Here is a 115,343-nt window from a genome sequence, read left to right on the forward strand (position 1 = left end):
TTTATTAGAGTGTCGACAAACTAAATTCGTAACAAAAGGTTATCATATGTCGGCATTTGATTTTAGTTTTCTATGTTCAAATGTATTTCTGAATCCTTGAAATAAAGGGGTTTGAAAATCTAAAAAGAATTGTGCTTATAGCCGCCTAATTTAAAAATAATAGACAAAGTAGAAAAAATCGACTTTGTCTACAGTCTGAAGCAATAATATTATTGCTAAGTGAGAAGTTTTAAGGATGTAAAAATTAATTGAGCTAAAAGCAGATAAACTAGAAACGAAAGATGCTTGTTGAGCTTCAGTGTATATTCTGACTATGAAAGTAACATAAATATGCCATGGAATAAACTAAATTTACCAAAAGAGTATATTCCATTAGATGATTTTGAGACAGAAGGAGAGTTTTTATTATATAAACTGGAGATGTTCTTGAACTCGAATTAGGTGAAAAATGGGTGAATTTTTTAGAAGGTAAACTAAGATACATCGGAAAGACTTCAATGTATTTTTAGAATGGTATTTCAAAATAGAGTAAAAGAGATGTTGGGAGATTAATCAGATACAACTTAATTGTCTTTTAGTTGTTAATTATAGTAACTTTACATCACTTAGGTCAAGATTTGAGGGGAGCATTTGTAGAGGCAAGTACTCGATATCATGGAGTAGGAAAATATGGGCAGGATATATTGCATAGCCAATTTGGAAGAAACAAGCCACACCTATTTATCCAATAAATAGACCTCAATTTAATGTTGATACTAGAGATATTTTAAAACACGATGTAAAAAATAGAATTTTGGAGGTAAATAAGATATGAAAGATATGAATGAATTACGAAATAAATATAAAGCTTTATATGATATTGATGGAGTTTCTAAAGAGGATTTAGATAAAATTGAAAATGAACTTCAAATAAAGCTACCTAGTGATTTCCGTGAAATATCTGGCTTTTACAGTGGAGGTATTGTTGGTGGGATAGATATCCATTCTTTTCTATTTTCTGAGCCAACTAATTTTATAAGCGAAACTATAAGAATCCGAGAAGCAGTTGGTTTGCCGAACAGATTTATTGTAATTGCTGAAGAAGCTGAAAGTATTATTGTTATGGATACTGAAAAAAAAACCATCAATTATGTGGCTTGATTCTGTAGAAGTAACTAAATTAGAAATGCAGGATTTTATTTCTAAACCAGATGTATGGGAGGACTTTTTGACTTTTTAATTACTTACTAGATGAGGAAGAGGAAGAACGGAAATATTAAAAAGTTAATAAATAAGAGTAATATTAAATTAAGAAAAAGTACTATTACTGATTTAAACGAGACATATGTAAAGTAAATGTATTAGATTTTACTTTACATATGTTTTTGTATTATTTGAAAACTTATATCTGGCTTTTTGGTAAAATAACAAAAAATACTTGTAACATACAAAAAGTAAAAAACAATTTTTTTATAATTGTATTAATAAAGGATAAGCCAACTCATTTTGTATGGATGGCAATACGATTCTACATGAGTATTCCACGCAGAATGTTGCAGATACTTTAGACAATCTAAATTCTTCACAAACCGATACTGCTATAGCAGATAATCTAGTTACATGGGTATTCAATGATAGCTTCGTCCCTTCTGCAAAGATTACGAGTGAAGGTCATTACAGTATTTTTACTGATTTCTCGGAACGCCTGTTGAAGCCTATGATGAAAAAGGGGATAGGGTTTGGTATGCTCAGCTTGATATTTATGGACGAGTGAAAGAGTTTACTGGTGAGAAAGACTTCATTCCATTCCGTTATCAAGGGCAGTATGAAGATGTGGAATAGGATTGTATTATAACCGATTCCGATACTATGACCCAGAGCAAGGGAATTATACTCAAATTGACCCGATTGGACTTGCGGGTGGAAATCCTACTTTGTATGGTTATGTCGGGAACCCAAATAATTCATTCGATATATTTGGTCTAGCCCCTAAATCTCCAATGCTTCCAGGTGTAGATTTATCAGAATTGAACTTAATTATGTATAAACCAACAAAAGTAACACCAATAAATGGATCGTATTATCAAGGTATAGAACGTGCTTGGGAATTAGAAAAAGAATTGGTTGAAAAAAACAGGGAGTGGATCTCATCCTTGGGATGAAGCTGAAATAGAAGAACTAAAAAGCCGTGAAAAGTGAGTGGTTATACAGGACATCATATTACTAATCATAAGAACGGGGCTTTAGGGAATGCTTGGAAGGGAGATCCAAGAAATATTAGATTTTTACCTAATGCTAAACATGTGGAGGATATAATGAACATTTATATGGTGAGAGAGGTCATAGAGGAAGTTATACTAATGCAACTACTGGTAGACTAATTGATCGCCAAGCAATGATAGATAGATATAACAGTGAAAGGAGCTGTAAAAAACGATGAAGTATCTAGCTCGTTCAATTTCTAAGCAAGAAAATGCCAATAAGATAAAATGTTTAGGAACATCTACAGAAAACTAAACGGGAGTTAGGAAAAATTTTCAAACTCCCAATTTTAAGCCAAGCACTTTTGAAATGGTACAGTGATTTACCAAAATCTAAAGATATAATGTTTTATTGGACTAACGATTTCTATATATTTGGTATAGAAAATCTAACAGTTGCGTTAGAAGGTTACAGGTTTATTAGAGATGATAAAGGTTGGATAGATATTTCAAAGACAATGAAATGGCGTGAAAATTGGATTATTATTTCCAGTTGGAGTGGAAATCCAGTGATTGCCGATATAAGTAAAGTAGAAACTCCAATTTATTACGATTATGTTGGAGAAGATTTTTCCCCAAAACTACTAGTGGATTCACTAGAAAAATTTGACTATTTTCTATCTGTTTGGCTTGATAAACACGATAATAAATACTATAAAAGAGGTGAATATCAATCTGATTTTTATGATTTAATGGAGAAAGAGTGGAAAGTTAAGTTAAGTGAGGAGGAAATTAGGGTTATATGCGAATTTCTTCCTATTGAAAAATCAAAAGATAATTTTGCTCCAATTGAGCAACGGATATAGAAAAAGCAAAAAAAAAATTTGTGTATATGGATAATCCAGGTGAAAATAAATCAAAAGTGATACTAGCATTAAAAAAAGAAACAGGACTATCACTTGATGAGATACGAAACGGTTTAAATAATAATGGATTTCTAATAGCTGCGGGATATGGAGAAAATTTAGTTTTAGCTGAGTACTTTATTTCTTTAGGTGCAAAAGTAAGGATTGAGCAGAAATAAATCAATATAGTGTATTCATTAGAAACTAAAATATAGAGGAATTTAATTTATAAAAAAGAGGCTTATAAAGCCCGAAATAGATAGGTCGAAAAATTCAGGAAAATTCCAGGCTAATCATAATCGTTTTTTTTGTTTTAAAGTAGTATTTACCTTTTTACCTAAAACATGAAAATTGTAAACAGTTATCTGAAGTTGAATGGGAAGAAATATGTTTATTATGACTTTAATATTGAAGTTTGGACTATTGAAAATATTGGTTGCGTTTAATGAATTAGAAGGTTAATAATCTAGGGAAGACGGAAGGTATAAGTTAATATAGACGGGTATAACTGTATATAGGGGTAAAGTTGTAATTTTAAATATAATAAGAGAAATACTTAGTATCAATTAGAATCCATATTATGATATTGGCAATATTCATAGTTAGATAAAAATAGTAAAAATATAAAAAAGAAGGCGCTTAAGCCTTCTTTTTTCATACCATCGCGTAATCGAACAATTTTCATTCGGTTGCATTTAAGAAATGTTTGGGAAAACAGTCTGTTAATAGAGACTGAGAAATGAACATGCAATCTTCAAGCTTGAGCGAGATTCATCTTGTTCTGAATTTATTCCATTTAGATATCAAGGGCAGTATGAAGATGTAGAAATTGGATTGTATTATAACCGATTCCGATACTACGACTCAGATGTGGGGATGTATACTCAGCCAGACCCAATTGGGCTTGCAGGGAATAAACCAAACGCTGTATGGGTATGTAGAGATCCGCTTATGGGATTGATCCATTTGGGTTGATAAATTAGAAAAAATTAGTTGACCGCAACTCGACCGACCAAAGGGTACTAAAACAAACATATGATGTATATCAAAGGGATGATATCGACTGGGAAAAGTAAGAACACTTGGTAGTGCAAAGGGGAAAGGAATGACAAATAGAGAATGCGGCGAATAAATATGGATTAGCCTCAACTTGCTGAAGGTAGCTTTGTAACTTTACATCACTTAGGTCAAGATTCGAGGGGAGCATTAGTAGCGGCAAGTACTCGATATCATGGAGTAGGAAAATATGGGCAGGATATATGCATAGCCAATTTGGAAGAAACAAGCCACATCCTATTTATCCAATAAATAGACCTCAATTTAATGTTGATACTAGAGAATATTTTAAAACACGATGTAAAAAATAGAATTTTGGAGGTAAATAAAATATGAAAGATATGAATGAATTACGAAATAAATATCAAGCTTTATATGATATTGATGGAGTTTCTAAAGAGGATTTAGATAAAATTGAAAATGAACTTCAAATAAAGCTACCTAGTGATTTCCGTGAAATATCCGGCTTTTACAGTGGAGGTATTGTTGGTGGGATAGATATCCATTCTTTTCTATTTTCTGAGCCAACTAATTTATAAGCGAAACTATAAGAATCCGAGAAGCAGTTGGTTTGCCGATCAGATTTATTGTAATTGCTGAAGAAGCTGAAAGTATTATTGTTATGGATACTGAGAAAAAACCATCAATTATGTGGCTTGATTCTGTAGAAGTAACTAAATTAGAAATGCAGGATTTTATTTCTAAACCAGATGTATGGGAGTACTTTTCTGACTTTTTTAATTACTTACTAGATGAGGAAGAGGAAGAACGGAAATATTAAAAAGTTTAATAAATAAGAGTAATATTAAATTAAGAAAAAGTACTATTACTGATTTAAAAAATTTTGAGACATATGTAAAGTAAATGTATAAGATTTTACTTTACATATGTTTTTGTATTATTTGAAAACTTATTTCTGGCTTTTTGGTAAAATAACAAAAAAATACTTGTAACATACAAAAAGTAAAAAACAATTTTTTTATAATTGTATTAATAAAGGATAAGGCAACTCATTTTGTATGGATGGCAATACGATTCTACATGAGTATTCCACGTAGAATGCTGCAGATACTTTAGAAAATCTGAATTCTTCACAAACTGATACCGTTATAGCAGATAATCTAGTTACATGGGTGTTCAATGATAGCTTCGTCCCTTCTGCAAAGATTACGAGTGAAGGTCATTACAGTATTTTAGTGATTATCTTGGAACGCCTGTTGAAGCCTATGATGAAAAAGGGAATAGGGTTTGGTATGCTCAGCTTGATATTTATGGACGAGTGAAAGAGTTTACTGGTGAGAAAGACTTTATTCCATTTAGATATCAAGGTCAGTATGATGATGTAGAAATTGGATTGTATTATAACCGATTCCGATACTATGACCCAGAGCAAGGGAATTATACTCAAATTGACCCGATTGGACTTGCGGGTGGGAATCCTACTCTTTATGGTTATGTGAATAATACAAATTTCAAAATAGACCCGTTTGGTCTAGATGAACTATATGCATTAATTGCAAAGCAGGATGGTTGGTACGATGTAATGGAATGGGGTAAGAAAAATCCGGTTGGTCAAATGTTTTTAAAGGAAGGAGAACTTTGGAAGATCGGAACTTCAAAAAATGCTTCATCAAGATATACCCAAAAATATCTTAATAGTAAGGGTGTTGAGATGAAAGTTCTGCATTCAAACGTATCAAATGGAACTGTAAAATATCATGAAAATATGAAAATCAGGGGTTATGAACAATGGAAAGGATTTTTACCTCCGGGTAATAAGTGTAGACACTAAATAAGTTATAGAAGGAGTGTGTTGTATGAATTTTTCAATAGTTTCAGATACTGCAGGTGCGAGAGTTGGTGAATTAGCTAGTGAATTAAGAAATGCATTGGAGTCTAATATAAATTCAAAGTATAAGGATGTCGATGTTTCGATTGGAATAGCCTTTAGATGCTTACCTGAATCATATGGAAGAAAGTCATTTATTAGATATACTAAAAAAGATAAATATCTTACAATCGATATTGCAGTTAAGGTAGAAGAATATGAAAAAATGTATAAAGTAGAGCAAAGGTATTATTTGGGGAATCTATTTTTAGAGTTTCTAAACACTGCGTTAGAAAAACATAACTTTGAAGGGCTTGAAAAAGAGATGTTCATAAGTGACATTAAAATGTGGGCAAGAGAGATTCCATTGAAAATGGATAATGGTTCAACAAAATTGTGTAATTGGTTTAATGAAGAGATTGATTGGTCAGTAGACCTTGATAAATAAAGATATTTTAGCTTAACATTATGGCAAGAACCTAAATAGAATTTTATTTGACCGAATAAAGAAATTAAAAACATATGTAAAGAAGACGTTGTAGTCTTCCTTTATATATGTTTTTTTTGTGTATTTATTTTACTATCTTTCATTTTTATTTTGTAAAAAATGTTGGTTTTTAAGTGTGAAAATTCAATAAGACTATACTTTTGTTAAAACCATCAAAGCCTGGGAGACATTTTCCTATAAAAAAACAGCGCATTAATGAAATCTAAAAACGAGCATGTAACCGTCAAACTAGAACGAGACCTGTCCGGCCAAGTCATCAAGGAGTGGCAAAATGACCAGTGGATTGCCAGTAGCTATGACGAGTTAGGCAATCGCTCCCAAATAACAAGCAGCCTCGGTGCCAAAATCGATGTCATGCGTAATGAGCTGGGCAATATCTTACAAATGACTGCCTCTCGATCCGAGCAAGGCCAGTGGACAGCCTCGATGCAATACAATGAACTCGGGCAAGAGATTGAGCGAATCCTGCCAGGGGATGTCATCAGTAAATGGCAATATGATATCACAGGTAGACCAACACACCATCGCGTAAGTAGTCAAAGCCGAAATACGCGAAGACGCGTGTATAATTGGGATGTGAATCACCAATTACGCAGCATGGTCAATGAGCTAACCGGTGTAAAAGTAACGTATGGATACGACGAATTCAGTAACCTCGTCTGGGCCAATCAAGATAGTAAATTTGATTTCTTATACCGTAGCGTTGATGATGTCGGCAATCTATATGAAGCAAAAGACAAATCAGATCGCGTTTACGGCCCTGGTAGTAGATTACTTGAAACGAAAGATGCCAAATTCTCTTATGATGAAGAAGGAAACCTCATAGAGAAAGTCGAAAAGAATGGAGATACGTGGAAGTACGAGTATTATGGCAATGGCATGATGTCGAAGGTCATTAAGCCAGATAATACGGAAGTTACTTTCAAGTATGATTCATTAGGTAGGCGAATAGAGAAAATTTCTGAGATTGATCCGATTGGACTTGCGGGTGGGAATCCTACATTATACGGTTATGTTAGTGATCTAAATGCAATGATAGATCCCTTTGGATTAATAGTAAGGCAACCAATCATTTTTCTTTCTACTGGTGGAGGAGTAATACATCCTAAAACTATAAGTCCAAATAATCCACATGGTATATTTACTATAGATGCAACTGGATCATATTTTGATGATAGAGCCGCACTTGCAAAAGAAGCTGGAATTAATGATCCAGGCAAAAATTATCGATCTCATCATATAGATTATGATCCTAAGACGAATACAATGAGAATGCAATTTGTACACGAAGAATACCATAAATACCCACATGTAGGCGGGGCTGATGACTTTAAAAAGGATACAGGTTTTAAATATGGTTCGCCAGAAGCGGTTGCGGAAGCAACTAAAAGAAGAAATAAATTAAAAGGAGGGTGTGTAACCTAAATGAACAACAATTTTAAAAGTAATTCTAATGAATTTTTTAATAATGATATTTTATTTGAGAATTCTTGGAAGAGTATATCGCTTTCCCAAATAAATGAAATTGTACCTGATGAGTTTCCAGGTAAAAAAGATTTTATAAAGTTTTACCTTACTACTAATGGTGGTGTGTTTTCTAAAGGGGCATATATTTATCCTGATAATTTTTATGAAGCTTCAAATAAGGATTATTATTCTATAGAAATTGGTAGTTTTTTTCATATTCCCTTAATCGAAGATGAGGAAGATTCTGATTATACAACATCTATTGAAAGAGCAAAAGATAGAAGGATAGATTATTCTGAGGAATTTGAAGACTTTGTTCTATTTCATATTCCTTTTGCTGATAATCATGCAGATAATGATTTTTGGATTGATATTCAAACAGGAGAAATTAAATACATGGATTATGAAGTAAGTTACGACCCTGAGAATGCTATTATTGTTGCACCTTCATTTCTTGATTTTTGCAAGCATATTCAGGCAAAACTTAAGTAAGATAATATAGTTTTCAGAAACATGTGTAAGAGGAAATAAGACTACGAGGGCATCTAGAGCGTTACATGATTATCTGGATTTTTAGGTTGTACAAACGATATTGTTGTTGTAAGGATGATGTACAATTTATCCTAATGTTTTGTTTCTTAAAGATTTCAAGATTCTTTCTGAAGTTGTGAGCTTTACTACAATTGAACTAGTAGTAAATATTTATGATGAATATTTCCAAACATAGGTAAGAAGACGCTATTAGCACTTCTTTACCTATGTTTTTGTGTATTAGAGAAGAATTAATGTGTCGTGTTTTTAGTGTTTAATCTATCTTTGGACGTTCAAAGTTATTAAAATTTTCATAACGGAACTTCTCCTTAGTGGATTGTTTGCTATTTACCTCGAATATATATAAATGTTACAAATGTTTTAACATCAATTAATTTTATGGTTTAGATATGCAAGAATCTCTTACAATGCTGCGAGGTGAAAACATCAGATTTAATTTAGAAAAAATAGAAGATGAAACTATTTTTAGAGATATTAGAATTAACAATTTTTATTTCTGTACACAAAATTTTAAAGTTTTTATTGAAAAAAACGGCATTAATGGATTGCGTTTTATGAAAGTAGGGAAAGGACATAGAATGTTAGATGAATAGCATATGTTAAAATTTTCCTTATAAAGGATTTTATGCAAAGTGAAGAATAAACCAGGTAAGTAAAAATACTGCTACATCAGCGTTTATGTTGCCTGTATAAAAAGGTGTATAAAAAATGTTCATAATAAAACCACGAAACATTGATGTAACAACATTCGTGGCTTTTCGGTGTATTTCCAAACTTACATTTGGGAACGAATGTATATGTTATAAATCCTTGTTGCACTAAAGCACCCTTCCAGCACTTTATTGGGAATATGAGTACTAATATTCCGTAATTCGCCAACCTGTTTCCTCATCCCAAATGGCATCCGTATCATCTAGATGCACATGCCAATCACCATTAGAAATACTTCTTCTAATATCTGTTAAACAGGTCAACCAATAAAACAGTACATGCAATGTATCTTCAAAATTATCTGAAAGTGGTAGCTTTGTTGAACCTGCAAAGATCACTGTTGGTTCATCCTGATCATAGTCATAAACGCAAAATGTTTCTCCAATATCCTTTCTTTCAAAACCTGCATTGTATTCATCAATGATAGCCGTTATCTGTTGCTCCTCACTATTGGTAAGGTTATGGTTTCTCATACAAGTGTAATAAACAGAAACTCCCATGCTACATTACTCCTTTATTAGTTTTAAACCTGCGCCGTAAAATGCACCCAAAGCGTGGAAAGCTTTCCTCGTAGAGGACTTGGGAACGTTATTTTGTCTAATTGGTAAAAGAATAACTAATATAGGAGAAATAATATACATTATATCCCCTATTACTGCTAAAAAAATCCAATTAATTTAGCGTATCAAACCTTCCCAAAGCGCAGTTGGGTCACAATTCTTTCCTTCACGTTGTAAATCCACACAAATCTGACGGGACTCCAACAAAACAAGCTAATCCTGTTTCATGGCCAAACGATCATATATCAATCATTTAGTATTTTTGTTGTCACTTTGCTCGAATTGTAAAGAAAAAAGATACAAATAAAGTACAGAAGGATAAAAAGGTACCTTAATTAGAATATCAATTTCTTGAATTGAAAGCTATCGAACGAAGGGACTTAAAGTAAAACAAGGAAAAGTTTACTTAAAAAATACAAATTATACAAGATTTATTGATATAACCATCTCGAATTAGGCAGTAATGAGAGGACAAGAATTTTAAAGGAAAGAGCATAAGGGAAATCTGCTATCGCCCCAAGTGATATTTAGATTTCCCTTATGCTCTTTCTAACATTTTTTGGGGATTTCCAGAAGTATTTTTAATTAAGGATCACCCGTAAATTTTTTTACGTGTTTGATTTTACAAGTCTTTTTCTGTTTCAAAGGGATAATAATTGAACCTTTAAAAAACACTAATGCTTCCAATTCTAAACGGAAGGCATTAGTGTTTTGTTTATTATTTACTCTTTAAAATATTAATCTCTTTCTTTAAATCTTCTAGTGTCTTGCCTGCTATAAAATCAGTTATTTGCCCATTAACTTCATTTGAAATAGAGAGAGTTGTTGTATCACTTATATTTATATCATCTGTAAAATCGTCTGGATTATAATCGATTAGATTACTATTTAATGTAGCAGCTTTATTAACTGTATTGGTATCAATACTAATTAAATAAGGTTCAATTGCTCTTAAGTAGATATTATTGTTGGTATCAAAACTTTTCTTTAAGAATACAATGTATTTTTTACCGTATTCTGGTTATATGAATGAAGGATCCTTATTTTCTAATTTATGAATGGTCACTTCTGACGGTTCCTTTATTAAAATACCTTCTGGAGAAATGATTTCATCACCAGATGTTTCTTCATAGTCAATTATTTCTGATTATCTATGATTAACTCTTATTTCTTTAGTTTGCAAATCTCCTGCTAATACTTCATCAACTGTAAAGTTATATAATTTTCCTTCGATATAATGATCCATAGCTTCTTTGTATAGATCAGATAATTGGTGTCTATATAAAAGAGGTGGGTAAATTGAAAATAAAAAAATTATTCTATGGTTTGATCGCATTAGCTTTATTCATGATTATGGGATGTAATATTCAAGGGGGAACTACAACAGTATCAATTGACAGTATAGATGCCGAAGAAGTTTTAACATTAGCTTCTGATGCTGATTTTTTTCAGTATGATGGAGTTATCTACAAAGCTAATATTGATTGGGTTGAAGAATTGTCTTTAACAAAAGATGTTCAAATCGGTGAAATAAAAACAAAAAATGATGCTAATACAGATTTTAGAGATGAGATGTCGAATAAACTTCCTGTTGGTACAAAGATTTTTTCCACCAAAGAACGAGGAGATATTTTAATTGTTGAATCTGAAAGAGAAATCAAAAAATATCTTGCAATTGTTGAAGGGTAAACAAAATTCCTTGTTCAACAAACGTGGTGCTTTAATTGAATAGATGAATGATGTATCCATCTCATACGAGGTGGTCTTTTTTATTTATACAGTGCCAAAACTTAACAGTATTGTCTTGTTAGGTATGCAAAGAAAGATGCTGAGGTTTTCATATTAGGTGAAATACCTAGAAATGCTATACTATTCATAAAAAGGGAAAGTGTATTTAAATTATGAAAATTGATTATGGAAGTGGAATTAACATAATAATAAATTCTTTAACAAAACTACTACAATAAGCAATTCAACAGTGAAAAGGAACAGAATTGAAGACGCCGTTCAAGAAATTGCTCAATTGGCTAATGAATTGTTTGATTGTTAAAAATATGCGAATTAAAGAGTTTTTAGCCATTTTATATTGATGGAAAAAATGTAGTTGGATATTCCGAAATGGAGGTAAGCAGTGGTAGAGAGTCACGCAAGGACTAATAATAGTCTATTATACTATAAATGTGATAATATTGAATTTTTAAAAGGTTATGGTCAATTATATACAGAATTTGATTATGGCGTTGCAACTAGGCAGATCAATATAATAAAAAACGATATGTACTGTTCTTCATCATTGCACGATTGGAACGAAGATATTGGATTTTTATTGTATGACGGACATATCGATAGTTTAGATGTAAGCGATAGTGTACCTATTACAAGATTAGATTTTGAGAACAAATGGCAGGAGGGAATTGTAGCTAACAAATCTCCAATAAACTACTTAAAGGGCGATGCATCTCTTCCTTTAGAAGAACATACACTCATTATTCATGTAGTCAATATTTTAGGAAAATGGGGAAAAGGCTTTGTTTTATCTTTATCAAAGCAATTCCCTATTGCTAAAAATGATTATGTAAAATGGTCGAAGGATAAAGAAACTTTTGGGTTAGGAGAGGTTCAGTTTGTATGTGTAGACCAGCAGAAAGCTACTTTTGTTGCCAATATGCTTGCACAGCATGGTGTGAGGAAAAATGATAAAGATCGTACAACCTATATTGATTATGATGTGCTTCGTTTATGTTTAAGAAAAGTTGCGAGGTTTGCCTTAAAAAATAGATTATCGATACAGATGCCTAAAATTGGTTCAGGTTTAGCTGGAGGAGATTGGAGAGAGATCGAAAAAATAATAAATGAGGAATTGATTTATTATAAAATTAAATGTACTGTTTTTGAATTGTGATAAATTAAATTAAAGTTAGGGGTGGCATCTATGGTAGATACAAAATTGAGGGAGCGGGTGTTTGACACTTTATACGGTGGGATTATCGGTGATCTAATGGGCGTACCTGTTGAGTTTAAACAAAGAGGGACTTTCCATGTGCAAGATGTGATGGGGTACGGTACTTACAATCAGCCACCTGGTACTTGGTCTGATGATACTTCTTTAACACTCTGCCTGGTCGAGAACATTATTGAAAATGGGAATACCAAAACATTAATGAATAAATTTGTACAATACATGGAGCAGGGCTATCTCACACCATTTGGCGAAATGTTTGATATTGGAATTACTACAGCTGAAGCCGTTTCGAACTATAAAAAAGGTGTTCCGCCAGCAAAATGTGGTAAAACGGGCGAGTTTGATAATGGCAATGGTACGTTAATGAGAATTGCTCCTTTAGTATTCGTGGTAATGCATGAGTTAGATTTATTAAAAGAAAAGAATTAGTTCATCAGTATACAGAGATTACTCATGGTCATCCGCGTTCCATAGTAGGGTCCATCATTTACATTGAACTATTATTAAGCTTATACCGAAATAATTCACTAGAAGTGGCCTTAAAAGAGGTCTTTGAACTACTCCAAAATAATTTACAAAATGAAATGAAAGCAGAGTTAAATGCTTATGCAAGGATTTTTCATGAAAACTTTTTAAATACGCCTGAAGACGAGATTCAATCGAGTGGCTATATTGTTCATTCGTTAGAAGCGGCTATTGGTGTGTAGGTAATTCTACAACATTTAAAGAAGCGATTCTGACGGCAGTTAATTTAGGAGAAGATACGGACACCGTTGCAGCAATTACAGGATCGATCGCGGGAATGTATAACAGTTGGACAATATTCCAGAAGAATGGTTAGGTAAAATTGTCAGTAACAAAAGGTTGATGCCTTAATCCTGGCGTTCTATAAATTTTGTGCAGCGCAGACGTAAAAAAGTTTATTGGAAAGGACGGTGACGACATGTTACCTATACATAATAGCTATACAGCAAATCCACCAGCAACAGATCACCAAATTGTACACATATAACATAGGCTGAATTGCCAACTTCCGAGTGCGTATACTCTGTATTAAGGAAAGTAACGGTTTATCGTTAATGAACGGCGTAATCATTTATGGTACAGAGGAAGTGATAGAAAGAAACCAGACTTGGGAAGTGGAGGAATATGCAAAGGCTATATTGCAATTGGTGATGATAGTGGAGGAATGGTCTTTTTAATGGACATAAGGCAGAGGATTATCGTGTTTTAGCAGTAGATAGTGGTGATATGAACCCAGAGCATGCAACATGATTACTTGTGATTTCTACAAGTGGCTACAAGAAGGGTGTCAGTATTAGCAAAAGAGAAAAATGAAAAAGCTTTCCTACTAGAAGGAAGGAGCTTTTTCATATTGTTTTCTATGTCTACTTTTGGTGAAAAAAATTGAAAATAAAGCAAAATATACGTAATCTATTATTTTTTGAATTTTTTAGAAAATTATGTTGAATTATTAGAGAGAGGTAGTATAATGAAAATACAGTTACATAAATGGTTAATAATTCCTTATTAAGAGGAATTATTGGCAAAAAATAGTGACTATAAATTAAAAAAATGAAGAAATGAGGCGATTTTAATGATTAACATGATTCAATATTTAGAGCAAAACCCGACGTTGGTGACATTGTTAAAAGAAAAAAAAGCTTCTCTCATTGGAGTAACAGAACTTGAACAAAAAGCAATATTAGATTCTTTTGAAGAAAAGTTAGGTCCTGAGTGGGGACTGTGGAACTAAAATTAAAAATAAAAGAAAAATGGTTTTTGAGTGCTATAAGTATCTATTTAATGTTGGGTGTTTATTTATTATTTATTACTTATAGCACTTCATTTTTAGGTATAAAAATAAAAAAAGAGAATGAACAATGGCTTGTAACGGATTTTTATTATAAAGACTGGGCAGCAGAACGACAAATAACTCCTGGAGATAATGTAGTAAAAATCGATGGAAATAAAATAAACGACATTCCATTATAAAAAGTGAATATATTATCAGGGAAGCAAAGAGTTTAACCATAAGGCAACCTAATGGGAATTTGGTTCACATCCAAATAAAACCATTAGCTATTCCTGAGTATTTTTATTTTGTATTTATAGTACCAACGTGTTACTTTTTCTTAACTTTAATGATTTCATTGTATTTATATTTTAAACAAAGAAATACGCCATTATTGGATTTATTGATATTGTTTATATTAACTGTATCATTAGCATATGTAAGCTTAGGTGCCTCTGGTATCTTAAATAATTTTGGAATTATGTTAATCGCGGTAGTATGCTACTCTGCCTAGTTCTTTTATTACATTTTTTAAAAGAGTATTTTAGCTTTCTAAATATAAAATGGCCGTTGTTAAAAAATATTAAGGTATTATATATACTTCCTCTAACTGTAGTAATTCTAAGTATCTTCGGTATAGTCTTTGACGACTCATTCTCTAGTTTCAAGTATTATTTTGGGCATATTTTTCTTATTACTAGTAGCCATTCTTAGCATTATGATTATTAGTTATATTATATATAGAGTGCCAAAACTTAAAATACTTATTAGTAGTATTATTATTCCATTTATACCTTTCTTATTTCTATATGCGTTACCTGAGACTTTTTTTCATAGGCAAATTCTTTCGGCAGATATAAGTTCCATATTTCTTTTACTAATTCCATTCAGCTTCATTTTCACACAACTCACTGAACGTATTTTTGATATGGAGTATTTCATTTCTCGATTGCGTTATTATTTAATTTCTCATTTGGCTTTACGATATGGCTGTTAATCGGTTTATATTTATTTGCAGATTTATCAGTTTCGCGCATGACAGAGATTTTCTTTTTTGCCTTTCTATCGTTAATGGCGTTGTTCTACATTAAAGAGCGGATTGATTATCGTAAGCGGAAAATTTTATTTTCTACAAAAGGCGACTACATCCACCGCTTGTATACGACCGTTGAGAGTATTGGTAGAGTGGTGAAGATTGAGGACTTATTGGAGAAATTTGTACAAGAGGTTGTGGTTCAGCTTGAAATGGAAAGTGTGTATGTGCTCACATATGATTTTCAAACACATCAAGTTACCTTAACAAATAAATCAAAAGAATACACGCAGCATCAAATAGATGAGGTACTAGTCGAACGATTAGGCTTGGGAGATATAAAGAAGACAGATCATTTCTATATCGCCTTTATTCATCAGGATGTGAACTATAAACGAATCCTTGTTGTGGATCATAATAAAACGATTTATCTCAAGGACGAGGAACTGCTATGGCTAGAATTATTGCTGCTCTATTTAAATAATTTTATTGAAAACACAAAAATGGTTGAGGAGCTTTTAAATCAGTTAAAGCATATGAAAGAAGCTGATAATCGACAGCTACCATGGCTCAATAAATTACTCTGGCTAAGGTTCGAGGAAGAAAAATATCAGTTAGCACAGGAACTTCATGATACGATTTTACAAGAACAACTGCACATTGCAAGGGAAATGGATGTCCTCATGCATACAAAAGAAAAAGAGGAGATCCCATCTAAACTTATAAAGCTTCATGAACATATGATTATCTCTCTGAATGATTTGAGGGGCTACTGCGAAAACTTAAAGCCACCTCTATTAGATACATTGGGCTTAAATGCAGCCCTTGAAAAATTAATACAGAAAATTCATAAACGGGCTAATTTTGTTTTGATATACGATTGACCGCCTCTATTTAGAGGATGAGCGTTTAAATTTAATGATTTATCGACTGTTTCAAGAATTATTAAACAATGCGTTAAAACATTCCTATGCTAATACAGTTGAAATACATTTACTGGGCACCGAAGAGGGATTCCAAATTTTGTATAGCGATGATGGTGTTGGTTGTAATATAGATGATATTCTACTTGCCGATTCTATGGGCATACAAGGCATGCAGGAGCGCGTTCAAGCTTTTAATGGAAATTCGCATTAGATAGCAAAGTAGGAGAAGGGATGACGATTCGTATCCAAGTAAGTGAAACCCACATACGAATCCCTATACCTATAAGACCCTGACCCGACCAACTTATATGATACGAGGATAACCAGATGAAGCGTAAGCATAAGTGCATATATTTTTTAACACCTTTTAATCTCTTCGTAGAGGCTACGAATGTGGGTTAGAAGGCTTTTGTTTGAAAAGTATTTATTTATAATCAAAAATGATAAAATGTTATCAAAAAATATTATTTGGTAAATAGTAAATCAGGAAAAAATACACTTTTTAGAGTATTTACCTAATATTCAAGGAAATTATGGCCATATGACCGATATAATTCAGGAGAAGGATTGAGGAGGTCAATAGATTTGAATAAAAAATTATTTTTAACAGCAGCAGCTATTCCTGTTGCACTTATCGTTCCCACTGTAGCAGGTGCGGCCGAAACAGTTTCAGTCACTGGAGAAAATATTGTCAATGCAACATTAAAGTAGAAAATTACCAAATGATACAATCGTCAATGCCTATCAATGGTATTATCTAGAAGAAATTACTGGTGAAGAGGGTTCAACAAATAAGCCCATCTCTGGAGCAACATCTATTTCCTTAAAAGTGCCCGTTGAAGCAGCTGGAAAAAGCATTTTTGTGGAAGCAACTACGACAGACGGTAAAAAATTTAAAAGTGCACCGCGCACTATTCAGCCATTAGAGCTCGATATCACCATTCCAACGTTAGAAGGTCAATCCGCTGGTTTTGTAGCACCTGGAGAAACAGTGAAAGTGGCTGGTATTACTGTAACTGATAAGAATGGTGCAAAATTGCAAAGTGATCAAATTACATATAGTTATCAATGGTTTTATAAATTAGGCGATAACTCCTTTACTATCATAGAGGGAGCTGCAGGTAGTACATATACGATTCCGAAGGATGCCATTGAAAAGGATATTAAAAATATTGCTGTCACTGTCAAAGCAAAAGTGGGTCTTTCTTTTGCGGAATCTAAACTATCTGATACCATCACAGTCTCTAAACAACCCACTGATACTTTAACGAAAGAGATTAAAGCTTTATTGGTCAATGATAATAAATACAATGTATCAAGCTTAGCAGAATTTAGTGCTAAAGTTGCGGAACTAGAAAAAAACTATCAATCCTTATCAGCGGCAGCTAAAGGTAATGTGTCTAATTATGATGTCTTAAAGCGAGCACTTGCTGATGTTGAATTAATAACTAAGTTAAATGAAAAATGGAGCAAAATAGAGACTAGTAATGAAAAAGAAATAAAGGAACTAGAAGAGGCTTATAATAAGCTAGATCTGTTACAGCGTAGCTTAGATGTAGATGAGACCCTATATACGAGCATTAAAAAACTATTAAACGAGCCAAATGATCTTGAAGAGATAAAAGAGGTCAGAAAACTCAATCAAGCTATTATTAATTTATTATCTTATGAGAATTCACTTGTGAAATATGTAGCTTCGGATGTTGATTCCTTACAAGCGAGCGTGAAGACAATCGAAGCGGATATTGAGAAATTATCACAAAGCTACCGAGCCGCTGTTCAAAACCAAGCAATTTTGTCTGAGGCTAAATCGGATATTAAAAAGGTCGAGCAATTCATTAAATCATTTGATAAATTAGCTACAAATAGTACGCCTAATAAACAAGTGACGACTGCTAAATCAATCCGTACAGCCTATGAAAAATTAACGTATAAACAATTAAAATTAGTGCCAGATGTGTATGTGCAGCGTTTGACTACAGCAGAACGTGCAGAAGAAAGCCAAATTATAAATTTAAATAATGTTATAGATAGCTATATTAGCGATGATGTTTATCCGTTCAATCCGTCTGCTGGTTCATGGCAAAGTCATGTCAATAATGTTAATCAAATGATCAAGGAATATAAGAGCTTAACAAAGCCTCCGCAGCACAAATTAATGGCTACGATAGTCTTGTTACCTTACAGAAAGATTTAAAAGCAGCTGAAAAAGTAATTAAAGATATGGATGCCTATCAAAAATTATCTGCAACAACTGGTGTAACGGAAAGTAAACTTAATTCAAGCTATACAAGTACTTTAAAAGCTTATAATAATCTTACAAATTTACAGCAATCACTTGTATATAATGCTGAAGAATTTTACTAAACACGCCAAAGATTTCAGTTGATGGCAATGGTAAAGTGCCTACTGATAAAGCAGCAGCAGAGGCGTTAAAGGCGGATATAGCCAAATTTGCGGATGTTACGAAATATTCATTCAATCAATTAGAAACCGCTGTTAATACAGCTTCTGAATCCTATAAAAAATTGTCTTCAGCTGCAAGAAAATACGTGACAAATTATTATTTATTAACAGCAGCAAATAAGGATATTACAGGAGTAAAATCATTCTATAAAAAAATACAGACTGCTAGAGAAGAAACAGATGCTGCTAAAAAGGCTAAAAAAATTGAAACAGTGCAAAAAGCTTATGCGAAATTACCTGCGAATCAGCAGCATTTAGCAAAAGAACAATATGAAGCTTTATTAAAAAATCAAAATATAGATGAAAATGCATCGAAAATTACACAGCTAAATAATGATATTGCCACAATTGTTTCCAATAATCTCTATGTCGTAACGATTGAACGTATTAAAAATCTTTCTACACAATATAGTAGCCTTAGTTCAAGTGAGAAAAAACTGATTACGAACTATGATATTTTAAAAACTGCGCTTGCAGACGTGAAAAAAGTGGAAAGCTTTATGAAGACCTATGAGAAATCCTTTGCTTCAAATCCAAGCACTGTGATCAAGGCATATGAAAAGCTTACATCTAAACAAGTGAGCCTGATTGATGCAGGAACTAGACAATTGATCATTGATAAGCAAAAAGGACAACAGCAAACGAATGAAAATGCATTGTCATTAATTGAATCCATCAATTCACTTCTTGTAAAAGGTGAATATATCAATGGTTTACAGGAGAAAGTAAGTGAAATCCGTAAAGCCTATGATGCTCTGAGTGATGCTGATAAGAAGGTTGTTAAAAATTATTCGAAGCTCACACAAGCAGAGGCTGACTTGAAGAAGGTTGAAGAGGTGCATGCTATATACGAACCAGCAGGGAGCAGTAATGATGCTGCACGTAAAGCATGGCAAACAGCCTATGGAAAGCTCTCTAAAAGATTAGAGTTACTCTATACAAACATGTATCCAACCGAGCAATAATTGTTACTTCCAGATGGCCTCGAACAGTTTTCGAGGCTTTTCTTTATACATAAGATTTGTCTAGTAATTTGATTGTCCGCTATACTATGTACAACAAAGGAAGAAATTTTTTACATAAAGATTGTAGTTTCACAAAGAAGGTAGGAACAAAAGATGTATAAAATAGGTGTTGTTGGTCCCATTCAATCCGTTGAAAGAATTATTGCCTTAGCACGAGAAATCGAACAGGATATGGAATTTATTCCGTATATATATGAAATAGCGACGGAAACAAAGCATCTTGTGGAGACACATAATCAGGCTGTCGATTTCTGGTTGTTTTCTGGTTACATCCCTTATAAGCTTGCCAGTCAAACGAATGTATCCAAAGATAAATTGACCCATATTATTTTTTCCGAAGCGGCTATTTATCGGGGTTTTTTAGAGCAATCCTATCAGCAAAAAAAGTTTATAGAAAATGTTAGTATCGATATTATTCCTTCGCCTTCTCAAATGGCTTCAGAAAGTCTTGCAGAGATTCAGCATAATGTCCATCATATGTATTTAAAGGAATTTGATGTCGCTATTGATCCACAAGAGCTATTTGATTTCCACTATAGTCTTTGGCAGGCGGGCAAAATTGATTTTGCGATTACTTGTTATCCCTCTGTTGATGAAGAGCTGAAGAAGCGAGGAGTTCCATCATATTGGGTTTCCCCGACAAAAACAGAAATTTATCATACAGTTCAGCTTTTTACAGAGAAGATCAAAACGTCCTACTATAAAGAGACACAAATTGGTGCAGTCATGCTTGAAATTAAGGACTTTGATTCATTAAAAGAGCGCATGAAGCAAGGCTATCGTATTCAATATTTAGAATTGCGTACGAAGGAAAATCTACTACAGCTCTGTGAACAGATTGATGGCTCTCTTATTGAAGAGGGGAATGGTAAATATACGATCTTTAGTACAAGAGGTGCGATTGAAGGGCAAATACGATTTTTACAGGAAAAAATGTATCAGTTGTCGATTGAAATGGAGACGAAGGTGACAGCAGGCATTGGCTTTGCTCAAACAGTGTTCAATGCTGAGTTACATGCTCACCGAGGACTAAGACAGACGAAGGAAAACGAGGCTATTGACATCGTGATGATACAGGATGATGGCACCATTATTGAATCGGTAGGGAATGTAGAAGAGCTATCCTATTCCTACCGAGCAGAAGACCCTTATATTTTAGAAAAACTAAAAAAAGGGAATATTAGTATTAAAACCTATATGAAAATCCATGCACTTGTACAAAAAATGCATTGGAAGCATTTTACGACAAAGGATTTAGCGACACAACTGCAAATGAGCGAGAGAAATGCCCAACGAATCGTAGCAGATTTATGTAATGTAGATTTAGCGAGAATTTGTGGGGAAGAATTGCAGCATACTCGAGGCAGACCTATTAAAATGTATCAACTTGTCTAAAAACAAAAATGTCCCATACCAATCAATGGTGTGGGACATTTTTTTATGCTTTTTGAAGCCTTAAATACTGATAAATTAATGAATTTAGCGGTTATTTAGGTAAATAATATGGATTTACGAAGACGATTATCTATTAAAAATTTTCAAAAAAATATTGTCTTTTTATTGAACTTTGATTATTATACGAATATATAACGAAAATGTCGGTATATAAAAGGGGATTTACGGACAAGGGGGCAAGCATATTCAAGAATAGTCGTGGCAATAAAGAGAGGATTTCTATATATGGGAGGGATATGAATGACAACAAATGAAATAACGAAGAAATCTAGAAATGTCATCCTTGCACTTTTATTTTTAGGCTGGTCTTTAGGGAATTTAGATCGCTATATTATGAACTATGCAGTAGTTTCGATTACAGGGGATTTGCACCTGGATGCATCTTCAACGGGTATTATTTTAAGCGCTTTCTTTTTAGGCTATGCCATTATGCAAATACCGGGTGGCTGGCTTGCCGATAAGTTTGGCGCAAAACGAGTTTTATTGATGGCTGTTATCACGTGGTCTATTTTTACTGGCCTAACAGCTATTGCTTGGTCTTTAACAGCGATGATTGTGATTCGTTTTTTATTTGGCATTGGTGAGGGTGGTTTTCAGCCATCAAGCTCTAAAATTATTGCTACGATTTTCCCAAAAGAGGAAAGAGGTAGAGCGATGTCCATCATGCTTACTTCTGGAGGCATTGTTTCACTCATCGTCCCTTTGCTAGCTGCTTATTTATTAGGAACGATTGGCTGGCGCATGATGTTTATCATCATTGGGGCAATTGGGGCAATAATTGCCTTTTTATATTGGAAATACATTCAACTCCCGCAAGATAAGGCAGCTACTGCTGGAACAGAAAATACTACGAGCAAAGTGAATTTTAAAGAGTTATTGAAAACACCCCTAATGTGGAATTTAATCATTGCTTATTTTTGTATTTATGCAGTGAACTGGGGATTAGTTTCTTGGATTCCAACATATCTTCAAAAAAATCGAGGCTTGGATTTAATGTCCATTGGTTGGGCGCAAACAATTCCTGCCATTACAACGATAATTGGTGTATATGGTAGTGGCTATATCATTGATAAGCTACCAAAAGGTATGGAGAAAGTGTTAGGCTCCATCTCCTGCGCAGTCATTGGTCTTTTATTGTATTTAATGTTTACTGCCAAAACAGTGACGTTATTTATTGGTTACCAAACAGTCGTTTCGATATTTATTGCGTTTGTCATTACATTACTACCTGTTATTGTACTCAAGAAATTACCTTCTTCTATTACAGGTTCTGCAATGGGAATTGCCAATACAGGGGGACAATTAGCAGGGTTTGTTACACCGATGGCAATTGGATTTATGGTGGATGCCTTTAATGGCTCCTTTGATGCAGCCTTTTGGATGTTAATTGGCTTTGCGCTTATCTGTATTGTGTCGCTTGTCACACTAAACGACCAAAAAGGAACATTGTTAAAAGCATAATGAAATTGGAGGGACAAATATGAGTTATCATGAGAAAATTTCAATGTTAATTGAAGCAAAACAGCAAGCTACAGTAGCATTAAGCGATGCGATTTGGGCTGTACCCGAGCTTCATTTTCAAGAAAAGAAATCGATGGAATATATGAAACAGGCACTAGAAAAAGAGGGTTTTCAAACACAAGTCGGTGTTGCGGGTCTTGACACAGCGCTTGTTGGAACTTATGGTTCTGGCAAGCCTGTAATTGCCTTTTTAGGTGAATATGATGCGCTTCCAGGCTTGAGTCAAAAAGGTGGGGCGACACAACATGAGCCTCTTGTGGATGGTGGAAGCGGACATGGCTGTGGTCATAACTTATTAGGTACTGGCGCATTCGCAGCTGCTGTTGCTGTAAAGGATTATTTAGAGCAAAATCATCAGTCAGCAACAATCCGTTTTTACGGTTGCCCTGCAGAGGAGAATGGATCTGGTAAAGCTTATATGGCAAAGGCTGGCTTTTTTGATGATGTTGATATAGCGATCTCTTGGCATCCAGGTACGTTTTCGACTGTGATGACGTGTAGTTCTCTAGCAAACTATGCCGCAACGTTTAAGTTTACGGGCAAAAGTGCTCATGCCGCAGCTGCACCACATCTTGGACGAAGTGCTTTAGATGCTGTTGAGCTTATGAATGTTGGGGTAAACTACTTACGAGAACACATCATTCCAGAAGCGCGTGTGCATTATGCCATTACTAATTCTGGCGGAACCTCGCCAAATGTAGTTCAACCATATGCAGAGGTAACGTATCTAGTTAGGGCACCTAAAAAGCAGCAAGTACAGGAAATTTATCAACGCGTTGAGAACATTGCAAAGGGTGCCACAATGATGACAGGGACGTCAGTGGACATTGAGTTTGAAGGTGCTGCTTCGAATCTTATAACAAATAAAACACTTTATGATGTGATGTATCAACAAATACTTGAAATTGGTATGCCAGACTATACAATAGAGGATGAACAGTATGCGCAGGCTATTTTCAATACGTTTACACCAGAAGTACAAGCAGCTTCATTAGTAGGCTTGCGTAAAGAAGATGCCAAGCTATTACAAGGAAAAGTGATTGCTGATCATGTTCCAGGCATGCTACCTGAATTTATTATGGGTGGCTCTACAGATGTTGGAGATGTTAGCTGGAACGTACCAACCGTACAGTGTACAACTGTATGCATGGCATTAGGGACACCATTACATACATGGCAGGTAGTGTCTCAGGGAGTGACCCCAATAGCGCATAAAGGAATGCTACAGGCTGCTAAAATTATGGCTTGTACAGCCTTAGCGTTGCTGGATAATCCTCTATACATTGAAAAAGCGAAAAAGGAATGGCAAGAACGTCTAGATGGTGAAACATATCAATCTTTAATTCCGGAGGGAACACAGCCACCTAAGCGCTAACAGGATAGAGTCTTCATAGGAGAACTATGAAGGCTCTGTTTTTGCCTCATTTTGAAAGGAGAACGCGACATGTCAACACAACCCAATCATCAGCATCATCTTCTAGCACAGTGGGTATCACAGTATCGTGCAGCTACTAAAGAAGGGCAATGTGCTAATTATATCCCTGCTTTAGCCAAAAAAGATCCTAATCAATTAGCTGTGGCGATTGTTGGGACTGAAGGCCACGAAATCAAAGCGGGAGATACCGAAGAACTATTTACCCTGCAAAGCGTTTCCAAGGTTATTACCTTTATTTTAGCCTGTATGGATCGAGGCTTACCCTATGTTTTAGAAAGAGTAGATGTTGAACCAACAGGAGATACCTTTAACTCAATTATTCGCTTAGAAAGTCATCAGCCAGGTAAACCCTTTAACCCGATGATTAATGCTGGGGCTATTACGGTATCCTCCATGTTGGCTGGTCATTCTCCACAAGAGAAGGTCACAAAGATTCTACAATTTTTAGAACAAATCATAGGCAAGCAATTGAGTATCAATGAAGAAGTATTCCAGTCAGAGTGGCAAACGGCTAATCGAAATCGAGCATTGGCCTATTACTTAATGGATTCAGGGTTTTTAGATTGTCCAGTAGAGGCGGCACTTGAGGTTTATTTGAAGCAATGTGCAATTGAAGTCAATGTATCAGATTTAGCCATGATTGGCCTAGTTATTGCGAATGATGGCTATCACCCACTGTTAAAGAAACAGCTATTCCCAAAACAAGTGGCAAAATTAGCGAAGGCTTTGATGGTAACGTGTGGTATGTACAATGCCTCAGGGAAGTTTGCGGCATTTATTGGTCTCCCTGCCAAAAGTGGTGTATCAGGTGCGATTCTTGCGGCTGTTCCAGGACATGCAGGCCTACACTCGCCGTTTCCTACTGGCTGTGGTATCGGAATTTACGGCCCAGCGATTGATCCAATAGGAAACAGTGTGGCAGGTGTACAGTTGCTGAAACAGCTAGCAACAGAATGGGATATGACTATTTTTTAATAAGTGGAAGATGATTTCAGCGCTTAGTCTGAAGTCATCTTTTTTTCATTTTATAAATAATAAATAAAACGATAAACCAAATGGGTGTTAACAGCAGTGCTGTACGCGTAGCCTCAGAAATAAACATCACTATTAATAAAAAGGCGAAAAACGCAAGCACAACGTAGTTGATAAAAGGTGTCAATGGTGCTTTGAAGATTGAAGCTTCATGTAAAGCGCGTTTTTTTCGTTTGTAGATAATGTGCGAAATGATGATAATGCTCCACACCCATATAAAACAAATTGCACTAATCGTCGTCACAACACTAAAGGCGTTCTCTGGCATCAACTTACTTAACAGAGCACCAGCTGATACAACAATAGTAGAAATAACGAGTGCATTACTTGGTACACTATTTTTGTTGAGTTTGGCGAATGCTGGAGATGCCTGTTTATTGTTACCAAGATTATAGAGCATCCGACTTGTGGAGAATAACCCACTGTTACCTGCTGAAGCCGCTGAAGTAAGCACAACAAAATTTATAATACCAGCAGCAATCGGTATACCTGCTAATGTAAACACTTGGACAAAGGGGCTGCTTGTAGCAGACATCTCATACCATGGGTTAATACATAAAATGACAAATAATGCCCCTACATAGAAAAGTAAAATGCGAAATGGAATTTTATTAATGGCAGAAGGAATATTTTTTGAGGATCTGCTGTTTCAGCTGCTGAAACCCCCACTAATTCCACACCAACAAATGCAAAGACAACCATTTGGAAGGCCATTAAAAAGCCGTATATACCATTTGGGAACATGCCTCCATGTGCCCATAGATTTTCAACTGATACTGCTCCTGAGCTAGTTTGGAAGCCAGTTACTAGCATAATAAGACCAATAATAATAAGTGCTACAATTGTAATAACTTTAATAATAGCGAACCAAAATTCTAGCTCACCAAAAAGCTTAACAGTTAATAGATTTAGTAGTAATAACAATACAAGGCAACCAATGGCTGGCACCCATTGTGGGATATCAAACCAATATTGTGTATAAACCCCCACCGCAATAATGTCTGCCATCGCCGTCATAATCCAACAGAACCAGTATGTCCAACCTGTGATATAACCTGCCCAAGGCCCTATGTATTCGGATGCAAAATCCGTAAATGAAGTGTAGCCTGCATTGGATAGTAACAATTCACCTAAGGCACGCATCACAAAAAATAGCGCTGTCCCTACAATTAAGTAGGCTAGGATGATCGAAGGCCCTGCTAAGGCAATAGCTTTTCCAGAGCCTAAAAATAAACCAGTCCCAATTGTTCCACCAATGGCAATAAGCTGTACATGGCGATTTTTTAAATCTCGTTTTAATTGTTGCTGTTCCACGTTAATCCCCCTCAAAGATGCATAAAAAACTATGACTGGAAAAATAAAAAGAGACTAGTTGTGACACTAGTCTCGGAAAAACGTCAGAATAACAAATACCATTTATTCGCAGATGTCTACATGAAATAGTGTAGCATCGCTTATAAAAGCTGTATTACTCCTCTGTCCTTTTGCCTGAGATAGTGAACCCTTCGGCGACGCAATGTGCGCTCTCTCCAGAATTGCTCCTGCTATAGTTTGATCCATAGCATTCATAGCTTATTAACTTGATAATCAATTATTATTGTAAGATATTATACATCCTAACAGTGCTTCTAAAATTATTCAACAATAAATTTTAACTATTTTCAGAAAAATAGAAGAATAGGGTTCGTAACTGGCATATCTCTAACGAAAAATAGTATTTTTGGTCATACAAAGTGTTTCGTGAAGGAGTTTTTAAATATGAGGTGGTTTATTGGAAGATTGCTCAACGTAGCTTTCGAAGTGCTCAAACATAAGTGAAAACCGCTCCAAAAAGACATCAAAGCGCTCATTTTTATGAGGATCCGACTCAAGTAGCGAACTCGTTCAAAGTAGATTTTGTATCAAATAAGGGGACTATAATGCGTTTTGTTGCTTTACTTTTTTATTTTAATGACATGAAGCTCGTACAGCATCATTTGAAATAGATATAATATAGTAGAAACTCTGAATTTTTTAAAAAAGAAGCCGTCTCATAGTACTTTGAGACGGCTTTTTTTGATCAGAGCATTAATATTTTTTTGCTTTTATTTTACCTGTCCAAGTTTTGAAACCACCTTGAAGTTGGTAAATTTGGTTGTACCCACGTTTTTTAAGAAATAGTGCAGCACGTGAGCTACGGCCTGTATTTTGACAGTATAGATATACTGGTAAATCTGGGCGGATTTCTTTATAACGTTGACGTAGTGTTGTCGAAGGCACATTTCGTGCACCAAGAATGTGACCAGCATCAAATTCTTTTTGCTCACGAACATCGATCAGCTGGGCTTTACGATAGCCTTCTATGAATTGCTCTTGTGTTAGGTTGGTTACGGCTTTTTTGAGTCGTAGTGCATTAATTCCGATATATGCAATTGTGACTACTAAAACGACACCGATTGTGATAAGTATGTCCAAGATTTTCTTACCCCTTTCTATCTTCTCTATTATTATAAAAGATGCGCTAGCGATAGTCCAATGAGTTTGATAAAATTAACTAGGTTGTAGCGAATTCGCTTTTTTCGTTACACAAGCAATCGTTCGCAATTTGAACTGTAGTATAATATTCGTTAAAGTTGACCCACAGGTGGGGCCTGATGGATCATTTTATATTTGTAGGAGATGAGCATATGACAACTTGGTATTTTTTAAATTCAGGGAAATGTAGTCCTTCTTTTAATATGGCACTAGATGAAGCCTTACTTGATTGGCATAGTGAGGGGTTAATTCCACCAGTAATTCGTTTCTACGAGTGGGAGCCTGCGACATTATCCATTGGTTATTTTCAACAAGCTAAGAGAGATATTAATTTAGATGCTGTGCGTGAACAAGGCTTAGGTTTTGTACGTCGACCAACTGGTGGACGAGCTGTCCTACATGAACATGAGCTAACTTATAGTGTCATTGTGACGGAAAGCTATCCGAATATGCCAGAATCTGTGACAGAGGCATATCGTGTGTTAAGTGAGGGAATTTTGCAAGGTTTCCATAACCTAGGTATGGATGCCTATTTTAGTGTACCTGATACAGAGGAGAAAAGAGCGGACCTGAAGAGTCCAAAAAGTGCTGTTTGCTTTGATGCACCAAGTTGGTATGAACTTGTCGTAGAAGGGAAAAAAATAGCTGGAAGTGCTCAAACACGTCAAAAGGGTGTCATTTTACAGCATGGTGCCATTTTATTAGATTTGGATCAAGAGAAATTATTATCCGTATTTAATTTCTCCAGTGAAGAAGCGAAGAATCGTATGCGTAGAAAGCTACCAGAAAAGGCTGTTGCCATCAACAGTCTTGTAAAAGAGCCAGTGACAGTTGAACAATGTGTGACAGCTTTTAGAGATGGCTTTGCAAAATCGTTGCAAATTGAATTAAAACCATTTACACTTTCTGAGGAGCAATTAGAATATGTCCAAGCTTTAGAAGAAAAAAAATATGCTTCAGATGAGTGGAACTTTAAAAAGTAAAAAATGGTATGAAAAAAATATTTTTTAACGTTCAATCCTAGTCATAACAAGTAGTTCTGAATCTATTAAAAAAAGCAAGAGTTGAATTAAAAAACTATATATAGTATCTTTTTTAAAGACATATACACAATATGTAGTGTTTAACGACACAAGATATTGTGTATTTATTTTGTAATGAAGAAAACAAGGGAGGCTAAACGATGGTACTCACAAATCATCAACCCGAAGTAAACAATCAATTTGAACAGTTAAACAAAGATATTGAACAATTCCCGCAGGTACACCCCGTAACATCTGATATGCATATTACACACAAAGGTGTATCAAGACTTGTCATGATCGATCGCTATTCGTTTAAAGACACAGAAAAGAAAACATTGAAAGCCGGCGACTTTGTTGTATTAACGGTAAAAGCTGATCCGAAATTTCCTGCACGTGGTTTAGGGACAATTCAAAAATTGGATATGTCTACAAAAACAGCAGAGATTTTGATTGAAGAGGATTATCGTAGCGCATTAGACGATCCGCAAGAGCAAGAAACGGGTGTGATTACGCGTTCAATTGACGTGTTAGAAAAGCCTCTTGAGATATTTTATGAACAAATTGCAAAACGAAATGCAACGGGCCTTGCCGCTGTTGAAAAACACCAGAAAAACGTCAAGAATGGTTTGAAAAATTTTATGAGCAATTAGTATCCTTGAAATTCATTCCAGCTGGACGAGTGATTTATGGAGCTGGTTCTGAAACAGATGTAACTTTCTTTAACTGTTACGTGATGCCATTTGTCGCTGACTCTCGTGAAGGTATCAGTGATCATCGTAAGCAAGTAATGGAGATTATGAGCCGTGGTGGCGGTGTAGGAACAAATGGTTCAACATTACGTCCACGCAACACATTAGCTCGTGGTGTAAACGGTAAATCATCTGGTTCTGTTTCCTGGTTAGATGACATTGCTAAATTGACACATCTTGTGGAGCAAGGTGGATCACGTCGTGGCGCACAAATGATTATGCTAGCAGATTGGCATCCAGATATTGTGGAGTTTATTATTTCCAAAATGCAAAATCCACGTATTCTGCGTTACCTGATCGAAAATACAACGGATGAAACAATTATCCGTCTAGCCAAAGAAAAATTAAACTTCAAGCCACTTTCTATGCAAGAAGAAGCGATGTATCAAGGCATCGTGAATTATAAAAACATTGAAGGCTTAGGTGGATTTGATACAGCGATCATTCGTGAGGCTGAAAATAAATTACGTGATGGTGGCACGTACACTGTTCATAACCCAGAGTTTTTAACAGGTGCCAACATTTCTGTGACATTAACAAAAGAATTTATGGAAGCAGTTGAAAAAGATGCTGACTTCGAGCTTCGTTTCCCAGCTGTTGAAGAATATACAAAGGAAGAAATGAGCGTTTACAACACGAAATGGCATGAAGTTGGTGATGTTCGTGAATGGGAGAAAATGGGCTATAAAGTCCGCACATACCGTACAATTAAAGCAAAAGAGTTATGGAATTTAATTAATGTATGTGCAACATACTCAGCAGAGCCAGGTATTTTCTTCATTGACAACGCCAATGACATGACAAATGCAAAGGCATACGGTCAAAGTGTTGTAGCGACGAACCCATGTGGCGAGCAACCACTTGCACCATATTCTGTGTGTAACTTAGCTGCTGTGAATTTAGCACAGTTTGCGAATAAAGAAAATCAATCAGTTGATTACGAAGCACTACGTGAAACAGTTCGTGTTGGTGTTCGTATGCAGGATAATGTGATTGATGCGACACCTTACTTCTTAGAAGAAAACCGTGTACAAGCTCTTGGTGAACGTCGTGTTGGATTAGGCGTTATGGGCTTAGCCGATTTGCTGATTTACTGTGAAAAAGAATACGGTTCAGAAGCAGGTAATGCGTTAGTCGATGAAATCTTTAAAACAATCGCTGAAACTGCGTATGAGGCGTCTACAGAGCTTGCGAAAGAGCGTGGTAGCTTCCCATTCTTAGTAGGTGCTACAGACGAAGAAACAGCTCGTTTACGTAAAGCCTTTACAGAGACAGGCTTTATGCAAAAAATGCCTGCTCATATCAAAGAGCAAATTTTAGCGACTGGTATCCGTAACTCACATTTATTAACGGTTGCACCAACAGGGTCAACAGGAACAATGGTAGGGGTAGCAACAGGTCTTGAGCCATACTTCTCCTTCACGTACTATCGTTCTGGTCGTCTAGGTAAATTCATTGAAGTAAAAGCTGAAATTGTCCAAGAATATTTGAACCGTCATCCAGAAGTAAATGAGCAAGAGCTTCCAGAATGGTTCGTTACAGCAATGGAGCTAAAACCAGAAGCGCATGCGGATGTGCAATGTATTATTCAAAAATGGATCGATTCATCTATTTCTAAAACTGTAAACGCACCAAAAGGCTATACAGTACAGCAAGTTGAAAAAGTGTACGAGCGACTATATAAAGGTGGCGCTAAAGGTGGTACGGTCTATGTTGACGGTAGCCGTGATTCACAAGTACTTACACTAAAAGCAGAAGAAAATGATATGGATCAACTTTCATTTGAAGAGGAATTGGTTGAAGAACATACAAAACGTCCAGTCGTATTAGTAGATACGATTCAAGCGTTAGAGTCAACAACTGTTATTGGCTCAGACGTTGGGAATACATGCCCAGTATGCCGTAAAGGCACAGTCGAAGAAATGGGCGGCTGTAATACATGTACAAACTGTGGCGCACAGTTGAAATGCGGTCTATAAATTAGATTTAATAACAGTTGTAACTTTTCACCCCTTTAGATAAGATAATCTAAAGGGGTATTTTTGTATAAATGGAAATAAATACCTAGTAATTTGGGTACGAAGTGTTAAATTGAGAATAGATGTTGAGGGGGGATGGAAGTATAGATGTTTCACAAATAGTTGAAAGAATTAATGAACTTTTTAATGTAACGAATAAGGAAATCTATGCTAATGAATCTGGGGTTACATACCATGCAGATAAAGAAGTGAAGAAAATAGGATACTGTGTTAACCTAACGCTTGAAACGATAGAGGAAGCAAGAATTCATGGAGTGGACATGATGATAACACACCATGATGCACGGGATGAAATCTATGGATTAAAAGAGGCATGCACTGAAAAACTAGCAGCGTATGGTATAAGCCATTACTATAATCACTTACCACTTGATGACTGTAACTTTGGCACAAATGATAGCTTAATAAAAAAATTGAATTTAGAGATTATTAAAAGAACCCATGAATGGGAAGGACTATTCTTCGGTAGAATTGCTCAATATGAGAAAGAAATTGAATTTAAAGATTTCGTAACAAAACTTGAATTTTTACTTGAAGAACCCGTTAGATTTTGGCAGTTCAATGACAAAATGGTGAATCGAGTAGGCTTAGTCTGTGGAAATGGAGGCACAACAGCTTGCCTGAAGGAAGCGGTTGAAAATAAATGTGATGTATACATTACAGGAGAATGTAATTTATATACAATTCAATATGCTCAATTTAAAGGAATAAATCTTATCATTGGAAGCCATACCTTCACAGAATTCTTTGGCATTCAAAGTTTAGCATTAAAATTGAATGACAATAAAAAAGAACTTGAAGTAGTCAGACTAAATGAAGAACATTATGAAGCGAATATTAGAATAAAGCTTAAGGAGACAAGCATATGACGTTATATTCTGTCCTAGTGGCGAACAGTGCTTTACAAACAGTTGATTGTACAGGAATTGCTGAAATAACAGTAAGAGAATTAAAAAAATTATATCCAATTACAGAGAGTACACCAACACAGCCGTGGCATTTGATGGATGATGATGCACGAGTTTTACATGCAGCAGATGAATCAGCTTTTGAAAATTTGAATATATTCGAATGGAATAATCCACCTTACGACTTAGGGCTTTATAATGAAAAATCCTTTGTATACGGCATCCAGGGAAATTGGGGTCCTCAATTTTTAGAAGATTTTTTAAGTTATTTGAAGGAACATATACAACCTGAGCAAGGTGCTGAATTAATTAGGTTCTGGGCAGGGGATTATGATAAAAAACTAAAAATCCTTCGTATTACGATGGATGACCTTGAATTGCATCACCTTGAAAGCTTAAAGAACGAGGAATACATACGTGTCGCTTTTGTATAGCTACCTCTGAATGATGGAGCTCCACATAATAGACAAGCAAAAACATAAAGCAATAGATGAAAAGGCAAATCAAGCCCTATTTCCAAATTCAGAAGATGAGGTAGAAATTTTATCAAAAGAAGTAGATGAATTATTTCAGGATAATTAATCTTAACTATCTACATTTAGCAAGACAAAATTGATTAGCCCCATTCATAGAGTGGAAGAGGCTAATGGGATAGGTATAGTTACTCGCCATTATCAAATCCACCTCGAATAATATAGCGGTAGGTTGGAGGGAACAGATACCTAATCGAAAGCTGTCATTTTGTTTCAAAACGGCAGCTTTCTAAGTGTTGAAAAATAAAACAGTCAATTGAAAGGTAGAAATGGATTTCCGTTGCAAGCTACTTGCTTTCCTGTGGGCGACCGCCAAGCCGCTTCCTCCGCTACCGCTCCGTTTAGTGGCTCGCCTGTCTCTCTATCCCACGGGAGTCAAGTAGCCTTCCACTCCAACCCACCAAAGTGTTACCTTTTTAGCGAAAGTTTTTTAGTAAATTGAAGGTGTTCACTACTCTTTATGAAGTGGTGTTGTCAAACATCACATCTCCACATTGAAAATAACCCTCTAAGAATATAGATAATGGGCGATTTGATCGCTCCACTACTATGAAAAAAGTAAAGACATTTTGCAGAATAGTTGATTGGAGTGGAGCCAGCGTCACTCCTAGGGGATTTAGCGTCACAGATGAGACCCTGCAGCGAACGGAAGTGAGTGAAGCGGCTCATCGGACGCCCCCTGGAAAGGACGCTGGCGGAACGGAAATCAACCTCTCACCTTGCAAAGTTACTTTTTCTGCTGTTGACATCATCTTTTTTCAACAACATGAAAGCTGTCATTTTGTTTCAAAATGGCAGCTTTTTATATACAGCACAATCAATGCTCTTTACATTTAGGGATTACAACAGGAAGGTCTTTTTATTTGATGATAGATTTTGGAAGGAGTATTGTTCAAAATGTGGAATTAAAATAAAGTTCGCTAAAAAGATGCATTTTACCATCGTCGATACTCAGTTTTAGTGGTTTGGCACATCACTTTATTAATCATTACATGTTTGGAAACAGAATGAACAATAAAAGGAGAGAAAAACATGAGTATAGAAATTTTAATGGAGAACGATCTGTAGAGAGTGTGCAATTTGAAAAATTATTGTTTTCACAAAGTAATAAAAAGAGCTTTTCTAGTATTGAAAATGCTCAACAATTTATTAAGCAAAGAGGAACAGAAAATATTCACCCCTATGTGATTGGGGAGGATGTCAATCTTTTAAGCGATTTGAAGGAGCAAACATTCGAGGATATGCAGGTTTTTATTTTAAATGACCAAAAGTCTTCATCACAAATGGTGATTCTTTATATTCATGGTGGAGCTTGGACGAATCAACCTTTAAATTTACACTGGTTGTTCATGGATAAAATGGCACAAGCCTTAAATGCAAAAGTTATTGCGCCTATCTATCCAAAAGTCCCTCATTTTAGCTATCAAGATACGTACCCAAAGATGCTCAGCTTATATAAAGAGATTCTAGCATCTATTGAAAGCTCCAATCAATTAACCATTATAGGAGATTCAGCAGGTGGAAATATAGCACTTGGTCTAATTCAACTGTTGAAGCGAGACGGTCTGCCTCAACCACAAGATATTATTTTATTGTCGGCATGTGTTGATATGAGTTTAGAAAATCCACTTATTCAGGAATATGAAGAAAACGATCCCATGTTAGCTAGTGAAGGAATGGAAGTCATAACAAAAATATGGGCAGCTGATAAAGCTCTAAAGGATCCAATAATTAGTCCAATTTACGGCGATTTTCAAGGAGTTGGCAAGATTACTCATTTTATTGGGTCCCACGAAAGCTTATATCCAGATGCAATACAGTTTGATGAAAAGCTAACAGAACAAGGCGTTGCAATCAATACCTTTGTTTATCCTAAGATGAATCATGTGTTTGTTGTGATGCCGATCCCTGAGGCAGTGGATGCGCAACAAAAGATTATCAATATCCTAAGTAAATAATTCACAGAAAAACGTGTTTTGCTCCATTCAAAACACGTTTTTTTCTATGTACATTTTTAGCAAGGTTTATTTATCTGTAGATGTTTGAAAAATAAAATTTGTGAATTGCAGAAATCGCAGAAGGATTTGTCAAAATTAGTTGGTGTCTCAAAACAATCAATCATTGCAATTGATTTGAGAAAATTTAATCAATCATTAGAGCTTACCTCCAATATTTTAAAAGCTCCTGAATATGATGGGTGTTTTTACGTAAGTAAAAAAAGATTCTAAGTAAGCTAAATTGTACGTTTAACCCCTTTGGATAGGCCTATTTAAAGGGTGTTTTTATTGTTCGCCAGAATCTTTGAGATTACCACTTATTCCTTGATAACGACCAGTTGTCGATAATCCATTTACAACATGTATGGAAAAATTTATAGTGAGGCGTAGAAAGGACAGTGATCATATGAAGGTGGAAATATCGATTGACCCTACATATAAAGAACCCAAAGTAATCATTCTCACAGATAAAATGACTGATGACATTGAGCATCTTATGCAAATTATTACTACGACAGCAGAAAGCACTTTATTAGCTTTCTCCCATAAAGGCGTTGAATTGATCGATAGTAAGGAGATCGTGCGTATTTATACAGAGCAAAAAAAGGTTTGTGTCCAGAGCATTCACGGTGTTTATACGGTACGTTTGCGTCTTTATGAGCTGGAGGAAAAGCTCAATCCTCAAATGTTTCTCCGTATTTCAAATGCTGAAATAGTCAATCGCTACATGATCAAGCATATGGACATTAGTAGAACAGGTACAATCGGAGTTGAATTGAAGAATGGCACGAAAACATACGCTTCTAGGCGTTATGTAAGCAAAATTAAGAAGCAATTAGGAATCTGAGGTGATAAATATGCGAAAAGACATTTTAACACGTATTATTGGTGGATTTTTGATCGGTATAGTGATGGGACAAATTGTGCAATTCTTTGTATCAATGGGCATAGGTCAAGGAAAATATGTTTGGGTGGTACCAGAATTTCGTGCTTACTTTACAGATGAAATAAGTGCAATAATTACTCAAATTCTATTAACGGGTGTTATTGGCATTACCTTTGCTCTTGCTGCACTTATTTTTGAAATGGCTAGCTGGGGAATGTTGAAGCAATATTTCGTCCACTTTTTCATAACGGCAATGATTTGGATACCGATTGTAACGCTACTATGGATGCCAAAAACGATGGCTAATATTTTTTCTCTCGTAGCCAGCTTTCTTGGAACTTATATTGTGACATGGGTTTTACAATATAGATTTTCACAACGTGACATAGAAAAAATTAATGCGATTCTTACCAATCGAGGTGAAGAGCAGGATGATTAACATAAGAGATTTAACAAAGCTTTATAAAGAGCGTGTAGTCGTTAATCAATTAAATTTACAAATCCATCAAGGTGAACTTTTCGCTCTTTTAGGACAAAATGGTGCTGGCAAAACAACCACAATCAAAATGTTGTGTGGGCTCCTTTCACCTACAGAGGGGGATGCCACAATAGATGGAAAAAGCATTGTGCAAAATACACAGGCTGTAAAACAAGTTATTAATATTTCTCCTCAAGAAACGGCCATTGCGCCTAATTTAACGGTATATGAAAATCTATTATTATTCAGTCAGATTTATGGCTACGAAAAAGAAAAAGCACAACAACAAGTATATGACAAAATGGCCTTATTCGGACTGACTCCACATCAGCATGACAAGGCTAAGACACTATCTGGCGGCTACCAGCGTCGTTTAAGTGTAGCAATGGCTTTAATGTCAAACCCAAAGGTATTGTTCCTCGATGAACCGACTTTAGGGATGGACATACGGGCAAGGAATGATGTATGGAACATATTGAAGCACTTAAAAGGACATGTCACGATTATTTTGACCTCCCATTATTTGGAGGAGATAGAGGCTTTAGCTGATCGTGTAGGAATTATGCATCATGGGCAAATATGTGCACTAGGCACGATCCAACAATTGATCAGTGAAACAGGCAAGCATTCTTTAGAAGAGGTATTCTTGGAAAAAACAGAGGAGGCGTTATTGTGAGGGTAGCTGCGTTTGCAACAAGGAATCATAAAGAGATTGTCCGTGATCCAATCACTTTATTATTTGGTATAGGCTTACCAATTCTTTTATTGGGCTTATTTTCTGTTATGCAAAAAAATATGCCATTTGCTTTATATGAAATGAATAACCTAACACCGGGCGTCATTGTATTTAGTTTTTCTTTTCTCACACTGTTTTCAGGAATGTTACTAGGAAAAGATAAAAGTTCATCTTTTTTAATGAGGATTTTTGTTTCTCCTTTGTCTGCCGCTGATTACATTTTAGGGTATATGATACCTTTACTACCAATAGCTCTGCTACAAATTTTTGTTTGTTTAGCTACCGCCATGTTTTTAGGGTTGCCATTTAATAAGTCTATCCTCTTTATGATTCTTGTACTTCTAATAATTTCACCACTCTATATTAGTTGTGGATTATTATTTGGGACATTATTTACAGATAAGCAGGTAGGAGGGATATTTGCCATCTTTGTTAATGTGACAACTTGGTTAAGTGGAACATGGTTCGAATTAGATATGATTGGTGGAACATTTCAAAAGATTGCGCAACTTTTACCTTTCATGCACGCAGTCAATGCAGCTAGGGCTATCTTACATGCAGAGTATGCGAATGTGTTTTATTCACTTATTATTGTCATTGGTTATACAATAATTATGACAATTCTCGCCATCTTTATGTTTAAGCAGAAAATGCAAGGCAGTACAACATGAAAAAAAGGCAGCTCCGACGTTGGGCTGCCTTTTTTATTAATCATGATTTAATGTCGCAGCGATTTCAGGTTGCTGCTCTACTTGGCGTAGCATATTAAAGGAAGCAATCGCTACTTCTACTTGATCGTCCTTCGGTTCACGAGTTGTTAGTAATTGGAGCCATAAGCCAGGGTAGCCAAGGAAGCGTAACACTGGAATATTACGGCAGGCATTTGTCGCTTGTAAGACTTCAAATGAGATCCCGAGAACAACAGGAATTAATAGAATACGATCTAAAATACGAAGCCACAGTGGATCTGTAGGCACAAAGAAATATAAAAACATCCCAACGAACACTGTGAATAATATGAAGCTACTGCCGCAACGATAGTGTAGGCGTGATTGAGCTTGAACATTTTTTACGGTAATGTCTAATCCAGCTTCATAGCAATTTATCACCTTGTGCTCTGCACCATGGTACTGAAATACTCGTTTAATGAGGGGGGTTAACGAGATAAAATATAAATAGGCTAGCAGTAACAATAATTTAATACCGCTTTCCAGTAAAATTTGTCCCGTTTTACCTTCAATCCATTTTGAGAAAAAATCAGCTATAAAAACAGGAATTAATGTAAAGGCAAATTTTCCAAATAGAAAGGAAAGAATACCTACTACAGCAACGCCCAGTATCATTTGAAGTTTAGAGCCTTCTTCTTTATGATCTTCCTCTTCACCAGGTGTCACATCATAGCGATCCCCAGCAAATTGCATGTGACGAGAACCTAAGCCAGCGGATTCAATTAGCGCGACAACGCCTCGTACAAATGGGATTTTTTTAAGCTTTTGTAACAAAGGTTTTTGTACTTTTTTGAAATGATAATAATCAATGGAATCATCGTTACGACGAATGGCTGTAACAGTATGTTCCTTTCCTCCGAACATCACACCCTCTAATTGTGCTTGTCCCCCGTATACAGGTGAATTGCTCAAGGCTAACACCACTCTCTTTATATATTTCAACTGTACCATTGTACTAAATTTAGTGAAAAACCTCTACCGTTACGCATAGTAAATTTTCTATATGGCTACACTAATCGTACATTTTAGGAAATAATTAGTGTGCATAAAGGAGAGGTATAGGGTGAAAGTAGCGACAATTACAGCACTTGTCAATGCGCTTGTTTTAGCGCTGTGCTTAAAAGGTTTACATTATTTCCATCTCATTAAATGGCATCCGATAGGGTTTTATAAAAAATGGAATTGGTTTGAAGAAAGCTCCAAATTATTTCAATGGACCTTTTTTATTTTTCTACTATTTATTATCGGCTTATTTTTATACATGACTATGCGCTATGTATATATCATCCCAGCTGTTTTTTCTTCCCTTTTATTAGGTCTTTTGGTGACCATCTCATTGGAATGGATTGCTTTAGATTTACCATTACAACTTACGTCTTTTAAAAAACTGTCGATTCCCTTTATGGTGACCGTTATTTGTTTATTACGTTTCTTGCTTGAAACCGCCAATTTCCATCAGAAGGAACATACAGCACAAAAACAAAGTTGAAGGTACAAAATATCCCCTTCGTTTAAGGGGATATTTATGGCACCACTAGTTGAAATTAGTTGCTGAATGCACGGTGTATGATAAAATAAATGGCAAGTACATAGAAAGAGGCGAATAGAAGCGTGAAGTTATTATGTTTGAATGGACCGAACTTAAATCGACTTGGTAAACGAGAGCCACATATTTATGGACATGAAACATTGGATGATGTTCGAGAAAATGTTCAAAATCTTGCGGCTTCTTTAGGTGCTACAGTTGAATTTCGTCAATCCAATCATGAAGGGGTACTAGTAGATTGGGTGCATGAAGCAGAGGACGAAAAATATGATGGTATTATCTTTAATCCTGGTGCATATACCCATACAAGCATCGCATTGCATGATGCGATAGCAGGTATTTCTGTGCCAGTTATCGAAGTACATATTTCCAATATCCACAAACGTGAGGCTTTCCGACATCATTCCTATCTTGCTCCGGCCTGCCTTGGTCAAATTTGTGGACTAGGTACGAAAGGCTATGAACTGGCACTACGTACATTTATCGAGAGGGAGAATTGATTATGTTGAAATTACAAAAGCTACGTAAAGCACTTCAAGAACAAAGCATCGATGGTATTTTAATTACGAATGGGTACAACCGTCGCTATATGACAGGTTTTACAGGGACAGCAGGCGTAGCAATTGTGTCTCAAAATGATGCTGTATTTATTACAGATTTCCGTTATACAGAGCAGGCTGCTGCACAAATTCAGGACTTCCGTATTGTCAAGCATGAAGCCACAATTATTGAAGAAATTGCTACTCAAGTAAATAATATGGGTATCAAATTATTGGGCTTTGAGAAAGATACTGTAAGCTATGGCACTTATGAACTGTATAAATCGAAGATTCAAGCAGATTTAGTGCCGATTTCTGGGCTAATTGAAAAAATTCGCTTGATTAAGACGGAACAAGAGATTAATATTATTAAGGCTGCGTGTGAAATTGCAGATCACGCATTTACACATATTTTAGGCTTCATCAAGCCTGGTAAAACCGAGCTTGAAGTTTCGAATGAATTAGAATTTTTCATGCGTAAACAAGGAGCAACTCAGTCTTCGTTTGACACGATTGTTGCGTCTGGTCTTCGTTCAGCATTACCACACGGCGTTGCAACGAATAAAGTGATTGAAAAAGGCGACTTTGTTACATTAGACTTTGGTGCGCTTTATAATGGCTATATTTCGGATATCACACGTACTGTGGCTGTGGGAGAACCATCTGAAAAATTGGTAGATATGTACAATACAGTCCTTGCTTCTCAACTGTTAGCACTTGAAAAAGTGGGTCCTGGATTAACAGGTATTCAAGCGGACGCGATTGCACGTGACTACTTAAAAGAAAAAGGATATGGCGAAGCATTTGGTCATTCTTTAGGACACGGTATTGGTCTTGAAGTACATGAAGGCCCTGGCTTATCGATGCGTTCTGATACAGTGCTAGAGCCAGGTATGGCCGTGACGATTGAACCAGGTGTTTACTTACCTGGAATCGGTGGTGTCCGTATCGAGGATGATATTTTAATCACAGAAACGGGTAATGAACTACTAACACATTCGTCAAAAGAACTCATTATTTTATAAACTTTGGAGGAACACAAATGATCTCAGTAAACGATTTCCGTACAGGTCTAACAATTATTGTTGATGGCCAATTATACCGCGTGTTAGATTTCCAACACGTAAAACCAGGTAAAGGTGCTGCGTTCGTACGTTCTAAATTACGTAATCTACGTAACGGCTCAGTGAATGAAAAAACATTCCGCGCTGGTGAAAAAGTTGAAAAGGCACAAATCGATAATCGTAAAATGCAATATTTATATGCACAAGGTGACGAGCATGTATTTATGGACTTGGAATCATATGAGCAAACTGAACTAGCTTCATCTGCTATTGAGTATGAATTAAAATTCCTAAAAGAAAACATGGAAGTGCATATTCAATCTTACCAAGGTGAAATGTTAGGTGTTGAATTACCAAACACTGTTCAATTAGAAGTAACAGAAACAGAACCAGGAATCAAAGGTGATACAGCTTCTGGCGGTACAAAACCTGCTACTCTTGAAACAGGTCTAATCGTACAAGTACCATTCTTCGTTAACCAAGGTGACGTTTTAATCATTAACACGGATGAAGGTTCTTACGTTTCGCGTGCATAATGATCAGCCTACTCTTTTCATTAAAGAGTAGGTTTTTATTTTTTTCTTATACATATACTGTCAAATCGTTCATTTAATGTGATAATAGATAGAAGCACTATTTAATTTTTATTGAGGTACTATCAAGTTTCTATCATCAGATAGATGGTCATTACTGGTAGAATTGTTTACAATCAGAGTAAGGAGTGAAAGGTATGCTACAAACAACATTTGATATGCGATATCCAATTATACAAGCACCAATGGCAGGCGTGACATCACCTAAATTTGTGGCGGCTTGTGCTGAGGCAGGCCTATTAGGTTCAATTGGTGCAGGTTACTTAGATGGTGAACAAACAAAGCAGTTTATTCAAGAAGTGAAGAAATTAACGACAAAGCCCTTTGCGGTCAATTTATTTGTGCAAGAAGAACCCAAAATTGATGTCGAGGTTTTACAACAAGCCAGAATGGCACTGCAACCTTTTTACGATGAATTAGGATTATCCCCTGTACAGAGCGTAACATCAAAGGAAGTTTTTGCAGGACAGGTTCAAGCTGTGATTGAAGAAAAGGTAGCAGTTTGTTCATTTACATTTGGGTTGCCATCTCCAGCTGTTCTTAAACAATTAAAAGATCATGGCGTCTATACGATTGGTACTGCAACCACATTAGAGGAAGCCATACTGGTGGAGCAAGCAGGAATGGATGCGGTTGTATTACAAGGGGGAGAGGCAGGCGGTCATCGAGGCTCTTTTACTGACCCTCTGCAATTAATTCCATTGCATGACTTACTACAACAAGTAGTGGGAAAAGTTGCGATTCCGATTATAGCTGCGGGAGGCCTTGTAACCAAAGAGGATATTCAAAAGGCACTTGAAAGTGGGGCACAGGCAGTTCAAATTGGGACGGCTTTACTAGTGGCAGATGAATGCGAAATTTCGCCACTCTATAAAAATGCTGTATTGGCATCAAAAGAACAACAAACGACGATTACGCTTGCATTTACTGGTAAACCAGCAAGAGGTTTAGCAAATGAATTCACGAAACGTATGGAGGATGCGACAGTAGCACCCTATCCACTACAAAATTATCTAACGACTACCATTCGTAAGGAAAGTGCTGAGCAAGGTAATGCGGAATATTTATCCATGTGGATGGGTGAAAATAGTCACCTCATACAGCAAACGGATACGGTGAAAAACATTGTGAGCAAACTATTATAATTTTTTATCGTAGAAGATCTCTATACATCTGTATAGAGGTCTTTTTTTTTGAAGAGCGACATATATTGCTGTACACGAGGGGGCGTAGGAATGGAATTACAAGACGTATTAAGAGTTGCTGGAGTGGGACTAGTCGTTGCGCTTCTTCATGTTTTTTTTGATCAAACAGGGAAGAAGGAGTTTTCATTTTTCCTCTTTTTCATTGCTTACTTATATATGACAGCAGAATTACTTCGATTTTTACGTCTATTCTTTAATGAGATTTTAACCTTCTTCCAATGGCTTACCTCATCCGGGTAATGTGAATGGAAATTGTCATCGTCGCTGTTGTCATGCTGCTTTTATTATTGCTGATAAAAGAAGTTATACAGCCACTCCATGCGCTAATCAGTGTGATGTTTTCTTTTTTGCTTTTTGGCATGTTGTTCTCGACGCTTTTATTGCCTTTCGCCAAACAATTGTTAGAAACACTTGCGTTTTTACCTTATGCGAAGGCTATTTTAATCAGTGCAAGTATGTTCTATGTCGGGCAGTGGGTGGCATTGCTTTTGGCAGAACATAATTATAAAGTGCTCGGGAACATCGTTTTTGCTGCGGTGAAAATTGTGATTTTGCTGTATTGGTTTAAAGAATTTCTGGCTGTTCTACAGGAGGTGTCGGCCATTTTAAAAAGGCTAAACTAAGGAGCGAAGCCATTGCAGGAGCAAATATTATCGTTTTTAATCGACCCATTCTTTCTCTTGCTCAAGATGACGCTCATGCTTTGCAGCTACGTCATCATCATTTTGATTGTGAACATGCTATTACCAGAGTTTGAAAAAGGGACAAGGATACTTTTTTTTCTTATCGTTTTAGCAACAATCGGTCCTGTTGTTGTCAACTCCTTTACATTAATTGATGAAATTGCACAAGGACTAGCCCATCTATTTACGGCATTTTATCCGATTCTTACATCAAGCTTTTTATTATCCAGTAGTATTACAGCGATTGCTTCCTGGCAGCCTTTTTTACTGTTTTTTGTACAAGTCCTCACCATTATCAGTAGTAAGTGGCTTATTCCTGGCGTGCTTTTGGCCATTGTCTTTGATGTATGCAGTGTCATCGTAAAGGAAATATCCTTTACTCGAATAGCTGAATTGATTCGCTTTACAATTATGAGCATCGTGTCGGCCTCAGTTATTTGCTATGTCTTACTGATGACCGCAAGCGGTGTAGCAGCATTTAGTGTCAATGCGGCTGTAGCAGAGCCCGTCAAAAAATTAATTGAAGAAAATATTCCAGTTGTTGGTTCTTTTATTGTGGATAGTTTTTCGATGTTTCAGCATATGACTCAATTTACATCTTCTCTTACAAGTATTAGCGCCTTTATCGCCGTCATTACGGTGTCTTTTATCCCAACTGTGCAGCTTGTAGTTAGTGCCTATTCTTTGAAAATGCTCGCTGCTATTTTAGAACCGATTGCCTTTGATGATATTTGTAGACTACTAGATCAAGTTAGCAAATCACTATTTACTTTATGTGCTGTATCATTTTTAATTGCTTTTTCATTTATGTTTTCTTGTTTTTTCCTCATTGTGTTCGTACAAGTCATGGCAGGGGGGAGATAGATTGATTCTTTTATTGGCATTGCTGTTTGTCTGTCAGATTTTTGTGTTTCTAACGGATGATAAGGAAATAATTTCACTGACAAAGTTGGTCATTACGTTAGTATTTTTGCAATTGCTATTAAAGATTCCATTTATCAATTCATAGGAAGAAACAAGCGTACATACACTTGAAAAAGAGAAGATGAAAGGAGGCAATGTACAAGTGATGTGGAAAAGACACGAAAAAAAACAACGTCATTGATGGTTTTAATTTTGATAGCTGCCTCCGTGGGAATTTTCATCATTTTACCTATGTACCAAACGAATTCAACAAGCGACAAAGGTTCACCGCTCACGAATGAAGAAAAACTTGAGCAAACCCTGAAGGCAATGGAAGGTGTTGGGAAGGTTAAAGTCTACTTTTATTATGGAGAGATGACAGATGATCAGGATGCCAATAAACTATTCAGCCAATATTTTCGAGGGACTGAACAAGGCGCGAAAAACGTGACGGGAATGCTCGTTGTGTCAGAGGGTGCTTCCGATATCTTTGTGAAAAATGAAATTCGTGCTGTCGTCAGTCAAGTGATGCAATTACCGATTCATCGAATTATTATTGTTCCAATGGAAAATAAGGAGGAAAAGTAAATGCGCGTACGTAGAAGAACAGTTTGGTTTATGACATTATTAAGTTTAGTAGCAGTCATTTCAGTGTATTATTTGGTAGATCCAGCAAAGCAATTCAATGGTCTTACTATTTTTACAGATGATACACTGCAACAAACAGCTGTCACAGGTGTTACAGATCAGGAGGCAACAAATGATATAACACAAGAAGTATCTTCACCAAGTCACTTATTTGAAGAAATGCGTATGCAGGTTAGTGATGAGAGAAGTCAGCTTCGTGAACAGTTAACACAAAAGATTGCCTCAGAAGAATATTCTGCCGAAGAAAAAAATGAGGCATATAATGAAATGGATGGCCTTATTAAACGTGAATCAGCTGAAGCTATGCTTGAGATGCTCGTAAAATCATTAGGCTACTCTGATGCGTTTGTTCGTGCTGAGGGAGAAAAAGTGTCGGTGACAGTGATGGCAGAGGAATTGTCAAAAGCCCAAGCAAACGAAATTATTTATTTGGTAAAAACAGAGATGGAAGGCGCAAATGATGTGCAAGTTAAGTTCAGTGCAAATAATTATTAAAAAATAAAGAAAAAAATAAATTTTTAGTTAATTATTAAAAGGTTGTTATATATCAGCTTCATGAAAAGGCTTTCGCTTAGTAAAGGAAAGCCTTTTATTTTGTTCATATTTACTTAATTTTCATTTAACTATTTCAAATTGATACGAAAAAATATAGAATAGTTATTGTAGTAGATTTTAATTCATAAGGAGAGTTAGAAATGTTCAAAATTCAAGAAATTCGTGAAATTATCAAATTAGTGGATTCTTCTTCTATTGACGAGTTTGTGTATGAAGTAGATGGCGCAAAAGTAAAACTTAAAAAGAATAATGTTGTTGTTACAGAAACTGTAGCACCTAAAAAAGAAGTAGTAGCCCCTGTTGTACAACAATCTGCACCAGCAGAAGCTCCAGCAGTAACACCTGCACCAGCGAAAGAAGAAGCGCCAGCACCAGCTGCAGCGGCACCATCAGTTAACGACCCATCGTTACATAAAATTGTATCTCCAATGGTCGGTACTTTCTATCAAGCACCAAACCCAGATTCTCCTGCTTACGTAAAAGTGGGTGACAAAGTAGGGGACGAAACAATCGTATGTATCGTAGAAGCAATGAAATTATTCAACGAAATCGAAGCAGAAGTGCAAGGGGAAATCGTTGAAATTCTAGTTAAAGATGGCGACTTAGTAGAGTACGGCCAACCATTATTCCTTGTAAAAGCTGAGTAAGGAGTGCAAAACAAATGAAAAAAGTTTTAATTGCAAACCGCGGCGAAATCGCTGTGCGTATCATTCGTGCTTGTAAAGAGTTAGGCATTCAATCGGTTGCTGTGTACTCTGAAGCAGATGCTGACGCATTACATGTGAAGTTAGCAGACGAAGCTTATTGCATCGGACCGAAGCTATCAAAAGATTCTTATCTTAGCTTCCCAGCGCTACTTAGCGTAGCTGAAAAGACAGGTGCTGATGGCATCCACCCAGGATATGGCTTCGTATCTGAAAACGCTGATTTTGCTGAAGCTTGTGAAAACGCTGGCATTAAATTTATCGGTCCATCATCTGATTCTATTAAAATTATGGGCATCAAGGACGTTGCACGTACAACAATGGAAGCAGCAGGCGTTCCACTTGTTCCAGGTACTGGTATTGTACCAGATATCGAAACTGGTAAAGAATGGGCTGCTAAAATTGGTTACCCTGTCATCATCAAAGCAACTGCTGGTGGTGGCGGTAAAGGAATCCGTGTAGCACGTACAGAAGAAGATCTTGTAAAAGGTATTGAAATTACGCAAAAAGAGGCTGCTGCAGCATTCGGTAACCCTGGCGTATATTTAGAGAAATTTATCGAGTACTTCCGTCACTGTGAAATCCAAGTTTTAGCAGATGGCTACGGTAACGTGGTGCATTTAGGCGAACGTGACTGTACGGTTCAACGTCGTATGCAGAAGTTAGTAGAGGAAGCTCCATCTCCAGCCCTATCCTCTGAGCGTCGTGCTGAAATGGGTGCAGCTGCAGTAAAAGCGGCACAAGCATGTAACTATGAAGGTGCTGGCACAATCGAGTTTATCTATGACTATCAAGAGGACAAGTTCTACTTCATGGAAATGAACACTCGTATTCAGGTTGAGCACCCAGTAACAGAAATGATTTCTGGTGTAGATCTTGTACAACAACAATTAAAAATTGCATCTGGTGAGAAGCTTCCATTCACACAAGATGATATAAAATTAAATGGTTGGGCGATTGAATGCCGTATTAACGCAGAAAATGCCTATAAAAACTTCATGCCTTCAGCAGGAACTGTTGATACGTATATAACACCAGGTGGCTATGGTGTACGTATTGATTCTGCTGTCTATGCAGGCTATACAATCCCACCATATTACGATTCAATGGTAGCAAAACTAATTGTTCACGCGGATACACGTGAAGAAGCGATTGCAAAAATGAACCGCGCCTTAAGTGAATTCGAAGTATCTGGTCCTGGAATTAATACAACCATTCCATTCCACCAAGCACTAATGAACAATGATGTCTTCAAATCAGCGCAATTCAATACGAAGTTCCTAGAAGAGAACGATGTATTGGGTGTAGCAGAAAAAGTGAAGTAAGCGTTCGCAAGTTTAAACCTCCTAGCTATTATTAGTTAGGAGGTTTTTTATGTCTAAGCATAACTAGATAGAAGACTTACTTGCAGGTAGGAAGATCAATCATAGAAGAAAGATTGACCGTTATAGAAGCTTAAACAATTACTAGTTGAAGTGTGGTGAAAAAGATTATAAAAGTTCTATTTTATAGATAGAAGATCGTTATCTGGTGTTAATATACCATTCTTTGTTGAATAGTCTCCTATGTTTCTGTAAAGCACAGCTGTCTTTATCGCATGGCCTTCTTTCGCAAATACAAGAAGGAAAATATCTTCCCGTACATCTAATCCACTAATACTACCTTTAAACTGTATGTTCATTGTTTCTTCAATCGCATCTTTCGTTGTATAAGGTCCAAAAATTTGCGCTTTTTCCCAATCAAAATCCGTTAATTTATTTAGTGAAACTATAGTTGTACCATTATTTGCTTTTTCCATTATATTTTTCGCAAGCAATGTATCTTCACTAGCACTATTCCCCAAAAAAAAAAAAAACATTGTAAACATGAGGACAACCCCACCGATGCCAAACAACCATTTTTGTAACATACTCTACCTCTACTTTATCTCAAATCAATTCTATATTATAGAAAGAATACTATATAATAGAAGAAAGAAATAGTCATCCCCCTGAAAAGGAGTGAAACAATGGATGCCAATATACAATAAGCTAGTGAGGGATAAAATTTTAGAAGTAATTGAAGCGAAGGGTTTATCCTATCATGCACGCATTTTAGAACCTAGTGAGCTGGTAAAGGCAATAAAGGCTAAAATGATAGAAGAAGCTACAGAATTTTACGAAGCCGAATGTAGAGAAGAAAGTGTTGAAGAGCTCGCAGACATACTGGAGCTCATTCATATGGCTATCGGTGTGCTAGGTGTACGCTTTGAGGAGCTAGAAGCGACCCGTGTACACAAGAAGAAAGCTCGTGGGGGATTTGAAAAGGGAATTTATTTAATCGATGTCGTGGATCAGTAAAGTCGGTTTTAAATTAAAACGGCTTTCGACAGCCAAACCTTCCTTTTTATAGTATAATAAATGTAAGTACAGCACTTGTTTGTGATGTGTAAGGGAAAGGATGATATTTGTATGGCAGAGAAAGTAGGACAATCTTTCGTACAACCAACACCTTCTGGGAAAGAAGAGCTTGGAAAAATTGAGGTAGCGGCAGAGGTGATTGAGGTTGTGGCTGGGATTGCTGTCAATGAAGTAGAAGGCATTGCTGCAACTCGTGGGAATATTGCGACGGGTGTCGTGGAACGTTTCGGTAAAAAAGTACACAATAAAGGCATTAAATCAGGTGTAACGGAAACTGGTGAAATTGCGATTGATGTATTTTGCTCTGTGAAATATGGATATGCCATTCCTAAGGTAGCAAAAGAAGTTCAAACGCAAATCCGTCAGGCTATTTTTAATATGACGGCACTAGAAACAGCAGAAGTAAATGTGCATATTACAGGTATTCACTTTGAAAAAGAAGAAACAGTAGTGCATGAATAAAAAAGAAAAGGATTGCCCAATGATGATTCGTTCATCATTGGGCAGTCCTTTTTATATGGATTTCTCTAGGATGTTCATGTGGATGTATCGCTATTTTATAATTCTATATGCTTTGGCTTTCTCCAGAATAACGCAAGTATGACGCCTAGCACCAATACGATTGTAGCAAAGTAGTATGGATAGTTCAGATTGATATCGAACAATACCCCACCTAGAATTGGGCCAAAAATATTACCAAGACTTGTAAACATAGAGTTCATGCCACCAACAAATCCTTGTTCATTTCCGGCAATTTTCGACAAATACGAAGTAACAGCAGGTCGAATTAAATCGAAGCCTACGAAAATAAAGAATGTCACGAATAAGATGGCAAAATAATGACTCACGATCGTCATGGCAAATGTTAATACTGCTGAAAGGATTAGTGAGTAACGAATAACATTAATCTCACCCATTTTCTTTGTCAGCCAATCAAATAGTATTAATTGAGCTAGTGCCCCAACAATACCACTTCCTGTAATAATTATGGCAATATCCGATGGTGTAAACGCAAATTTGTGATCAACGAATAAGCTAAACAATGATTCGAATGCAGCGAGGCCAAATGATAACACGAAAATAAGAATGAATGGTATGAAGTAGAGTGGACTAAACACACGCTTGACACTACCTAACATGGATTGTGCTACTTCTTCATTGTCTGTAGCACGTGTTGGCTCTTTTAAAAACAGCAATGACAGGATAGCTGCGAACAGACCAAGTACCCCAGCTGCATAAAATGGGACACGTGTACCAATTTCAGCTAAAAAACCACCGATCCCAGGGCCGATAATAAAACCTGTGCTAATGGCTGCACTCATATAGCCAAGTGCCTTAGGGCGCTGTGCCAATGTCGTAATATCAGCTATATAGGCGGTTACAGCTGGCATAATGAAAGCGGCACTCACGCCACCTAACATACGAGAGACAAAAAGAATTTCAACAGAACGACCAAACCCAAATAAAAACTCAGAAAGTCCAAAAATAAAAAGACCTGCAACAATCATAACTTTGCGGCCAATATTATCAACAAGCTTACCTGCAATTGGTGATGCAATTAATTGTGTAATGGCAAAGGCTGCCACCATATAACCAACAACAGAGCCAGAAATATGTAGCTCATTCATGATGGTTGGTAAAACAGGGATGACTAAACCAATCCCTAAAAAGGCAATGAAAAGATTAGATAATAAAATAGCTAAGGTTATATTTTGTTTCTTGCTCATAAACTTCTCCTTCTAATTGTTCGCGATACATGTTTTCAATCTACTAGAATATTTCCATGTAATACGATAAACCCTATAGTAACTATAGGGTCAAAAGATTTGTTTTTATTTTTAAAAATTTTTATCAGTTTGGGAGTTCTGGCTGAGAGTTATACGAATGCGCCACTACTTTTTCGGAGGAATTTTGTGTCTCTTGTTTTTGCCTAATCTTTAATTCTACTATAAATTTCTTTTCTTGTTCCATAGTGAGCGTTGCTGGCATGTATAGCTCATACACTTGCGATTCAAATAGTTCCTGCTGAGCCAATACATGATTTCTCAACTTTTCATAGAATGAAAAATAAGTATCAGGATCGTAAATAAAGGCAATGCATACATATCTACCCCCAGGAATAATGGTTTGTTGTATGTTTGGTGAAAGCTGCGAAAATGTGCGCTCCGTTAATAGGGGAGTGAAAATAGCATCATAAATGATGTCATTGACATCTTTATAGGGCTCTAGTGGATAAATACAGCCATAACGACTGTTTAAGACACTGCCTTCCTTTTCGATGATTTTAATTAAAGTGGCATAGTATGTACTGGTGCTCGATGTCGGTGTTAATTCAGTAGTGGTTACTTGAAGAACGGGCATTGCTTCCTCTATTTGCGCATAAATCTCACCGAAGACTGGGATATCAATTTGCTCTTGTAATTGCTTTTTTGTTTTTAGTAAGGTATTTTTTGCTTCGTTTAAACGTGAAATTTTTTCATTGATGCGTAGCTCCTGCTGAGCTAAAAAATCAAGCAATTCCTCAGAGGTTAATCTAAGTGCTTTTTTTATATCATCAAGCGTCACGCCGATATATTTAAGGGACTTTATAATGTCTAAATAGAATAGCTGATTGCCTTTATAATACCGATAATTGGTGAAGGTATCGATATAAGCAGGCTTAAATAAATCAATTTGATCATAATAACGTAATGTCTGAACCGATAAGTTTGAAAGTTTGGCAACCTCACCTATCGTATAATAATGTTCCTTCATAAATGGCCTCCACTAATAAAAGCTAAAAAAGTTTCGAATGGCATCAAAACGAATTTTATGCTTGCATCCACCCAGTAAAATAGGTGAGATGTACGTTCCTTCATTTGTTGATATTGTTCTTCACCGTCAACCATTTTAAATGTTTTTTGCAGCTAAGACATATAGCTTCAGTTTGCATTGTGACACCTCTAACGTTTTTCTTTATTATACCATTACGAACAGGAAACATTCATTTTTGGAATACCACTATTCGATGAGAAGTGGGCTTAAACAAAAAGTTCCTTGAAAAAGGTTCAGATTATTGAAAACTTGCTTGAAATCGTGTTTCTCATGTGATTTTATGCTATTATAAACCTTAATGCCACTTAAGAAGGAGAGCTTTACATGAAACGACATGAAGCACGCGAAAAAGCGTTGCAAGTTTTGTTTCAGCTAGACAATACGGATCTAACAGTTGAAGAAGCAATGGGCCATATTAAAGGTCAACCTACCAATGCCTTCTACGAAAAGATCGTAAATGGAACAGCTGAACATTTGGAGGAAATCGATGCTACATTAGAACAGCATCTTGAAAAGTGGTCACTTGCCCGTCTACCCAAAATTGAAAGAACGGTTTTACGTTTAGCTGTATATGAATTGTTATACATGCCAGAAACACCAAAAAGAGTAGTACTAAACGAAGCAATCGAGTTATGTAAAACATTTGGCGATGATAGTTCATCTAAATTCGTCAATGGTGTACTTTCTAAATTTACAGAACAAGAATAATGTGTTGAATTGGAAGGAGTAACGAAGGTTTATGTCAAGTGCAATTATTAATGGTAAAGAGATTGGTCAAGAAATTCGTAATGCTGTAGCAGAGCGTGTCATTCGTTTAAAAGAGCGAGGATTGACACCTGGTTTAGCGGTTGTGTTAGTTGGAGACAACCAGGCATCAGCTACATATGTGAGAAATAAACAAAAATCTTGTGAAGCGATTGGTATGTTTTCAGAACTCATTAAATTACCCGAAGAGACAACGCAAGAGGAATTACTAGCACAAATTGAGCTTTTAAATCAACGTGAGGATATTCATGGTATTTTAGTTCAATTACCACTCCCAAAACATATTGATGAGGATACAGTCATTGCAACGATTGCTGTCGAGAAGGATGTGGATGGATTCTCACCTGTAAGCGTTGGGAAAATGATGCTTGGCCAAGAAACATTTTTACCTTGTACACCGTTTGGCGTGATGAAGCTTCTTGAGTATTCAGGAATTGAAATCGCAGGAAAGCATGCTGTAATCGTAGGTCGTAGTCATATCGTTGGTAAACCAATGGGACAACTACTTTTACAAAAGGATGCAACGGTAACCTATACACACTCTAAAACGCCAGATTTACCTTCATTTACAAAACAAGCAGATATTTTAATTGCCGCAGTCGGACGTGCAAACTTTATTACGAAAGAGCACGTGAAAGAAGGGGCTGTTGTTATTGATGTAGGCATTAATCGCGATGACAACAATAAATTATGCGGTGACGTAAACTTTGCAGAAGTAGATGGAATTGCGTCTCATATTACGCCTGTACCAGGTGGTGTAGGACCAATGACCATCACAATGTTACTATTCAACACAGTGCAAGCAGCTGAAAATACGCTTGCAAAATAAAAAACCTTTTGAAGAAAGTCATCTCAACATTGTGTGAGGTGACTTTTTTGTTGTGTAAATTCAGAACTTTTCTTCGATTATGTCGTCTAATGTAACGTTTGGGACATACATACTGAGGAGGAGGTTTTTATGGAAAATATCGATATTATGTTAATTGTCAAGCATATCATTATTGGACTTGTCCAAGGCTTTACAGAGCCAATTCCTGTATCGTCGAGTGGACATGTAATGATTGCTAGCGAAATGCTGGGACTAGGTGAACAAGGTTTTACTTTTGCCATCTTAACCAATACAGCTTCGTTACTTGCTATTATGTATATTTATCGTGAGGATATTGTTCGTCTGATCAGTCATTTTTTTCTTTACTTGAAAACTAGAGAAAAGCGGTATAACGCAGATTTTCGCTTTGCTCTCTATATTGTCATCGGTTCAATTCCTGCTGGCGTTTTAGGGGTGTTATTAAGTGATGTTATTGCAGATAACGTAAGTATGACAACGATTGCGCTCATGCTATTTGTGACAGGGACTGCATTATGGTTAATTCGTAATATGCGTGGCAAGAAGAAAGATGCAGATTTACGTGCTAAAGATGCCATCATTGTAGGGCTGGGGCAAGCAGTTGCTTTAACGCCAGGCATTAGCCGTTCAGGAGCTACGATTATTTCCGCCATAGCAGTAGGGATGAAGCAGGATACAGCCTTACGTTTTTCCTTTATGCTTTATATTCCTGTAAGTTTGGGTGGGGTAGTCCTTGGCATTACAGATTTTTTAGACGAGCCGAATAAAGGTGCCTTAGCTCTTCCATATGCCGCCACTTTCTTGGCAACACTCATTATGACTTATTTTGCGATGCGTTGGTTTATGGGCATTATGAAAAGTGGCAAACTTAGCTACTTTACGTATTATTGTTTTATTGTAGGAACTCTTTTATTACTATTTTATTAAAATATAAAGTCTCATAACGTATGAAGTTATGGGGCTTTGTTTGTTATTTTTCATAATATACGATTTCTAATAGTGAGAACGTGTAGGAATGTGTTATAGTTGTTTTTCGATAGAAGAAAGACAGTCATTTTTTCTATCGAAACTGCATTTTGGCACGTCAACGACTGCAAAAAATGTTATGATAGGTGTAGTTTTGTGAAAAACTTGATTTTAGTAAAGGAGCCGAAAACATGTCCTCTGCTTCTTATTTAACAGTAAAAGCGTTAACAAAATATATTAAACGAAAATTCGATGCAGATCCACATTTGCGTGAAGTGTATGTAAAAGGTGAATTATCAAATGTGAAAATTCATCAATCCGGCCATATTTACTTTACATTAAAGGATGATGGTGCCCGAATAGCTGCGACGATGTTTAAAGCAGCGGCTACCAAATTAGCGTTTGAACCAAAGGAAGGTATGCAAGTATTTATCCGAGGGGATGTAAACGTTTACGAAGGCTATGGAACCTATCAGCTATATGTACAGGAAATGCAACCGGATGGCATTGGTAGCCTATTTGTTGCCTTCAATCAATTAAAAGAGCAATTACAAAAAGAAGGTCTTTTTAAACCTGAGTGGAAGCAACCGATACCAAAATTTCCTGAAAAAATTGGTGTGCTCACGTCAACAACTGGTGCAGCTATACGGGATATTTGTTCAACCTTAAAGAGGCGTTACCCACTTGCTGAAATTTTGATTTATCCAACCCTTGTACAAGGAGCTCAGGCTGCACCGAATATTGTGCAAAATATTCAACGTGCTAATCAAGAGGCAAGCTGTGATGTGTTGATTGTCGGGCGAGGAGGAGGCTCCATCGAGGATTTATGGGCTTTTAATGAAGAAATTGTGGCAAGAGCTATTTTTGAAAGCCGAATTCCTATTATTAGTGCGGTTGGCCATGAAACAGATACAACGATCGCCGATTATGTAGCCGATTTACGTGCACCTACTCCAACAGCTGCTGCTGAGTTGGCTGTGCCCGATCAAGCGGATCTCTACCAACGCGTGCTTACGCAGAAATCACAGCTACATCAAATGGTTAGGTCGCAACTTATGGCAGAGCGACAACGTCTAAATAAGCTCCAGCAGTCTTATCCATTGTCAATGCCAGAAAGACTTTATCGACCTTTTACAGAAAGATTGGCACAGCTTGAGTCAGGATTACAGGCAGCAATGCAAGTGAGCTTGATGAAAAAAGCTGCCCAACTTCAACAATTACATAGTACGGTGGAGCAACATTCACCCAAAAAGGCACTTGCTTTTCATCAGAGAGAGCTTGAAGCGCGCGTTCAACAATTATCACGTGCTACAACGTATTATGTGGCAAAAAAGCAACAACAATTTGAGTCAACCGTTAGAACATTAGAAGCTTTAAATCCACTGTCAATTCTAACAAGAGGATTTACAGTAGCATATAAAGATCAGCAAATGATCAAATCATCCACTGAGGTACAAAAGCAAGATCAACTGACACTGACTTTCCATGATGGAAAGGTTGTGGCTAACGTGACGAATATCTTGCCAAAGAATGAGGGGGAATTGTTGTGACTGAAAAACAACAAACATTTGCAGAAGCCATGACGGCACTAGAAGAAATCGTTCGCCAGTTAGAACAGGGTGATGTGCCATTGGAAAATGCGATTGATTTATACAAGCAAGGAATGGAGCTATCAAAGTTTTGCCATAGTAAGCTGCAACATGCTGAGGAGCAGCTTGTATCAATTGTCCAAGAGACTGGTGAAACAACAGCATTTGATCCACTAAAGGGAGAGAATTAGGAAATGAATGAGCCATTAAAGTACTTTATTGAAAGCAATACACCACAAATTGAAGAGATGATGTTTGCACTTGTTGAACAAATTGATGCACCAGCAGATTTAAAGGAATCTATGCTTTATTCATTAAAGGCAGGGGGTAAACGAATTCGTCCGCTTTTTGTGTTAGCGGTACTAGAGCTTTACCGTGAAAATCTTCAGGACGGTTTGATTGTCGGTTCGGTTATTGAAATCATTCACACATATTCTTTAATCCATGATGATCTACCAAGCATGGATAATGATGATTTTAGAAGAGGCAAGCCAACAAATCATAAAGTTTATGGAGAAGCGCTGGCTACGCTTGCTGGTGATGCATTAAACACACTGGCATTTGGCATTTTAGCACGCATGGATATCTCTGCTGAAAAGCGTATTGAGCTTGTCCAGTTGCTAAGCGTTGCAGCAGGTGCAGAAGGCATGGTTGGTGGTCAAGTACTAGATATGGAAGGGGAGCAACGTCAGCTTAATTTAGCTGAATTGGAACAAGTCCATGTCAATAAAACAGGTGCTTTATTGCGTTTTAGTATTGAAGCGGGAGCCGTACTTGCAGATGTATCAGCACAAGACCGTGCTACATTGAAAGAATATGCGCACCATATTGGTTTAGCTTTCCAAATTCAAGACGATATTTTAGATATTGAGGGAACGACTGAAGAACTAGGAAAAACAGCTGGAAAAGATGTCGCTAGTGATAAAAGCACTTATCCAGCACTCTTAACCCTAGAGGGAGCAAAAGAAAAGCTTGCTGAGCATTATCAACATGCCATTAACGCACTCGATCAATTACCAATAGATGTCAGCCTATTACGTGACTTTGCTGCTTATATAGTTCATCGTAAAAACTAAGAGAAAATCAAGGCGTTGAAGGAAAAGAATATGCTAGAATAGGTGGGAACGTTTGCAATATGTAAACAATGAAGTGCTCGTACTTTTAGCATATTGATAACACTGCTATAATGGTGGAAACACAATTGCGGTGAATATTTTATTGAAAAGGTGTGTGAGAAAGGTGGATTTAAATAAAATAACTAGTCCATCCTTTTTAAAAAACTTAAATAAGAAGGAGCTTGAGCAGCTTGCCCAAGAAATTCGTACCTTCTTAATCGAAAAATGTTCTGTCACAGGTGGGCATATCGGGCCGAATTTAGGCGTAGTTGAGTTAACGATGATGCTGCATAAAATGTTTGACAGTCCTAAAGATAAGTTTTTGTGGGATGTTGGCCACCAAGCTTACGTGCATAAAATTTTAACAGGTCGTGCGAGTCAATTTGACACACTACGTCAGTTCAAAGGGCTTTGTGGATTTCCGAAGCGCGTGGAGAGTGAACATGATGAGTGGGAAACAGGTCATAGCTCGACATCTTTATCAGCAGCCATGGGTATGGCAGCAGCACGTGATATAAAAAAAGAAAACAACTTTGTTATCCCTATTATTGGTGATGGGGCTTTAACAGGTGGTATGGCACTTGAGGCATTAAATCATATTGGCCATGCAAAAACAAATATGATTGTCATCCTCAATGATAATGAAATGTCGATTGCCCCAAATGTTGGCGCATTACACAATGTTTTAGGTCGTCTACGTACAGCCAAGGAGTACTCAAAAGCCAAGGAAGAGCTGGAATCACTTATTAATAAGATTCCTGTATTAGGTGGAAAGCTTGCCTCTACTGTTGAACGCGTAAAGGATAGCTTAAAATATTTAGTAGTATCTGGAGTGTTTTTTGAGGAGCTAGGTTTTAAATATCTTGGTCCAATTGATGGACATGATTTTGAAGCGCTTGAAATGACATTATCACATGCGAAAAAAGTAAAAGGGCCAGTCCTTGTTCATGTTATTACGAAAAAAGGAAAGGGCTATAAACCAGCCGAGGATGATACAATTGGGAATTGGCATGGAACAGGTCCTTATAAAATTGAAAATGGTGCATTTGTGAAGTCTGAGACTACTGGACCAGCTTGGAGTAGTTTAATTGCTGAGACGGTTCGTAAAATTGCTCATGAAAATGAGCGAGTGGTAACGATTACACCTGCCATGCCTGTAGGTTCAAAGCTACAAGGTATTCAAAAGGACTTCCCAAATCGTTTCTTTGATGTAGGGATTGCGGAGCAACATGCGGCAACGATGGCTGCAGGATTAGCTACGCAAAAGATGAAGCCATTTTTAGCGATTTATTCTACCTTCCTGCAACGTGCATATGACCAAGTATTGCATGATATTGCTCGCCCGAATTTAAATGTCTTTATTGGTATAGATCGGGCTGGTTTAGTGGGAGCAGATGGGGAAACACATCAAGGTGTATTTGATATTGCTTTCCTTCGTCATATTCCAAACATGACAATTATGATGCCAAAGGATGAGAATGAAGGGCAACATATGGTAAAAACAGCAATTGATTATGATGGTGGTCCAATTGCACTTCGTTATCCACGTGGTAATGGAATTGGTGTGCCATTAGATGATGAGCTTATAGCTTTACCAATTGGTAGCTGGGAAGTTTTACGTGAGGGGAAAGATGCATCTATTTTGACATTTGGAACAACGATTCCAATGGCAATGGCTGCTGCTGAAATGCTTGCGCAACAAGGAATCGATATTGAAGTGGTCAATGCACGCTTTATCAAACCGATGGATGAGGATATGCTACACCGTATATTATCTAGTCAAAAACCGATTTTAACAATTGAAGAAGCTGTTCTACAAGGTGGATTTGGTAGTGGTGTATTAGAGTTTGCTCATGACCACGGCTATTTAAATGCGCTAGTTGATCGAATGGGCATCCCAGATCAATATATTGAGCATGGTAACGTAGATCAGCTACTCGCAGAAATTCATATGACAGCAGAAGATACGGTTGCACGTATGCATGTATTACTTCAACAAAAACAGCAAGTGGGTTTGAATAAATAATGACAAAACAACCAAAAGAACGTGTAGATATTTTACTTGTAGAGCGTGGACTATGTGAAACAAGAGAAAAAGCAAAACGGTCCATTATGGCAGGCCTTGTCTTTTCAAATGAAATACGAATTGATAAGGCAGGCGAGAAAATTGCCGTCGATGCACCGCTACAAGTAAAGGGCTCAGATTTAAAATATGTGAGTCGTGGAGGCCTTAAATTAGAAAAGGCGCTACAAATTTTTGATATGTCTGTAGAAGGGAAGCTAATGCTTGACATTGGCTCCTCTACAGGTGGCTTTACAGATTGTGCCTTACAACATGGTGCAAGACATTGCTATGCACTAGATGTTGGCTCGAACCAATTAGCATGGAAAATTCGCTCTGATGAACGAGTGACAGTAATGGAGAAAACGAATTTTCGCTATACAACGGCAGCCGATTTATCAGAAGGTTTACCTGATTTTGCAACAATCGATGTTAGCTTTATTTCATTATCACTGATTTTACCAGTATTAAAAACATTATTGCTGCCAGGTGGGGATGTTATGGCATTGGTGAAACCTCAGTTTGAAGCTGGGAAAGATAAAGTAGGTAAAAAAGGAATCGTTCGTGATAAAAAAGTACATTTAGAAGTTTTGGAAAAAACGGCTGCAATGGCAACTGAGGTTGGTTTTGTAGTAAAAGATGCTTCATTCTCTCCAATCACAGGTGGAGAAGGAAATATTGAATTTTTATTCCATTTAGTGAATCCTATTGGACAAGAAGTGCTACCTGCATATACAGCTTTTAATGCACTCGTTGAAGAAGCGCATAATTCATTAAAATAACACGTGCTCGCTTATAGAGCCGTGTTTTTTCTTGTGCTTTTTTGTTGAAAATGGTAGTGTGATTATACACATATACAATTATTTATAAGAGGTGATTTCGTTGAATAAGGGACAACGACATATACGGATTCGGGATATTATCGCCAATCATGAAATTGAAACACAAGATGATTTAGTCGATTTTTTAAAAGAAGCAGGCTATAATGTGACACAAGCTACAGTATCACGAGATATTAAAGAGCTTCATTTAGTAAAAGTACCATTACAGGATGGGCGTTATAAATATAGCCTACCCGCAGATCAACGTTTCAATCCAGTCCAAAAATTACATCGTGCATTAGCCGATGCTTTTGTAAGTATTGATGGGGCATCACATTTTTTAGTCATGAAAGCTCTTCCTGGGAATGCGAATGCCATTGCTTCCCTACTTGACCATTTAGATTGGCCGGAAATTTTAGGTACAATTTCTGGAGATGATACCATTTTAATTATTTGTCGAAATGAAAATGAGCGTGAAAATACAAAAAATCGTTTGTTAGACATGCTATAAAAAATGGTTAATTTGATTTAGAGGTGACAATTTGTGTTAAGAGAGCTTAGTATTCGAAACTTTGCCATCATTGAGGATTTGACTGTCAGCTTTTTAGAAGGCTTAACAGTTCTCACTGGGGAAACAGGTGCCGGAAAATCTATTATCATTGATGCGGTGCATTTACTTGCAGGAGGACGAGGCAACACTGAATTTATTCGTCATGGCGCAAGAAAAGCAGAATTGGGTGGCTTATTTCAAATTTCGAGTTCAGTTCATCCTGTTCTGAAAAAGTTAGAAGAAGCAGGCATTGAAATAGAAGAAGATACAATTATTTTACGTCGTGATTTGAATGATACCGGTAAAAGTATTTGCCGAGTGAATGGTAAGCTCGTGCCTTTGTCGGTACTAAGAGACATTGGGGCAAGTCTCATAGATATTCATGGCCAACATGAAAATCAAGAGCTAATGGATGAAAAGCAGCACATCAATTTGCTTGATCAATTTGCAGAAGAAGAGCTGTCGCCGATTCAAAAAAACTATCGCGCTCAATATGATGAATACCGTTTGCTCAAAAAAGACTTAGCTTCTATATCCATTGATGAGCAGTTGATGGCACAACGTATCGATTTGTATCAATTTCAAATTAAAGAGTTGGACGAAGCTAATTTAAAGTTAGGTGAGGAAGACGAACTTCTAGACGAACGCCGTCGTCTGATGAATTTTAATAAAATTTTTGAACGTTCTAGTGCAGCCTATGAAGCCATTCAGGGCGAAACGAAAGGGCTTGATTGGATCGGAACAGCAATGGGTGCTTTAGAAGATGCTGCAACGGTTGATGAACAATTTAAAGAATCATCTGAGGCAGTGACAACTGCGTTTTATGCATTACAGGATGCAGCCTATCAGGTCAAAAATGTGTTAGATGAATTGGAATTTGACCCTGCACGTTTAAACGAGGTTGAGCAGCGTTTAGCGTTGTTGCAAACTTTAAAACGCAAATATGGAACGACAGTGGAAGAGATTTTGGCTTATTATGAAAAAATTAAAAACGAGTTAAATGAGCTGTTGAATCGTGATGAGATTTTGCAGGTGAAAGAACGACGTGTATTAGAGATGGAAGCTGTACTCAATGAGCTGGCTAGTGAACTTTCAACTGTACGTAAAGCTGCAGCTCAACAATTGAGTGAAGCAATTATGGCAGAGCTACGTGAATTACATATGGAAAAAGCAAAATTTATTGTCAATTTCGATGAATTACCCTATTTTGATGCCAATGGGAAAGATCAAATTATCTTCTACATTTCCACAAACGTTGGGGAACCACCAAAGTCTTTACCGAAAATTGCATCAGGTGGAGAATTATCACGAATGATGCTTGCGTTGAAAACCATTTTCTCTTCCTCCAATGGAATTACTTCCATTATCTTTGATGAGGTGGATACAGGTGTCAGTGGTCGTGTTGCGCAGGCAATTGCAGAGAAAATTGCCGCGATTTCTGTTAATTCTCAAGTTTTATGTATTTCACATTTACCTCAAGTTGCAGCGATGGCTGATCATCATTACTTCATTAAAAAAGAAGTCGAGCATGATCGAACGTTTACTTCCTTATCAGAAATTAATCAAGATGCTCGAATAGAGGAAGTTAGCCGTATGATGTCTGGAACGGAAATTACAGCGTTAACACTACAGCATGCCACGGAGCTTTTAAAAATGGCAGATGAACGAAAAAAACAAATGCGTTAACCATTATTCCAGAAACAGTTTCAGCTGTTTCTGGCTTTTTTCATTTTGCGCAAATATTTACCGCTTATAAGAACGTCACAACAACACATAGTAAAAAGACAAAAATGAAAAGGAGGTGTCGTATGAATCGTCATTGGCGTCAATTAGTCATTTTGCCTATGCTCATCTTTTTATTAGTGTTGCCTATACAAGCTTTAGCCGCCAAAAAGCTTATACCAATGGGCGAAGCAATTGGAATTCAACTTCAATTGTCCCATGTATTTGTCGCACACGATGTACTGTTAGCTTCCAATCAGTGGATGAAAGGAGGCGCTGTTATTGAAAAAATAAACGATATACCAGTAAAATCTCTTGCTGATGCCAAGCAGGCTGTGGCAAAAGATGGCCAACAGACATGGACGATCAATAGTGAAGGCCAACAAATTACATTGGAATTACAAAACCAAGAAGCAGAGCATGTCATTTCCTTTTTAAAAGATGAAACAGATGGAGTAGGAACACTGACTTATATTGATCCAGAGACAAAAAATTACGGTGCACTAGGTCATCAAATTGTCGATTCAACCCTACAAGAAGCCCCTGTTTTTAGAGCTGGCTCCATTTTTTTAGCTTCTATTCAGCAAATCCGAAAAAGCACACCAGGCCAACCTGGCTATAAAATTTCCTCCATTGAAAAGCATCAAGAACGTCTAGGTAGTATAGATAAAAATACTATTTATGGTATTTTTGGCCGCTGGGAAGACGGTTATCAACAAAGATTACCCAAAGCGATAGAAATTATGCATGAAAAAGATATAAAAACGGGGAAAGCTGAAATCTATACAGCCATTGAAGGCAGTAAGGTGGAAACCTTTTCAATAGAAATTACCAAAGTGGAAAATGAACGCCTTGAATTTATAGTATCTGACGAGAAGCTCATTGAAAAAACAGGTGGCATTTTGCAGGGAATGAGTGGCAGTCCTATTATCCAAGACGGTCGTTTTGTCGGTGCTGTGACACATATGTTTGTGGAGGAGCCGAAAAAGGTGCAGCGCTAACAGTAGCGGAAATGTTAAGAAGGTCTTCATAAAAAGGTATGAAAGGTAAAAATCCGTTTAATTTTCCCCAGGCAGGACAAAAGCCGCGGGAAACTACACGGATTTTTTACCCTTATTTCATCGAATCCAACATGTATTTCCGATAATTTCCTGAAGAAGGCATGATATTTAAAAAAACTGTAGTTTTATCTACTAAATTTATCTAAAATAAGTTATAAGAGCATTCGACAAGTCGCGTCATTTAGCGTAACTTGTCGATATTAAAAGAAAGTATCGGACTACATACTCATTTTTGGAAATAGAAAAGGTTTTTAAAACAAAAATGTCGAAAATTCCACAGTGTGCCAAAAACGGCATTTAGGGGTTTAGGTTATCGCTTTGAGGTGTTCAAAGCAAGTCCAGAAGGAGGAATTGAAATGACAAAGGTAAAAGTAGCGATTGCAGATGATAATCGTGAGTTATTAAAAACAATGGAGCAGTATTTTCAAGGACATGCCGAAATAGAAATTATTGCAACTGCTTCAAATGGAAAAGTATGTCTACAAATGCTTGAGGAATTTACACCAGATATTTTACTTCTAGATATAATAATGCCTCATCTTGACGGTTTAGCTGTATTAGAGTCCATGTATCAAAATGAGAAAATGTCATCAATTCAAGTCATTATGCTAACGGCTTTTGGCCAAGAGGATGTCATGAAACAGGCGGTGGATTTAGGAGCTTCTTATTTCATGCTAAAGCCCTTTGAATTCGACCAATTGGTACAAAAGATTTTACATTGTGCTGGACAGAAGGCGACACTTCCGAAAAAGACAAGCGTATTACAACCAACAGTACCTCAAAAATTAAATCAGCATCAATTAGACAGTACGATTACAGCCATCATCAAAGAAATCGGTGTACCTGCACATATTAAGGGCTACTCCTATTTGCGTGAAGCCATTCAAATGGTCTTTGAGGATATTGAATTATTAGGATCTGTGACAAAAATTTTATATCCAGAAATCGCTAAAAAATTTAATACGACACCATCCCGCGTGGAACGTGCGATTCGTCACGCCATAGAGGTAGCCTGGAATCGTGGCAATTATGAATCCATTTCGTCAATGTTTGGCTATACAGTCCATCACTTGAAATCCAAACCAACAAATAGCGAATTCATCGCCATGATCGCAGACAAAATTCGTATTGATATGATGGCTAGCTAGTACCGATATATATCATTAACATATACAGCAATTATACTTCGCATAGTATAGCGCCTTTTTAAATCTATAGTTTAAAGGGGCGCTTTTTTTGTTACTTGAACAAATACTGTGGAAATTTCTGTGGCTGACCTTTAATATTGAAATCGTTAAAAGAACGTTAAATCAGCTAAAAAACACGATATATACATGTATAGTGGATTTAACGTCATATTCTAAAGATGAAGAGTAAAATCATTTGAGACCTTTCTACAAACTTATAGTAGGTGATTACAATAAAAAGTATAAATTTTCAATTAGAGGGAATGAATTCGCTCGAAATCACACAGATAACAGAAGAGCTATTTGAGGTGCGTTTAGCTTTCGATGGTAAAATAAGTATGCAATATATGAATCGACAGCAATTGATACAACTAGGTTCTACTTTCCGAATTGAAAGGAATATCAATACACTGTTAGGTAAAAAGACCTATTTAGACCTATAGTTTAGTGGGAAGCACCCCTTTGATACCTGTACTTGGAAGATGATATATTCAAAATAGCTGATGGAATTACTTTGAATTTATCGGTAATTTTAATAAAAAAACTCAAAAACAAACAATTTATTAGTACTAAATATCTATAATCTTTTAGGGTAAATAAAATATTGTCTTATATTTTAATGATTAAGTGGTACTATTTTCTTTCTCGGTAGTGACAATGGTCTCTAAACAAATGTAAGTGGATTGTATATACTTACATATAGAGGGAAGGAGGAGGTAGCTTGATTCTAGTTCGAAATGAAAACTTCGAAATTTCTGAGGAAAATGGCAAGGTATTTATGCTTACTTTTAGCGCAGGTTTCCCATTAAAAGAATTTGATAGCATCCTACGTAGTCATCCACGACTGAAATTATCTAATTTTTCAATTTTAAAAAATGTGTTATCAACCCAGAATACCAATCCTGTTGAAATTGGACGCTGGCTTCCGAACATTGAAGCAGAAGTGGCACGTGATAAGATGTCAGCCTCTGTTTTTATATATGAAACGCATGATTATATTCAAAATAATAAAGAAAAATTAACACAACAAATTCGAGAAACACTCAATGAAAATGGAATTATACATGGCATATTAGATTTTGATATATTGAAGGCTGAACCAGGAAAAGCATTCTTAATTGCTCAAGGTGAGCAACCTATAGCAGGAATAGATGCACAAATTACATACTTACCTAAACCCGAGAGAAAGCCAGTCATTCGTGAAGACGGTAAAGCGGATTACTATGATATGAATTTTATTTCAGAAATTTCAGAAGGCTCTTGGCTAGGTGAAAAGATTCCTGCTACATTAGGTAAACCAGGGAAAAATGTGCTAGGTCAAGAAGTTGCTGCTGTACCTGGACGAGATTATCCTATCAAATATGATACAAAATCTGCCTATGAAGTGGAAGAAGACGGAAAAATCGTCATTCGCTCGAAAATTGCTGGCGTTTTAGATGATGTCAAAGGCATGATTGGTGTAAACAGGCACCTTCCTATAAATGGTGATGTAGGAGTAGAAACAGGTAACCTTGAATTTAATGGTTCACTTAGTATTAAAGGTACAGTAACAAATGGCTATACAGTTATTGCGACTGGCGATATTTCCATTGAAGGGGCTGAGGGTGTAAGCGGTGCCAAGCTTATTAAATCCATTGAGGGTGATGTATATATTCGTGGGGGCATCTTTGGGCTTGGTTCAACAGTGGTAGAAGCAGGTGGTAATATATTTGTAAAACATGTAAATGAAGCAAATTTATTTGCAGCTAATAGTATTCATATTGGTTTTTACGCACTAGGTTCACAACTTTCTGCTCATTCAATATATGTGGATGAACGAAAAGGTAAAATTATTGGGGGACGTGCAGTAGCTAAAAATACGATTGTTACGGCCATTTCAGGAAACCGATTAGAGCGTCGAACAGATTTAATAATAGAAAGTATTAATAAGCAGGAAAATAACACCGTGATGCAGGAAAAAGCAGCACAGCTAAAACAATTGCAAACAGAGATTTCAGCACACGAGAATAGCATGAAAAATTTATTACCTTTTCTCAATCAAATGTCCAAAGAACAATCAGCGTCATTTGAGGTAACAAAACAAGCCTTAACTAAATTAAAGGCTGAAGCGATTACATTAGATCGTGAAATAAAACTATTAATGGATGAAATGCGTCATGTAGGGAAAGAAGAGATTATTGTGACAAAAGAGGCGCACCCTGGAACTTATATTCAAATTGGTAGAAAATCATCTTTATTAAGCAAAATGACGAATGGTAAATTCCTACTAGAATTTGGTGAGTTAAATGTCTAAGGCAGCTTTTATCCCTGTTTTTGCACATCGAGGTGCTTCTGCTTATGCATTAGAGAATACCTTTCAAGCTTTTGAAAAGGCATTAGAGCTAGGTGCTGATGGGATTGAACTAGATATTCAATTCTCAAAAGATGGATTACCTGTAGTGTATCATGATCCACAATTATCGAGGTTAGTAGGCACCAATAAATTGGTGAGTGATTGTACGATGGAGGAGCTTCTGCGCTTTAAACTTGGCAAGCCTTGGAGACGTCTATTTTCGTCCTATAAAATGCCAGCGTTTGAGGCAGTTTTAGCATGGGCAAATATACAGCAGATGCCGTTGAATATTGAATTAAAATCAACGATATTGGACAATAAGAGTGGGCTAATTCATTTTCTTGGAGGCTTGGCTCTGCCAAAAGGTAGTCATTTTTCATCCTTTCACTATGAGCTTTTAGAGATCGTAAAAAAGCATAGACCTGAATTTGAAACGGCCCTTATTGCTACGAAAAAAATAAAATGGGATCTTCTAGCTGATTATAAAGCGGCTGATAGTGTGCATATGCATAAAAGGTACTACAAACCAAGCTATTTGGAGGCCTGTGTTACAAGTGAAAAAGCATGTCGTTTTTATGCTATTGATGGCACGGAACCATTTTTAACTAATCCGCACCCTTCTGTTATTGGTTGGATTACGGATTATCCTGATAAAGTTATCACATCTCAGCAGCGGGTATAAAAAGAGCTATCCAGTAAGTCTTGCATGACTTATTTGGATAGCTTTTTTTATTTTTTTTGGAAGCGTGGTGCTACTTTTCCGTTTTTTCGATCGCGATGCAGTAAAAATCCAGCGAAAAACCCAAAGCCTATGACGAAGAAAATGACACCAACTACAAATTGCAACCATAAAAATGGGAATGGTGAAATGAGCTTACCAAATAATGTATCACGCATAAATTTAATGCCACCTGCAGCCATAAGACCTGGAATAAGCATTACAATAAATGCAGCTAAACGGGCCATGTATACCCCTCCTTATTCCTATGATTAATTTTACCTGTGGATGGGGGAATGTCAAGGAAGGGTATAAACCAATATAATATTTTTAGCTAAAAACGTGACAGGACAGAAAGTAGCGATTGTAACTGAATGTTTAGAAAATTCTTACTTAAATAAGAATATGTAATAATAGTTGCGAAATTGTGAATTTGTCAGTATTGTAAAAATAAGTGGAGCAATATTATCCATTACTAAACAATTTCTTCTTTAAGTATTAGGGTCTAAACACCTACTACCGAATAGGAGCTCAGAATTTGCTGAGTGAGGACGCTATGAAGATTAGATTGTTAGATAAAACTTGATTGGATGGGCATTTGGGGATGCACTTTCCAAAGCAAAGGGGCGAGTTTCATGGAAATCTTCAAGTATATGGAAAAGTATGATTACGAACAATTGGTATTTTGCCAAGATGAAGCATCAGGGTTAAAAGCGGTTATCGCTATCCATGATACAACACTTGGACCAGCACTAGGTGGAGCACGTATGTGGACGTATGCGTCGGAAGAAAATGCAATTGAAGATGCATTACGTTTAGCACGAGGAATGACTTACAAAAATGCTGCAGCTGGTTTAAACCTTGGCGGTGGAAAAACGGTCATTATTGGTGACCCATTTAAAGATAAAAACGAAGAGATGTTCCGTGCGTTAGGTCGTTTCATTCAAGGATTAAATGGCCGCTATATTACAGCTGAAGATGTAGGTACAACGGTATCAGATATGGATTTAATCCATGAAGAAACAAATTATGTAACAGGAATTTCTCCTGCATTCGGTTCTTCAGGTAACCCATCTCCAGTAACAGCATATGGTGTTTACCGTGGTATGAAGGCAGCTGCAAAAGAAGCATTCGGTTCAGACTCACTAGAAGGATTAAAAGTTTCTGTACAGGGTCTAGGAAATGTAGCCTACAAGCTTTGCGAGTATTTACATAATGAAGGGGCAAAACTTGTTGTAACAGATATCAATCAGGCAGCTATTGATCGAGTTGTTAATGACTTCGACGCGATAGCAGTGGCACCAGATGAAATCTATGCGCAAGAAGTAGATATCTTCTCACCTTGTGCATTAGGGGCAATTTTAAATGATGAAACAATTCCGCAATTAAAAGCGAAAGTGATTGCTGGATCTGCAAATAACCAATTAAAAGATTCACGTCATGGAGACTACCTACATGAATTAGGTATCGTCTATGCACCAGATTATGTAATCAATGCTGGTGGCGTTATTAACGTTGCGGATGAATTATATGGCTATAATCGTGAACGTGCAATGAAACGCGTTGATGGCATCTATGAGAGTATTGAAAAAATCTTTGCTATTTCAAAACGAGATGGCATTCCAACATATGTGGCAGCGAACCGCTTAGCTGAGGAACGTATCGCTCGCGTAGCAAAATCGCGCAGCCAATTTTTAAAAAATGAAAAAAATATTTTACACGGTCGCTAATTTAGACAGTTGATACATGAAGAGAAGTCGCATTGTCGACTTCTTCTATTTTCAACAAGAAATTAGGGCTTTAATGAAGTAAAGCTAAAGTTTTTCTAAAGCACTGACTGTTAAAAAAATCACTTGGTTATTGTTTAATAGAATCCTTTAGCACTTTTCTCAATAGGGGGAATAAACATGGCTCAAAATTATGATGTTGTCATTTTAGGTGGAGGTACAGGTGGATATGTTGCAGCCATCCGAGCTGCTCAGCTAGGCTTAAAAACAGCCATTGTAGAGCGTGAGCGTTTAGGAGGTACATGCTTGCATAAAGGCTGTATTCCAAGTAAAGCGTTACTCCGAAGTGCCGAAGTATATCGTATGGCTAATAAAACAGCTAGCGAATATGGTGTCGATATTGAAGGTGTAACATTACAATTTGACAAAGTTCAAGCTAGGAAACAAGCAATCGTTGAGCAATTAAGCCAAGGTGTGAATACACTGATGAAAAAAGGCAAAATAGATGTTTATCATGGTACAGGGCGAATTTTGGGTCCATCTATTTTCTCACCTATGCCTGGTACAATATCTGTAGAAATGTCCAATGGCGATGAAAATGAAATGCTTGTGCCTACGAATGTTGTCATTGCAACGGGCTCAAAGCCTCGTGGTATGGCAGGGTTAACGATAGATGGGCAATATGTGCTGAATTCAGACCACGCATTACAGTTAGAAAGTTTACCAAAGTCACTACTAATCGTTGGTGGTGGTGTTATTGGAATTGAGTGGGCATCTATGCTATGCGATTTTGGTGTATATGTAACAGTAGTAGAATATGGTCCATCCATTTTACCAGCTGAAGATGCGGACATCGTTAAAGAAGTGACGAAACAACTTGAGAAACGAGGCGTTCGTATTGTTACGAATGCTCGCTTAGATACAAATACATTCAAAATTGAAAATGATAACGTTTTCATTTCTGCGCAAGTGAATGAAAAAGAAGAAGTTTTTGAGGCTGATAAACTATTACTTTGTGTAGGACGTGAGGCGAATACGCAAGGTATTGGTCTAGAAAATACAGAGATTGAAGTGGAAAATGGCTTTATTAAAGTGAATGGTTCCTATCAAACGAAAGAGTCTCATATGTATGCCATAGGAGATGTGATTGGTGGCTTACAATTAGCGCATGTTGCTTCTCATGAAGGGCTTTCAGCTATTGAGCATATAGCAACAGGGAAAACCGAGACATTGGATGCACTAAAAGTACCGAAATGTGTTTATTCCTATCCAGAAGTTGCTAGCATTGGATTAACAGAAAGTGCTGCTAAAGAACAAGGATTTTCATTAAAGATTGGTAAATTCCCGTTTAAGGCCATTGGTAAAGCATTAGTAAATGGAGAGACAGAAGGCTTTGTCAAAATTATCGCTGATGAAGAAACAGATGATATTTTGGGTATTCATATGGTAGGGCCTCATGTAACAGATTTAATTGGTGAAGCATCCTTAGCAAAAGTGTTAGATGCAACACCATGGGAAATTAGTCAAGCAATTCATCCACATCCATCCTTAAATGAGGTGTTAGTGGAATCTGCTCTAGCAGTGGATGATCGCGCTATCCATTTTTAATTTTCTGAATTTCATAACTAACATATCCAAATGTGGGGATATAGGATAAGATAGTTATTTCTCTATAATACGAAAGGGGTGTTCGTATGCAAGATGTTCAAATCAAACATGAAGATTTAGGTTTGTCAAATGAAGATGTACTTGCTATGTTCGAAACAATGTTAATGGCCAGAAGACTAGATGAGCGTATGTGGTTGTTAAACCGTTCTGGTAAAATTCCGTTTGTGATTTCCTGTCAAGGTCAAGAGGCGGCACAGGTTGGAGCAGCCTTTGCACTGGATAAAAGTAAGGATTATATTGCACCTTATTATCGTGATATGGGTGTTGTTTTACATTTTGGTATGACACCAAGAGAACTGATGCTATCTGCGTTTGCTAAAGCAGAAGATCCAAACTCTGGTGGCCGTCAAATGCCAGGCCACTTTGGTCAAAAGAAAAATCGTATTTTAACAGGTTCATCTCCTGTTACGACTCAAGTTCCACACGCAGTGGGCGTTGCACTTGCAGGACGTCTACAAAATGAAGATTTTGTTTCTTTCGTTACGCTTGGTGAAGGTTCATCCAACCAAGGAGACTTCCATGAAGGAGCGAACTTTGCAGGTGTGCATAAGCTACCAGTCATTATTATGGTAGAAAACAATCAATATGCGATTTCTGTGCCAGTAGAGCGTCAACTAGGCTGTGCAAAAGTATCTGATCGTGGGATTGGCTATGGAATGCCAGGAGTGACCGTGGATGGGAAAAATCCGTTACAAGTGTATAAAGTGGTGAAAGAGGCTGCAGATCGTGCACGTAATGGGGAAGGTCCAAGCTTAATCGAAACAGTCACTTATCGTTTAACAGCCCATTCTTCAGATGATGATGACCGTCAATACCGTACGGCTGAAGATATTGCAGAAGGCAAAGCAAAGGATCCAATTGTATTATTTGAAAAGTATTTAATGGATACTGGCGTGATGACTGACGCGATACGTACTGAAATCGAAGAGCGTGTTATGGCAGAAGTAAATGAAGCAACTGATTATGCTGAAGCGGCTCCATATGCACAACCAGAGCATGCACTTAAATATGTTTATGCACCAGTGGACGGAGGTGACATGTAATGGCAGTAATGTCTTATATTGATGCGATTACATTAGCAATGAAAGAAGAGATGGAACGTGACGAACGAGTTTTCATTTTAGGAGAGGACGTTGGTCGTAAAGGTGGTGTATTCAAAGCCACTACTGGGCTATACGATCAATTTGGTGAATACCGCGTGCTTGATACACCGCTTGCAGAAAGTGCAATAGCTGGTGTGGGTATCGGTGCTGCGATGTACGGTATGCGTCCGATTGCTGAAATGCAATTTGCTGATTTTATTATGCCAGCTGTCAATCAAATCGTCTCAGAGGCAGCCAAAATTCGTTACCGTTCTAATAATGACTGGACTTGTCCAATGGTCATCCGCGCACCTTTTGGCGGAGGTATTCACGGGGCACTTTATCATTCACAATCCGTTGAAGCACTTTTTGCTGGTACACCTGGTTTGAAAATTGTCATTCCATCAACACCGTATGATGCAAAAGGCTTATTGAAAGCTGCTATTCGTGATGAAGATCCAGTATTATTTTTCGAACATAAACGTGCCTATCGTTTAATTAAAGGGGAAGTACCACTAGATGATTACACATTGCCAATTGGTAAAGCAGATGTAAAACGTGAAGGAGATGACGTGACAGTCATTACCTATGGTTTAGCAGTCCACTTTGCTTTACAAGCGGCAGAACGCCTAGCTGCGGATGGTATTTCCGCTCATATCCTTGACTTGCGTACAGTTTACCCTCTGGATAAAGAAGCGATTATTGAGGCTGCAAGTAAGACAGGTAAAGTATTGCTTGTCACAGAGGATAATAAAGAAGGTAGTATCATGAGTGAGGTTGCTGCAATTATTGCAGAACATTGTTTATTTGAGCTTGATGCACCAATTCAACGTCTAGCGGGACCTGATGTGCCAGCCATGCCATATGCACCAACGATGGAGAAATATTTTATGATTAATCCTGATAAAGTGGAACGTGCTATGCGAGAACTTGCTGCGTTCTAATAGATTACAACAAGGCTGAATGAAAAAATAAAAGCCTCAGACGGAACAACAGATTTTGACTTTGCACATATGAAAGTCAAAATCTGTCTAAATGCCTGTCTACGTTTAATGTTTTTAGCGCTGCATCAGGTACAATGACGCCTAGGCTTAATTGATGGGAGGAATAAAAGATGTCGGTTCAAAATATTACAATGCCACAGCTCGGCGAAAGTGTAACAGAAGGTACAATTGAAAAATGGCTTGTAAAGCCTGGAGATACAGTTAAAAAGTATGATCCATTAGCAGAGGTTGTTACAGATAAAGTAAATGCTGAAATCCCGTCATCATTTGAAGGGATTATCACGGAGCTTCTTGCGCAAGAAGGTCAGACATTACCAGTTGGAGCAGTCGTTTGCTCGATTGAAATAGCGGGAGAAGGTGAATTACCAGCACCGCCACCTGAAAAAAAATCAACGGTAAGTACGGCTATTTTAAATGCAGGTGTTCAAAAGAAACAGGAGGCACCACAGCAGGTAGCAGCTCCAGTATCTGCACCAAAAGAGGCACGTACGGGTAAAGTACGTTATTCACCAGCTGTTCTTCGACTTGCACAGGAGCATGATATAGCTTTAGACCTTGTAACAGGTACTGGCGAGGGTGGTCGTATTACACGAAAAGACCTGTTAAAGCTCATTGAAACAGGTAATATCCCAACGGCAAATGATGTAGCACAAGCAGCTCCAACCGTTCAAACGACATCAGCACCTACAGCAGCTTCTGCATCACAGCAACAAGTGGAAAAAGCAGCTGCACCTGTACAACCTATTCATCCAGGAGATATCGAAATTCCAGTGACGAAGATCCGTCGTGCCATTGCGAATAATATGGTGAAAAGTGTACATGAAGCGCCGCATGCTTGGATGATGATGGAAGTGGATGTAACAGATTTAGTGACTTATCGTGATAGCTTAAAGAATGAATTTAAGCAAAAAGAAGGCTTTAATCTTACATATTTCGCCTTCTTTGTAAAAGCGGTTGCTCAAGCTTTAAAAGAATTCCCAATGCTGAATTCGATGTGGGCGGAAGATAAAATCATTCAAAAACATGACATCAATATTTCGATTGCAGTAGCAACGGATGATGCCTTATTTGTACCTGTTATAAAACACGCAGATGAAAAATCCATTAAAGGAATTGCGAAAGAAATCAATGAACTGGCTATCAAAGTTCGTACAGGAAAATTAGCAATGGATGACATTACTGGTGGTACATTTACAGTGAATAATACAGGTGCATTTGGCTCTGTTCAATCAATGGGCATCATCAATTACCCACAAGCAGCGATTCTACAAGTGGAAAGTATTGTAAAAAAACCTGTTGTTTTACCAGGTGGAATGTTTGCTGCACGTGATATTGTGAATTTATGTTTATCATTAGATCATCGTGTGCTTGATGGACTTGTCTGTGGTAAATTCCTAAATAGAGTAAAAGAAATACTCGAAAATACAAATAAATCTTCAACGTCAGTCTACTGATGACTTGTCGGAAACCTGCTGTATAAGGGTTTCCGATTTTTTTTATGCTTTTCGAGTCGCAATTTGTCATGTAGAATAACAAATAGAAACTACTAAGGGGGGAAGCTGATTAAGCGTCCGCATGTCAAACAACATGAAAAATATTGAATTTGAAATACCAGCCTATTCAGACTGGCAAGATGCAGCAATCAAAGCTTTAAAAGGGAAACCATTTGAGTCACTATTCACAAAAACAAATGAAGGTGTTACACTACAGCCGCTTTACACGCAAGAAAGTTTAGTAGCTAAGCTTGGAGAAGAGCTTGATTTACAAGTTGCCACAATCCGTTCCCTACAAAATGATCAAGTATTTCAGGTGGCACAACAAATTCACGCTGATTCAAGCGAAGCTTTTTTTGCACAGCTTGAGGATAGCCTAGCTCGAGGCAATGAAGTTATTTCGTTTGATAGCCGAGTGAGCTTTGCTTGGACAGAAGAAGTATTGGTCAAATTAGCATCATATTTCTCAGAATATTCGTTTAAAATTACTATTGAAAATTCAAAAGACCCATTATTAGCAGTATTCGACAACATTCCAGTAGATCAACAAGAAGCCATTAAAGGTTACATTATTTCAAAAGACCCTATCACTTTGACTGCATTTCCGAACGTGCGCTCAGTCAGTGCAGACACAACGGTTTATCATAATGAAGGTGCTAACGCTGTACAAGAATTAGCCTATGCACTTGCATTAGCAGCCAAATTTGCAGAACAAGAAGAAAGCTTTGAAGCGTTCTCGAAGAAATTCTTTGTATCATTTGCCATTGATACACAATTCTTTACGGAGATTGCAAAGCTACGTGCTTTTAAAGTACTTTGGAAAGCGTTCTCATCCGCTTATGGCGTAACAGATCATATCAAAATCCCTACTGTTGCTGAAACATCATTAAGAAGCTTTTCTAAATTAGATGTGTATGTAAATTTATTACGCTCTTCAAATGAAGCGCTTTCTGGTTTAATCGGTGGTGCTGATCTCTTTACGGTTCATCCACATGACGTGTTAACAAAGCCTACTGATCAATCCATTCGTATCGCTCGTAATGTATCATTAATTTTAAGAGAAGAAACAAATGTCTTAAAAGTAAAAGATCCAGCAGGGGGCTCTTACTTTATCGAGTCGTTAACAGCAGATTTTGTGAAAGAAGCATGGGCACTATTTTTAGACATCCAGGCAGCTGGCGGTATCGATGAATATACAGCCTCTGGCAAGCTTGCAGAAGAAGTGGAAGCATCCTATCAAAAACGCATCAAAGCTGCCCAAACACGTAAGCAATCATTAATTGGAACGAATATTTATGCTAATCCAGCTGATATTCTTGAACAGGATACAAATCCATTATTTGCTGATATTAAGCGTATCGCTGCTCCATTTGAGGACTTACGTGCAGACATGACAGCAGCAGATGTAAAAACAGGTATTTTAGCATTAGGATCATTAAAAAGCTCTAAACCACGCGCAGATTTTGTAGCGGGCTTCTTAAACACAGTTGGTCTTGTACCAGAAAAAAGTGAGCCAGTGACAACTGTAGAAGAGGCAGTAGCTTGGCTGAAGGCGACAGAGGCTAAGTATGTAGTGATTGCAGGCAATGATGATGATACAAAAGCATTTGTATCGGCCATTTTAGCTGAAAAACCAGCGAATGTGCTTGTAGATGTAGCGGGCAAATTTAAAGACGAAGAAGAAGCATGGTTAGCAAATGGCTTAAACGGCTTTATTTTCGCAGGACAAAACATCATTGAAAAATTACAGTCCGTGTTTGCGAGCATGAAGGAGGTCCAACGATGAGCAAGCCAAATTTTAATGCAGTAGAAATAGAAAAGGTTTTAACAGCTGAAGCACCTCAAGCGTCTGAAGATAAGTTCATGACAAATGAGGGGATTGAAATTAAAGATATTTACACAAAAGAAGATATTAAAGAGGCTAAACATCTAAATGATGTGGCAGGGATTGCACCCAACACACGTGGACCATACCCTACTATGTATGTAGCACGTCCATGGACGGTTCGGCAATACGCTGGTTTCTCAACTGCTGAAGAATCCAATGCCTTTTACAAACGAAATTTGGCCATGGGACAAAAAGGTCTTTCTGTCGCGTTTGATTTAGCAACACACCGAGGCTATGACTCTGATCATCCACGTGTAACAGGGGACGTAGGAAAAGCTGGGGTTGCGATTGACTCAGTTGAGGATATGAAAATCCTTTTCGATCAAATCCCGTTAGACCAAATGTCTGTTTCAATGACAATGAATGGTGCCGTATTACCCGTCCTTGCATTCTATATTGTAGCAGCAGAAGAACAAGGGGTAACGCCAGATCAATTAGCAGGTACCATTCAAAATGATATTTTAAAAGAATACATGGTGCGTAATACATATATTTACCCACCAGCTATGTCAATGAAAATCATTGCAGATATTTTTGAATATACAGCGAAGTATATGCCAAAATTTAACTCTATTTCAATTTCGGGTTACCATATTCAAGAAGCAGGCGCAACAAATGACATTGAGCTTGCCTATACATTAGCAGATGGCTTGGAGTATGTACGAACAGGATTAAAAGCAGGCATTGATATTGATGCATTTGCACCTCGCCTATCGTTCTTCTGGGCAATTGGTATGAACTATTACATGGAAGTTGCTAAAATGCGTGCAGCACGTCGTATTTGGGCACAAATGATGTCTACGTTTAACCCGAAAAATCCAAAGACATTAGCATTACGTACGCACTCCCAAACATCTGGCTGGTCATTAACTGAGCAAGATCCATTTAACAATGTTGCACGTACTTTAATCGAAGCAAATGCCTCTTCGATGGGACATACGCAATCCCTTCATACAAATGCATTAGATGAAGCGATTGCACTTCCAACAGATTTCTCAGCACGTATCGCGCGTAATACACAGTTATTTTTACAAGAGGAAACAGCGATGACAAAAGTCATTGACCCTTGGGGTGGTTCGTACTACGTAGAGAAATTAACAGAAGAAATTACGAAATCTGCTTGGGCGTTAATCGAAGAAATTGAAGCGCTTGGTGGTATGGCTAAAGCGATTGAAACGGGACTTCCAAAAATGAAGGTTGAGGAAGCCGCAGCAAAACGTCAAGCGAAAATTGATTCTAAAACAGAAACGATTGTTGGCGTGAATAAGTATCGCTTAGCAAAAGAAGAGCCAATTGATATTTTAGATATCGATAATACCATTGTTCGTCAAAAACAAATTGAACGTTTAGAAGCGATGAAGGCAGCTCGTGATGAAGCGGAAGTTCAAAAACATTTAGCTCGCTTAACAAAGGCTGCTCAAGATGGAGAAGAAAACCTGCTAGCGGTAGCAGTGGATGCAGCGCGCGCTCGTGCTTCTTTAGGTGAAATATCTGATGCAATTGAAGCAGTTTCTGGTCGTCATAAAGCGGTCATTCGTTCGATCTCTGGTGTTTACTCTGCAAACTTCTCTGATGAGGAGCAAATTGCGGAAGTGAAACAAATGACAGAAGAATTCCTTGAAAATGAAGGTCGTCGTCCGCGTATTTTAGTTGCTAAAATGGGACAAGATGGACATGATCGTGGTGCAAAGGTTGTCGCAACTGGTTATGCAGATTTAGGCTTTGACGTAGATATTTCTCCATTATTTATGACGCCTGCTGAGGCTGCTCAAATGGCTGTTGAAAATGATGTTCATGTTATTGGTGTGTCTTCACTAGCAGCAGGACATAAAACATTAGTGCCTGAATTGATAGCTGAGCTTGAAAAACTAGGTCGTGAAGATATTATCATTATTGTGGGTGGTGTTATACCAGCACAAGATTATGATTTCCTTTATAATGCTGGTGCAGTAGCCATTTTCGGACCAGGTACAGTGATTCCTGTATCCGCACAAAAAATTATTGAAGAAATCTACAAACGTTTAGGCTATGAGGAAGTGTCTGAATAATGGACAAAAATAAAGGAATGGAAGAAAGTGCGCTATTTGTCATGGACGGAGTAGAGGCGACTCACGACGGGATGCAATATGGTACACCCAAAAAGTTCCGAAAGAAAAAGGCAGACACTCTAAATGTAGGAGAGCTTGCACAACAAGTACGTGCGGGCTCTCGCACACATTTATCAAAAGCCATTACCCTCATTGAAAGTTCAAACGCTACCCATAAAGTACAGGCACAAGAACTATTGCAGGAGCTTCTTCCACATACAGGCAATAGTATCCGAATTGGCATAACAGGTGTGCCTGGGGCAGGAAAAAGCTCATTCATAGAGGCTTTCGGTACTATGCTTTGTGATATGGGGAAACGAGTTGCTGTTCTTGCCATTGATCCAAGTTCTTCTCTATCGGGAGGAAGTATACTTGGCGATAAAACGCGTATGGAAGAGCTCGTTAAGAAGCCTAGTGCATTTGTGCGTCCATCGCCATCGGCAGGTACCCTAGGGGGTGTTCACAAAAAGACACGAGAAACCATGTTAGTTTGTGAGGCAGCAGGCTATGATGTGATTTTAATTGAAACAGTGGGTGTTGGACAAAGTGAAACCTATGTCCGTGGCATGGTTGACTTCTTCCTGCTTCTTGTTTTAACAGGAGCGGGGGATGAATTGCAGGGCATGAAAAAAGGCATTATGGAATTAGCAGATGCAATTGTCGTGCATAAGGCGGATGGTGATAATGTACGTCTAGCTAAAAAAACGGTTGCAGAGTACAAACAAATTTTGCACTTTTTACAGCCTGCTACACCTGGTTGGATGTCAACTGCCATGCCTGTTAGTTCACTAGAAAATCGAGGACTTGATAAGGTTTGGGAAACAATTGGGGAATTCAAGCAAATCGTAGAAGCAAATCACTATTGGGCTACTCGACGCCAGCAACAAACAAAAGAGTGGTTCCAATCGATGATTACCGATCATTTAATAGATCTCTTTTATGGAAACCCGCAACGTAAAGCACAAGTACAACAGCTTGAACGTCAAATTTTAAGTGGACAGTTGACAGTTACACAAGGTGTGGATCGTTTATTTAGCGAGGAGCAGGAAGACAAGTAAACGAGTCTTATTGAAATCGTAGTAATTTCAACTGAAATGTGTTGAGCAAGTAGGTGCACAAATTGCTTGCAAACTGCTATGATAAGAGATGGATAAGCGTCAAAAATCTACTATCTGAAATATAACTAAATTGGCGCGAACTTGAAAGGAGCTATCGCTATATGAATATGGATTACGATTTATTTATGCAGGAAATTTTAAAAACAGCACGTGCTGAAATTGAGGCAGCTGGTTATGAACAATTAACAACACCAGAAGCTGTAGAAGAGGCGTTTGCTCGTCCAGGTACAACATTAGTAATGGTGAACTCAGTGTGTGGTTGTGCGGGTGGTATCGCTCGTCCAGCAGCAGCACAATGCGTTCATTATGATAAACGTCCAGACCATTTAGTAACAGTGTTTGCAGGGCAAGATAAAGAGGCAACTGCAGCAGCGCGTTACCATTTTGGAGAAGATCATCTACCTTCATCACCATCATTCGTTCTATTAAAAGATGGACAAGTTGTCGCAGAAGTGGGACGCTATGAAATTGAAGGGCATGACCCAATGTCAGTTGTGACAAATTTACAAGCAAACTTTGAAGAATATTGTGACGAACTTTAAGTCTATTCTTGCATAAGAAAAATCATTTTCAACCAAGTAGAAAAGCCTCATAGATCATGCTATCTATGTAGGCTTCCTACTGATCCTCATGTATAGATAGTTTCATTATTATTAAAATTTTGTAATATTGGCTAAATAATTAGCTGAATGAGTGAAGAGTACTAAAGGATGGGAGGCAGTCGGCCTGAAGAAGTTTTCAATCGGCTATCGAACTTTAAAAACAGCAATTGGTGCGGCCATCGCTATTGCCATTGCACAGTATTTTGATTTAGCCTCATATGCATCTGCTGGTATTCTAACCATATTATGTGTGCAACCAACAAAAAGAAATCCATTTATGCAGCCTATACACGATTGATTGCAAGTATTGTAGCAATGCTTTTTGCCTTTGTAAGCTTTGAGTTATTTGCTTATCATCCACTTACACTAGCAGGCATGCTTATACTCTTTATTCCTACTATTGTATCTTTAAAGGTTGCGGATGGATTTATCTCCAGTGTCGTGATTATTATGCATATTTACGCTGCTGAAGGTTATTCATTAACACTTGTTTATAATGAATTAGCGTTGATGGCTATCGGTTATGGAACAGGGATTGCCATTAATATGTATATGCCAGACATTCAAAAGGAATTAAATTACTACAGAGTCAAAATAGAGGAGCTATATAGTAAGATTTTTTTAGAAATTGCCAGCTATTTACGGCAAGGAGATACGTTGTGGAACGGCCAAGAAATTATCGATGCAATCAAAGCACTAGAAGAGGCAAAATCATTAGCGTTTAAAGATGTTCAAAACCATTTTACAAGACGTAAAAATGATTACTATGTATATTTCGATATGCGAGAGCAGCAGCTAGAAATTATCGAAAGAGTGCTACCCAAAGTGACGACATTACCTGTTATAGTACAAGAGGCTGAAATTGTGGCAGATTTTTTACAAGACCTAGGTGAGCATGTTCATTCGGGGAATACGGCTAGTCAGTATCGCGAAAAGCTCGAACATGTTAAGCGCGATTTTTCTCAGCTTCCTTTACCACAAAGCCACGAGCAATTTATCGCTCAGGCAGCCCTCTATCAGTTTATAGAGGAAATGGACAGGTATTTAGAAATAAAGCAGTCATTTAAAGGGTTAAAGGCTAAAAAAGAGCGCCCACAGTAGTGTGGACGCCTCGTGCTTTGCCTTAAATTATCATAGATAATCCGAATGCTAGAGATGAGATTAGCATAATTGCGATCATACTATAAATAACGACTTTTTGAAATTTTTATTACTCATATGCTCGTTCGCTCCTTCTTTTCTTATAAATAGTTTAGCAAATCTGAAAAATTTCTCAAGTAGTAGAGTTTTGACAAAAAAGTCTGTAAAATAGAGTATGTACCATAACAGAAGGAGATGTCACCATGGAGAAAGTAGACCATATTGGGATTGCAGTGCGCGATCTTGATGAACGCATTACATATTATACAGAAACTTTGGGCTTAAAGTTGATAAAAGTGGAAGAAGTAGAATCTCAACAGGTTCGTGTGGCATTTATCGACGCAGGGAACGTGAAAATCGAGTTATTAGAACCAATGAGTGATAAAAGTGCCATCCATGGTTTTATTGAAAAACGTGGAGAAGGAATTCATCATGTTGCGTTTGGCGTGACGGGAATTCGTGAACGAATGGTAGAGCTTCGTGAAAAAGGTGTACGTCTCTTATCCGAAGAGCCAGGGCCAGGTGCTGGAGGGGCAGAGGTTGCGTTTATGCATCCTAAATCCTCATTTGGGGTGTTATATGAATTATGTGATAAAAGTGGAAAAGGGGATAAGTGATTAGTATGGATATGTTCGACAAAATCAATGACTTGTATGACCGTAAAACGGTAATTGAACTTGGTGGTGGCTATGATCGCATCGATAAGCAGCATGAGAAGGGGAAACTTACTGCTCGTGAGCGTATAGACTTGTTGCTAGACGAAGGTACATTTTTCGAAATCAACCCATTTATTACACATCGTACAGTAGACTTCGGCATGGAAAAAATGGAGGGACCTGGTGATGGTGTCGTAACTGGATTCGGTAAAATTAACGGACGTCCAGTATACTTATTCTCTCAAGATTTCACAGTGTTTGGTGGGGCGCTTGGTGAAATGCATGCGAAAAAAATGGCAACAGTGATGGATCTAGCTGCTAAAAATGGTACACCATTTATCGGCATCAATGACTCAGGCGGTGCACGTATTCAAGAGGGTGTTCTTTCATTAGATGGCTATGGTCATATTTTCTACCGAAATGCCATTTATTCTGGTGTGATTCCACAAATCTCTGTGATTATGGGACCTTGTGCTGGTGGAGCTGTTTATTCTCCAGCTATTACTGACTTTATTCTAATGGTGGATAAGACATCTCAAATGTTCATTACAGGACCTAAAGTAATCGAAACGGTAACAGGAGAGAAAATTTCTGCTGAAGATTTAGGTGGTTCGAAAGTAAATAATGCGGTCAGTGGGAATGCTCATTTCCGTGCTCCTTCTGAAGAGGCAGCGATTGATGAAATTAAAAAACTATTAAGCTACTTACCACAAAACAATAAAGAAAAGGCACCTCGTCAAGCTAGACCTGAAGGGGATGACTACCGTCCAGAAATCGTAGATACAGTACCAATCGAAACAACACGTCCATATGATGTACGTAAAGTTGTTGAGCAAGTAGTGGATGAAGGTTCGTTCATGGAAGTACATGCAGAGTTTGCTAAAAACGTAGTAGTCGGTTTTGCACGTATTGCTGGCGAATCAGTTGGGCTTGTTTGTAACCAACCAAAAGTTCTTGCTGGTGGCTTAGATATCGATTCTTCTGATAAAGCTGCTCGTTTCATTCGTACTTGTGATGCATACAATATCCCAATCATCACATTTGAAGACGTTTCTGGCTTCTTCCCAGGTGTTAAACAAGAACATGGTGGTATTATTCGTCATGGTGCGAAAATTCTTTATGCTTATTCAGAAGCGACTGTTCCAAAAATTACAGTGATTTTACGAAAAGCTTATGGAGGCGCTTACGTTGCCTTAAACTCTAAATCAATTGGTGCTGACCTTGTATTTGCATGGCCAAATGCTGAAATCGCTGTTATGGGTGCTGCTGGCGCAGCTAACATCATTTTTGCCCGTGAAATTGCAAAATCAGATGACCCAGAAGCAACTCGTGCAGCAAAAATCGAAGAATATAAAGAGAAATTTGCTAACCCATATGTTGCAGCATCTCGCGGTATGGTAGACGACGTAATCGATCCACGAGATACACGTATCAAGCTGATTCAAGGACTTGATATGCTGTCAAACAAACATGAAACACGTCCAGAGAAAAAGCACGGTAATATTCCTCTATAATAGTCATACAAGCCTAGCAGCTCAAAAGTTGCTAGGTTTTTCATTGCCAAAAAGTGAAACATTTTTGTTTGTCATCCGTACTGATAGATATGAGGAGTTGAGATGAATGGAATGGCAGCAATTACAAACAGAGCAAGAAAAGATTCATGCACAACTTAGAAAAGCATCTAGATTAAACGAACAAAATCAGTTAATTGATGGGCAAATTAAACATACACAACAGGAAATAGACACTCATACAGCAGCACTCCACCAAATTCGATCCAAACTTGATAAATTGGATGGTTTCTCGTTTATGAATATGATTCGTACATGGACAGGGCAACAAGATGAACTGAGGGCAGAAAAAATTGATAAGGCGGCAGTACTTGAATTAAAGCTGAATGAAGCAAAGAAAATGCAAAATGATTTAGCAGAGGACAACGTGCAAGTGATGAATCAGCTTGCCCAGATTGATGAAAATGCGCTACAGCAATCACTTCAACAGGTCTACCTTAAAAAGAAGAAGTATTTACTGATTCATGATGCTGCCCAAGCAGAAAGGCTAGAGCATTTAGCACATGAGGAAATGCTAACAAAGCAGCTCATTAGAGAAATTAAAGAGGCGGAGGAAGCGGGAGAAGTAGCTCTTACAAGGCTAGGGCAAGCAGCAGCTTCATTACATTCGGCCAATGGATATTCCACATGGGATACATTTTTGGGCGGTGGGCTGATTGCTACGCACTTAAAGCATGATGCACTCAATCAGTCTGAAAACTATTTACATAGTGCTCAAATTGCGTTACAACGGTTTCATAATGAATTATTAGATGTTCATGAAATGTCTACGAAATCGCTGCATATTGAAACAGATGGGATTGTTAAGTTTGCTGATTACTTTTTTGATGATATTTTTTCAGCATGGTCTGTTCATTCTAAAATCTCGACAGCAAGGGAACAGGTCTCGCGTGTTCAAGATGATGTACATAATACGATTTGGCGCTTACAGGATAAACATAATAAAGCAGTCAACTACCTACAATCATTAGAAAAAGAAAAAGAGCTTATTTTCAATGACTAGGGAAAGTCTGAGATTTTTCTCAGACTTTTTATTTTGGTAGTATTGTTCAATGATTTCAACTCTTCTGACGTTGTGCTAAAATGATACATATACTATAACGTGGAAATACACGTAAACTAAGGGAGTTTTACAACATGACAAGTCGTTTAGTAGAAGAGTTTTTTGAGCTCGTACAAATTGATTCGGAAACAAAACATGAACAACTAATAGCACCAATTCTTGTAGATAAGTTAACTGCACTTGGATTTTCAGTGATTCAAGACGATGCACATACGCGTAATGGACATGGGGCAGGTAATATTATTGCCACATTAAAAGGCACACTGGATGTAGAGCCAATCTATTTCACTTCTCATATGGATACTGTCGTTCCAGGAAAAGGCATCAAACCATCTTTACGTGAAGATGGCTATATCGTATCAGATGGTACGACGATTTTAGGTGCCGATGATAAAGCAGGACTAGCTGCTCTATTTGAGATGGTCAAACGTTTGAAAGAGCAAAATATTGCACATGGCGATATTGAATTTATTATTACGGCTGGTGAAGAAAGTGGCCTTGTTGGCGCTAAAGAGTTAGATCCAGCTAACATTAAAGCAAAATATGGATTTGCGGTTGATAGCGATGGCAAAGTTGGTGGTATCGTGACAGCAGCACCATTCCAAGCGAAAATTTTCACAAAAATTATTGGAAAAACGGCACATGCAGGGGTTGCTCCTGAAAAGGGCATTTCTGCCATAACAGTCGCATCAAAATGCATTGCTCAAATGAAACTAGGTCGTTTAGATGAAGAAACAACAGCGAATATTGGGCGTTTTGAAGGTGGACAAGCGACGAATATTGTTTGTGACGAAGTGACAATCCTTGCAGAAGCACGCTCTATAGACAAAGCTAAATTGGATGCGCAAACAAAGCATATGCAAAATACGTTTGAACAAGTAGCTGATTCTTTAGGCGCACGTGCAGAGGTAGAAGTGAAGCTAATGTATCCAGGCTTCCGTGTAACGGAATCTGATAAAGTAGTTCAGGTAGCTATGGCTGCTGCACGCAATATTGATCGTACACCGACACTAGGCATTTCTGGTGGAGGCTCAGATGCAAACGTCATCGCAGGCTTTGGTATTCCTACAGTTAATTTATCTGTTGGATACGAGGATATCCATACAACAAATGAAAAAATACCAGTAGAAGAACTTGAAAAATTAGCAGATTTACTAGTAGAAATCGTCAAAGAATCGGCGAAAAACTAACAGTCGAATAAGGATGTGACCCTATGGAAAGTGTCAAAGCAGTCGTTTTTGCTTGTGGGACAGAGGAGTATGCTGTGCCTGTGGAGCAAGCGATTTCAATTGAAAAATTAGAGCAAGTAACACCTATTCCTCATTTACCTAACTATCTTCTAGGCTTTACAAGAATTCGCGGTGAGCTTGTACCTGTTCTTGATTTTGAACGCATACTGTACAATCGTTCATCGAATACAGCAACTGCTCGTATCATTGTGTTGAATACAGATGTTGTTAATTATGGATTACTTGTTACAGAAGCACGTGAAATTCTTGATTTCGATGAATCAGTACTTCAGCAATTGGGTCTAGTCAATTATAGTAAAACACGCTATTTTACTGCGGTAGCTAATCTTGAAAATCGAATGATAACATATGTTGATCCAAAAATACTGGTTAATTCATTAGAGGGCATTCGAGAAATTATCGATTATTTACACAAAATGCTTGAAAATGAAAAGGAAAACGTAGAGGCTTAAGTACTCTACGTTTTTTTATGTTTGAATAGTAAATTTAACCTGTATTTTGTCGTTTTTACGTGATCATACATGTGACAATTATGCATTATACCTACAGACAAACAATTACTAACCGCGTATGATAATGATTAAGAAAAAACTGAAAAAGGCAAACTTCACCGAAAGGGAGGGACGCAAAGCCATGAGTCTAAACACTATAATTTCAGTGCAAGATTGTCAGGTTGCCAGGTTCTGTTCTAGGAGCCGTGGCGAGTAGAATGGAGTTAGTTCGTATGAAGAGACAATTAAAAGTATGGACCGCACTAATCGTCATCATGATTAGTTCATTAGCTTTATCAAGTGGAAAGGTTGATGCAATGTCTATACAGGAAAAGGCTACTTGGCTGTGGGATACATCCCTCATCATTGATGACCAAGAAAAAATATTATTATTTTTAGAACATAACGATGTCAATAAAGTTTATCTGCAAATCGATCAAGGCATAGCGAGCAATGACTATAAGCATTTTATTAGTAACGCTTCTCACAGAGGTATTCGCATTTATGCATTGGATGGTGCTGCAAGCTGGGTTTCAGCTGAGGGTAGTCGAAGCCAAGACGAATTGTTTAATTGGTTACATACATATAATGAGAATTCAACTGAATCTGAGCAATTTTCTGGGGTTCACCTTGATGTAGAACCTTATTTAAATAGTGGATGGAGTTTACATCAAGCACAAACGATAGAATCCTATCAAACACTAATAATGAAAGCAAGTGAGAAAGCAAGTCAGTTACAACTTACTTTAGAAGTAGATATGCCATTTTGGTTTGATGAAGTTCAGTATAATAACCAATTTGGAAAAGGGTTATTAGCTGATTGGGTCATTGACCATACGGATAGTGTGACGATCATGGCCTATCGTGATGCTGCAAAAGATATTATCTCTATTGTAGAACATGAAATCGCTTATGCTTCCACTGTGAATAAATCAATTGTAATTGGTGTAGAAACAGGCGCTTCAGAGGAAGGGGAAAATATTACTTTTTATGATAATGGAGAAGCCTTTATGAATGAACAGCTTATACTTGTTCAGCAACATTTTTCAAATAACGATGCTTTTTATGGAGTAGCCATTCATTATGTGGAGAATTGGATGACCATGCGTCCATAAAAAAAGTCCTTCCAGTGTTAAACTGGAAGGGCTTTTCTATTGGTATTAGGATAGTCGACCACTGTAGTCCTCGAATTTAAATTCACGAATGACTTTAATACCTTCTTCATCATTATAAGAAACGATAGATGGTAAGTTGACACCGTTAAACATATGGTTTTTCACCATTGAATAATGAGCCATATCTGTGAATACAAGACGATCACCTGGTTTTAATGGCTGTTCAAACGAATAATCGCCAATCACATCACCAGCTAGACATGTTAGTCCGCCTAAGCGATATGTGTGTGCTAATTCATTTGCTTGTCCAGAACCAATAATCATTGGACGGTAAGGCATTTCAAGTACATCAGGCATGTGACATGTTGCTGATGTATCTAAAATAGCAAGATCCATTCCATTTTCTTGAATATCTAGCACCGTTGCTACTAAATAGCCTGTATTAAGGGCTACTGCTTCACCTGGCTCAAGATAAACAAGCAGGTTATACTTTTCTTGAATATAATTAATGATGTTCACAAGTTTTTCTACATCATAATCATCACGTGTAATATGGTGACCGCCACCGAAGTTTAACCATTTCATTTGGTGTAAAACATCACCAAATTTTTCCTCAACTACTTCAATAATACGCTCTAATGTATCAGAATTTTGTTCACACATCGCATGGAAGTGTAAGCCATCGATACCATCAAGCTGTGATTTATCAAAGTTAGCCAATGTTGTACCAAGGCGAGAGTTTGTGTAACAAGGATCATAAAGAGCTGTTTCAATTTCAGAGTATTCAGGATTCACACGAATACCACATTCAATTGTTTTACCAGCAGATTTAACTTTATCCTTGAACTGAGCCCATTGGTTAAATGAGTTAAATACGATGTGATCCACATAGCCTAGAAGCTCGTCCATTTCATGCTCAATATAAGCAGGTGCATAAACGTGAACTTCTTTGCCCATTTTTTCATAGCCAAGACGTGCCTCATGCAGTGAGCTAGATGTAATGCCCGCTAAATATTCCCCTACTAGTGGGAATGTTGAATGCATAGAGAAGCCTTTAAGGGCTAATAAAATGCGGCAGCCTGTTCGATCTTGAATTGATTTTAAAAGCTCAAGATTCTTTGTTAATAATCGCTCATCCACTACATAAGAAGGGGATGGAACTTTTGAAAAATCAATTGGTTTCATCGGCTTAATTCCTTTGCATCTAAATCAAGGTCTAATAATTCTGGGTTATGGCTTTCTTGCCATGGTAGACCCCATTTATTTAGTGCATCCATGAATGGATCTGGATTGAAATCTTCCACATTCCATACACCTGGTTTACGCCATTCACCGTTCATCACAAGCATTGCACCGATCATAGCTGGTACGCCAGTTGTGTAAGAAATCGCTTGTGAACCAACCTCGTTGTAGCACTCTTCGTGGTCACATACGTTGTACACATAGTACGTTTTTTCTTTGCCATCTTTTAGACCGCGAATGATACAACCGATGTTTGTTTTACCTTTCGTACGTGGTCCAAGTGAAGCTGGATCTGGTAATACCGCTTTAAGGAAGTGGATTGGTTGAATCATTTGCCCTTCGAATTCGATTGGCTCAATTGATGTCATACCTACGTTTTCTAACACTTTTAAGTGTGTTAAGTATTTTTCAGAGAACGTCATCCAGAAGCGGATTTGTTTTAAACCTTTGATATTTTTTGCAAGGGATTCAAGCTCTTCATGGTATAGAAGGTAAATATCTTTTGGTCCGATTTCAGGTAGGTTATACACTTCTTTTTTCTCAAGTGGTGCAGTTTCAATCCACTCGCCTTCTTTCCAGTAACGACCATTCGCTGTAATTTCACGAATGTTAATTTCTGGGTTGAAGTTTGTTGCGAAATGATATCCATGATCTCCCGCATTGGCATCCACGATATCGATATAGTGGATTTCATCAAATTCATGTTTTTGTGCATGAGCTGTGAAAACGCCTGTTACACCTGGGTCAAAACCGCTTCCAAGTAATGCAGTTAAGCCAGCTTTTTCAAACTTCTCTTTATAAGCCCATTGCCATTTATATTCAAATTTTGCCGTTTCAGGTGGCTCGTAGTTTGCAGTATCCACATAGTGCACACCTGTCGCTAAGCAAGCATCCATAATCGTTAAGTCCTGATAAGGTAGAGCCACGTTAATCACTACATCTGGTCCGAAAGCTTTAATAAGCTCAATAACCTCTTCTGTATTGTCTGCGTCTACCTGTGCAGTATGAATTTTTGTTTTTCCGCCGTCTAGTTTTTCTTTTAGAGCGTCACATTTTGAAACAGTTCTACTTGCGATACAAATTTCCTCAAATACGTCCGAATTTTGAACACACTTGTGTACCACAACACTGGCAACTCCGCCAGCTCCGATAATCAATGCTTTACCCAATTGTCTACCCCCAAGTTCATATAAAGTATTGTCAAACAAGCTGATTATACAGAAAATTGATATACTACTCAATCATTGTTTTAAAATTTTCTACAAAAAATTTTATTTTTCTACAACAATTAGACGTATAAGGAGGGGAATGCCTCGGAAAAGAAGGGAATCATGAATAAATCTACAACGCCATTTTAGTAAAAATAGAGGAAAGTTGCTGTTGTATAGACCTAAATAATTGGTGAAGTTATATCACAATTCATCCAAGATACTACGACATCAAGTAAATATTTTTCTAAATGAATGTTTTGACATAGTATCTCTACCGATTGACGATTTGATACCAACTACTAAATCATTTCTACTAACTTTACATAAAAAAATCCCTCTACATATAGAAAGGGAAGGAACCACATTAAACGTGCTACAGGTATCTGTGTACTGGAAAATGATGCATATTATTTCAGAAAACGATTGGATACTTGTTGTTTTTCTTCCCCCCATATATAGAAGAAAACCACAAGCAAAGTACTAAAAAAACCCATCACAAGAGCATACGTACTGAGGGCTACTCCCACTTGACTTTGCATGGCATAAATAAAAATGGCCCCTATTGTTAACAAGTTGCCTGTAACAATCGATACTAGATGAAAGCGTTTATTCATAGCAAGCCCTCCTATTAGATGAATTGGTAATGCTCAGGATTTAAGATAATTAACTTCAATTATCGCACAATTCAGAACTTTTTCCAATGTTTTTATCTTACTAGAATAATTAAAGATGCTTTTTTAATACATCTTTTTGTAGTATGATGAAACACAAAAGGAATATTCATAGATTATTACAAGAAAGGGGAGAGGATGGATCGTGAAATTACGCAATTCATTAACTTTTCAACTTGGGACGATTATCGCTGGTATTTTAGTGGTGATGCTAGGGATTACTTCGTTCGCTACATACATAACTGCTTACAATAAACTTTATGATGCTGCTGGTGTTGAGGCCTATGGCTGTGCCAATATTACGACAGGTTTGATCAATCCGCAACAATTGGACAAGGCCATTCAAGGCGACAAGGCTGTACAGGAAAGCATTGGGAACGATTTGAACTGGACAACAGGTCATAAAGATATTTTCCAAACACAATATATTTTATCGTTGGATGGCACATTATTAGCGCTTGATGATCATTTGGCTGAAAAAGGTTATGCCCCTGGTGATCAATTTTATTTAGATAAAGAAGCTATTGATATGTTGCTTACACATAAGCATCCAACATACTCACAGCCTTATACCTATGCAGGGATGGACCGTTTATCTGGCTATGCTCCTATTTTTAAAGACCATGATTCCAGTAAAGAAATTATTGCCATTAGTGTCATCGACTTTGATGCTAATATCGTGAAGGAGCGAACATGGGATGTTGTACGAAATGGGATTTTAATTAGTATTTTCCCTATGCTAATTGCTTCCATCATTACAGGCTTTTTAATTCGTCGTAAAGTAAGACCGATTAGTGTGCTGATTCAGCAGGCGAAAGAAATTGCCAATGGTAATTTAGCTGTACCTGAAACAAAAATTAACAGTAAAGATGAAGTAGCGGATTTAGCGAATACATTAAATCGAATGACAGCTAATTTACAAAATATGATTATGACGATGCGTTCCACTTCTAACACTTTAACGAATAACGCAGATGAAACCGCTTCCACTTTGAACGATATGAGCAATACCATTCAAGGTGTCGCCAATAATATCGAAGAGGTAACAAGTGCCGTGACGGCAGGGATGCACCATGCTGAAAATGCGACAGATGTTCTTACTTCTTTAGCGCAGGACCTTCAAATGATTCAAAGCAATGCCAATAACAGTGCTGATAACGCTCGACAAACGATGGAATTAGCAACAGAGGGTGAGCGACTAGCAAAAGATATAAGCAATGATATGGCACTAATTCACAGCGGATCAGGTGAGGTACGACAAACAGTAGAAAACTTAGTTACATCTGCAACCAAAATTCAAACGATTACAACGTCTATTGCAAACATCGCATCACAAACAAATTTGCTAGCACTGAATGCTTCCATTGAAGCGGCTAGAGCAGGGGAGCATGGCAAAGGCTTTGCTATTGTTGCTGAGGAAGTACGGAAGCTTGCTGAGCAATCTAATCAAGAGGTATTGCAAGTTGAACAGCTTATTCAGGATATAATGAAGCATGTGCAGCAGGTCATGTCATCTACGAATGATAATACGCAATATATTGAAAAAGGAACAGAGACAGTGCGTCTAACCGCACAATCTTTAGGAAATATTTCTACAGCAGTGGCTGCAACAGTAGAAGAAATGATTACCATTTCTAATGCTATGACCGCTGAAAACGAAAAATCTACACGTATTGTGCAGATGATTCAACAATTAACAGAATCTATTCGTGATATAGAAGAAACGATGAATATGATTACTGTCGCAGCACAGCAAACAACTGCAAGCATTGATGAGGTGGCACATGGCTCTAATGAAACAAATCACATGGCACACACACTCGAACAGCATGTAAAGGCGTTTAAATTAAAAGAATAATAGAAAGATTAGGACATGTTGGCTTTTGCTTATACTACTTAAATGGTAAACTAGCAATAAGATTTTTCTTTTGCGAAGGTGAGGATTTTAATGGTGGTAAAACAAATCAACGAGCAAGTTCAACAAGTCAATGACTTATTTTTGAGTGGTCAAGTAAAGGAAAGTTATCAACTAGCTAAAGAAATATTGGGCAATGATACAGCGATCGCAGAAGAGGCCTATCAAGTCATTCAGCAGCATGTGGCAATGCTAGAGGTAAATGGGTATGCAAATATGCCTCAGCCTACTGATGACAAAGTAAAGCAAAGTGTGGAACGTATAGATGGTTCGTATCCAGAACGAGATGTTCTCGCAGCTTATATAGGTAGTCAGGATGATGAGCAATTTGGTAAAGTGGTCGATGAATTATTAGCAGGACCTATAGAAGCGCAGGCGAACGCCTACTATACAATGGCAGAATATTATGTCCTTGCAAAAGAACAGGATAAGGCATCAGTACAGTATGCGGAGGCAATCAAATTGCAGCCTAATAAGGCATTGTATTGGGGAGCATTTGCACAGTTTTTAAATCGTCACGAAGGTAGCCCTTATTTGGCATTAAGACTGATTGAAGAAGCAATACTCCTAGATGGAATGAATCCTCGTTGGCACTATATTCAAGGTAATATATTTTTCCAGCTAGTAGCAGCGACAAAAAATTTAAGCTATTTACCTGCCTTGGAAGAAGCATGGGAGAAAGCTAAAAAACGTTGTACAGCTAAGCAGGTCACATTGAAATTGGATTTGGAGAAGTCAAAAGATTTGTTAGCGCAATGGAAAAAGCAAATGCTCTAACAGGTATCTATTAATAATTATTTCCTTTCTAGTATAATTATGCTATAGTGAAACCATAAACGGACGTATGAAGCTTATCGATGACATGAAAGAAGTGTTTTTTTGAGTTTATATGTAGCGTATGTATTGGTAGGACTTGCCATTGCCATGCCTGTAGGAGCTATTACAGTAGAAATGACAAAGCAAGGACTCAAAAATGGTTTTATGCACGGCTGGGCAGTTGGACTTGGTGGCATGACCATTGATATTGTATTGGTTTTTGCTTTGTATATGGGACTAGCTTCCATCTTGGCTATGCCTTTAATTCAACTACCTATGTGGATTATTGGAGCGGGCTTTTTATTCTTGTTAGGCTATGATTCTATCAAGAACGCTGACCATGATATTACATTGGCAGGAGAAAAAGTAACCAAATCGTTTTTTGCCTCTTATTTTAACGGCTTACTAGTGGCCATTTCGCCTGGTAATCTTGTTTTTTGGGTCAACGTATTTGGTGTGGTGCTAGCAAAATCTTATGGACAAGGGGAGTCAACGAGCTTTTTAATTATTGCTGCTGGTGTTTTAAGTGGAATTTTACTCCACGATATCGGTTTGCTGACCATTGTCTCGGTTACTCGTAAAGCTATGAATCGGAAGATGATTAGGACATTTACCATTGTCGCAGGATTCTTATTGATTGGTTTTGCTTGTTATTTTATCTATGAATTTATACAAGGAATTAAGATTTATATATGAAAAGTGCGATCCCTAAAGATCGCACTTTTTTTATTGCGCAATAGCCTCAGTATGCTCTTTTAAACAAGCTAAAATTTCTTCTGCTACTTCATGTGCTAATGCTAGTTCTGAAGTAAAGCCCACACAAGAACAATTCATCTCACCTAAAATATAGCAATCTTCTCCGACTTCATTGGTATCTAGCATAAAGTCGGCTGTCCAGATTAGCGGTAAATCATAATTGCCTAGTAGGTTTGTTACTTGAGGGAGCTGCTTTAAAAAGTTTTGTACCAGCTCTTGCCAGTCTTCAGGTTTGTCATAGCGATATTGAGCGCCAGAGAATAGAGTTGCACTAAAGGCATCCTCGGTAGCAGCTGGTTTTTTATGTACGACGTGTACAGGATGATCGCGCAACATGAATAAGCGGATTTCGCCTTCTGTAATCCTTGGAAGAAAGCGCATATCGATTAACATACCATTCGTCCCTGTAATATACTGCTCACAAAATGTCATAAAGTCGCCAAGCTGCCAATATTCTACATGATTATCTTTTGCTTCAGTACATTTGATTTGTGCATCAAGTGGCACTTCAGTGATACCCTCTGCTAGCGGTTCCACCAATTTTACACGCCAAATACCTTCTCCAGTTGAACCACGATTTTGCTTCAAAACACGCTCTGTTAAGGCTAAGGAAGTAGGGAATTGTTTTTTGAATGCTTCGATTGTGTAGTGGGCAAATGTATCATCAGGTACTAAATTTGTTGTCGTCAGTTTTGATAATACGTCTTTTGAACCATAGCTAATCATGGCGTCTGGATGTGGCATCCCTATAACGCCAGCTTGGCATAGCTCTCGTAGCATAGCAAAGTACTCTTCCTCATGCTGTAAGTTGCCTGGGTTAATGCGAGATACATAGGCAATACCATGTTCCTTAACATAGTGAAAGATTTCCTGCTTTTTTGTGATATCAAAGAAGAGTACCTCTGCATCCTGTCCACGTTGCTGTAGCGCTTCCACCATTGGCATTGTATCTGGGCGATAGCCATCTGGTCCTTTATCTGTGCCGCCTTCCACCTCAAAAAAAATAACTTTTTTATCCATAAAATACCTCCTTATATCTGTTGTTATGTTCAGTATAGTAGACAAATAAGGAGAAAAGATAGATAAAATATGTAAATTTTATGTATAAATTCATATATTACTATCTCGGTAATAGGAGGTATTGACTATTAAAGTTCATAACTCTCTTAATTTTCTGTTTTCAAGCTTGCTTTTTCTGAAATACTGTAAGGTATAAAATCATAAGAAGAATTAGCAATGTACCAATAAACTGATAGCCACCAAAAGCAATCTTTAACCACCAAACACTTGTGATGACAGCCATTAATGGTTCAAGACTACCTAGTAGGCTTGACTCCTTTGGTGAAAGATAGTGCAAGCTAGCAATATAAAACCAAAAAGCGAGCATTGTCCCAAAAATAACAATAAAGAGAAAATAGGCAATGGTTGAAAACGTCCAATCAGATAGATCGATAGCCCATGGTGGGTGAGCTATACTCATAACTATACCACCGATGATCATCGACCAGCCGACAACTAGTAATGAATGGAATTGCTGTAAAAGTGGGACGGCATAAATGGTATAAAATGCAACAGAAAGACCAGATAAGATACCCCATAACACAGCCATTAAAGGAACGGACAATGTTGAAAAAGAACCGTTTGTTAATAATAAAAAGGTCCCAACAAGTGTAAGTGACACAGCTATACCATCCTGCTTTGTCAATGGACTTTGCCTCGTTAGAAAGTAATAAGCCATGATAAACAGTGGTGCTAAATATTGCAATAATGTGGCTACAGCTGAATTACCAATAGCGATTGACATCATATAGGTGTATTGGACAGCAAGCATGCCAAGTAGGCTAAATAAAATTTGTCTAAAAGCATTTTGCTTTGTGCGCCATATGACGAAAATGGATTCATGCCGATGGGTCATTCTATAAATAGCTATTAGTAACAAACCTGCTAAAAGTAAACGACTAGAAACAAGCCAGCCGACCTCTAAATTGTCCTGCTGAAATAGTCGTTGGGCAACGGTCCCTCCGATTCCCCAGAAACTTGCTCCAAGAATAACTAGTAGAAAGCCCAGTGTACGTTTATTTTGGATAATTTGATTCATCTGTTTACATCTCCTAAACTATCAATATAAGATGATTATAAAGTGACTAAGTGGAAATAAATATCGATTTAATCCAATAAAATATCAATATATTGAGGTGTTAGAGATGCCGTTAACACATATTAAAATTGCCAAGGATTTACAAGAATTAACCTTGCATGGAACAAAAGAATTTCCAGTTGCCTTGTATGAAACGATTATGCGATTAGAAAGCATGGATTTTCTACCTCTCCATTGGCATAAAGAAATACAATTTGTTTTGATAAAAAAGGGATGTGCTCAGTATCGAGTGGGGACCGACGTTTTTGTTTTGAACCAAGGCGAGGGGCTCTTTATTAATGCCTCTGGATTACATGAAGCAAAGCCTTATCAAATTGAGCAAGCGATCGTTTATTGTGTAAATGTAGATCCAAAGTTAATGGGGGGGCATGAGGGCAGTATCTTTTTCTCAAAATATGTAGAACCGTATATTACAAGAAATCGAATACCTTATGTCAAACTAACAGGAGAGTTGGCACAGAAAGTAGCAACGATTGCGGAATTAATGCGAGAGCAAACCGCTTTTTTTGAGTTAAAAGTACGGAGAGAGCTTCTATTTATTTGGGAATCCATGCTAACCCAATCCTTATTGACAGAACAAATAATGGATTCTGCCACTATTGTGCAGCATGAACGAGCAAAAGCTATGCTAGATTTTTTACATGCACATTATCAGCAGAAAATAGCATTAGAAGATTTAGCTAGCCATGTGTATATAAGTCGCGCTGAATGTAGTCGTTTTTTTAAGAAAATAGTGGGCATGACACCGTTTACCTATTTATGCCAATATCGACTGCGCAAAAGCATAGAATTATTGAAGGGTAATGAGCTATCGATAACAGAAATAGCTGTTAATACAGGCTTTAGTACCGTCAGTTATTATATTGAAAAGTTTAAAGAATACACTGGCTATCCGCCACATGTTTATCGTAAGAAGTTTTTAAGTGTGAAAAATAATTGAACGTGAATGGAAATAGGACCATCTTTTATTCTCAAATTCTATACAAGATGAACCATTTGGCATAAAGTAAAATTATTAGTAGAGAGGGGGCATTGTGAATGATGGTCTTAAAAAGTAAGCAAAATATTTGGCTAGCCTTATTATTAGTGGTATTAGCGAGTAACTATACACTCTATAATACAGGATTTGGCACATCCCTTTTACCTATCGAAACAAATGGTGTTGTCATGGGCTCATTAATTGACTGTATTGTGGTGGTGCCTGTGCTATTTATGCTTTATAAAGGTAAATTTTCATTAAAGCAAGCCATCCTATTAGCTGCAGCTGGCTGTATTGCTGCACGTTTTATCATTCCTATGGAACACCTTCAGCCTTATGTGGCAGTGACATGGGCTGGCTTTGCGATTGAAGGGTCTATTATTCTATTAGAAATTATCCTAGTGGCAACACTTGTACGATACCTGCCAAAAATCCTAGGGGAAGTGCGGAGAAGCTCTTTACCAGATCTCTTTTCATTTTCAAAAGCTGTAGAAAAACATGCACCCAAGCATCCAGTTATTCAGATGATCTGTGCTGATTTATTAGTGCTTTATTATGGTTTCGCGAGTTGGAAAAGACAAGAACGACAAGGTTTATCTTTGCATAAAAATTCTAGCTATATCGCTTTTCAGCTCATGATTATTCATGGGATTGCTATTGAAACGATTGGTATTCACTGGTGGCTACATGAAAAGTCAATGATACTTTCCATTGTGTTGCTTGTTTTTAATATTTATTCAGTAATCTTCTTTCTTGCGGATATGCAGGCTATTCGCCTAAACCCTGTTTATGTCACAAATGATACATTGTACTTATCTCTGGGATTAATGAAACGTACTGAAATTCGTTTTGATCATATTGCTGAAATCATCGAAGACAAGGAGCGGTTAGAGGGAAAATTATCAAAAGATACGATAGACTTTATAGCACGTGATTTTGGTGAGGCCTATCCGCATTTTATTTTGAAAATGAAAGAGCCTGTGGAAGTAACGTTTATGCTAGGGATCAAGAAGCACTATAGTCACATAGCCATTAAAGCAGACCAGGTTCAAGAATTTAGACAAATGCTTGTAGAAGGAATGGCAATGAGCCAACATCATTAAAATTACTTATAAAAAAGTAGTAGTCAATGTTTTGTCATCAAAACATTGACTATTTTTTTATTGATTGATTTTAATACTATTTAAACTAATTTTAACCTTCGGATTTTATAGTTTTAATGTACTGAGAATGATTGATTTACAGGAGGGCTTTGTTTTAGCGAAAGATTGATATGTTGAAAATTGTATGCCTGAGATAAAAGGGGAAGTGTAATAAAAGCACGAATTAATACAAGATTACAAAACCGCAATGTTCAACATGGCTATATGGAAGTACCAATAACGAAGAGATCAATCAAATACAGTCTATGACAGAGTAACAGCCATCCTTTGGTATGTAGTGAACGGATTGAAATGACAAAATTCCAGCCTGCACTAGCAGAATTAAGGACAGAAAGACGATATGAGCAGATTACATATTATGTAGAAACACCAGATCACTTGTTCCAAAACTTTCTTTAATAAAAGGCGAAGCGCATTTATTGGAGAAATATTATAATAAGCTTAATGAGCAACATACCATTTCTGACAGCATTACAAAAATTTTTATTCCCGTACATCCAATCGATGTTCTTAAAGAACAAGTAATGTTAGAAAATGAAAATGTAAGAGTAACAAAAGATACGAAAACAAAAACCTCTGCATCTTTCTAGTCGATCAAAATCTACGAGCAAGTATTCCTTTACTGGTGTTTTTTATGTAAAGGATATCTGTCCTATTATGATAGAGACACTATCTGTTCATTCGAAGAGTCTATCATATTATACCAAAGAAGTTAGAGGGCCTCGTTTTTAGCTTTGCTGGACAATCAGTTAAACAAATAAATCTAAAGGTAGCATGGCAAAAATATAAAGCGGTTACAAAGATGATATATAACTAGCATAGAAGAGGAGGGATTGTGTATGAACGATTGCATTCTTTTACAGTCTAGTCAAGATTGGCATCTACAGAGAATGTATATGAAGAAGTTTAACAAACTGGTACTGGTAAAAAGTGTTCATCATAATTCAGCAGAGACAAGAGCCAAACTACAATATGAATTTTCCTTGTTTTCGAATGAGCAAAATCCTTGGTTATTAAAGCCAATAGCTATTGATTATATAGATGATCAATATGCGATCATCTATGAAAATTTTAATGGAGTCCCCTTAAAGCAATTCAGTAATAACTTGATTTCTTTGCATCAATTTCTCCAGATTGCCATTGACCTTGTCAATATTTGTATGAAAATGCAACAAAGTGGTTTACTTTATCTACACCTACATCCTAATCAAATCTTAATCAATCCTAATTCTTTAAAAATAAAACTATTAAGCTCTGAATTTAGTACAAAATATGATGTAGAATCTCCAGTTGTGATTGAAAATCCCTATGAACGACTAGAACAGCTACCCTATTATGCACCTGAGCAAACTGGCAGACTTCATTTAGAGGTAGACTATCGGACAGATTTATATGCACTGGGGACCATTTTTTACGAAATACTGGGCGGTCAATTGCCTTTTCAAGCAAAGGATGCCGTCGATTTGATTTATGAAATCATCACAAAAAAACCAGAACCATTGGTAAGTTTAGACAGTCGTTATCATTCATTGCTTTGGGAAATGATTGAAAAGCTATTAGCTAAAAACCCAGCTGATCGTTATCAAAGTGCCATTGGTTTGAGAGAGGATTTGCTACAAATCCAACAGAAACTTTTAGTAAACGAACCGCTTGAAAATTTCCTGCTTGGTGAACAGGATTTGCATCTGAATACGGGACTGTCTACTAAGCTTTATGGGAGAGAATCGCAATTCGCAGAGCTTTCCTCTGTTTTTCGTCAGGTTGCAAAAGGTGACAAAAAGATGGTTACGATATCAGGACAAGCAGGGTATGGAAAGTCCAAGTTAGTTCAAGAATTAAAGGGTGAAATAGCGGCCGCAAAAGGCTATTTTATTACAACTAAGTATGAGCAATTGCAATTAGAAAATGACTATTCCATTGTTATCCATCCTTTAAGGAGTTTATTGAAATTTATTTATATGGAAGGTGAAAGGTCTGTCCATTTATGGAAAAAATTATTTCAAGAGGTTAAATTAGTTGTGACAGATGAACTTATCCATCTATTACCTGAACTTAAATGGTTTGTGAAGGAGGAAGTACATTTCCAAAAAGAAGTTAGCCAAAATACAAAACAGCTCCATTCCTATACGTTTATATCGATTCAAAAAATTTTATTAACATTTGCTATGCAGAAGAAACCAGTTATATGGTTTGTAGATGATTTGCATTGGGCCAATCAAAGTACAGTTGAAATTATGACCCAAATTTTTGAGCAACACCGAGCAGGATACTTTATGATGATTGGTACATTCCGAGTGAATAAGGACAGCGCAGAGGAGGAAAATCAGCAAAGAACTTCTAGTTTTTCGAGCGGTCATCATATCCATTTACCCTCGCTTCAGGAACAACATGTTCAACAATGGTTGGAGGCATCTTTCCAGGCAAAGCCTCATACCATACAGATAATTGCCAAGCAATTATTTAATTTGACCAACGGGAATCCGTTATTTGTGAAAGAGGCGTTTCGATCACTCCAGCAAGATAACACAATTTATCTTAATGCAACAACAAAAGAATGGGAGTTTAATCGTAAGAAATTTAATTTATCCCGATTGAACAACGAGCTACTTGTCTTTATTGAAACTAGAATGGCTAATTTAACAACAGAAGCCCATGAGATTTTACGCATAGTTGCATGTTTTGGTCAGCGCTTTGAATTTACAGATGTCTTAAAGCTCGTGTCCTTATCAGCTCAAGCGTTATTAAAACACCTGGAAACACTTGTTGAAAATGGCTTTATTATTCCGTTAGATGCCCATTATAAATGGGCAAGTACGTTAGAGCATGAAGGGATTTTACATACATTTTCTACCAAATTCCAATTTGTTCACGATCGTATTCAACAAGTAGCTTACCAAGACTTATCAGGGCAATTGCGTGCTAAATACCATTATCAAATTGGCCAGCTTTTAACAGATGACTCTCAAATGGCTGCAGATCATGATCGATTAAGCGAAATCGTCATGCATTTCAATTACAGTCGCCACTTATTGACTGGGAAGGAAAAGCAAAAGCTGGCTATCTGGAATTATCAACTCGGTATTGAGGCTAAAAGAATAGGGCTCTTTGATAATGCGCTAAAATTTTTTACAACTAGTAAAGAACTATTGACGCCTGATCATTGGGAGACTAGGAGAGAACAGTCGGTTAAATTATATGCAAATTTAGGTGAATGTGAATATTTAACTGGCCACTACGAACAATCGGAAATGCATTTAACAGAAGCTTTGCAGCACGCAGAGACAAAATTAGAAAAACTGATGATTAACAATTTGAAAACGGTATTATACATTGAGTCCGATAACCCTACTATTGGTCTAGAAGCAGGCTTGGCAGGTTTTCAAGTTGCGAATCTTAAAATTTCAGCATATCCTAAAAAGTCACAGCTTCTAAAAGAGTATCTATTGTTGAAATGGGCATTGCGACATATGTCTGACCAAGACTTGTTGCAGCATCCGCCAACGAATAGTAAAGAAATTGATATTTTGATTCATTTAATTATTAATATGACGGCAAGTGCTTTCCTATTAAATCCTAACTTAACAGGCATTCTTTTAATGAAAGGGCTGCGTTTACAGTTGAAGTATGGCGCTACATCGAAAAGCGGCATGGTATTGATTAACTATGCTATGCTTTTAAATGCAGGTTTTGCCAATATAAAAGAAGCCACTCGCTTTGGCAAACTTGCCATCATTGTTGCGGATAACCAAGAAAGCATATATATCAAGGGCCATACTTATTATGTGTATGGCGTGTTTATCAGTCATTGGACAGAGCCCTATGAAACCAGTATTCAATATATTAATGAGGCTCAAGCAAAAAGCCAAGAGCTTGGCTTATATCATTTAGTATCCTCAGCATCATGTTTTATTGTCACGATACGACTTATTCAGGGTGTTGTTACCCTAGAGGATTTGCAACAAGAAATTAAACGACAACAAGAGGAATTTTCTATTCATGCAAGTACCCTTTCGATTGACTTTTTAGCCGAAATGGGGAGATGGATGAATATCCTCCGCTCTCCACATCATCCTGTACATTGGGCTTGTCCCATCACAATACAGGATCAGCCTGCTATTAAAATCATGCATTATACAGTGCGTTTACAAATGTCCTTTTTATTAGCGGATGAAATACAAGGGAAAGCGATTCTGGTTGAATTAAAGAAGCTAAGTAAGGACACTTATACATTACCAATCACTACGGTCTATTATTTTTATCGGGCCATGTGGCAATTTCACTTTCTGCATAGTCAAAATTGTCAGGTACAGGAGCAGAGGTTATTTTTAACGGATATACGTCAAAGCCTCAAGAAATTTAAGAAATGGGCTGTTTATTCTTCAGAAAATTATGAGCATCTCTATGCTTTATTAATGGCAGAGAATTACCGTTTACACAACAATGACAGTGAGGCAGAACTCTATTATGACCGAGCAATACGATTAGCAAGTATGAATGGTTTTGTCCAGGATACAGCCTTAGCATATGAACGAGCTGCAAACTATTATCTCGCAAAACAGCAAAAGAAAACGGCAAGGCATTATATATTGAATGGTATTCAAAGTATTGAAACGTGGGGAGCAGAAACAGTTGCTAGCAGATGGGCAAGAGAATATCAAGTGCATCGCAAACTGGAGAATCACAGTAGAGAATCACTCACGTTTGATATGATGACGGTTTTTGAAACGACTCAATCATTTGCAACAGCTATTCGTATGGAAGAATTACTGCATAAAATATTGTTTTCACTGTTAAAGCATATGGGGGCAGATAGTGGCTATTTCATTCATAAACAGCAGCAGGAATTATTGGTGTTAGCAAAGGCGGAAGCTGCGGAAAAAACATTTACGATGTATGATCAACAAAGTATGGAGAATTTTAATGCGAATATGCAATCGATTATACGCTATGTTCTTAATAGTAAAGAGCATGTGATTATCGACAATACACAAATAACACAGCATCCTCTTTTCTCCTATTCGACGGCTAAATCTATTCTTTGCCTACCTATTATCCATCAAAATGAAATTATTTCGATATTGTATTTTGAGAATACTTTAATGACGAATGCCTTCCATCCATCTCATGTTCAGCTATTGAAAGTAATTGCGGCTCAAATTGCTGTTTCTTTTGAAAATGCGAAAATATATGGAGATTTAGAAAAACGTGTTCAGTTGCGTACTAGGGAGCTAGATGAGACGAATCGGCATTTGATAAAAATGAATGAACGTTTAGAAAAAAATGAACTGGAACGTAAAAAACTCTTGCATAGTATTTCCCATGAATTACGCTCCCCGTTAACCTCTACATTAGGGTATATAGAACTTATGCTAGAGGGCGTGATTGATGACGCAGTAGCCAGAAAGAAATATTTAATACGAAGTAAAGAAAGGCTATTATCATTAAATAACTTAATTCAAGATTTGTTTGATTTAGCAAATCTAGAAGCTGGTAGAGCAGAATTTTCTTTTACAGAGGTAAAGGCAAAGGAATTATTTTTACAAATGGCAACCCGTTATGAGGATGAAGTAAAACAATCAGGATTAACATTCAGTGCTCACTTTTACGGTCATGAAGAAGCTCAGCTACTGATTGATAAAACGCGAATCAATCAAGTGATTGAAAATATCATGACAAATGCAATGAAATATACATCAAATGGTGGTATTCAATTGTCCTTCCATGTAGAGGACAAGCACTTGATTTGTTCGATAGCAGATAGTGGCATTGGTATTGCTGAGAGTGATCTTCCCTTTATTTTTGATAGCTATTATCGAGCAACTAACATCCATGAAGCACATTCGCATGGCATTGGCTTAGCTATCTGTAAACAAATTGTTCACCAGCATAATGGTGAGATTTTTGTTGAAAGTCTTGAAAATGAAGGAAGCATATTTAGCTTTACATTACCACTAGTTAAGGTATTGGTAAAAAATTAAAAAGGGGTGGTGAGTGTTTTCTTACTTCTCACCACTCTCTTTTTTATAAACGAATTGGTAGCCAAAACCTCTCACTGTTTGAATCCATTTCGGCTTTGAGGGGATATCTTCAATTTTACGACGAAGCGTACTAATATGGACAGATACGGTTTTCAAATCAGTGACACCGTCGTAGCCCCACACATGATCAATGAGTTGATCGACACTAATCACTTGATTCGCATGCTCAATTAGAAAAAAGAGGAGTAGCTTCTCCTTCGTAAATAAATTTAAAAGCTGTCCATCCTTATAAACATTTTTCTCATCTAAATGTATGGACAGATTATCTATATGTACAATATTACTTTTCTTTGTTGGGTTTCTTCTTTTTAAATTTGCTTGGATACGGGCCAATAATTCTTTTGGAATAAATGGCTTTGTCATATAATCATCTGCCCCCACCTCAAAGCCCTCAAGTTTCTGTTCAATTAGATGATTGACGGTCACAAAAATGATAATGACATCCGATACATCACGGATTCTTTTGGCTAACTCGAAGCCTGTACCATCTGGTAAATTAACATCTAACAAGATTAAATCTGGTTTTTGCGTGACAGCGAGATGCCAGCCACTGGATAGAGATGATGCCTTTAATACATTATAGTTAGCATTAGCTAGCGTGAGCGATAAAACCTCCATAATATCTATATCATCTTCCACTATTAAAATTTTCTCGTTCGACATATCTATTAATCACCTTCCTATTTCAAATATACCAACTTTTGTCTAGGTTGGGAATTAGAAGACTTAGGACTCGAATGATTTTAGAATCCCTCATAACCTTAGTCAAAATAATCATGCGAGTTTACTAAAAATAAATAAAGACTTCTATTTCCCATTAGAAATGAAGTCTCTAAAAAATTAATCTAAGTGTGCGATAGCTCGGAGTAGATCATCACGGATGGCCTCCCAAAATTGCTGTTGAACACTATCACTGTACGTATAAAGCTCTTTATGTTGAACATGGTCATAGATGGCAGCAATCGTTTCTTGATGAAAAGAGAGACGATGGTTTAATAGCTCTCGTTCTTCTTCAATACAAAATAGTTTATAAATATCGGATAAGCGTTCAAACTTTGCTAATTTCTGTGTCATCACTTCATATTGTGTTTGATGAAAACGCCCTACTGCAGAAGTCATTGAGATTTTTGCCCGATGCTCTGCTTGTAATGTCCGATACTCCTCTTGACGGATGGCCACACGATACCAAAATTCATAACGATTAGGTAATTCTTTTAGTTCATAGGTAAGTAATGATTTTAAAATTGAATGCACTTGTTCATATGTATCGATGATCTTCGCTGGTTCTTTAAAAATGCCAAACATACTACCACCCCCATGTAGTTTAATACTACGAGTGAAGATTAAAATCCTTTAAAATAATCATAATATTCAAAAGCGAGAACCTACTAATTATTGAAACCCTGACTCCGTAGTTACGTAAAGATTTACAGGGGGTGAGTCAATGTATGAGTATAAATTTGTACAAACACATTTAGGTAGCTTTTTTCAGGAATCTACCTATCGGAAAACAATCGAAGAATACGCGAAGCAAGGTTGGCGTTTAGTGCAAGTATTGCCGATTGCTTATAATGGTCATGGGAAACCAACAGACTATGAAATCATTTTTGAGAGATTATTATCATGACTATCAATGAACGCTAGATTCTTGCCATAAATGGTGGGAGTTTAGCGTTTTCTTATTTTAATACAAAATTTGCTGTTTTTATTAACAAAAATAGTGTATTCAGAAAAATATAGAAATAGCATTTACAAAACAAAAATATATGTGTTAACTTAAATATTGTTAATGGTTAACTTAAAAGAGGGAGGTTAACAATGCAACATTTTTGGGTTGTCGGTACAGATACGGATGTTGGGAAAACAATTGTCACCACCATGTTGATGTGTCATTTACAAAAACAAGGCTTGAAAGTTTCACCATACAAGCCTGTGCAAACAGGAGAGGTATACGAAAACGGTCGTGGCTATTATCATGATACAGCCATGTATGAAAAGTATTCCTTACAAAAGCTTCAACAAGAGCATCTCAATAGCTATTCATTTAGAGAAGCTGCATCGCCACATTTTGCTGCGCAACTGGAGGGGCAGCAAATTGATGTCAATGAGCTATTATTGCGGATTCAATTATTACAAGCGTCCTATGATGTTGTGATATGTGAAGGAGCGGGTGGGCTTTTTGTTCCTTTTACTGCTCCCCATGGGATGACGCTGCTTGATGTCATCGTCAGTAGCAAGCTGCCAGTAGTGCTTGTTACAAGGACATCCCTAGGGACGATCAATCACACATTATTAACAATAGAGGCATTGCGCTCTCGTGAAGTTGACGTTCTTGGCATAGTGTTTAATGGGAACACAGGTAGCAGTATGGAGCAAGATAATATACAAACGATTTTACAGTACCATCCCTTGCCCTATGCGATTATTCCAAAGCTACAAAATTTGTCACAGCTAATGGATTATGCCATGACGCACACAACACTGTTTGAAAGGTTTTTTAACTATGAAACAAGCATTAACTGATTTACAGCTAAGAGATTTACGTCATGTTTGGCATCCATGCTCACAAATGAAGGACTATGAGGCATTTCCACCCATCGTCATAAAAAAGGGGCAAGGCGTGTGGCTTTATGACGAACATGATCAGCGTTATTTGGATGCTGTATCTTCTTGGTGGGTTAATTTATTTGGACATGCCAATCCGCGTATTAGCAAAGCTTTAAGTGAGCAAGCATTTACATTAGAGCATACGATCTTTGCTAATTTTACACATGAACCAGCCATACAATTGGCTGAAAAATTAACCGCATTAGCACCACAGGGATTACATAAAGTCTTTTTTGCCGATAATGGCTCATCTGCTATTGAAGTTGCACTGAAAATGAGCTTTCAATACCATATGCAGACGGGGAAACCAGCAAAAAAGCGCTTTCTCGCCTTGACGGATGCCTATCATGGAGAAACTATTGGTGCTTTATCCATAGGAGGGGTAGGGCTTTACAATGAAGTTTACCAGCCACTGTTATTAGATACTGTTCGTGCTAAAGGGCCAGATTGCTTCCGCTGTCCATTTCAGGAAGATCCAGCAAGCTGTAATGCACCATGTAGTCAATTTGTTGAGGAACAACTTCAAGCGCATCATGAGGAAATCACGGCAGTTATTATTGAACCATTAATTCAGGCTGCAGCAGGTATGAAAATGTACCCACCTGTCTATTTACAGCGCTTACGGGCGTTGTGCTCACATTATGATGTGCACTTCATTGCAGATGAAATTGCTGTAGGTTTTGGTCGGACCGGTACATTATTTGCCTGTCAACAAGCGGACATCATGCCAGATTTTATGTGTTTATCAAAGGGGCTAACAGGTGGTTATTTACCTTTATCAGTTGTTTTAACGACGGAGCAAGTCTATGACGCTTTTTATGATGATTACGGAACAATGAAGGCTTTTTTACATTCGCATAGCTATTCAGGCAATACATTGGCCTGTCGTGTGGCACTGGAAGTGTTAACGATGTTTCAAGAGGAACAAGTGATGGAGATGATTCAGCACAAGGGACAATACATGCGAGCGTTAGCCATGGAAGCTTTTTGTGATATGCCTTATGTGGGTGAATACCGACAAGTTGGTTTAGTGGGAGCGATTGAACTAGTAAAGGACCGGTGGACAAAGGAAGCGTTCGCCAGTGAGGAGCGTATCGGCTATCAAATTTATCAACGGGCTTTAACGAAAGGCTTACTCATCAGACCGCTCGGCAATGTTCTGTATTTTATGCCACCTTATATTATTTCTGAAGAGGAAATGTCATTTATGATTCATACAACGAAAGAGACAATCGAACAATTTTTCCAGGACAGGGGGGCTAAGGGTGGGTAAGCGACAACAAACATTAGCGCTAGTCATGATTGCCATATTTGCTGCTCTAACAGCAATCGGAGCTTTTGTTAAAATTCCATTGCCTGTCGTACCGTTTACATTACAGATTGTTTTTGTATTTTTAGCAGGCTGTTTATTGGGTAGTCGGAATGGTTTTTATAGTCAACTTGTCTATGTCAGCGTGGGCTTAGTAGGCCTACCTGTTTTTACACAGGGTGGTGGTATCACATATGTCTTACAGCCAACTTTTGGTTATCTGATTGGCTTTGCCCTAGCCGCCTATGTGATTGGGTTCATTATTGAAAGGATTGAGACGCCGACGAAAAAGCATTTTATTGCAGCAACCATTATTGGGCTGTTTATTATTTATGCTGTGGCTCTTCCTTATTTGTATGTAGCATTGAATTTCTGGTTAGACATGAAGTCAAGCTGGTCACATGTGTTTGTTGTCGGCTTTTTAAGTAGTATTGTCGCTGATTTTTGCTTAGCTATTACATCAGCGCTATTAGCTGAGCGCTTGTATAAAGTATTTCAGTCAGCAAGAAATGTGAAATTTTCACACGTAGAGGGGGAGAATGTAATATGAATTATTACCAATTAGCACAAGAAGTTATTGCTGGAAAGATCATTAGCAATGAAGAGGCACTTGCCATATTAAATAGTGAGGATGATGCGCTATTACAGCTTATGGATGGTGCTTTTACGATTCGTCGTCATTATTATGGTAAAAAAGTTAAATTGAATATGATTATGAACGCCAAAAGCGGATATTGCCCCGAGGATTGTGGCTATTGCTCCCAGTCCTCTAAATCAACGGCTCCTATTGAGAAATACCCATTTATTACAAAAGAGGAAATTTTAGCAGGTGCAAAACGAGCGTTTGACAATAAGATTGGGACGTATTGTATTGTAGCCAGTGGTCGTGGGCCAACACGTAAGGATGTCAATGTCGTGAGTGAGGCGGTTGCTGAAATAAAAGAAAAGTATGGCTTGAAGGTTTGTGCCTGTCTTGGCTTACTAAAAGAAGAACAGGCACAGCAACTAAAGGAAGCGGGGGTGGATCGCTACAATCATAATTTAAATACATCGGAACGTCATCATTCCTTCATCACGACCTCACATACATATGAGGATCGTGTCAATACGGTAGAGATTGTGAAAAAGCATGGAATTTCACCTTGCTCGGGTGCCATTATTGGGATGAAGGAAACAAAAGAGGATGTCGTCAATATTGCACGCGCCCTCCATCAATTGGACGCTGATTCTATTCCTGTAAACTTTTTAAATGCAATTGATGGCACAAAGCTAGAAGGGACAAAGGATTTAAATCCCCGTTATTGTTTAAAGGTTTTAGCTTTATTCCGCTACATCAATCCGACAAAGGAAATCCGTATTTCGGGTGGTCGTGAAATCAATTTAGGTTCACTTCAGCCACTTGGTCTCTATGCAGCTAATAGTATTTTTGTTGGGGATTATTTAACAACAGCAGGACAGGAAGCGAATAGCGATTATCGCATGCTGGAGGATTTGGGCTTCGAAATTGAATTAACACATAAACAAGAAGAAGTATTTTGTTAAACTTATGACATGTAAATCTACTACTACAGCAAAAACCGTACTATTGTACGGTTTTTTGGTTGTAGTGAAAAGAGACGGATAGACCTGACATCATTGGCAGTGGATATACCTATAAAATCAAGGTTTTCACAAATTGTTCAATGAAAGCGTTTTGAAATTGAACAGTTTGTGAAGACCTTCACATAAAGCTTTCTTTTTAAAAAAATCAGCGTAAAATAAGAATCAAGTAAGGAATTGTTATAAAACAGTTGATAAGTCATATCACAAATTTTGGTGGTTGTTATATTACAAAAATAATGAGTGAAGGGAGCTTTTCACATGTGGGTTATTACAGTTTTTGATAAAAAGGACGTTCGAATTTTTGAGTACGCGAGCAAAAATGAGGCAACAGAAGCTTTAGCAAAATTCAAGAAAAATGCCGTTTTAACGTATACAAAATAAGTTGCTGATAAAGCAGCCCTCTACCGACAGAGGGCTGTTTTTTTAATGTACAACAATGGAAACAGCACTGTACATTAATAATAGTGCCATGATCATGTTAAATGGTTTTCGGTATTGCTGTAGTGCTTTTTGAAAAACGGAGCCACATAATGCCCAACTAAATGTACTGATTACCCCTACTAGCGCTAAAAAGAACGAGAAGAGTAGATAGCTTATGTAGGATGAGTAGTAGGGTAGGATGTAAGTTGCGACAACAGTAAGACCAAATAAAATACCTTTTGGGTTAATAAATTGAACGAACGCTCCTAAAAAAAATAGGTTTCGTTTTTTTTCTTCGTTGTCGTGATCCTCTAATTCTTTGCTTGTTAAAATTTTATAAGCCAGGTACAACATATAGCCTACACCAAATATGGTTAGGGGTAATTCAATGGCAGGTAAAATGTTTAACATGATCGTGTTAAAAAAACTACTAAGACCAATAATGATGAAAAAACCAATCCCTACACCTAAACAGAATGGAATCGTTTTCGCTAAGCCATATTGTTTAGCAAAAACCATCGCCATAAAATTATTAGGGCCAGGTGTAAAGCTTGTAATGATGATAAATAATAAAAAGGAAAATACAGGCAAAACAATCCCTTCTTTCAAGTTGTATGATATAATGCACGAAATAGACTGTATAACGTCGGTCTTTTTATTATACAAAACGTACGTTATATTGTACATGCAAGGAGGGCTTTTGGATGGAAGAAATTCATCTCGTCTTTGCGAGAAATTTAAAGGCAATTCGAGAAAGGGAGAAATTAAGCTTAGAGAAGGTTTCTCAGCTTAGTGGCGTGAGTAAAACGATGATTGGTCAAATTGAGAGGGGAGAATCCAGTCCAACTTTGACTACAATTTGGAAAATTGCAAATGGATTAAAGGTTTCGTTTACAGAGCTTATTCATCCTCCCCAACCTGAGACGGAGGTTATTCGCGGTAAAGAAATTCAAGTATTGAAGGAAGATCATGGCCGATATATAGTTTATCCTCATTTCCCCTATCAAAAGGATAGTCGTTTTGAAATATATACAATTGAAATCAAAGAAAATGGAACGTTAGATGCTGAGGCTCATCGAGAAGGAACGGAGGAATATATAACCGTTTTTGATGGGGAATTAATCATCCATATACAGGGTCAGGATTATCGATTAACAAGTGGTGATGCCATACGATTTAAGGCTGACCGTCCACACACATATAGCAATCCAGGTAGTACAGTAACACGACTTAGTATGACTATTTACTATCCACATTAAAAAACGTATAAACGCTTTTCACAGCGTTTATACGTTTTCGTTTTATAAAATACTAGCTAAACGTTTAATTCCCTCACGGATGACTTCAGGTGTTGCATTTGTATAGTTAAGACGCATTGTGTTCACATTCGTTTTTGATGTGTAGAATGGATCGCCAGGCACGAAGGCAACCTTTTGTTCCATCGCTTTATTGAATACATCAAGGGCCGGTGTACCGTCCTTCATTGTTGCCCAAATAAACATGCCACCCTCAGGTCGTGTATATTCAACATGGGCAGGGAAAAACTCCTGCATAGCATCAAGCATCGCATCCGACTGATTTTTATATAAAGCAATAATTTTCTTTACATGTTCGGTATAATCATTACTTGCTAAGTAATCGTAGATAACATATTGTGAAAAAATATTAGTATGAAGATCAGACGCTTGCTTCGCTGTTTCAATATGCTGCAAAAGCTCTTTGTTTTTTGTGATAATAAAGCCAAGACGCATGCCTGGTGTGACCGTTTTAGAGAAAGAACCTAGTAAAATACTATTTTCTAATTTACCAGCACCGATATATGGAAGTGGCTCCCCTTGGAAACGTAGCTCCCCGTATGGATCATCCTCAATTAAAGCAACATCATATTTTGCCACTATTTCGCAAATTTGCTCACGCTTTTCTTTCGAATATGTGAGTCCTGTTGGGTTTTGGAAGTTCGGCACCGTATAAATGAATTTTACATTTGGTTGTTGTAGAGCACGTTCTAACTCTTCTAAGTTAAGACCATCATTTTCTAGCGTAACACCATGGAAAGTTGGCTCTGTTAAAGTAAAGGCTTGAATAGCCCCTAGGTAACCTGGCTCTTCGATGATAATGCCATCGCCTTTATTGATAAGTACTTTACCAATTAGTTCAAGCGCTTGCTGTGAACCTGTAGTAATAAAGACATCGTCAGCATGTACATCAAGTCCATGGACACGTTGATATTTCGCGGCAATATATTCACGCAATGGTGCATAACCCTGTGTGGATGAATATTGGAATAATCGGCTGCCATTTACTGTAATAGCATGGTCTACGGATGCTCTCAATGCATCAATCGGGAAAGAAATCGGGTTTGGAAGCCCGCCCGCAAAGGAAATAACGTCCTCTGCATCTGTCACTTTTAAAATATTTCGAATAAATGAGGATGGTGTTTTTAAGATTCTTTCAGAATATTGCATAATTATCGGTCCTTTTTTTCTGATTTTTTAAAAATTATATCATTGTCATCGTGTGCATACAATATTATCATTGTATGCAAGACAATTAAACTATTGTATGCAAATTAAGAGAAAGAAGGGCCTAGTGAATGCCTATTAATTCATTTGACGAGTATCCAATGAGTTGGAAGCCGGATATTAGCAATATTTCTGCTCCGTTATATATAGCCATCGCACATCAGCTAGAACAAGATATTAAGGATGGAAAGCTAGTACCAGGCACAAAATTGCCACCCCAGCGTGAATTAGCTGATTTTTTAGATGTGAATTTGAGTACGATTACAAGAGCCTTTAAGCTTTGTGGCCAAAAAGGATTAATTTATGCCTCAATTGGCAGCGGTACATTCGTTTCAACAGATGCGGCTAGCAATAAAATGTTACTGCCAACCAACCATGCCACACCTATCATTGAAATGGGCTCGGTTTTACCAGATAATTTTGTTAATGATGATATTACACGCTTTATGAAGAAAATGATAAACGAACCTAGTTTTAGCATGCTATTTCAATATGGACGACCTGAGGGCAATGCATGGCAAAACGAAGCCGTGATGAAGCTACTCGAACTAGTAAATTTTCAAACAGATCAGCCTATTCTTCTAGGAGCAGGCGGACAAAATGCCATTGTGGGAACCCTTGCAGCTTTATTTCAGCCAGGCGACCGCATTGGTACAGATCCAATTACCTATGCAGGCATTAAAACAGCTGCAAATATGCTTGGTATCCAGCTTGTGGCTATCCAACAATGTCAGGGTGAAATGACAAAAGAAGGATTACTATATGCTTGTAAAAATGAACATATCAAAGGAATCTATGTGATCCCTGATTTTCATAACCCAACGACTCATACGATGTCAGTAGAAACAAGAAAAATGATTGCAGACGTGGCAAGACAGAAGGATTTGCTTGTAATCGAGGATGCTATCTATAGCTTTCTCAAGGAGCAACCGCTTGCTCCGATTGCTTCTTATGCACCTGATAAGGTTATTTACATTGCTAGCCTATCTAAAACACTATCACCTGGTTTACGATTATCCTTCCTTGTGACACCGCCTGCGCTACGAAAAAAAATAATGGAAACGCTCTATAATATCAACATTTCTGTTTCTCCTATCATGCTGGAGCTTGCAGCACGATTAATCCATGAAGGTGTTGCCCAAACGATATTAGAAAAACACCGAGCATATGCCAAGCAGCAAAATGCGCTTGTCGATCAGTATTTAGGGGATTATCACATATTAGGGGATGAGGAATGTATTTTTAGGTGGCTCCAATTGCCTGACAAATTTACGGGTGTTCAATTTGAATTGTTAGCTTCGAAAGCTGGTGTACAAGTCTATGCAGCGGAACGCTTTGCCGTAGGGAATACAAAGCCTGTCAATGCCGTTCGTTTAGCCATTGCAGCGCCAGAATCTCAACTTGAGCAAGCGTTAATTATTTTAAAGGACCTCCTCGAAAGTAATGGTGATTATGCATTTGTTGATTAGAGGTTATGGGGCGTATAATAAGGCTAAGAAAGAAACGAGGTGATGAACATGGCACATAAAGGGCGTGTTATTTTGCATGTGGATATGAACAGTTTCTATGCTTCTGTGGAGCAAGCCCATGACCCAAGTTTAAAGGGGAAGCCTATCGCAATTGCAGGGAACCCAAAAGAACGGCGTGGCATTTTAGTAACTTGTTCATATGAAGCAAGAGCGCTAGGCATTTATACAACTATGACTGTTCATGAAGCAAAGCGTAAATGTCCTGAGCTATTGTTATTACCTCCAGATTTTCAAAAGTATCGTCATGCATCTAAAGAAATGTTCACCATTCTTCGAAGCTATACACCATTAGTAGAGCCTGTTTCGATTGATGAGGGCTACTTGGATGTGACTGAGCTAAGCAAGGAACGGCATGCCTTAAGTATTGCCCAGGAAATACAAGCGCGCATTTTAGATGAGCTGGATTTACCTTGTTCCATCGGTATTGCACCGAATAAATTTTTAGCGAAAACAGCCTCTGATATGAAGAAACCGATGGGGATTACCGTACTACGAATACGGGATATTGAACAGCAATTATGGCATCGTGAGGTTGTCAACATGCATGGGATTGGAGCAAGTACTGCTAAAAAATTAAATGCACAAGGCATCTTTACAATAGGTGATTTAGCTAAGACAGAAGAATTTAAAATGAAGCAAATTTTAGGGAAGAATGGGGTACGGCTTCGAGCAAGGGCCAATGGGGTGGATCAGCGCATGGTCGATCCTGAGGCAATCTTTGATACGAAAAGCGTTGGGAATTCAACAACATTACCAGAAGATGTAACAGATGTTCGTACACTTCATAAAACAATCGAAGGTCTATGTAAAAAAGTGGTGGAGCGTCTTGATGCCAAGCGCTTAGCAGGTTCAACTGTGAGCATTCAAATTCGGGATGCTGATTGGCATAATCATACACGTTCGAAAACAATGTCCAATGTCCTGTATCGTTATGAAGAAATTTACGACATTGCTTGTACTTTATTTGATAAGCATTGGGATGAATCTCCTGTAAGATTACTTGGTGTAACGGTTTCCAATGTGGTGGATCGTAAAGATTATTCACAGCAATT

General features: G+C 37.3%; 110 protein-coding genes, 6 pseudogenes and 2 riboswitches (1 of these 118 cut by a window edge). Of the genes and pseudogenes, 98 read left to right on the forward strand and 18 right to left on the reverse strand.

Going from position 1 to position 115,343, the window contains the following annotated elements:
• The first annotated feature begins 810 nt into the window (after window positions 1-810).
• From HXV90_RS01090 to HXV90_RS23470, 13 genes and pseudogenes are all read left to right on the forward strand, one after another.
• Entirely contained in the window at window positions 811-1,140 is a 330-nt protein-coding gene (locus HXV90_RS01090; RefSeq protein ID WP_269898170.1) for an SMI1/KNR4 family protein, read from the forward strand.
• 570 nt (window positions 1,141-1,710) lie between these two features.
• Window positions 1,711-1,821 (forward strand): annotated as a pseudogene (locus HXV90_RS23460) (hypothetical protein); the annotation flags it as partial.
• 2 nt (window positions 1,822-1,823) lie between these two features.
• Window positions 1,824-2,141 (forward strand): RHS repeat domain-containing protein, encoded by a 318-nt coding sequence (locus HXV90_RS01095; RefSeq protein ID WP_269898171.1) that lies wholly within the window; start codon window positions 1,824-1,826, stop codon window positions 2,139-2,141.
• Between the two features lie 404 nt (window positions 2,142-2,545).
• On the forward strand, window positions 2,546-3,046 hold the full coding sequence (locus tag HXV90_RS01100; protein WP_269898172.1) for a hypothetical protein: 501 nt from the start codon (window positions 2,546-2,548) through the stop codon (window positions 3,044-3,046).
• Between the two features lie 26 nt (window positions 3,047-3,072).
• Complete coding sequence (locus tag HXV90_RS01105; protein WP_269898173.1) at window positions 3,073-3,264, forward strand: hypothetical protein; 192 nt, start codon at window positions 3,073-3,075, stop codon at window positions 3,262-3,264.
• A gap of 655 nt (window positions 3,265-3,919) precedes the next feature.
• Complete coding sequence (locus HXV90_RS23465) at window positions 3,920-4,060, forward strand: RHS repeat-associated core domain-containing protein (protein ID WP_442916328.1); 141 nt, start codon at window positions 3,920-3,922, stop codon at window positions 4,058-4,060.
• Window positions 4,061-4,473: 413 nt separating this feature from the next.
• On the forward strand, window positions 4,474-4,680 hold the full coding sequence (locus HXV90_RS01110; protein ID WP_269898174.1) for an SMI1/KNR4 family protein: 207 nt from the start codon (window positions 4,474-4,476) through the stop codon (window positions 4,678-4,680).
• Window positions 4,681-4,712: 32 nt separating this feature from the next.
• Window positions 4,713-4,922, forward strand: a complete 210-nt coding sequence (locus HXV90_RS01115; RefSeq protein ID WP_269898175.1) for a hypothetical protein — start codon at window positions 4,713-4,715, stop codon at window positions 4,920-4,922.
• Window positions 4,923-5,420: 498 nt separating this feature from the next.
• Window positions 5,421-5,933, forward strand: coding sequence for an RHS repeat-associated core domain-containing protein (locus HXV90_RS01120; RefSeq protein ID WP_269898176.1), 513 nt, complete (start codon window positions 5,421-5,423; stop codon window positions 5,931-5,933).
• A 25-nt stretch (window positions 5,934-5,958) separates the two neighbouring features.
• Entirely contained in the window at window positions 5,959-6,417 is a 459-nt protein-coding gene (locus HXV90_RS01125; protein WP_269898177.1) for an Imm44 family immunity protein, read from the forward strand.
• A 414-nt stretch (window positions 6,418-6,831) separates the two neighbouring features.
• Entirely contained in the window at window positions 6,832-7,902 is a 1,071-nt protein-coding gene (locus HXV90_RS01130; RefSeq protein ID WP_269898178.1) for an RHS repeat domain-containing protein, read from the forward strand.
• Window positions 7,903-8,436: an SMI1/KNR4 family protein gene (locus HXV90_RS01135; RefSeq protein ID WP_269898179.1), complete on the forward strand. Its 534-nt coding sequence runs from the start codon at window positions 7,903-7,905 to the stop codon at window positions 8,434-8,436.
• 467 nt (window positions 8,437-8,903) lie between these two features.
• On the forward strand, window positions 8,904-9,089 hold the full coding sequence (locus tag HXV90_RS23470; RefSeq protein WP_347722647.1) for an imm11 family protein: 186 nt from the start codon (window positions 8,904-8,906) through the stop codon (window positions 9,087-9,089).
• Between the two features lie 264 nt (window positions 9,090-9,353).
• Here HXV90_RS23470 and HXV90_RS01140 read toward each other — a convergent pair whose 3' ends face one another.
• Window positions 9,354-9,707, reverse strand: coding sequence for a hypothetical protein (locus HXV90_RS01140; RefSeq protein WP_004233069.1), 354 nt, complete (start codon window positions 9,705-9,707; stop codon window positions 9,354-9,356).
• 1,350 nt (window positions 9,708-11,057) lie between these two features.
• Between HXV90_RS01140 and HXV90_RS01145 the strand changes: the two genes are divergently transcribed.
• The 15 genes and pseudogenes from HXV90_RS01145 (at window position 11,058) to HXV90_RS01215 (ending at window position 25,360) form a co-directional block, all read left to right on the forward strand.
• The gene (locus HXV90_RS01145; protein ID WP_269898180.1) at window positions 11,058-11,456 is read left to right on the forward strand and encodes a hypothetical protein; all 399 of its coding nucleotides are present in this window, start codon (window positions 11,058-11,060) and stop codon (window positions 11,454-11,456) included.
• Between the two features lie 442 nt (window positions 11,457-11,898).
• Window positions 11,899-12,669, forward strand: a complete 771-nt coding sequence (locus HXV90_RS01150; protein WP_269898181.1) for a macro domain-containing protein — start codon at window positions 11,899-11,901, stop codon at window positions 12,667-12,669.
• Window positions 12,670-12,699: 30 nt separating this feature from the next.
• Window positions 12,700-13,643: pseudogene (locus tag HXV90_RS01155) on the forward strand (ADP-ribosylglycohydrolase family protein).
• Window positions 13,644-13,808: 165 nt separating this feature from the next.
• Window positions 13,809-13,931 (forward strand): hypothetical protein, encoded by a 123-nt coding sequence (locus HXV90_RS01160; RefSeq protein ID WP_269898182.1) that lies wholly within the window; start codon window positions 13,809-13,811, stop codon window positions 13,929-13,931.
• Window positions 13,932-14,326: 395 nt separating this feature from the next.
• Window positions 14,327-14,485, forward strand: coding sequence for a competence pheromone ComX (gene comX / locus HXV90_RS01165; protein ID WP_048392269.1), 159 nt, complete (start codon window positions 14,327-14,329; stop codon window positions 14,483-14,485).
• Window positions 14,476-14,724, forward strand: coding sequence for a hypothetical protein (locus tag HXV90_RS01170; RefSeq protein WP_269898183.1), 249 nt, complete (start codon window positions 14,476-14,478; stop codon window positions 14,722-14,724). Before comX ends, HXV90_RS01170 begins: the two co-directional genes overlap by 10 nt.
• A gap of 835 nt (window positions 14,725-15,559) precedes the next feature.
• Window positions 15,560-16,441, forward strand: coding sequence for a sensor histidine kinase (locus HXV90_RS01175; protein ID WP_269898184.1), 882 nt, complete (start codon window positions 15,560-15,562; stop codon window positions 16,439-16,441).
• Between the two features lie 34 nt (window positions 16,442-16,475).
• The gene (locus HXV90_RS01180; protein ID WP_269898185.1) at window positions 16,476-16,694 is read left to right on the forward strand and encodes a sensor histidine kinase; all 219 of its coding nucleotides are present in this window, start codon (window positions 16,476-16,478) and stop codon (window positions 16,692-16,694) included.
• A gap of 374 nt (window positions 16,695-17,068) precedes the next feature.
• Window positions 17,069-17,194: a hypothetical protein gene (locus tag HXV90_RS01185; protein ID WP_269898186.1), complete on the forward strand. Its 126-nt coding sequence runs from the start codon at window positions 17,069-17,071 to the stop codon at window positions 17,192-17,194.
• A 151-nt stretch (window positions 17,195-17,345) separates the two neighbouring features.
• The gene (locus HXV90_RS01190; RefSeq protein ID WP_269898187.1) at window positions 17,346-18,680 is read left to right on the forward strand and encodes a hypothetical protein; all 1,335 of its coding nucleotides are present in this window, start codon (window positions 17,346-17,348) and stop codon (window positions 18,678-18,680) included.
• Window positions 18,681-18,885: 205 nt separating this feature from the next.
• On the forward strand, window positions 18,886-19,914 hold the full coding sequence (locus HXV90_RS01195; protein WP_269898188.1) for a hypothetical protein: 1,029 nt from the start codon (window positions 18,886-18,888) through the stop codon (window positions 19,912-19,914).
• Between the two features lie 153 nt (window positions 19,915-20,067).
• On the forward strand, window positions 20,068-21,369 hold the full coding sequence (locus HXV90_RS01200; protein ID WP_269898189.1) for a hypothetical protein: 1,302 nt from the start codon (window positions 20,068-20,070) through the stop codon (window positions 21,367-21,369).
• Window positions 21,370-21,669: 300 nt separating this feature from the next.
• The gene (locus HXV90_RS01205) at window positions 21,670-22,890 is read left to right on the forward strand and encodes an MFS transporter (protein WP_269898190.1); all 1,221 of its coding nucleotides are present in this window, start codon (window positions 21,670-21,672) and stop codon (window positions 22,888-22,890) included.
• A gap of 19 nt (window positions 22,891-22,909) precedes the next feature.
• A complete protein-coding gene (locus tag HXV90_RS01210; protein ID WP_269898191.1) occupies window positions 22,910-24,325 on the forward strand; it encodes a M20 family metallopeptidase in 1,416 nt (471 codons plus the stop codon).
• A 69-nt stretch (window positions 24,326-24,394) separates the two neighbouring features.
• The gene (locus tag HXV90_RS01215; RefSeq protein WP_048392274.1) at window positions 24,395-25,360 is read left to right on the forward strand and encodes a glutaminase; all 966 of its coding nucleotides are present in this window, start codon (window positions 24,395-24,397) and stop codon (window positions 25,358-25,360) included.
• A 34-nt stretch (window positions 25,361-25,394) separates the two neighbouring features.
• On the opposite strand, the pseudogene HXV90_RS01220 reads toward HXV90_RS01215, so the two are convergent.
• Window positions 25,395-26,731 (reverse strand): annotated as a pseudogene (locus tag HXV90_RS01220) (amino acid permease).
• Between the two features lie 152 nt (window positions 26,732-26,883).
• A riboswitch (glycine riboswitch) is annotated at window positions 26,884-26,960 on the reverse strand.
• A 524-nt stretch (window positions 26,961-27,484) separates the two neighbouring features.
• Window positions 27,485-27,871: a rhodanese-like domain-containing protein gene (locus tag HXV90_RS01225; RefSeq protein WP_004231073.1), complete on the reverse strand. Its 387-nt coding sequence runs from the start codon at window positions 27,869-27,871 to the stop codon at window positions 27,485-27,487.
• A gap of 263 nt (window positions 27,872-28,134) precedes the next feature.
• On the opposite strand from HXV90_RS01225, the gene HXV90_RS01230 reads away from it, so the two are divergent.
• The 9 genes and pseudogenes from HXV90_RS01230 (at window position 28,135) to HXV90_RS01270 (ending at window position 37,953) form a co-directional block, all read left to right on the forward strand.
• A complete protein-coding gene (locus tag HXV90_RS01230) occupies window positions 28,135-28,914 on the forward strand; it encodes a lipoate--protein ligase family protein (protein WP_081010955.1) in 780 nt (259 codons plus the stop codon).
• Window positions 28,915-29,114: 200 nt separating this feature from the next.
• Window positions 29,115-31,684 (forward strand): annotated as a pseudogene (locus HXV90_RS01235) (vitamin B12-dependent ribonucleotide reductase).
• Window positions 31,685-31,806: 122 nt separating this feature from the next.
• On the forward strand, window positions 31,807-32,613 hold the full coding sequence (locus HXV90_RS01240) for a Nif3-like dinuclear metal center hexameric protein (protein ID WP_269898192.1): 807 nt from the start codon (window positions 31,807-31,809) through the stop codon (window positions 32,611-32,613).
• A complete protein-coding gene (locus HXV90_RS01245) occupies window positions 32,610-33,086 on the forward strand; it encodes a hypothetical protein (RefSeq protein WP_269898193.1) in 477 nt (158 codons plus the stop codon). The genes HXV90_RS01240 and HXV90_RS01245 overlap by 4 nt, the downstream gene beginning before the upstream one ends.
• Before the next feature lie 1,131 nt (window positions 33,087-34,217).
• Window positions 34,218-35,143: pseudogene (locus tag HXV90_RS01250) on the forward strand (alpha/beta hydrolase fold domain-containing protein).
• 445 nt (window positions 35,144-35,588) lie between these two features.
• Window positions 35,589-36,029 carry a LytTR family DNA-binding domain-containing protein gene (locus tag HXV90_RS01255; protein WP_048392281.1) on the forward strand — a complete coding sequence of 147 codons (441 nt, stop codon included), beginning with the start codon at window positions 35,589-35,591 and terminating at the stop codon, window positions 36,027-36,029.
• Between the two features lie 10 nt (window positions 36,030-36,039).
• On the forward strand, window positions 36,040-36,507 hold the full coding sequence (locus tag HXV90_RS01260) for a DUF3021 domain-containing protein (RefSeq protein ID WP_048392282.1): 468 nt from the start codon (window positions 36,040-36,042) through the stop codon (window positions 36,505-36,507).
• The gene (locus HXV90_RS01265) at window positions 36,500-37,222 is read left to right on the forward strand and encodes an ABC transporter ATP-binding protein (RefSeq protein WP_048392283.1); all 723 of its coding nucleotides are present in this window, start codon (window positions 36,500-36,502) and stop codon (window positions 37,220-37,222) included. Before HXV90_RS01260 ends, HXV90_RS01265 begins: the two co-directional genes overlap by 8 nt.
• Window positions 37,219-37,953, forward strand: coding sequence for an ABC transporter permease (locus HXV90_RS01270; RefSeq protein ID WP_112118315.1), 735 nt, complete (start codon window positions 37,219-37,221; stop codon window positions 37,951-37,953). The genes HXV90_RS01265 and HXV90_RS01270 overlap by 4 nt, the downstream gene beginning before the upstream one ends.
• A gap of 36 nt (window positions 37,954-37,989) precedes the next feature.
• Here HXV90_RS01270 and HXV90_RS01275 read toward each other — a convergent pair whose 3' ends face one another.
• On the reverse strand, window positions 37,990-38,961 hold the full coding sequence (locus HXV90_RS01275; RefSeq protein WP_048392285.1) for a DUF1385 domain-containing protein: 972 nt from the start codon (window positions 38,959-38,961) through the stop codon (window positions 37,990-37,992).
• A 112-nt stretch (window positions 38,962-39,073) separates the two neighbouring features.
• Between HXV90_RS01275 and HXV90_RS01280 the strand changes: the two genes are divergently transcribed.
• The 13 genes from HXV90_RS01280 to accC all read left to right on the forward strand — a co-directional run bounded on the left by HXV90_RS01280 (window position 39,074) and on the right by accC (window position 47,775).
• The gene (locus tag HXV90_RS01280) at window positions 39,074-39,499 is read left to right on the forward strand and encodes a hypothetical protein (protein ID WP_048392286.1); all 426 of its coding nucleotides are present in this window, start codon (window positions 39,074-39,076) and stop codon (window positions 39,497-39,499) included.
• A gap of 122 nt (window positions 39,500-39,621) precedes the next feature.
• Window positions 39,622-40,056, forward strand: a complete 435-nt coding sequence (gene aroQ / locus HXV90_RS01285) for a type II 3-dehydroquinate dehydratase (RefSeq protein ID WP_004231111.1) — start codon at window positions 39,622-39,624, stop codon at window positions 40,054-40,056.
• A 2-nt stretch (window positions 40,057-40,058) separates the two neighbouring features.
• Complete coding sequence (locus HXV90_RS01290; protein WP_081010950.1) at window positions 40,059-41,120, forward strand: M24 family metallopeptidase; 1,062 nt, start codon at window positions 40,059-40,061, stop codon at window positions 41,118-41,120.
• Between the two features lie 17 nt (window positions 41,121-41,137).
• Entirely contained in the window at window positions 41,138-41,695 is a 558-nt protein-coding gene (gene efp / locus HXV90_RS01295) for an elongation factor P (RefSeq protein WP_004231115.1), read from the forward strand.
• Between the two features lie 194 nt (window positions 41,696-41,889).
• A complete protein-coding gene (locus tag HXV90_RS01300) occupies window positions 41,890-42,897 on the forward strand; it encodes an NAD(P)H-dependent flavin oxidoreductase (protein WP_066036341.1) in 1,008 nt (335 codons plus the stop codon).
• Between the two features lie 90 nt (window positions 42,898-42,987).
• Window positions 42,988-43,197: a hypothetical protein gene (locus tag HXV90_RS01305; RefSeq protein WP_012295089.1), complete on the forward strand. Its 210-nt coding sequence runs from the start codon at window positions 42,988-42,990 to the stop codon at window positions 43,195-43,197.
• Window positions 43,198-43,202: 5 nt separating this feature from the next.
• Window positions 43,203-43,580 (forward strand): hypothetical protein, encoded by a 378-nt coding sequence (locus tag HXV90_RS01310; RefSeq protein ID WP_016994741.1) that lies wholly within the window; start codon window positions 43,203-43,205, stop codon window positions 43,578-43,580.
• A gap of 12 nt (window positions 43,581-43,592) precedes the next feature.
• The gene (locus HXV90_RS01315) at window positions 43,593-44,504 is read left to right on the forward strand and encodes a stage III sporulation protein AE (RefSeq protein ID WP_004231121.1); all 912 of its coding nucleotides are present in this window, start codon (window positions 43,593-43,595) and stop codon (window positions 44,502-44,504) included.
• 1 nt (window position 44,505) lies between these two features.
• Window positions 44,506-44,649: a hypothetical protein gene (locus tag HXV90_RS01320; protein WP_004231124.1), complete on the forward strand. Its 144-nt coding sequence runs from the start codon at window positions 44,506-44,508 to the stop codon at window positions 44,647-44,649.
• A gap of 62 nt (window positions 44,650-44,711) precedes the next feature.
• Window positions 44,712-45,131: a hypothetical protein gene (locus HXV90_RS01325; protein WP_066036340.1), complete on the forward strand. Its 420-nt coding sequence runs from the start codon at window positions 44,712-44,714 to the stop codon at window positions 45,129-45,131.
• On the forward strand, window positions 45,132-45,686 hold the full coding sequence (locus HXV90_RS01330; RefSeq protein ID WP_004231131.1) for a SpoIIIAH-like family protein: 555 nt from the start codon (window positions 45,132-45,134) through the stop codon (window positions 45,684-45,686).
• Between the two features lie 200 nt (window positions 45,687-45,886).
• Window positions 45,887-46,393, forward strand: coding sequence for an acetyl-CoA carboxylase biotin carboxyl carrier protein (gene accB, locus HXV90_RS01335; RefSeq protein WP_004231133.1), 507 nt, complete (start codon window positions 45,887-45,889; stop codon window positions 46,391-46,393).
• Between the two features lie 14 nt (window positions 46,394-46,407).
• Window positions 46,408-47,775 carry an acetyl-CoA carboxylase biotin carboxylase subunit gene (accC, locus tag HXV90_RS01340; RefSeq protein ID WP_004231135.1) on the forward strand — a complete coding sequence of 456 codons (1,368 nt, stop codon included), beginning with the start codon at window positions 46,408-46,410 and terminating at the stop codon, window positions 47,773-47,775.
• Window positions 47,776-47,951: 176 nt separating this feature from the next.
• On the opposite strand, the gene HXV90_RS01345 is transcribed toward accC, so the two are convergent.
• Complete coding sequence (locus HXV90_RS01345) at window positions 47,952-48,359, reverse strand: hypothetical protein (RefSeq protein WP_269898195.1); 408 nt, start codon at window positions 48,357-48,359, stop codon at window positions 47,952-47,954.
• 103 nt (window positions 48,360-48,462) lie between these two features.
• On the opposite strand from HXV90_RS01345, the gene HXV90_RS01350 reads away from it, so the two are divergent.
• On the forward strand, window positions 48,463-48,789 hold the full coding sequence (locus HXV90_RS01350; protein ID WP_259420382.1) for a nucleoside triphosphate pyrophosphohydrolase: 327 nt from the start codon (window positions 48,463-48,465) through the stop codon (window positions 48,787-48,789).
• 111 nt (window positions 48,790-48,900) lie between these two features.
• Window positions 48,901-49,311: an Asp23/Gls24 family envelope stress response protein gene (locus tag HXV90_RS01355; protein WP_004231142.1), complete on the forward strand. Its 411-nt coding sequence runs from the start codon at window positions 48,901-48,903 to the stop codon at window positions 49,309-49,311.
• A 95-nt stretch (window positions 49,312-49,406) separates the two neighbouring features.
• Here HXV90_RS01355 and HXV90_RS01360 read toward each other — a convergent pair whose 3' ends face one another.
• Together HXV90_RS01360 and HXV90_RS01365 are read right to left on the reverse strand one after the other, a co-directional pair.
• Window positions 49,407-50,576, reverse strand: coding sequence for an MFS transporter (locus HXV90_RS01360; RefSeq protein WP_048392291.1), 1,170 nt, complete (start codon window positions 50,574-50,576; stop codon window positions 49,407-49,409).
• A gap of 124 nt (window positions 50,577-50,700) precedes the next feature.
• A complete protein-coding gene (locus tag HXV90_RS01365; RefSeq protein ID WP_054549162.1) occupies window positions 50,701-51,603 on the reverse strand; it encodes a MerR family transcriptional regulator in 903 nt (300 codons plus the stop codon).
• 384 nt (window positions 51,604-51,987) lie between these two features.
• Here HXV90_RS01365 and nusB point away from each other — a divergent pair, with 384 nt between their 5' ends.
• From nusB to HXV90_RS01440, 15 genes are all read left to right on the forward strand, one after another.
• On the forward strand, window positions 51,988-52,371 hold the full coding sequence (gene nusB / locus HXV90_RS01370) for a transcription antitermination factor NusB (RefSeq protein WP_004231146.1): 384 nt from the start codon (window positions 51,988-51,990) through the stop codon (window positions 52,369-52,371).
• A gap of 31 nt (window positions 52,372-52,402) precedes the next feature.
• A complete protein-coding gene (folD, locus tag HXV90_RS01375; RefSeq protein ID WP_054549163.1) occupies window positions 52,403-53,257 on the forward strand; it encodes a bifunctional methylenetetrahydrofolate dehydrogenase/methenyltetrahydrofolate cyclohydrolase FolD in 855 nt (284 codons plus the stop codon).
• A 129-nt stretch (window positions 53,258-53,386) separates the two neighbouring features.
• Window positions 53,387-54,202, forward strand: coding sequence for an undecaprenyl-diphosphate phosphatase (locus HXV90_RS01380; protein WP_048392294.1), 816 nt, complete (start codon window positions 53,387-53,389; stop codon window positions 54,200-54,202).
• A gap of 230 nt (window positions 54,203-54,432) precedes the next feature.
• On the forward strand, window positions 54,433-55,791 hold the full coding sequence (gene xseA / locus HXV90_RS01385; protein WP_054549164.1) for an exodeoxyribonuclease VII large subunit: 1,359 nt from the start codon (window positions 54,433-54,435) through the stop codon (window positions 55,789-55,791).
• Window positions 55,788-56,021 (forward strand): exodeoxyribonuclease VII small subunit, encoded by a 234-nt coding sequence (gene xseB, locus HXV90_RS01390; RefSeq protein WP_008179899.1) that lies wholly within the window; start codon window positions 55,788-55,790, stop codon window positions 56,019-56,021. The genes xseA and xseB overlap by 4 nt, the downstream gene beginning before the upstream one ends.
• 3 nt (window positions 56,022-56,024) lie before the next feature.
• Window positions 56,025-56,906: a polyprenyl synthetase family protein gene (locus tag HXV90_RS01395; RefSeq protein WP_269898196.1), complete on the forward strand. Its 882-nt coding sequence runs from the start codon at window positions 56,025-56,027 to the stop codon at window positions 56,904-56,906.
• A 163-nt stretch (window positions 56,907-57,069) separates the two neighbouring features.
• Entirely contained in the window at window positions 57,070-58,971 is a 1,902-nt protein-coding gene (gene dxs, locus HXV90_RS01400) for a 1-deoxy-D-xylulose-5-phosphate synthase (RefSeq protein ID WP_048392297.1), read from the forward strand.
• Window positions 58,971-59,789, forward strand: a complete 819-nt coding sequence (locus tag HXV90_RS01405; protein WP_004231167.1) for a TlyA family RNA methyltransferase — start codon at window positions 58,971-58,973, stop codon at window positions 59,787-59,789. Before dxs ends, HXV90_RS01405 begins: the two co-directional genes overlap by 1 nt.
• A gap of 100 nt (window positions 59,790-59,889) precedes the next feature.
• Window positions 59,890-60,339: a transcriptional regulator AhrC/ArgR gene (gene ahrC / locus HXV90_RS01410; protein WP_004231170.1), complete on the forward strand. Its 450-nt coding sequence runs from the start codon at window positions 59,890-59,892 to the stop codon at window positions 60,337-60,339.
• 33 nt (window positions 60,340-60,372) lie between these two features.
• The gene (recN, locus tag HXV90_RS01415) at window positions 60,373-62,064 is read left to right on the forward strand and encodes a DNA repair protein RecN (RefSeq protein ID WP_269898197.1); all 1,692 of its coding nucleotides are present in this window, start codon (window positions 60,373-60,375) and stop codon (window positions 62,062-62,064) included.
• Between the two features lie 122 nt (window positions 62,065-62,186).
• Window positions 62,187-63,101: a SpoIVB peptidase S55 domain-containing protein gene (locus tag HXV90_RS01420; RefSeq protein ID WP_269898198.1), complete on the forward strand. Its 915-nt coding sequence runs from the start codon at window positions 62,187-62,189 to the stop codon at window positions 63,099-63,101.
• 416 nt (window positions 63,102-63,517) lie between these two features.
• On the forward strand, window positions 63,518-64,309 hold the full coding sequence (gene spo0A / locus HXV90_RS01425) for a sporulation transcription factor Spo0A (RefSeq protein ID WP_016993890.1): 792 nt from the start codon (window positions 63,518-63,520) through the stop codon (window positions 64,307-64,309).
• Between the two features lie 302 nt (window positions 64,310-64,611).
• Window positions 64,612-64,791, forward strand: a complete 180-nt coding sequence (locus HXV90_RS01430) for a hypothetical protein (RefSeq protein ID WP_269898199.1) — start codon at window positions 64,612-64,614, stop codon at window positions 64,789-64,791.
• 278 nt (window positions 64,792-65,069) lie between these two features.
• Window positions 65,070-66,641, forward strand: a complete 1,572-nt coding sequence (locus HXV90_RS01435) for a flagellar assembly protein A (protein ID WP_048392301.1) — start codon at window positions 65,070-65,072, stop codon at window positions 66,639-66,641.
• Window positions 66,634-67,362: a glycerophosphodiester phosphodiesterase gene (locus HXV90_RS01440; protein WP_269898200.1), complete on the forward strand. Its 729-nt coding sequence runs from the start codon at window positions 66,634-66,636 to the stop codon at window positions 67,360-67,362. Before HXV90_RS01435 ends, HXV90_RS01440 begins: the two co-directional genes overlap by 8 nt.
• 47 nt (window positions 67,363-67,409) lie before the next feature.
• Here HXV90_RS01440 and HXV90_RS01445 read toward each other — a convergent pair whose 3' ends face one another.
• Complete coding sequence (locus HXV90_RS01445; RefSeq protein WP_004231186.1) at window positions 67,410-67,646, reverse strand: DUF2627 domain-containing protein; 237 nt, start codon at window positions 67,644-67,646, stop codon at window positions 67,410-67,412.
• Between the two features lie 387 nt (window positions 67,647-68,033).
• Here HXV90_RS01445 and HXV90_RS01450 point away from each other — a divergent pair, with 387 nt between their 5' ends.
• The 10 genes and pseudogenes from HXV90_RS01450 to HXV90_RS01495 all read left to right on the forward strand — a co-directional run bounded on the left by HXV90_RS01450 (window position 68,034) and on the right by HXV90_RS01495 (window position 81,168).
• Window positions 68,034-69,128, forward strand: coding sequence for a Leu/Phe/Val dehydrogenase (locus HXV90_RS01450; protein WP_269898201.1), 1,095 nt, complete (start codon window positions 68,034-68,036; stop codon window positions 69,126-69,128).
• Between the two features lie 177 nt (window positions 69,129-69,305).
• Window positions 69,306-70,733: a dihydrolipoyl dehydrogenase gene (lpdA, locus tag HXV90_RS01455; protein WP_054549169.1), complete on the forward strand. Its 1,428-nt coding sequence runs from the start codon at window positions 69,306-69,308 to the stop codon at window positions 70,731-70,733.
• Between the two features lie 86 nt (window positions 70,734-70,819).
• A complete protein-coding gene (locus HXV90_RS01460; RefSeq protein ID WP_048392305.1) occupies window positions 70,820-71,836 on the forward strand; it encodes a thiamine pyrophosphate-dependent dehydrogenase E1 component subunit alpha in 1,017 nt (338 codons plus the stop codon).
• Window positions 71,836-72,819 (forward strand): alpha-ketoacid dehydrogenase subunit beta, encoded by a 984-nt coding sequence (locus HXV90_RS01465; RefSeq protein WP_016993882.1) that lies wholly within the window; start codon window positions 71,836-71,838, stop codon window positions 72,817-72,819. The genes HXV90_RS01460 and HXV90_RS01465 overlap by 1 nt, the downstream gene beginning before the upstream one ends.
• A 170-nt stretch (window positions 72,820-72,989) precedes the next feature.
• Entirely contained in the window at window positions 72,990-74,333 is a 1,344-nt protein-coding gene (locus tag HXV90_RS01470; protein ID WP_054549171.1) for a dihydrolipoamide acetyltransferase family protein, read from the forward strand.
• A 121-nt stretch (window positions 74,334-74,454) separates the two neighbouring features.
• A complete protein-coding gene (locus HXV90_RS01475; RefSeq protein ID WP_269898202.1) occupies window positions 74,455-76,158 on the forward strand; it encodes a methylmalonyl-CoA mutase family protein in 1,704 nt (567 codons plus the stop codon).
• Window positions 76,155-78,308, forward strand: coding sequence for a methylmalonyl-CoA mutase (gene scpA, locus HXV90_RS01480; protein WP_004231201.1), 2,154 nt, complete (start codon window positions 76,155-76,157; stop codon window positions 78,306-78,308). The genes HXV90_RS01475 and scpA overlap by 4 nt, the downstream gene beginning before the upstream one ends.
• Window positions 78,308-79,405, forward strand: a complete 1,098-nt coding sequence (meaB, locus tag HXV90_RS01485; RefSeq protein WP_048392309.1) for a methylmalonyl Co-A mutase-associated GTPase MeaB — start codon at window positions 78,308-78,310, stop codon at window positions 79,403-79,405. Before scpA ends, meaB begins: the two co-directional genes overlap by 1 nt.
• Window positions 79,406-79,566: 161 nt before the next feature.
• On the forward strand, window positions 79,567-80,007 hold the full coding sequence (locus tag HXV90_RS01490) for a BrxA/BrxB family bacilliredoxin (RefSeq protein WP_004231203.1): 441 nt from the start codon (window positions 79,567-79,569) through the stop codon (window positions 80,005-80,007).
• Window positions 80,008-80,158: 151 nt separating this feature from the next.
• Window positions 80,159-81,168 (forward strand): annotated as a pseudogene (locus HXV90_RS01495) (aromatic acid exporter family protein).
• Between the two features lie 22 nt (window positions 81,169-81,190).
• Here HXV90_RS01495 and HXV90_RS23475 read toward each other — a convergent pair.
• On the reverse strand, window positions 81,191-81,247 hold the full coding sequence (locus HXV90_RS23475) for a hypothetical protein (protein ID WP_233732816.1): 57 nt from the start codon (window positions 81,245-81,247) through the stop codon (window positions 81,191-81,193).
• 163 nt (window positions 81,248-81,410) lie between these two features.
• Between HXV90_RS23475 and mce the strand changes: the two genes are divergently transcribed.
• From mce to HXV90_RS01530, 6 genes are all read left to right on the forward strand, one after another.
• Window positions 81,411-81,824, forward strand: a complete 414-nt coding sequence (gene mce / locus HXV90_RS01505) for a methylmalonyl-CoA epimerase (protein ID WP_269898203.1) — start codon at window positions 81,411-81,413, stop codon at window positions 81,822-81,824.
• A 5-nt stretch (window positions 81,825-81,829) separates the two neighbouring features.
• Window positions 81,830-83,377: an acyl-CoA carboxylase subunit beta gene (locus tag HXV90_RS01510; protein WP_009370220.1), complete on the forward strand. Its 1,548-nt coding sequence runs from the start codon at window positions 81,830-81,832 to the stop codon at window positions 83,375-83,377.
• A 106-nt stretch (window positions 83,378-83,483) separates the two neighbouring features.
• Window positions 83,484-84,437 (forward strand): hypothetical protein, encoded by a 954-nt coding sequence (locus HXV90_RS01515; RefSeq protein ID WP_269898204.1) that lies wholly within the window; start codon window positions 83,484-83,486, stop codon window positions 84,435-84,437.
• Between the two features lie 134 nt (window positions 84,438-84,571).
• Window positions 84,572-85,687, forward strand: coding sequence for a M20/M25/M40 family metallo-hydrolase (locus tag HXV90_RS01520; protein WP_269898205.1), 1,116 nt, complete (start codon window positions 84,572-84,574; stop codon window positions 85,685-85,687).
• Between the two features lie 23 nt (window positions 85,688-85,710).
• Window positions 85,711-86,199, forward strand: coding sequence for a chemotaxis protein CheW (locus tag HXV90_RS01525; protein WP_004231214.1), 489 nt, complete (start codon window positions 85,711-85,713; stop codon window positions 86,197-86,199).
• A 137-nt stretch (window positions 86,200-86,336) separates the two neighbouring features.
• Window positions 86,337-86,428, forward strand: a riboswitch (cyclic di-GMP riboswitch).
• Between the two features lie 43 nt (window positions 86,429-86,471).
• Window positions 86,472-87,353 carry an amidase gene (locus tag HXV90_RS01530; RefSeq protein ID WP_269898206.1) on the forward strand — a complete coding sequence of 294 codons (882 nt, stop codon included), beginning with the start codon at window positions 86,472-86,474 and terminating at the stop codon, window positions 87,351-87,353.
• 45 nt (window positions 87,354-87,398) lie between these two features.
• Here HXV90_RS01530 and nspC read toward each other — a convergent pair whose 3' ends face one another.
• The 3 genes from nspC to HXV90_RS01545 all read right to left on the reverse strand — a co-directional run bounded on the left by nspC (window position 87,399) and on the right by HXV90_RS01545 (window position 90,420).
• Window positions 87,399-88,538 carry a carboxynorspermidine decarboxylase gene (gene nspC / locus HXV90_RS01535; protein WP_004231219.1) on the reverse strand — a complete coding sequence of 380 codons (1,140 nt, stop codon included), beginning with the start codon at window positions 88,536-88,538 and terminating at the stop codon, window positions 87,399-87,401.
• Complete coding sequence (locus tag HXV90_RS01540; RefSeq protein WP_048392314.1) at window positions 88,535-89,764, reverse strand: saccharopine dehydrogenase family protein; 1,230 nt, start codon at window positions 89,762-89,764, stop codon at window positions 88,535-88,537. The genes nspC and HXV90_RS01540 overlap by 4 nt, the downstream gene beginning before the upstream one ends.
• A gap of 449 nt (window positions 89,765-90,213) precedes the next feature.
• Window positions 90,214-90,420 (reverse strand): hypothetical protein, encoded by a 207-nt coding sequence (locus HXV90_RS01545; RefSeq protein ID WP_004231223.1) that lies wholly within the window; start codon window positions 90,418-90,420, stop codon window positions 90,214-90,216.
• Between the two features lie 202 nt (window positions 90,421-90,622).
• Between HXV90_RS01545 and HXV90_RS01550 the strand changes: the two genes are divergently transcribed.
• The 3 genes from HXV90_RS01550 to HXV90_RS01560 all read left to right on the forward strand — a co-directional run bounded on the left by HXV90_RS01550 (window position 90,623) and on the right by HXV90_RS01560 (window position 93,904).
• Window positions 90,623-92,335: a methyl-accepting chemotaxis protein gene (locus tag HXV90_RS01550; protein ID WP_269898207.1), complete on the forward strand. Its 1,713-nt coding sequence runs from the start codon at window positions 90,623-90,625 to the stop codon at window positions 92,333-92,335.
• Between the two features lie 90 nt (window positions 92,336-92,425).
• On the forward strand, window positions 92,426-93,169 hold the full coding sequence (locus HXV90_RS01555) for a tetratricopeptide repeat protein (RefSeq protein ID WP_269898208.1): 744 nt from the start codon (window positions 92,426-92,428) through the stop codon (window positions 93,167-93,169).
• Between the two features lie 102 nt (window positions 93,170-93,271).
• Entirely contained in the window at window positions 93,272-93,904 is a 633-nt protein-coding gene (locus tag HXV90_RS01560; protein ID WP_048392317.1) for a LysE family translocator, read from the forward strand.
• 30 nt (window positions 93,905-93,934) lie between these two features.
• Here the strand turns inward: HXV90_RS01560 and HXV90_RS01565 are convergent, their stop codons facing one another.
• Together HXV90_RS01565 and HXV90_RS01570 are read right to left on the reverse strand one after the other, a co-directional pair.
• Window positions 93,935-94,984 (reverse strand): Cj0069 family protein, encoded by a 1,050-nt coding sequence (locus tag HXV90_RS01565; RefSeq protein WP_269898209.1) that lies wholly within the window; start codon window positions 94,982-94,984, stop codon window positions 93,935-93,937.
• A gap of 160 nt (window positions 94,985-95,144) precedes the next feature.
• Complete coding sequence (locus HXV90_RS01570; protein ID WP_269898210.1) at window positions 95,145-96,062, reverse strand: DMT family transporter; 918 nt, start codon at window positions 96,060-96,062, stop codon at window positions 95,145-95,147.
• 106 nt (window positions 96,063-96,168) lie between these two features.
• Here HXV90_RS01570 and HXV90_RS01575 point away from each other — a divergent pair, with 106 nt between their 5' ends.
• From HXV90_RS01575 to HXV90_RS01585, 3 genes are all read left to right on the forward strand, one after another.
• Complete coding sequence (locus HXV90_RS01575) at window positions 96,169-97,062, forward strand: AraC family transcriptional regulator (protein WP_112118334.1); 894 nt, start codon at window positions 96,169-96,171, stop codon at window positions 97,060-97,062.
• A 98-nt stretch (window positions 97,063-97,160) separates the two neighbouring features.
• Window positions 97,161-98,204 (forward strand): beta-carotene 15,15'-monooxygenase, encoded by a 1,044-nt coding sequence (locus HXV90_RS01580; protein WP_103118400.1) that lies wholly within the window; start codon window positions 97,161-97,163, stop codon window positions 98,202-98,204.
• An 899-nt stretch (window positions 98,205-99,103) separates the two neighbouring features.
• Complete coding sequence (locus tag HXV90_RS01585; protein ID WP_269898211.1) at window positions 99,104-104,242, forward strand: sensor histidine kinase; 5,139 nt, start codon at window positions 99,104-99,106, stop codon at window positions 104,240-104,242.
• 21 nt (window positions 104,243-104,263) lie between these two features.
• On the opposite strand, the gene HXV90_RS01590 is transcribed toward HXV90_RS01585, so the two are convergent.
• Together HXV90_RS01590 and HXV90_RS01595 are read right to left on the reverse strand one after the other, a co-directional pair.
• Window positions 104,264-104,965, reverse strand: coding sequence for a response regulator transcription factor (locus tag HXV90_RS01590; RefSeq protein ID WP_269898212.1), 702 nt, complete (start codon window positions 104,963-104,965; stop codon window positions 104,264-104,266).
• 177 nt (window positions 104,966-105,142) lie between these two features.
• On the reverse strand, window positions 105,143-105,607 hold the full coding sequence (locus tag HXV90_RS01595; RefSeq protein WP_112118338.1) for a hypothetical protein: 465 nt from the start codon (window positions 105,605-105,607) through the stop codon (window positions 105,143-105,145).
• 139 nt (window positions 105,608-105,746) lie between these two features.
• On the opposite strand from HXV90_RS01595, the gene HXV90_RS01600 reads away from it, so the two are divergent.
• The 6 genes from HXV90_RS01600 (at window position 105,747) to HXV90_RS01625 (ending at window position 110,201) form a co-directional block, all read left to right on the forward strand.
• On the forward strand, window positions 105,747-105,929 hold the full coding sequence (locus HXV90_RS01600) for a DUF4177 domain-containing protein (RefSeq protein WP_048392326.1): 183 nt from the start codon (window positions 105,747-105,749) through the stop codon (window positions 105,927-105,929).
• Between the two features lie 191 nt (window positions 105,930-106,120).
• The gene (gene bioD / locus HXV90_RS01605) at window positions 106,121-106,825 is read left to right on the forward strand and encodes a dethiobiotin synthase (RefSeq protein WP_103118397.1); all 705 of its coding nucleotides are present in this window, start codon (window positions 106,121-106,123) and stop codon (window positions 106,823-106,825) included.
• Window positions 106,806-108,182 (forward strand): adenosylmethionine--8-amino-7-oxononanoate transaminase, encoded by a 1,377-nt coding sequence (gene bioA / locus HXV90_RS01610; protein WP_269898213.1) that lies wholly within the window; start codon window positions 106,806-106,808, stop codon window positions 108,180-108,182. The genes bioD and bioA overlap by 20 nt, the downstream gene beginning before the upstream one ends.
• On the forward strand, window positions 108,175-108,768 hold the full coding sequence (locus HXV90_RS01615) for a biotin transporter BioY (protein ID WP_269898214.1): 594 nt from the start codon (window positions 108,175-108,177) through the stop codon (window positions 108,766-108,768). Before bioA ends, HXV90_RS01615 begins: the two co-directional genes overlap by 8 nt.
• Window positions 108,765-109,760, forward strand: coding sequence for a biotin synthase BioB (gene bioB / locus HXV90_RS01620; protein WP_112118343.1), 996 nt, complete (start codon window positions 108,765-108,767; stop codon window positions 109,758-109,760). The genes HXV90_RS01615 and bioB overlap by 4 nt, the downstream gene beginning before the upstream one ends.
• Window positions 109,761-110,078: 318 nt before the next feature.
• The gene (locus HXV90_RS01625; protein WP_004231260.1) at window positions 110,079-110,201 is read left to right on the forward strand and encodes a hypothetical protein; all 123 of its coding nucleotides are present in this window, start codon (window positions 110,079-110,081) and stop codon (window positions 110,199-110,201) included.
• A 42-nt stretch (window positions 110,202-110,243) separates the two neighbouring features.
• Here HXV90_RS01625 and HXV90_RS01630 read toward each other — a convergent pair whose 3' ends face one another.
• On the reverse strand, window positions 110,244-110,831 hold the full coding sequence (locus HXV90_RS01630; protein ID WP_269898215.1) for a LysE family transporter: 588 nt from the start codon (window positions 110,829-110,831) through the stop codon (window positions 110,244-110,246).
• A gap of 113 nt (window positions 110,832-110,944) precedes the next feature.
• Between HXV90_RS01630 and HXV90_RS01635 the strand changes: the two genes are divergently transcribed.
• On the forward strand, window positions 110,945-111,499 hold the full coding sequence (locus tag HXV90_RS01635; RefSeq protein WP_269898216.1) for a helix-turn-helix domain-containing protein: 555 nt from the start codon (window positions 110,945-110,947) through the stop codon (window positions 111,497-111,499).
• Window positions 111,500-111,541: 42 nt separating this feature from the next.
• Here HXV90_RS01635 and HXV90_RS01640 read toward each other — a convergent pair whose 3' ends face one another.
• Window positions 111,542-112,705: an aminotransferase-like domain-containing protein gene (locus HXV90_RS01640; RefSeq protein ID WP_048392333.1), complete on the reverse strand. Its 1,164-nt coding sequence runs from the start codon at window positions 112,703-112,705 to the stop codon at window positions 111,542-111,544.
• A gap of 128 nt (window positions 112,706-112,833) precedes the next feature.
• Between HXV90_RS01640 and HXV90_RS01645 the strand changes: the two genes are divergently transcribed.
• Window positions 112,834-114,231 carry an aminotransferase-like domain-containing protein gene (locus tag HXV90_RS01645; RefSeq protein WP_004231269.1) on the forward strand — a complete coding sequence of 466 codons (1,398 nt, stop codon included), beginning with the start codon at window positions 112,834-112,836 and terminating at the stop codon, window positions 114,229-114,231.
• Between the two features lie 48 nt (window positions 114,232-114,279).
• On the forward strand, window positions 114,280-115,343 hold the 5' portion of the coding sequence (locus HXV90_RS01650; RefSeq protein ID WP_048392334.1) for a DNA polymerase IV. The gene runs 175 nt beyond the window's last position; 1,064 of the gene's 1,239 nt are visible here — the first part of the coding sequence; its start codon is at window positions 114,280-114,282; its stop codon lies beyond the right edge, outside the window.

The organism is Lysinibacillus sp. JK80 (assembly GCF_027557635.1).
In the GTDB taxonomy this organism is placed as follows: Bacteria; Bacillota; Bacilli; order Bacillales_A; family Planococcaceae; genus Lysinibacillus; species Lysinibacillus capsici.

Bases quoted from the DNA above. Each gene is read 5' to 3' on its own strand.
- HXV90_RS01635 (WP_269898216.1), top strand. From the start codon at position 110,945: ATGGAAGAAATTCATCTCGTCTTTGCGAGAAATTTAAAGGCAATTCGA.
- HXV90_RS01200 (WP_269898189.1), top strand. From the start codon at position 20,068: ATGTATAAAATAGGTGTTGTTGGTCCCATTCAATCCGTTGAAAGAATT.
- HXV90_RS01290 (WP_081010950.1), top strand. From the start codon at position 40,059: ATGTTGAAATTACAAAAGCTACGTAAAGCACTTCAAGAACAAAGCATC.
- HXV90_RS01405 (WP_004231167.1), top strand. From the start codon at position 58,971: ATGACAAAACAACCAAAAGAACGTGTAGATATTTTACTTGTAGAGCGT.
- HXV90_RS01310 (WP_016994741.1), top strand. From the start codon at position 43,203: ATGGAAATTGTCATCGTCGCTGTTGTCATGCTGCTTTTATTATTGCTG.
- accC (WP_004231135.1), top strand. From the start codon at position 46,408: ATGAAAAAAGTTTTAATTGCAAACCGCGGCGAAATCGCTGTGCGTATC.
- spo0A (WP_016993890.1), top strand. From the start codon at position 63,518: ATGACAAAGGTAAAAGTAGCGATTGCAGATGATAATCGTGAGTTATTA.
- HXV90_RS01445 (WP_004231186.1), bottom strand. From the start codon at position 67,646: ATGGCCCGTTTAGCTGCATTTATTGTAATGCTTATTCCAGGTCTTATG.
- meaB (WP_048392309.1), top strand. From the start codon at position 78,308: ATGGACAAAAATAAAGGAATGGAAGAAAGTGCGCTATTTGTCATGGAC.
- HXV90_RS01440 (WP_269898200.1), top strand. From the start codon at position 66,634: ATGTCTAAGGCAGCTTTTATCCCTGTTTTTGCACATCGAGGTGCTTCT.
- HXV90_RS01595 (WP_112118338.1), bottom strand. From the start codon at position 105,607: ATGTTTGGCATTTTTAAAGAACCAGCGAAGATCATCGATACATATGAA.
- HXV90_RS01205 (WP_269898190.1), top strand. From the start codon at position 21,670: ATGACAACAAATGAAATAACGAAGAAATCTAGAAATGTCATCCTTGCA.
- HXV90_RS01240 (WP_269898192.1), top strand. From the start codon at position 31,807: ATGTTGAGGGGGGATGGAAGTATAGATGTTTCACAAATAGTTGAAAGA.
- HXV90_RS01130 (WP_269898178.1), top strand. From the start codon at position 6,832: ATGCGTAATGAGCTGGGCAATATCTTACAAATGACTGCCTCTCGATCC.
- HXV90_RS01160 (WP_269898182.1), top strand. From the start codon at position 13,809: ATGAACGGCGTAATCATTTATGGTACAGAGGAAGTGATAGAAAGAAAC.
- HXV90_RS01640 (WP_048392333.1), bottom strand. From the start codon at position 112,705: ATGCAATATTCTGAAAGAATCTTAAAAACACCATCCTCATTTATTCGA.
- HXV90_RS01450 (WP_269898201.1), top strand. From the start codon at position 68,034: ATGGAAATCTTCAAGTATATGGAAAAGTATGATTACGAACAATTGGTA.
- HXV90_RS01350 (WP_259420382.1), top strand. From the start codon at position 48,463: ATGCCAATATACAATAAGCTAGTGAGGGATAAAATTTTAGAAGTAATT.
- HXV90_RS01470 (WP_054549171.1), top strand. From the start codon at position 72,990: ATGTCGGTTCAAAATATTACAATGCCACAGCTCGGCGAAAGTGTAACA.
- HXV90_RS01380 (WP_048392294.1), top strand. From the start codon at position 53,387: ATGGAAAATATCGATATTATGTTAATTGTCAAGCATATCATTATTGGA.
- HXV90_RS01260 (WP_048392282.1), top strand. From the start codon at position 36,040: ATGCGAAAAGACATTTTAACACGTATTATTGGTGGATTTTTGATCGGT.
- mce (WP_269898203.1), top strand. From the start codon at position 81,411: ATGGAGAAAGTAGACCATATTGGGATTGCAGTGCGCGATCTTGATGAA.
- HXV90_RS01490 (WP_004231203.1), top strand. From the start codon at position 79,567: ATGAATATGGATTACGATTTATTTATGCAGGAAATTTTAAAAACAGCA.
- HXV90_RS01520 (WP_269898205.1), top strand. From the start codon at position 84,572: ATGACAAGTCGTTTAGTAGAAGAGTTTTTTGAGCTCGTACAAATTGAT.
- HXV90_RS01355 (WP_004231142.1), top strand. From the start codon at position 48,901: ATGGCAGAGAAAGTAGGACAATCTTTCGTACAACCAACACCTTCTGGG.
- HXV90_RS01585 (WP_269898211.1), top strand. From the start codon at position 99,104: ATGAACGATTGCATTCTTTTACAGTCTAGTCAAGATTGGCATCTACAG.
- HXV90_RS01565 (WP_269898209.1), bottom strand. From the start codon at position 94,984: ATGGATAAAAAAGTTATTTTTTTTGAGGTGGAAGGCGGCACAGATAAA.
- bioA (WP_269898213.1), top strand. From the start codon at position 106,806: ATGAAACAAGCATTAACTGATTTACAGCTAAGAGATTTACGTCATGTT.
- HXV90_RS01110 (WP_269898174.1), top strand. From the start codon at position 4,474: ATGAAAGATATGAATGAATTACGAAATAAATATCAAGCTTTATATGAT.
- folD (WP_054549163.1), top strand. From the start codon at position 52,403: ATGTCAAGTGCAATTATTAATGGTAAAGAGATTGGTCAAGAAATTCGT.
- HXV90_RS01230 (WP_081010955.1), top strand. From the start codon at position 28,135: ATGGCACTAGATGAAGCCTTACTTGATTGGCATAGTGAGGGGTTAATT.
- HXV90_RS01215 (WP_048392274.1), top strand. From the start codon at position 24,395: ATGTCAACACAACCCAATCATCAGCATCATCTTCTAGCACAGTGGGTA.
- HXV90_RS01255 (WP_048392281.1), top strand. From the start codon at position 35,589: ATGAAGGTGGAAATATCGATTGACCCTACATATAAAGAACCCAAAGTA.
- xseA (WP_054549164.1), top strand. From the start codon at position 54,433: ATGTCCTCTGCTTCTTATTTAACAGTAAAAGCGTTAACAAAATATATT.
- HXV90_RS01180 (WP_269898185.1), top strand. From the start codon at position 16,476: ATGATTTATCGACTGTTTCAAGAATTATTAAACAATGCGTTAAAACAT.
- HXV90_RS01465 (WP_016993882.1), top strand. From the start codon at position 71,836: ATGGCAGTAATGTCTTATATTGATGCGATTACATTAGCAATGAAAGAA.
- efp (WP_004231115.1), top strand. From the start codon at position 41,138: ATGATCTCAGTAAACGATTTCCGTACAGGTCTAACAATTATTGTTGAT.
- HXV90_RS01545 (WP_004231223.1), bottom strand. From the start codon at position 90,420: ATGAATAAACGCTTTCATCTAGTATCGATTGTTACAGGCAACTTGTTA.
- nusB (WP_004231146.1), top strand. From the start codon at position 51,988: ATGAAACGACATGAAGCACGCGAAAAAGCGTTGCAAGTTTTGTTTCAG.
- HXV90_RS01460 (WP_048392305.1), top strand. From the start codon at position 70,820: ATGCAAGATGTTCAAATCAAACATGAAGATTTAGGTTTGTCAAATGAA.
- HXV90_RS01575 (WP_112118334.1), top strand. From the start codon at position 96,169: ATGCCGTTAACACATATTAAAATTGCCAAGGATTTACAAGAATTAACC.
- HXV90_RS01625 (WP_004231260.1), top strand. From the start codon at position 110,079: ATGTGGGTTATTACAGTTTTTGATAAAAAGGACGTTCGAATTTTTGAG.
- HXV90_RS23470 (WP_347722647.1), top strand. From the start codon at position 8,904: ATGCTGCGAGGTGAAAACATCAGATTTAATTTAGAAAAAATAGAAGAT.
- HXV90_RS01510 (WP_009370220.1), top strand. From the start codon at position 81,830: ATGGATATGTTCGACAAAATCAATGACTTGTATGACCGTAAAACGGTA.
- HXV90_RS01305 (WP_012295089.1), top strand. From the start codon at position 42,988: ATGGAATTACAAGACGTATTAAGAGTTGCTGGAGTGGGACTAGTCGTT.
- bioB (WP_112118343.1), top strand. From the start codon at position 108,765: ATGAATTATTACCAATTAGCACAAGAAGTTATTGCTGGAAAGATCATT.
- HXV90_RS01580 (WP_103118400.1), top strand. From the start codon at position 97,161: ATGATGGTCTTAAAAAGTAAGCAAAATATTTGGCTAGCCTTATTATTA.
- HXV90_RS01365 (WP_054549162.1), bottom strand. From the start codon at position 51,603: ATGAAGGAACATTATTATACGATAGGTGAGGTTGCCAAACTTTCAAAC.
- HXV90_RS01430 (WP_269898199.1), top strand. From the start codon at position 64,612: ATGAATTCGCTCGAAATCACACAGATAACAGAAGAGCTATTTGAGGTG.
- HXV90_RS01330 (WP_004231131.1), top strand. From the start codon at position 45,132: ATGCGCGTACGTAGAAGAACAGTTTGGTTTATGACATTATTAAGTTTA.
- scpA (WP_004231201.1), top strand. From the start codon at position 76,155: ATGAGCAAGCCAAATTTTAATGCAGTAGAAATAGAAAAGGTTTTAACA.
- HXV90_RS01135 (WP_269898179.1), top strand. From the start codon at position 7,903: ATGAACAACAATTTTAAAAGTAATTCTAATGAATTTTTTAATAATGAT.
- HXV90_RS01140 (WP_004233069.1), bottom strand. From the start codon at position 9,707: ATGGGAGTTTCTGTTTATTACACTTGTATGAGAAACCATAACCTTACC.
- comX (WP_048392269.1), top strand. From the start codon at position 14,327: ATGATTAACATGATTCAATATTTAGAGCAAAACCCGACGTTGGTGACA.
- HXV90_RS01265 (WP_048392283.1), top strand. From the start codon at position 36,500: ATGATTAACATAAGAGATTTAACAAAGCTTTATAAAGAGCGTGTAGTC.
- lpdA (WP_054549169.1), top strand. From the start codon at position 69,306: ATGGCTCAAAATTATGATGTTGTCATTTTAGGTGGAGGTACAGGTGGA.
- HXV90_RS01645 (WP_004231269.1), top strand. From the start codon at position 112,834: ATGCCTATTAATTCATTTGACGAGTATCCAATGAGTTGGAAGCCGGAT.
- HXV90_RS01360 (WP_048392291.1), bottom strand. From the start codon at position 50,576: ATGAGCAAGAAACAAAATATAACCTTAGCTATTTTATTATCTAATCTT.
- HXV90_RS01275 (WP_048392285.1), bottom strand. From the start codon at position 38,961: ATGGTACAGTTGAAATATATAAAGAGAGTGGTGTTAGCCTTGAGCAAT.
- HXV90_RS01105 (WP_269898173.1), top strand. From the start codon at position 3,073: ATGGATAATCCAGGTGAAAATAAATCAAAAGTGATACTAGCATTAAAA.
- HXV90_RS01245 (WP_269898193.1), top strand. From the start codon at position 32,610: ATGACGTTATATTCTGTCCTAGTGGCGAACAGTGCTTTACAAACAGTT.
- HXV90_RS01475 (WP_269898202.1), top strand. From the start codon at position 74,455: ATGTCAAACAACATGAAAAATATTGAATTTGAAATACCAGCCTATTCA.
- HXV90_RS01590 (WP_269898212.1), bottom strand. From the start codon at position 104,965: ATGTCGAACGAGAAAATTTTAATAGTGGAAGATGATATAGATATTATG.
- HXV90_RS01345 (WP_269898195.1), bottom strand. From the start codon at position 48,359: ATGTTACAAAAATGGTTGTTTGGCATCGGTGGGGTTGTCCTCATGTTT.
- HXV90_RS01125 (WP_269898177.1), top strand. From the start codon at position 5,959: ATGAATTTTTCAATAGTTTCAGATACTGCAGGTGCGAGAGTTGGTGAA.
- accB (WP_004231133.1), top strand. From the start codon at position 45,887: ATGTTCAAAATTCAAGAAATTCGTGAAATTATCAAATTAGTGGATTCT.
- HXV90_RS01530 (WP_269898206.1), top strand. From the start codon at position 86,472: ATGAAGAGACAATTAAAAGTATGGACCGCACTAATCGTCATCATGATT.
- nspC (WP_004231219.1), bottom strand. From the start codon at position 88,538: ATGAAACCAATTGATTTTTCAAAAGTTCCATCCCCTTCTTATGTAGTG.
- HXV90_RS01570 (WP_269898210.1), bottom strand. From the start codon at position 96,062: ATGAATCAAATTATCCAAAATAAACGTACACTGGGCTTTCTACTAGTT.
- HXV90_RS01525 (WP_004231214.1), top strand. From the start codon at position 85,711: ATGGAAAGTGTCAAAGCAGTCGTTTTTGCTTGTGGGACAGAGGAGTAT.
- HXV90_RS01600 (WP_048392326.1), top strand. From the start codon at position 105,747: ATGTATGAGTATAAATTTGTACAAACACATTTAGGTAGCTTTTTTCAG.
- HXV90_RS01420 (WP_269898198.1), top strand. From the start codon at position 62,187: ATGAATCGTCATTGGCGTCAATTAGTCATTTTGCCTATGCTCATCTTT.
- bioD (WP_103118397.1), top strand. From the start codon at position 106,121: ATGCAACATTTTTGGGTTGTCGGTACAGATACGGATGTTGGGAAAACA.
- HXV90_RS01555 (WP_269898208.1), top strand. From the start codon at position 92,426: ATGGTGGTAAAACAAATCAACGAGCAAGTTCAACAAGTCAATGACTTA.
- HXV90_RS01210 (WP_269898191.1), top strand. From the start codon at position 22,910: ATGAGTTATCATGAGAAAATTTCAATGTTAATTGAAGCAAAACAGCAA.
- HXV90_RS01300 (WP_066036341.1), top strand. From the start codon at position 41,890: ATGCTACAAACAACATTTGATATGCGATATCCAATTATACAAGCACCA.
- HXV90_RS01175 (WP_269898184.1), top strand. From the start codon at position 15,560: ATGACAGAGATTTTCTTTTTTGCCTTTCTATCGTTAATGGCGTTGTTC.
- HXV90_RS01395 (WP_269898196.1), top strand. From the start codon at position 56,025: ATGAATGAGCCATTAAAGTACTTTATTGAAAGCAATACACCACAAATT.
- HXV90_RS01515 (WP_269898204.1), top strand. From the start codon at position 83,484: ATGGAATGGCAGCAATTACAAACAGAGCAAGAAAAGATTCATGCACAA.
- HXV90_RS01090 (WP_269898170.1), top strand. From the start codon at position 811: ATGAAAGATATGAATGAATTACGAAATAAATATAAAGCTTTATATGAT.